This is a genomic window from Corynebacterium nasicanis (assembly GCF_042658165.1).
Lineage (GTDB): Bacteria > Actinomycetota > Actinomycetes > Mycobacteriales > Mycobacteriaceae > Corynebacterium > Corynebacterium nasicanis.
Map to the genome: position 1 here is coordinate 166892 of NZ_JBHSQE010000009.1, position 108917 is coordinate 275808.

110 protein-coding genes and 3 tRNA genes (2 of these 113 running past the window's edge) are annotated in these 108917 nt (G+C 68.1%); 56 read left to right on the forward strand and 57 right to left on the reverse strand.

The window, feature by feature from the left end; genetic code table 11:
* A protein-coding gene (locus ACFPUZ_RS09435) for a PaaI family thioesterase (protein ID WP_377001666.1) crosses the window boundary here: on the forward strand, nt 1-170 show its 3' end. Its footprint begins 679 nt before the window's first position; 170 of the gene's 849 nt are visible here — the last part of the coding sequence; its start codon lies off the left edge, out of view; it ends in the stop codon at nt 168-170.
* Between the two features lie 198 nt (nt 171-368).
* Here the strand turns inward: ACFPUZ_RS09435 and ACFPUZ_RS09440 are convergent, their stop codons facing one another.
* The 3 genes from ACFPUZ_RS09440 to ACFPUZ_RS09450 are packed head-to-tail and all read right to left on the reverse strand — an operon-like array spanning nt 369 to nt 4022.
* Entirely contained in the window at nt 369-1358 is a 990-nt protein-coding gene (locus ACFPUZ_RS09440; protein WP_377001667.1) for an ABC transporter ATP-binding protein, read from the reverse strand.
* 2 nt (nt 1359-1360) lie between these two features.
* Complete coding sequence (locus ACFPUZ_RS09445) at nt 1361-2959, reverse strand: ABC transporter permease (protein WP_377002250.1); 1599 nt, start codon at nt 2957-2959, stop codon at nt 1361-1363.
* Between the two features lie 19 nt (nt 2960-2978).
* The gene (locus ACFPUZ_RS09450) at nt 2979-4022 is read right to left on the reverse strand and encodes an ABC transporter substrate-binding protein (RefSeq protein ID WP_377001668.1); all 1044 of its coding nucleotides are present in this window, start codon (nt 4020-4022) and stop codon (nt 2979-2981) included.
* A gap of 75 nt (nt 4023-4097) precedes the next feature.
* Here ACFPUZ_RS09450 and ACFPUZ_RS09455 point away from each other — a divergent pair, with 75 nt between their 5' ends.
* A complete protein-coding gene (locus tag ACFPUZ_RS09455; protein ID WP_377001669.1) occupies nt 4098-4460 on the forward strand; it encodes a VOC family protein in 363 nt (120 codons plus the stop codon).
* Nucleotides 4461-4479: 19 nt separating this feature from the next.
* Here the strand turns inward: ACFPUZ_RS09455 and ACFPUZ_RS09460 are convergent, their stop codons facing one another.
* The gene (locus ACFPUZ_RS09460; RefSeq protein WP_377001670.1) at nt 4480-5808 is read right to left on the reverse strand and encodes a M20/M25/M40 family metallo-hydrolase; all 1329 of its coding nucleotides are present in this window, start codon (nt 5806-5808) and stop codon (nt 4480-4482) included.
* An 86-nt stretch (nt 5809-5894) separates the two neighbouring features.
* Between ACFPUZ_RS09460 and ACFPUZ_RS09465 the strand changes: the two genes are divergently transcribed.
* The 5 genes from ACFPUZ_RS09465 to ACFPUZ_RS09485 all read left to right on the forward strand — a co-directional run bounded on the left by ACFPUZ_RS09465 (nt 5895) and on the right by ACFPUZ_RS09485 (nt 8872).
* Nucleotides 5895-6986 carry a baeRF3 domain-containing protein gene (locus ACFPUZ_RS09465; protein ID WP_377001671.1) on the forward strand — a complete coding sequence of 364 codons (1092 nt, stop codon included), beginning with the start codon at nt 5895-5897 and terminating at the stop codon, nt 6984-6986.
* A 175-nt stretch (nt 6987-7161) separates the two neighbouring features.
* On the forward strand, nt 7162-8160 hold the full coding sequence (gene bioB, locus ACFPUZ_RS09470; protein ID WP_377001672.1) for a biotin synthase BioB: 999 nt from the start codon (nt 7162-7164) through the stop codon (nt 8158-8160).
* Nucleotides 8160-8405: a biotin synthase auxiliary protein BsaP gene (gene bsaP / locus ACFPUZ_RS09475; protein ID WP_377001673.1), complete on the forward strand. Its 246-nt coding sequence runs from the start codon at nt 8160-8162 to the stop codon at nt 8403-8405. Before bioB ends, bsaP begins: the two co-directional genes overlap by 1 nt.
* Nucleotides 8406-8474: 69 nt before the next feature.
* Nucleotides 8475-8714 carry an antitoxin gene (locus tag ACFPUZ_RS09480; protein WP_377001674.1) on the forward strand — a complete coding sequence of 80 codons (240 nt, stop codon included), beginning with the start codon at nt 8475-8477 and terminating at the stop codon, nt 8712-8714.
* A 2-nt stretch (nt 8715-8716) separates the two neighbouring features.
* A complete protein-coding gene (locus tag ACFPUZ_RS09485) occupies nt 8717-8872 on the forward strand; it encodes a hypothetical protein (protein ID WP_377001675.1) in 156 nt (51 codons plus the stop codon).
* On the opposite strand, the gene ACFPUZ_RS09490 is transcribed toward ACFPUZ_RS09485, so the two are convergent.
* Nucleotides 8869-10245, reverse strand: a complete 1377-nt coding sequence (locus ACFPUZ_RS09490) for a succinic semialdehyde dehydrogenase (protein WP_377001676.1) — start codon at nt 10243-10245, stop codon at nt 8869-8871. The two genes, ACFPUZ_RS09485 and ACFPUZ_RS09490, sit on opposite strands and share 4 nt — an antisense overlap.
* A gap of 12 nt (nt 10246-10257) precedes the next feature.
* Here ACFPUZ_RS09490 and ACFPUZ_RS09495 point away from each other — a divergent pair, with 12 nt between their 5' ends.
* Genes ACFPUZ_RS09495 through ACFPUZ_RS09505 form a run of 3 tightly spaced genes read left to right on the forward strand, consistent with a single transcriptional unit; the run spans nt 10258 to nt 12109 of the window.
* On the forward strand, nt 10258-10998 hold the full coding sequence (locus tag ACFPUZ_RS09495) for an SDR family oxidoreductase (RefSeq protein ID WP_377001677.1): 741 nt from the start codon (nt 10258-10260) through the stop codon (nt 10996-10998).
* A 10-nt stretch (nt 10999-11008) separates the two neighbouring features.
* On the forward strand, nt 11009-11152 hold the full coding sequence (locus ACFPUZ_RS09500) for a hypothetical protein (protein WP_377001678.1): 144 nt from the start codon (nt 11009-11011) through the stop codon (nt 11150-11152).
* Nucleotides 11153-11167: 15 nt separating this feature from the next.
* A complete protein-coding gene (locus ACFPUZ_RS09505; RefSeq protein WP_377001679.1) occupies nt 11168-12109 on the forward strand; it encodes a Sir2 family NAD-dependent protein deacetylase in 942 nt (313 codons plus the stop codon).
* A gap of 88 nt (nt 12110-12197) precedes the next feature.
* Here ACFPUZ_RS09505 and ACFPUZ_RS09510 read toward each other — a convergent pair whose 3' ends face one another.
* Nucleotides 12198-13070, reverse strand: coding sequence for a lipase family alpha/beta hydrolase (locus ACFPUZ_RS09510; RefSeq protein ID WP_377001680.1), 873 nt, complete (start codon nt 13068-13070; stop codon nt 12198-12200).
* Nucleotides 13071-13132: 62 nt separating this feature from the next.
* Here ACFPUZ_RS09510 and ACFPUZ_RS09515 point away from each other — a divergent pair, with 62 nt between their 5' ends.
* Both ACFPUZ_RS09515 and amn read left to right on the forward strand, forming a co-directional pair.
* Nucleotides 13133-13648 (forward strand): ferritin, encoded by a 516-nt coding sequence (locus ACFPUZ_RS09515; RefSeq protein ID WP_377001681.1) that lies wholly within the window; start codon nt 13133-13135, stop codon nt 13646-13648.
* A 151-nt stretch (nt 13649-13799) separates the two neighbouring features.
* The gene (gene amn / locus ACFPUZ_RS09520) at nt 13800-15212 is read left to right on the forward strand and encodes an AMP nucleosidase (RefSeq protein WP_377001682.1); all 1413 of its coding nucleotides are present in this window, start codon (nt 13800-13802) and stop codon (nt 15210-15212) included.
* 130 nt (nt 15213-15342) lie between these two features.
* Here the strand turns inward: amn and ACFPUZ_RS09525 are convergent, their stop codons facing one another.
* Nucleotides 15343-16050: a FadR/GntR family transcriptional regulator gene (locus ACFPUZ_RS09525; RefSeq protein WP_377001683.1), complete on the reverse strand. Its 708-nt coding sequence runs from the start codon at nt 16048-16050 to the stop codon at nt 15343-15345.
* Between the two features lie 10 nt (nt 16051-16060).
* Nucleotides 16061-17728 (reverse strand): L-lactate permease, encoded by a 1668-nt coding sequence (locus ACFPUZ_RS09530; RefSeq protein WP_377001684.1) that lies wholly within the window; start codon nt 17726-17728, stop codon nt 16061-16063.
* A 190-nt stretch (nt 17729-17918) separates the two neighbouring features.
* Here ACFPUZ_RS09530 and ACFPUZ_RS09535 point away from each other — a divergent pair, with 190 nt between their 5' ends.
* The 3 genes from ACFPUZ_RS09535 to ACFPUZ_RS09545 are packed head-to-tail and all read left to right on the forward strand — an operon-like array spanning nt 17919 to nt 20673.
* On the forward strand, nt 17919-18677 hold the full coding sequence (locus ACFPUZ_RS09535; protein ID WP_377001685.1) for a (Fe-S)-binding protein: 759 nt from the start codon (nt 17919-17921) through the stop codon (nt 18675-18677).
* Nucleotides 18662-20089 carry a LutB/LldF family L-lactate oxidation iron-sulfur protein gene (locus ACFPUZ_RS09540; RefSeq protein WP_377001686.1) on the forward strand — a complete coding sequence of 476 codons (1428 nt, stop codon included), beginning with the start codon at nt 18662-18664 and terminating at the stop codon, nt 20087-20089. The genes ACFPUZ_RS09535 and ACFPUZ_RS09540 overlap by 16 nt, the downstream gene beginning before the upstream one ends.
* Complete coding sequence (locus ACFPUZ_RS09545; RefSeq protein WP_377001687.1) at nt 20086-20673, forward strand: LutC/YkgG family protein; 588 nt, start codon at nt 20086-20088, stop codon at nt 20671-20673. The genes ACFPUZ_RS09540 and ACFPUZ_RS09545 overlap by 4 nt, the downstream gene beginning before the upstream one ends.
* 5 nt (nt 20674-20678) lie before the next feature.
* On the opposite strand, the gene ACFPUZ_RS09550 is transcribed toward ACFPUZ_RS09545, so the two are convergent.
* The 11 genes from ACFPUZ_RS09550 to ACFPUZ_RS09600 all read right to left on the reverse strand — a co-directional run bounded on the left by ACFPUZ_RS09550 (nt 20679) and on the right by ACFPUZ_RS09600 (nt 33052).
* Nucleotides 20679-21509, reverse strand: a complete 831-nt coding sequence (locus tag ACFPUZ_RS09550; RefSeq protein WP_377001688.1) for a hypothetical protein — start codon at nt 21507-21509, stop codon at nt 20679-20681.
* A 7-nt stretch (nt 21510-21516) separates the two neighbouring features.
* Nucleotides 21517-25062: a DEAD/DEAH box helicase family protein gene (locus ACFPUZ_RS09555; RefSeq protein ID WP_377001689.1), complete on the reverse strand. Its 3546-nt coding sequence runs from the start codon at nt 25060-25062 to the stop codon at nt 21517-21519.
* Between the two features lie 36 nt (nt 25063-25098).
* The gene (locus ACFPUZ_RS09560) at nt 25099-25590 is read right to left on the reverse strand and encodes a DUF4411 family protein (protein ID WP_377001690.1); all 492 of its coding nucleotides are present in this window, start codon (nt 25588-25590) and stop codon (nt 25099-25101) included.
* On the reverse strand, nt 25591-26739 hold the full coding sequence (locus tag ACFPUZ_RS09565; RefSeq protein ID WP_377001691.1) for an ImmA/IrrE family metallo-endopeptidase: 1149 nt from the start codon (nt 26737-26739) through the stop codon (nt 25591-25593).
* Nucleotides 26740-26839: 100 nt separating this feature from the next.
* Complete coding sequence (locus ACFPUZ_RS09570; protein ID WP_377001692.1) at nt 26840-27037, reverse strand: DUF2283 domain-containing protein; 198 nt, start codon at nt 27035-27037, stop codon at nt 26840-26842.
* On the reverse strand, nt 27025-27807 hold the full coding sequence (locus ACFPUZ_RS09575; RefSeq protein ID WP_377001693.1) for a hypothetical protein: 783 nt from the start codon (nt 27805-27807) through the stop codon (nt 27025-27027). The genes ACFPUZ_RS09570 and ACFPUZ_RS09575 overlap by 13 nt, the downstream gene beginning before the upstream one ends.
* Before the next feature lie 102 nt (nt 27808-27909).
* Nucleotides 27910-28032, reverse strand: coding sequence for a hypothetical protein (locus tag ACFPUZ_RS09580; protein WP_377001694.1), 123 nt, complete (start codon nt 28030-28032; stop codon nt 27910-27912).
* A gap of 452 nt (nt 28033-28484) precedes the next feature.
* Nucleotides 28485-29396: a restriction endonuclease gene (locus ACFPUZ_RS09585; protein WP_377001695.1), complete on the reverse strand. Its 912-nt coding sequence runs from the start codon at nt 29394-29396 to the stop codon at nt 28485-28487.
* Nucleotides 29396-30568, reverse strand: a complete 1173-nt coding sequence (locus ACFPUZ_RS09590) for a restriction endonuclease subunit S (protein WP_377001696.1) — start codon at nt 30566-30568, stop codon at nt 29396-29398. Before ACFPUZ_RS09590 ends, ACFPUZ_RS09585 begins: the two co-directional genes overlap by 1 nt.
* Nucleotides 30568-32136, reverse strand: a complete 1569-nt coding sequence (locus ACFPUZ_RS09595; RefSeq protein ID WP_377001697.1) for a type I restriction-modification system subunit M — start codon at nt 32134-32136, stop codon at nt 30568-30570. Before ACFPUZ_RS09595 ends, ACFPUZ_RS09590 begins: the two co-directional genes overlap by 1 nt.
* 58 nt (nt 32137-32194) lie before the next feature.
* Nucleotides 32195-33052, reverse strand: coding sequence for a type II toxin-antitoxin system HicA family toxin (locus ACFPUZ_RS09600; RefSeq protein ID WP_377001698.1), 858 nt, complete (start codon nt 33050-33052; stop codon nt 32195-32197).
* A gap of 242 nt (nt 33053-33294) precedes the next feature.
* On the opposite strand from ACFPUZ_RS09600, the gene ACFPUZ_RS09605 reads away from it, so the two are divergent.
* A complete protein-coding gene (locus ACFPUZ_RS09605) occupies nt 33295-33852 on the forward strand; it encodes an NADPH-dependent FMN reductase (RefSeq protein ID WP_377001699.1) in 558 nt (185 codons plus the stop codon).
* Nucleotides 33853-34038: 186 nt separating this feature from the next.
* On the opposite strand, the gene ACFPUZ_RS09610 is transcribed toward ACFPUZ_RS09605, so the two are convergent.
* Nucleotides 34039-35049 carry an App1 family protein gene (locus tag ACFPUZ_RS09610; RefSeq protein WP_377001700.1) on the reverse strand — a complete coding sequence of 337 codons (1011 nt, stop codon included), beginning with the start codon at nt 35047-35049 and terminating at the stop codon, nt 34039-34041.
* 40 nt (nt 35050-35089) lie between these two features.
* Between ACFPUZ_RS09610 and ACFPUZ_RS09615 the strand changes: the two genes are divergently transcribed.
* The gene (locus ACFPUZ_RS09615; RefSeq protein ID WP_377001701.1) at nt 35090-35755 is read left to right on the forward strand and encodes a DUF1801 domain-containing protein; all 666 of its coding nucleotides are present in this window, start codon (nt 35090-35092) and stop codon (nt 35753-35755) included.
* 10 nt (nt 35756-35765) lie between these two features.
* Nucleotides 35766-36296, forward strand: a complete 531-nt coding sequence (locus ACFPUZ_RS09620; RefSeq protein WP_377001702.1) for a hypothetical protein — start codon at nt 35766-35768, stop codon at nt 36294-36296.
* Here ACFPUZ_RS09620 and ACFPUZ_RS09625 read toward each other — a convergent pair.
* Together ACFPUZ_RS09625 and ACFPUZ_RS09630 are read right to left on the reverse strand one after the other, a co-directional pair.
* On the reverse strand, nt 36293-36799 hold the full coding sequence (locus ACFPUZ_RS09625) for a GNAT family N-acetyltransferase (RefSeq protein ID WP_377001703.1): 507 nt from the start codon (nt 36797-36799) through the stop codon (nt 36293-36295). The genes ACFPUZ_RS09620 and ACFPUZ_RS09625 overlap by 4 nt on opposite strands.
* Before the next feature lie 471 nt (nt 36800-37270).
* Complete coding sequence (locus ACFPUZ_RS09630; protein WP_377001704.1) at nt 37271-37822, reverse strand: DNA-3-methyladenine glycosylase; 552 nt, start codon at nt 37820-37822, stop codon at nt 37271-37273.
* A 33-nt stretch (nt 37823-37855) separates the two neighbouring features.
* On the opposite strand from ACFPUZ_RS09630, the gene ACFPUZ_RS09635 reads away from it, so the two are divergent.
* Together ACFPUZ_RS09635 and ACFPUZ_RS09640 are read left to right on the forward strand one after the other, a co-directional pair.
* A complete protein-coding gene (locus ACFPUZ_RS09635; protein ID WP_377001705.1) occupies nt 37856-38434 on the forward strand; it encodes an HAD family hydrolase in 579 nt (192 codons plus the stop codon).
* Entirely contained in the window at nt 38431-38949 is a 519-nt protein-coding gene (locus ACFPUZ_RS09640; RefSeq protein ID WP_377001706.1) for a gamma carbonic anhydrase family protein, read from the forward strand. The genes ACFPUZ_RS09635 and ACFPUZ_RS09640 overlap by 4 nt, the downstream gene beginning before the upstream one ends.
* Here ACFPUZ_RS09640 and ACFPUZ_RS09645 read toward each other — a convergent pair.
* Together ACFPUZ_RS09645 and arsB are read right to left on the reverse strand one after the other, a co-directional pair.
* Nucleotides 38939-39334, reverse strand: coding sequence for an arsenate-mycothiol transferase ArsC (locus ACFPUZ_RS09645; protein ID WP_303377407.1), 396 nt, complete (start codon nt 39332-39334; stop codon nt 38939-38941). The genes ACFPUZ_RS09640 and ACFPUZ_RS09645 overlap by 11 nt on opposite strands.
* A complete protein-coding gene (gene arsB / locus ACFPUZ_RS09650; protein WP_303377406.1) occupies nt 39331-40392 on the reverse strand; it encodes an ACR3 family arsenite efflux transporter in 1062 nt (353 codons plus the stop codon). The genes ACFPUZ_RS09645 and arsB overlap by 4 nt, the downstream gene beginning before the upstream one ends.
* Before the next feature lie 51 nt (nt 40393-40443).
* Here arsB and ACFPUZ_RS09655 point away from each other — a divergent pair, with 51 nt between their 5' ends.
* Together ACFPUZ_RS09655 and ACFPUZ_RS09660 are read left to right on the forward strand one after the other, a co-directional pair.
* Nucleotides 40444-40758 carry an ArsR/SmtB family transcription factor gene (locus ACFPUZ_RS09655; RefSeq protein WP_377001707.1) on the forward strand — a complete coding sequence of 105 codons (315 nt, stop codon included), beginning with the start codon at nt 40444-40446 and terminating at the stop codon, nt 40756-40758.
* A gap of 1 nt (nt 40759) precedes the next feature.
* A complete protein-coding gene (locus tag ACFPUZ_RS09660) occupies nt 40760-41716 on the forward strand; it encodes an FAD-dependent oxidoreductase (RefSeq protein WP_303377404.1) in 957 nt (318 codons plus the stop codon).
* Here the strand turns inward: ACFPUZ_RS09660 and panC are convergent.
* The 4 genes from panC to ACFPUZ_RS09680 all read right to left on the reverse strand — a co-directional run bounded on the left by panC (nt 41679) and on the right by ACFPUZ_RS09680 (nt 45892).
* Nucleotides 41679-42530 carry a pantoate--beta-alanine ligase gene (panC, locus tag ACFPUZ_RS09665; protein ID WP_377001708.1) on the reverse strand — a complete coding sequence of 284 codons (852 nt, stop codon included), beginning with the start codon at nt 42528-42530 and terminating at the stop codon, nt 41679-41681. The genes ACFPUZ_RS09660 and panC overlap by 38 nt on opposite strands.
* Nucleotides 42527-43336, reverse strand: coding sequence for a 3-methyl-2-oxobutanoate hydroxymethyltransferase (panB, locus tag ACFPUZ_RS09670; RefSeq protein WP_377001709.1), 810 nt, complete (start codon nt 43334-43336; stop codon nt 42527-42529). The genes panC and panB overlap by 4 nt, the downstream gene beginning before the upstream one ends.
* Nucleotides 43337-43460: 124 nt before the next feature.
* Complete coding sequence (locus tag ACFPUZ_RS09675) at nt 43461-44528, reverse strand: ROK family protein (protein WP_377001710.1); 1068 nt, start codon at nt 44526-44528, stop codon at nt 43461-43463.
* Nucleotides 44529-44578: 50 nt separating this feature from the next.
* Entirely contained in the window at nt 44579-45892 is a 1314-nt protein-coding gene (locus tag ACFPUZ_RS09680) for an MFS transporter (RefSeq protein ID WP_377001711.1), read from the reverse strand.
* Between the two features lie 196 nt (nt 45893-46088).
* Here ACFPUZ_RS09680 and ACFPUZ_RS09685 point away from each other — a divergent pair, with 196 nt between their 5' ends.
* The 3 genes from ACFPUZ_RS09685 to ACFPUZ_RS09695 are packed head-to-tail and all read left to right on the forward strand — an operon-like array spanning nt 46089 to nt 49881.
* Nucleotides 46089-47168 (forward strand): iron ABC transporter substrate-binding protein, encoded by a 1080-nt coding sequence (locus ACFPUZ_RS09685; RefSeq protein ID WP_377001712.1) that lies wholly within the window; start codon nt 46089-46091, stop codon nt 47166-47168.
* Complete coding sequence (locus ACFPUZ_RS09690) at nt 47168-48799, forward strand: ABC transporter permease (protein ID WP_377001713.1); 1632 nt, start codon at nt 47168-47170, stop codon at nt 48797-48799. Before ACFPUZ_RS09685 ends, ACFPUZ_RS09690 begins: the two co-directional genes overlap by 1 nt.
* A complete protein-coding gene (locus ACFPUZ_RS09695) occupies nt 48796-49881 on the forward strand; it encodes an ABC transporter ATP-binding protein (protein ID WP_377001714.1) in 1086 nt (361 codons plus the stop codon). Before ACFPUZ_RS09690 ends, ACFPUZ_RS09695 begins: the two co-directional genes overlap by 4 nt.
* On the opposite strand, the gene ACFPUZ_RS09700 is transcribed toward ACFPUZ_RS09695, so the two are convergent.
* The 3 genes from ACFPUZ_RS09700 to ACFPUZ_RS09710 all read right to left on the reverse strand — a co-directional run bounded on the left by ACFPUZ_RS09700 (nt 49865) and on the right by ACFPUZ_RS09710 (nt 51541).
* Nucleotides 49865-50023, reverse strand: coding sequence for a hypothetical protein (locus ACFPUZ_RS09700; protein WP_377001715.1), 159 nt, complete (start codon nt 50021-50023; stop codon nt 49865-49867). The genes ACFPUZ_RS09695 and ACFPUZ_RS09700 overlap by 17 nt on opposite strands.
* Before the next feature lie 37 nt (nt 50024-50060).
* Nucleotides 50061-50690, reverse strand: coding sequence for an LppP/LprE family lipoprotein (locus ACFPUZ_RS09705; protein ID WP_377001716.1), 630 nt, complete (start codon nt 50688-50690; stop codon nt 50061-50063).
* Nucleotides 50691-50779: 89 nt separating this feature from the next.
* On the reverse strand, nt 50780-51541 hold the full coding sequence (locus ACFPUZ_RS09710; RefSeq protein ID WP_377001717.1) for an NAD-dependent deacylase: 762 nt from the start codon (nt 51539-51541) through the stop codon (nt 50780-50782).
* A 34-nt stretch (nt 51542-51575) separates the two neighbouring features.
* On the opposite strand from ACFPUZ_RS09710, the gene ACFPUZ_RS09715 reads away from it, so the two are divergent.
* The 4 genes from ACFPUZ_RS09715 (at nt 51576) to ACFPUZ_RS09730 (ending at nt 55428) form a co-directional block, all read left to right on the forward strand.
* Complete coding sequence (locus tag ACFPUZ_RS09715; RefSeq protein ID WP_377001718.1) at nt 51576-52568, forward strand: TIGR00730 family Rossman fold protein; 993 nt, start codon at nt 51576-51578, stop codon at nt 52566-52568.
* 29 nt (nt 52569-52597) lie between these two features.
* On the forward strand, nt 52598-54247 hold the full coding sequence (locus ACFPUZ_RS09720) for a DUF885 domain-containing protein (protein ID WP_377001719.1): 1650 nt from the start codon (nt 52598-52600) through the stop codon (nt 54245-54247).
* 145 nt (nt 54248-54392) lie between these two features.
* Nucleotides 54393-54713 (forward strand): YciI family protein, encoded by a 321-nt coding sequence (locus tag ACFPUZ_RS09725; protein WP_377001720.1) that lies wholly within the window; start codon nt 54393-54395, stop codon nt 54711-54713.
* Nucleotides 54714-54723: 10 nt separating this feature from the next.
* A complete protein-coding gene (locus tag ACFPUZ_RS09730) occupies nt 54724-55428 on the forward strand; it encodes a pirin family protein (protein WP_377001721.1) in 705 nt (234 codons plus the stop codon).
* Here ACFPUZ_RS09730 and ACFPUZ_RS09735 read toward each other — a convergent pair.
* The 3 genes from ACFPUZ_RS09735 to ACFPUZ_RS09745 are packed head-to-tail and all read right to left on the reverse strand — an operon-like array spanning nt 55425 to nt 58550.
* Nucleotides 55425-56438 (reverse strand): AbrB family transcriptional regulator, encoded by a 1014-nt coding sequence (locus tag ACFPUZ_RS09735; protein ID WP_377001722.1) that lies wholly within the window; start codon nt 56436-56438, stop codon nt 55425-55427. The two genes, ACFPUZ_RS09730 and ACFPUZ_RS09735, sit on opposite strands and share 4 nt — an antisense overlap.
* Entirely contained in the window at nt 56438-57490 is a 1053-nt protein-coding gene (locus ACFPUZ_RS09740; RefSeq protein ID WP_377001723.1) for an AbrB family transcriptional regulator, read from the reverse strand. The genes ACFPUZ_RS09735 and ACFPUZ_RS09740 overlap by 1 nt, the downstream gene beginning before the upstream one ends.
* A 34-nt stretch (nt 57491-57524) precedes the next feature.
* Nucleotides 57525-58550 (reverse strand): hypothetical protein, encoded by a 1026-nt coding sequence (locus ACFPUZ_RS09745; protein WP_377001724.1) that lies wholly within the window; start codon nt 58548-58550, stop codon nt 57525-57527.
* Nucleotides 58551-58664: 114 nt separating this feature from the next.
* On the opposite strand from ACFPUZ_RS09745, the gene ACFPUZ_RS09750 reads away from it, so the two are divergent.
* The 3 genes from ACFPUZ_RS09750 to ACFPUZ_RS09760 all read left to right on the forward strand — a co-directional run bounded on the left by ACFPUZ_RS09750 (nt 58665) and on the right by ACFPUZ_RS09760 (nt 62912).
* Entirely contained in the window at nt 58665-59384 is a 720-nt protein-coding gene (locus tag ACFPUZ_RS09750) for a TSUP family transporter (RefSeq protein ID WP_377002251.1), read from the forward strand.
* 44 nt (nt 59385-59428) lie between these two features.
* Nucleotides 59429-59677 (forward strand): hypothetical protein, encoded by a 249-nt coding sequence (locus tag ACFPUZ_RS09755; RefSeq protein ID WP_377001725.1) that lies wholly within the window; start codon nt 59429-59431, stop codon nt 59675-59677.
* A 553-nt stretch (nt 59678-60230) separates the two neighbouring features.
* Entirely contained in the window at nt 60231-62912 is a 2682-nt protein-coding gene (locus tag ACFPUZ_RS09760; RefSeq protein WP_377001726.1) for a DUF5979 domain-containing protein, read from the forward strand.
* A gap of 105 nt (nt 62913-63017) precedes the next feature.
* Here the strand turns inward: ACFPUZ_RS09760 and ACFPUZ_RS09765 are convergent, their stop codons facing one another.
* From ACFPUZ_RS09765 to ACFPUZ_RS09775, 3 genes are read right to left on the reverse strand one after another with little or no spacing between them, the layout of a single operon-like run.
* Nucleotides 63018-63212: a helix-turn-helix transcriptional regulator gene (locus ACFPUZ_RS09765; RefSeq protein ID WP_377001727.1), complete on the reverse strand. Its 195-nt coding sequence runs from the start codon at nt 63210-63212 to the stop codon at nt 63018-63020.
* The gene (locus tag ACFPUZ_RS09770; protein ID WP_377001728.1) at nt 63205-63669 is read right to left on the reverse strand and encodes a hypothetical protein; all 465 of its coding nucleotides are present in this window, start codon (nt 63667-63669) and stop codon (nt 63205-63207) included. Before ACFPUZ_RS09770 ends, ACFPUZ_RS09765 begins: the two co-directional genes overlap by 8 nt.
* Before the next feature lie 28 nt (nt 63670-63697).
* A complete protein-coding gene (locus ACFPUZ_RS09775; RefSeq protein WP_377001729.1) occupies nt 63698-66019 on the reverse strand; it encodes an ATP-dependent RNA helicase in 2322 nt (773 codons plus the stop codon).
* A 16-nt stretch (nt 66020-66035) separates the two neighbouring features.
* On the opposite strand from ACFPUZ_RS09775, the gene ACFPUZ_RS09780 reads away from it, so the two are divergent.
* On the forward strand, nt 66036-66728 hold the full coding sequence (locus tag ACFPUZ_RS09780) for an alpha-ketoglutarate-dependent dioxygenase AlkB family protein (protein ID WP_377002252.1): 693 nt from the start codon (nt 66036-66038) through the stop codon (nt 66726-66728).
* On the opposite strand, the gene ACFPUZ_RS09785 is transcribed toward ACFPUZ_RS09780, so the two are convergent.
* Together ACFPUZ_RS09785 and ACFPUZ_RS09790 are read right to left on the reverse strand one after the other, a co-directional pair.
* Nucleotides 66721-67017: a helix-turn-helix domain-containing protein gene (locus ACFPUZ_RS09785; protein WP_377001730.1), complete on the reverse strand. Its 297-nt coding sequence runs from the start codon at nt 67015-67017 to the stop codon at nt 66721-66723. The genes ACFPUZ_RS09780 and ACFPUZ_RS09785 overlap by 8 nt on opposite strands.
* Nucleotides 67018-67084: 67 nt before the next feature.
* The gene (locus ACFPUZ_RS09790; RefSeq protein WP_377001731.1) at nt 67085-67225 is read right to left on the reverse strand and encodes a hypothetical protein; all 141 of its coding nucleotides are present in this window, start codon (nt 67223-67225) and stop codon (nt 67085-67087) included.
* A 559-nt stretch (nt 67226-67784) separates the two neighbouring features.
* On the opposite strand from ACFPUZ_RS09790, the gene ACFPUZ_RS09795 reads away from it, so the two are divergent.
* The 7 genes from ACFPUZ_RS09795 to ACFPUZ_RS09825 all read left to right on the forward strand — a co-directional run bounded on the left by ACFPUZ_RS09795 (nt 67785) and on the right by ACFPUZ_RS09825 (nt 73352).
* Entirely contained in the window at nt 67785-68498 is a 714-nt protein-coding gene (locus tag ACFPUZ_RS09795) for an SDR family NAD(P)-dependent oxidoreductase (protein WP_377001732.1), read from the forward strand.
* Nucleotides 68499-68524: 26 nt separating this feature from the next.
* Nucleotides 68525-68818, forward strand: coding sequence for an RNA-binding S4 domain-containing protein (locus ACFPUZ_RS09800; protein ID WP_377001733.1), 294 nt, complete (start codon nt 68525-68527; stop codon nt 68816-68818).
* Complete coding sequence (locus tag ACFPUZ_RS09805; RefSeq protein ID WP_377001734.1) at nt 68819-69628, forward strand: VOC family protein; 810 nt, start codon at nt 68819-68821, stop codon at nt 69626-69628.
* Complete coding sequence (locus tag ACFPUZ_RS09810; RefSeq protein WP_377001735.1) at nt 69618-69896, forward strand: MGMT family protein; 279 nt, start codon at nt 69618-69620, stop codon at nt 69894-69896. Before ACFPUZ_RS09805 ends, ACFPUZ_RS09810 begins: the two co-directional genes overlap by 11 nt.
* Nucleotides 69893-70933 carry an NAD(P)-dependent alcohol dehydrogenase gene (locus ACFPUZ_RS09815; protein ID WP_377001736.1) on the forward strand — a complete coding sequence of 347 codons (1041 nt, stop codon included), beginning with the start codon at nt 69893-69895 and terminating at the stop codon, nt 70931-70933. The genes ACFPUZ_RS09810 and ACFPUZ_RS09815 overlap by 4 nt, the downstream gene beginning before the upstream one ends.
* A complete protein-coding gene (locus ACFPUZ_RS09820) occupies nt 70933-71961 on the forward strand; it encodes a YihY/virulence factor BrkB family protein (protein ID WP_377001737.1) in 1029 nt (342 codons plus the stop codon). The genes ACFPUZ_RS09815 and ACFPUZ_RS09820 overlap by 1 nt, the downstream gene beginning before the upstream one ends.
* A 356-nt stretch (nt 71962-72317) precedes the next feature.
* Entirely contained in the window at nt 72318-73352 is a 1035-nt protein-coding gene (locus ACFPUZ_RS09825) for an Abi family protein (RefSeq protein ID WP_377001738.1), read from the forward strand.
* Nucleotides 73353-73726: 374 nt separating this feature from the next.
* Here ACFPUZ_RS09825 and ACFPUZ_RS09830 read toward each other — a convergent pair whose 3' ends face one another.
* The gene (locus ACFPUZ_RS09830; RefSeq protein ID WP_377001739.1) at nt 73727-74623 is read right to left on the reverse strand and encodes an alpha/beta hydrolase family protein; all 897 of its coding nucleotides are present in this window, start codon (nt 74621-74623) and stop codon (nt 73727-73729) included.
* 94 nt (nt 74624-74717) lie between these two features.
* Between ACFPUZ_RS09830 and ACFPUZ_RS09835 the strand changes: the two genes are divergently transcribed.
* Nucleotides 74718-75338, forward strand: a complete 621-nt coding sequence (locus ACFPUZ_RS09835; RefSeq protein ID WP_377001740.1) for a CG0192 family protein — start codon at nt 74718-74720, stop codon at nt 75336-75338.
* A gap of 6 nt (nt 75339-75344) precedes the next feature.
* Here ACFPUZ_RS09835 and ACFPUZ_RS09840 read toward each other — a convergent pair whose 3' ends face one another.
* Complete coding sequence (locus ACFPUZ_RS09840; RefSeq protein ID WP_377001741.1) at nt 75345-77285, reverse strand: M13 family metallopeptidase; 1941 nt, start codon at nt 77283-77285, stop codon at nt 75345-75347.
* 44 nt (nt 77286-77329) lie between these two features.
* Here ACFPUZ_RS09840 and ACFPUZ_RS09845 point away from each other — a divergent pair, with 44 nt between their 5' ends.
* From ACFPUZ_RS09845 to ACFPUZ_RS09860, 4 genes are all read left to right on the forward strand, one after another.
* Entirely contained in the window at nt 77330-77932 is a 603-nt protein-coding gene (locus ACFPUZ_RS09845) for a hypothetical protein (protein ID WP_377001742.1), read from the forward strand.
* Nucleotides 77929-78792, forward strand: coding sequence for a PrsW family intramembrane metalloprotease (locus tag ACFPUZ_RS09850; RefSeq protein WP_377001743.1), 864 nt, complete (start codon nt 77929-77931; stop codon nt 78790-78792). Before ACFPUZ_RS09845 ends, ACFPUZ_RS09850 begins: the two co-directional genes overlap by 4 nt.
* An 86-nt stretch (nt 78793-78878) precedes the next feature.
* Entirely contained in the window at nt 78879-83369 is a 4491-nt protein-coding gene (gene gltB, locus ACFPUZ_RS09855; protein WP_377001744.1) for a glutamate synthase large subunit, read from the forward strand.
* Complete coding sequence (locus tag ACFPUZ_RS09860; RefSeq protein ID WP_377001745.1) at nt 83362-84786, forward strand: glutamate synthase subunit beta; 1425 nt, start codon at nt 83362-83364, stop codon at nt 84784-84786. The genes gltB and ACFPUZ_RS09860 overlap by 8 nt, the downstream gene beginning before the upstream one ends.
* A 209-nt stretch (nt 84787-84995) precedes the next feature.
* Here ACFPUZ_RS09860 and ACFPUZ_RS09865 read toward each other — a convergent pair whose 3' ends face one another.
* The 5 genes from ACFPUZ_RS09865 to ACFPUZ_RS09885 form a co-directional block, all read right to left on the reverse strand.
* Nucleotides 84996-88391: an arabinosyltransferase domain-containing protein gene (locus tag ACFPUZ_RS09865; protein ID WP_377001746.1), complete on the reverse strand. Its 3396-nt coding sequence runs from the start codon at nt 88389-88391 to the stop codon at nt 84996-84998.
* Between the two features lie 10 nt (nt 88392-88401).
* Nucleotides 88402-90429, reverse strand: coding sequence for a galactan 5-O-arabinofuranosyltransferase (locus tag ACFPUZ_RS09870; protein WP_377001747.1), 2028 nt, complete (start codon nt 90427-90429; stop codon nt 88402-88404).
* A gap of 2 nt (nt 90430-90431) precedes the next feature.
* On the reverse strand, nt 90432-91193 hold the full coding sequence (locus ACFPUZ_RS09875; RefSeq protein ID WP_377001748.1) for a decaprenylphospho-beta-D-erythro-pentofuranosid-2-ulose 2-reductase: 762 nt from the start codon (nt 91191-91193) through the stop codon (nt 90432-90434).
* 20 nt (nt 91194-91213) lie between these two features.
* A complete protein-coding gene (locus tag ACFPUZ_RS09880) occupies nt 91214-92629 on the reverse strand; it encodes an FAD-binding oxidoreductase (protein ID WP_377001749.1) in 1416 nt (471 codons plus the stop codon).
* Between the two features lie 773 nt (nt 92630-93402).
* A complete protein-coding gene (locus tag ACFPUZ_RS09885) occupies nt 93403-93675 on the reverse strand; it encodes a hypothetical protein (protein WP_377001750.1) in 273 nt (90 codons plus the stop codon).
* Nucleotides 93676-93705: 30 nt separating this feature from the next.
* Between ACFPUZ_RS09885 and ACFPUZ_RS09890 the strand changes: the two genes are divergently transcribed.
* The 4 genes from ACFPUZ_RS09890 to ACFPUZ_RS09905 are packed head-to-tail and all read left to right on the forward strand — an operon-like array spanning nt 93706 to nt 96062.
* Nucleotides 93706-94218: a hypothetical protein gene (locus tag ACFPUZ_RS09890; protein WP_377001751.1), complete on the forward strand. Its 513-nt coding sequence runs from the start codon at nt 93706-93708 to the stop codon at nt 94216-94218.
* Entirely contained in the window at nt 94215-94715 is a 501-nt protein-coding gene (locus ACFPUZ_RS09895; protein WP_377001752.1) for a hypothetical protein, read from the forward strand. Before ACFPUZ_RS09890 ends, ACFPUZ_RS09895 begins: the two co-directional genes overlap by 4 nt.
* A gap of 19 nt (nt 94716-94734) precedes the next feature.
* A complete protein-coding gene (locus tag ACFPUZ_RS09900) occupies nt 94735-95646 on the forward strand; it encodes a plasmid pRiA4b ORF-3 family protein (RefSeq protein WP_377001753.1) in 912 nt (303 codons plus the stop codon).
* 8 nt (nt 95647-95654) lie between these two features.
* On the forward strand, nt 95655-96062 hold the full coding sequence (locus tag ACFPUZ_RS09905; RefSeq protein ID WP_377002253.1) for a GtrA family protein: 408 nt from the start codon (nt 95655-95657) through the stop codon (nt 96060-96062).
* Here ACFPUZ_RS09905 and glfT1 read toward each other — a convergent pair.
* The 4 genes from glfT1 to wzm form a co-directional block, all read right to left on the reverse strand.
* The gene (glfT1, locus tag ACFPUZ_RS09910; protein WP_377001754.1) at nt 96059-96973 is read right to left on the reverse strand and encodes a galactofuranosyltransferase GlfT1; all 915 of its coding nucleotides are present in this window, start codon (nt 96971-96973) and stop codon (nt 96059-96061) included. The genes ACFPUZ_RS09905 and glfT1 overlap by 4 nt on opposite strands.
* A 5-nt stretch (nt 96974-96978) precedes the next feature.
* Complete coding sequence (locus ACFPUZ_RS09915; RefSeq protein WP_377001755.1) at nt 96979-97899, reverse strand: DUF559 domain-containing protein; 921 nt, start codon at nt 97897-97899, stop codon at nt 96979-96981.
* A gap of 111 nt (nt 97900-98010) precedes the next feature.
* A complete protein-coding gene (wzt, locus tag ACFPUZ_RS09920) occupies nt 98011-98808 on the reverse strand; it encodes a galactan export ABC transporter ATP-binding subunit Wzt/RfbE (RefSeq protein ID WP_377001756.1) in 798 nt (265 codons plus the stop codon).
* Between the two features lie 10 nt (nt 98809-98818).
* Nucleotides 98819-99667 (reverse strand): galactan export ABC transporter permease subunit Wzm/RfbD, encoded by an 849-nt coding sequence (gene wzm / locus ACFPUZ_RS09925; RefSeq protein WP_377002254.1) that lies wholly within the window; start codon nt 99665-99667, stop codon nt 98819-98821.
* 264 nt (nt 99668-99931) lie between these two features.
* On the opposite strand from wzm, the gene ACFPUZ_RS09930 reads away from it, so the two are divergent.
* Entirely contained in the window at nt 99932-101134 is a 1203-nt protein-coding gene (locus ACFPUZ_RS09930) for an aminotransferase class V-fold PLP-dependent enzyme (RefSeq protein WP_377001757.1), read from the forward strand.
* Here the strand turns inward: ACFPUZ_RS09930 and ACFPUZ_RS09935 are convergent.
* Nucleotides 101131-102087 carry an NAD(P)H-quinone oxidoreductase gene (locus ACFPUZ_RS09935; RefSeq protein ID WP_377001758.1) on the reverse strand — a complete coding sequence of 319 codons (957 nt, stop codon included), beginning with the start codon at nt 102085-102087 and terminating at the stop codon, nt 101131-101133. The two genes, ACFPUZ_RS09930 and ACFPUZ_RS09935, sit on opposite strands and share 4 nt — an antisense overlap.
* A gap of 50 nt (nt 102088-102137) precedes the next feature.
* Between ACFPUZ_RS09935 and ACFPUZ_RS09940 the strand changes: the two genes are divergently transcribed.
* Nucleotides 102138-102222: transfer RNA gene (locus ACFPUZ_RS09940), tRNA-Ser, on the forward strand.
* Nucleotides 102223-102328: 106 nt separating this feature from the next.
* Here ACFPUZ_RS09940 and ACFPUZ_RS09945 read toward each other — a convergent pair.
* Nucleotides 102329-102706, reverse strand: a complete 378-nt coding sequence (locus ACFPUZ_RS09945) for a phage holin family protein (RefSeq protein ID WP_377001759.1) — start codon at nt 102704-102706, stop codon at nt 102329-102331.
* Nucleotides 102703-103731 carry a histidinol-phosphate transaminase gene (gene hisC / locus ACFPUZ_RS09950; RefSeq protein WP_377001760.1) on the reverse strand — a complete coding sequence of 343 codons (1029 nt, stop codon included), beginning with the start codon at nt 103729-103731 and terminating at the stop codon, nt 102703-102705. The genes ACFPUZ_RS09945 and hisC overlap by 4 nt, the downstream gene beginning before the upstream one ends.
* 80 nt (nt 103732-103811) lie before the next feature.
* Here hisC and ACFPUZ_RS09955 point away from each other — a divergent pair.
* A tRNA-Ser gene (locus ACFPUZ_RS09955) sits at nt 103812-103900 on the forward strand.
* A gap of 1 nt (nt 103901) precedes the next feature.
* Nucleotides 103902-103977 (forward strand) — tRNA-Arg (locus ACFPUZ_RS09960).
* 36 nt (nt 103978-104013) lie between these two features.
* On the opposite strand, the gene ACFPUZ_RS09965 is transcribed toward ACFPUZ_RS09960, so the two are convergent.
* From ACFPUZ_RS09965 to ACFPUZ_RS09980, 4 genes are read right to left on the reverse strand one after another with little or no spacing between them, the layout of a single operon-like run.
* Nucleotides 104014-105030 (reverse strand): ThiF family adenylyltransferase, encoded by a 1017-nt coding sequence (locus tag ACFPUZ_RS09965; RefSeq protein WP_377001761.1) that lies wholly within the window; start codon nt 105028-105030, stop codon nt 104014-104016.
* Nucleotides 105027-105488 (reverse strand): molybdenum cofactor biosynthesis protein MoaE, encoded by a 462-nt coding sequence (locus tag ACFPUZ_RS09970; protein WP_377001762.1) that lies wholly within the window; start codon nt 105486-105488, stop codon nt 105027-105029. The genes ACFPUZ_RS09965 and ACFPUZ_RS09970 overlap by 4 nt, the downstream gene beginning before the upstream one ends.
* The gene (locus ACFPUZ_RS09975; protein ID WP_377001763.1) at nt 105478-105948 is read right to left on the reverse strand and encodes a MogA/MoaB family molybdenum cofactor biosynthesis protein; all 471 of its coding nucleotides are present in this window, start codon (nt 105946-105948) and stop codon (nt 105478-105480) included. Before ACFPUZ_RS09975 ends, ACFPUZ_RS09970 begins: the two co-directional genes overlap by 11 nt.
* 8 nt (nt 105949-105956) lie before the next feature.
* Nucleotides 105957-107096, reverse strand: a complete 1140-nt coding sequence (locus tag ACFPUZ_RS09980; RefSeq protein ID WP_377001764.1) for a molybdopterin molybdotransferase MoeA — start codon at nt 107094-107096, stop codon at nt 105957-105959.
* Between the two features lie 28 nt (nt 107097-107124).
* On the opposite strand from ACFPUZ_RS09980, the gene ACFPUZ_RS09985 reads away from it, so the two are divergent.
* From ACFPUZ_RS09985 to mgtE, 3 genes are all read left to right on the forward strand, one after another.
* Nucleotides 107125-107382: a MoaD/ThiS family protein gene (locus tag ACFPUZ_RS09985; RefSeq protein ID WP_377001765.1), complete on the forward strand. Its 258-nt coding sequence runs from the start codon at nt 107125-107127 to the stop codon at nt 107380-107382.
* 177 nt (nt 107383-107559) lie between these two features.
* Nucleotides 107560-108342 carry a VOC family protein gene (locus tag ACFPUZ_RS09990; RefSeq protein ID WP_377001766.1) on the forward strand — a complete coding sequence of 261 codons (783 nt, stop codon included), beginning with the start codon at nt 107560-107562 and terminating at the stop codon, nt 108340-108342.
* A 44-nt stretch (nt 108343-108386) separates the two neighbouring features.
* A protein-coding gene (gene mgtE / locus ACFPUZ_RS09995) for a magnesium transporter (RefSeq protein ID WP_377001767.1) crosses the window boundary here: on the forward strand, nt 108387-108917 show its 5' portion. It continues 828 nt past the right edge of the window; the window shows 531 of its 1359 coding nt (coding positions 1-531); it begins with the start codon at nt 108387-108389; its stop codon lies beyond the right edge, outside the window.

Sequence of the window (108917 nt, forward strand, 5' to 3'; positions counted from 1 at the left end):
ATGTCAGGCCCGGGGATCTCTCCCATGATCTCGACGTCCGCGTGCAGGTGGTCCACGCATCGCGTTCCTTCGTTGTGCTCGAGGTGGCGATTCTCAACCGGGACGCCATGCCAGTCGTCATCGCTTTGAGCACGCTCCATCGTTCTGACGGAGAGTGGGTGGTGCGATAGGGCCTCCACCCGCTCAGTGCTGCTGCTTTACGGTTGTCGGCCCTGTGCCCTGAGGCACATCACGGTAGGCAGAGCTTCCCATGGGTGGATCGAGTTGAACTGCCGTGGGGCAAGCGGGTCACTCGACCTACGCCTGCCCTGATACACCTGACGTGATATGCCTCAGGGCAGGGGGAGGGGGTGGGGCAGGGGCCGCGCTTAAGCCCGGTACCCCAGCGGCCCGTGCACCCGCATCGTCACCGCGTCGCCGACCTCCGGGCGCACCCCGCGCACGCTCGCGCGGAAGACGGTGTCCAGGGCGTCGAGGGTGAGTGACCAGTCGCCGCCGTCGTAGAGCACGGAACGCACCTGCGCCGGGATGCCCTCCTCCCCGGCCGGCAGGACCTCCACCATGTGGGGGAGAATGGCCAGTGTCAGCGACTCGCCGCTGCCGATGATTTCGGAGGGGGCGGCGTTGAGCACGGTGGCGTCAAGAAGCGTCGCGTCGGCGATGAACGCGGCGACCGCGGCGGTGGCCGGGCGCGAGACGAGTTCGGCCGGGGTGGCGATCTGCTGGATCCGGCCCTCGCCGAGGACGACGATGCGGTCGGCGACGGACAGGGCCTCGGTGCGGTCGTGGGTGACGTGCACCGTGGTCAGGCCCGCGCGGCGCGTGAGGGTGACCAGTTCGCGGCGGAGGTTGTCGCGGAGGGGTTCGTCGAGGGCGGAGAGGGCTTCGTCGAGAAGCAGCACGGTGGGGTCGGCGACGATGGCGCGCGCCAGGGCGACGCGTTGGCGCTGGCCGCCGGAGAGGGAATCGGGGCGTCGAGAAGCGAACCCGGCGAGTCCGACGAGCTCGAGGGCCTGCTCCACCCGCTCCTTCCGCTTATCGACGCCCGCCCGTCGCAGCGGGTACTCCACGTTGCGGGCGACGGACATGTGGGGCCACACCGCGTGCTGCTGGAAGACCATGCCCATGCGGCGTTTCTCCGGTGGGACGTGGGTGATGTCTCGGCCGTCGACGGCGATGCTTCCTGAGCGGGGGGTGAGGAATCCGGCGATGGTGCGCAGCAGCGTCGTCTTGCCGGACCCGGAGGCGCCGATGAGCACGAGGAATTCCTCGGGGCGGACGTGCAGATCGATGTCGGCCAGGCCCGTGGTGCCGTCGGGGAAGACGACGCTGAGGTCGTGGATGTCGATGGCGGACACGGTCAGCTCCTGACTTTCGGGGAACGCACGGTGAGGGCCAAGGCGAGGATACCCACCACCGCAAACATGAGGGAGAGCGCGGAGGCCTGGTTGTAGTTGCCGGCCTGCTGCAGGTTGAACACCTGCACGCCGAGGGTCGTCGTGCCCGGGGCGATGAGCAGGATGGACACGGTCAACTCCCGCACGGCGGTGACGGCGACGAGCACCGCGCCGGAGAACGCCGCCGGAATCGCCAGGGCACCGGTGGTGCTCAGCAGGGCCCACAGGCGACCCGCCCCGGAGATACGCGCCGCCTCCTCGACCGCCAGCGGGGTGCCCTGCAGCGGGGCGCGCACCGCCTGCAGCACGAGGGCGGTGAAGGCGCACACGTAGGCGCCGAGGATGACCCACATGGTGTTGTAGATACCGGTGTAGCGCCCGAGGATGAGCCAGCCGACACCGATGATGAGCCCCGGCAGTGCGGTGGGCAGGAGCACAGTGAGTGTGAGGGCGGTGTTGCCGACAAAGCGCGTGCGGGTGACCAGCAGGCCGATGAGCCAGCCGAGCACCCCGCAGATGAGCGCCGCCGAGAGCGCCAGGGTGAGGGAGTTGGTGAAGCCCTCCACCACGCGGGGGTTGGCCAGGGAGCGGCGGAAGTTGTCCAGCGTGATCGTGTCGGCGGTAAGCGGGACGCCCGGGGCCGGCAGCAGCGCGCGGTAGGCCAGGCCGAGGAGGGGGCCGAGGGTGACGGCCAGGCCCAGTAGCCAGGCGGCCACGGTGACGGGCCAGCGGGCGGCCCCGAGATCGACGCGCAACGCCTGCCCGGTGTCCTGCAGGCGGGACCCGGCGTAGCGGGAAACGAGGTGGTCGGCGGTGACCGAGGCGATGCCGAGGACGAGGAGGACCACGCCGATGGTCGAGACGGTCTGCAGCGGGTTGGCCACGGTCCCGGACTCCATGAAGCGGTAGATCATGGTGGCCAGGGTCTCGAAACGCGCCGGGGAACCCAGCAGCGCGGGGATGCCGAAATCGGCCAGGTTCGCCACCGCCGTCAGGGTGAAGGCCGAGAGCAGGGCCGGGCGCAGCAGCGGGAGGGTGACGGTGCGCAGCATGGTGGCGGTGCCCGCGCCCGCCACGCGCGCCGCCTGCTCCAGGTCCGAGGGGATGGAGCGCAGGCCCGCGGAGACAATGACGTAGACGATCGGGTACGAGTGCAGGATGAGCAGGAACGTCACCCCGTCCGCGCCGTAGATGTTCCACACCTCGGCGCCGAACAACCGGTTGAGTCCCTGGTTCGGCCCGAAGAGCTGCAGCCACGCGATCGCCCCGATGAAGGGCGGGATGAGCAGCGGCGAGAGCAGGAACAGTCGCAGAGCGGTGGTGCCGTGGGCGTTCGTGCGGTCGAGGAGCAGCGCGAGGGCGGTACCGACGACCGTGGCCCCCACCGCCGAGAGCAGCGTGGTGAACGTGGAGTTCCACACCGCGGTGCCCAGCCCCTGGTCGAGCAGGACCGGGAGCTGATTGCCGCCGGCGGCCAGGGTGACGACAAGCGCCAGGGGAGTGACGAACAGTCCGAGGACGATCAACCACACCCCGACGCGCATCAGGGGGAGAGCGGGCATGCGGGTCACAGGATGAAAACTACTGCATGGCGTTCTGGAAGAGCGCGACCGCGGCGTCCTTGTCCTCGGTGACCACCTTAAGATCCGGGGTCATCAGCGCGATCTCGTGCAGCGCCGGGGTGCCCTCCGGGGTGCCCACATCCTCGCGCACCGGCAGGTAGGCCTGCTCGACGGCGATCTTCTGGCCCTCCGCGGAGAGCAGGAAGTTGATGTAGCGCTCGGCGGCCTCCTGGGCATCGGAGGCGGCGAAGACGCCGGCGGGCTCGGTGATGTACGGCGCGCCCTCGCTCGGGTAGACCGCCGCGACGGGGGAGCCGGCGGCCGCCAGGTCACGCACCAGGTAATCGACGACCACACCCACCGGGTGCCCGCCGCCCGCGATCTCCTGGGAGGTCGGGCCGTTGGACTGGGCGATCATCGGCTGGTTCTGGCCGAGGGCGTTGATCCAGTCCTCGCCGAGCTGGGAATCGTTCTTCCACACCGAGGCGTTGAAGGCGGCGGCACCGGAGACGGCCGGGTCGGGCATGACCAGCTGGCCCGCGTACTTCGGGTCGACCAGGTCGGCCCAGGACTGCGGGGCGTCGGCCTCGTCGATGACGTCGGTGTTGTAGGCGATGACGGTGGGGATGATGCGGGTGCCTACGTACGTGTTGTCGGCGTCGACGGCCTCGGCGATGAGCTCGCTGGTGTCCACGTCCTGCAGCTCCGCCAGGTCACCGGCGGCCTTGTAGCCCTCGAAGGTGGCGGCGTCCGCGGCCCACAGCACATCCGCCTCGATGGAGCCGGACTCCTTCTCCGCGGCGATGCGCGCGTTGAGATCACCCGTGCCCGCCCGGTACACCTCCACCTTGATGTCGGGGTTGGCGGCCTCGAAGGCGGCGTTGATCTCGTCGACCTTCTCCTCCGGCTCGGAGGTGTAGACGGTGATGGTGGTGATCTCACCTGCGGCAGTGGTGGCGGCAGTGGTGGTGTTGGTGGACTCCGTCGGCTCGGCGCAGGCGGCGAGCAGGACGGTGGTGGCGCCGAGGGCGGTCATCGCGAGGGTGGTGCGGAAGTGGCTCATGAGAACATCCTTTGTCCGTACTTATTTCGAGGCCTTCATGGTGCCACGGGCGCGCCATTCCCGCATGATGGACGCATGAGCCTGCGACTGTCCCACACCACCTTCGACTCCCGCGATCCCTTTGTCGTGGCCGAATTCTGGCGCGCGCTGCTCGGCTGGGAGATCACCGAACCGGAGTCCTATCGCCCGGGTTCGCCGGAGTGCTACCTCATCAGCCCCGACGGTTATGTGGTGCTGTTCTACTACTCACCGGACGCGAAGACCGTGAAGAACCGCGCGCACCTCGATCTGCGCCCCGACGGCGGTTCCTCCCGCGATGCGGAGGTGGAGCGCGCGCTGGCGCTCGGCGCGACCATGGTGGCGGACCTGCGCGAGGAGTTCACCTGGGTGGTCCTGGCGGACCCGGAGGGCAACGAGTTCTGCATCCTCAACGGCTAGCCTGCGCCGGGCGGGCTGCCTACACCCCGCAGAACCGCCGCACCAGGGAGCGGTAGGCGCGGAGGGTGAGGTCGAGGTCCTCGAGCTCGATGTATTCGTCGTGGTGGTGAAGTAGCTGGAACACATCGCCGAGGGTGCGTTCGCGGGCGTGGAGGGCGAAGCCGTAGCCGTTGCCGCCCAGGCGGCGGCCGAAGCGCAGGTCGGAGCCGCCCGCGGCGATGGTCGGGATGACGGGCACGCCGGGGAAGAACTCGTTGAAGGTGGCCACGAGGGCGTCGTACAGCGGGCCGGAGGTGGGGGAGACGGTGGCCGGTTCGGAGATGAGCCGCTCGATGCGGACCTCGTGGAACAGGTCGCCGAGGGCCTGCGCCAGGATGGCGTCGACCTCGTCCTGCGTGGTGCCGGGCAGGGGGCGGATGTCCAGGTCGAGGGTCGCCGAGGAGGGCAGCACGTTGATGGCGGTGCCCGCGCGCAGGATGGTCTGCGAGAAGGTCAGACGCGAGAGGGCGTGGGCGTAGCGCTTGAGGTCGCCGAAGTACTCGAAGGCGCTGTCGTCGGTGCCCTCGAGCAGGGCGCGTTCGATCGCGGGGTCGAAACGGAAGGCGCGGACGAATCCCTGCCAGAGGGGGTCGTGGGAGACGGGGACGTCGATAAGCGAGATACGCCGGGCGACCTCGCCGATCTTCGCGATGGCCGACTCCCGGCCATAAGGGTTCGAGCCGTGGCCGGCATCGCCGGTGACGTGCAGGCGACGCTGGGCGGCGCCCTTCTCGCCGACGACGATGACGAGGGCGTCGGAACCGTCGGCGATCGGCAGGTGCGAACCGCCGGTCTCGGAGAGGGTGTTGCGCCAGGAGAAGGCCTCCGGGTGCTCCTCGGAGAGCCACTTCGCGCCGAGGGTGCCGCGGGATTCCTCGTCGGCGACGCCCACGAACGTGAGGGTGCCGGTGGGGCGGCCGGAGCGGGCGGCGTCGCGCAGCACCGCGGCCTGGGTGGCGGTGATGAAGAGCATGTCCATGGCGCCGCGGCCGTAGAGGCGGCCGTCGATGATCTCGGCGCCGAAGGGGTCGACGGTCCAGCGTTCGGCGTCGACGGGGACGACATCGGTGTGGCCGAGGAAGGTGAGCGGCTCGGCGGCCGGGTCGGTGCCCTCGAGGGTGACCACGATGCTCACGCGGCCCGGCGCCGATTCGTAGCGGGTGATCTCGACGCCGGGCGTGCCGGCGAAGAAGCGCTCGAGGGTGTCGGCATTGCGCACCTCCTGGCCGGAGCCGGGGGTGTAGTCGTTGACGCAGGCGTTGCGGATCATCTCGCGCAGGAGGGCGAGGGTGTCGTCGTAGAGCGGCATGTCTACAACTTACCGCCGGGTTGTCTATGTTCCTGCTCGGGAACATTGTTAGCTCGCTGTGACCTAGATTTCAGTAGCGTGGAACTATGAATAACGCACTGATCGATCCGAACACTGACCCTGTCCGCCACGAAGATCTGCGCGCCCTCGCCGAGCTGGACGGCCCCGTCGTCTCCCTGCTCATCCCCACCCACCGCGGTGGCCCCGAGACCGTCAACGATCACCGCCAGCTCAAGCCGCTTCTCGACGACGCCCGCGCCCAGCTCGCCGACTCCGACGCCGACGCTGATGCCCTGCTCGCTGAGGTTGCAGCGCTGGCTGACGACGAGCCCTTCTGGCAGCGCCAGGCCGACGCGCTGGCCGTCTTCGCCTCCCCCTCCGGCACCCGCTGGTTCCGCACCACGCTCGACGGCCAGGCCCAGGTCAGCGTCGGTGACCACGCCAACCTGCGCCCCCTGCTGCCGCTCGTCGCCGACGACATGCCTTTCCTCCTGCTCGCCGTGAGCCAGGACCAGGTGCGCCTCTTCGAGGGCGACCGCACCTCGCTGTCCGAGCTCGACCTGGGCGACGCCCCGGCCTCCACCGACGACTCCGACTACTACACCCGCGAGCCCCAGTTCCAGCACCAGACCGGCGACCGCGCCCCCGCCCACGGCCACAGCACCGGGGAGAACGTCGTCCGCGACAGCTTCCTCCGCGACGTGGCGAAAGCGATCAACACCCGCTTCACCAACGACGACCGCCCGCTCATCCTCGCCGCCGTCGACGAGCACCGCGGCGGCCTCCGGGATCACCTGCCCAACGTGCAGCTTCTCGACGACACCGTCTCCGGCAACCCCGACCACCTCACCCCCGCGCAGCTGCACGAGAAGGCCTGGCCGCTGGCCTCCGCCGAGGCCGACAAGCGTCACAATGACCTGCTCGAGCGCTTCGGCGAGAACCTGGGCACCGGCCGCGCCACCCACGACTCCGCGAAGATCAGCCAGGACTCCGAGCACGGCCGCGTGGACACGCTCGTCCTGACCACGCTCGCCCTGCGCGAGAACACCCTGGGTGATTCCTCCAAGGCCGCGGATCTCGACGCCGCCGTCGCCCACACCCTGCGCAACAGCGGCACCGTGGACGTGATTCCTGCGTTTAATGAGGAGCGTGCGGCGGGGGCGATCTTCAGGTTCTAGAGGTGGGCCTGAAAAGCTTACATAATACCAATCTCGACCTGGGGAGATGTGTCCCGCGGGGAGGGCGGAGGTAAGCCTTTCAGGTTCGGCCTCCCCGGACCGCTGACTGAACACCATTCAATCCATCGGCTACACTGCACTGAACACCGTTCAAGCCCCGTGCACAAGGAGCCGTATGACCCCCGACATCCTCACCCGCGCCCGCGAGATCGCCCTCGAGCAGGGACAGGGCCTCACCGAGCCCGAACTGCTCGAGGTCCTCGAACTCGACGACGAGCACCTGCCGGAGCTCCTCGACCTCGCCCACCAGGTGCGTCTGCGCTGGTGCGGTGAGGAGGTGGAGATCGAGGGCATCATCTCGCTGAAGACCGGCGGCTGCCCCGAGGACTGCCACTTCTGCTCCCAGTCCGGCCTCTTCGAGTCCCCGGTCCGCGCCGTGCAGCTCGACATCGCCGAGCTGGTGGAGGCCGCGAAGCAGACCCAGAAGTCCGGCGCCACCGAGTTCTGCATCGTCGCCGCGGTCAAGGGTCCGGACGAGCGCCTCATGGTCCAGCTCGAGGAGGCCGTCGCGGCGATCTACGCGGAGGTGGACATCCATGTCTCCGTCTCCGTGGGCATCCTCACGCAGGAGCAGGTCGCGCGCCTCAAGGCCGCGGGCGTCAAGCGCTACAACCACAACCTCGAGTCGGCGCGTTCCTTCTTCCCGCGCGTCGCCACCACGCACACGTGGGATGAGCGCCACCGCACCCTCGAGATGATCCGCGATGCCGGCATCGAGGTCTGCTCCGGCGGCATCCTCGGCATGGGCGAATCCCTCGCCCAGCGCGCCGAGTTCGCCGTCCAGCTCGCCGCCTTCGCCCCCGAGGAGGTGCCCATCAACTTCCTCGATCCCCGCCCCGGCACCCCCTTCGCCAACCGCCCGCTTATCGACGCCGCCGAGGCCCTCAAGGCCACCGCCATGCTCCGGCTGGCCATGCCGAAGGCCACCCTCCGCTTCGGTGGCGGCCGCGAGCTCACCCTCGGTGACCTGGGCGTCGAGCAGGGTCTCAAGGGTGGGGCGAACGCGCTCATCGTCGGCAATTACCTCACCACGCTGGGCCGCCCCATGGAGAAGGACGTCGACATGCTCGAGGGCCTGCGCATCCCGATCAAGGCCGTCGGCCAGGTCATCTGATGGGCGAACTCGCCGCGGCGTGTGCCGCCGGGGAGGCTCCGTTGTTCCACCCCAACACCGGTGCGGAGATGGGTGTGGAGGACCGTCCCCTCTCCGTCGGTGCGGCCGCCGGTCTGGAACCTCCGCGCTACTGCCAGCTCTGCGGCCGCCGCATGAAGGTGCAGGTCCATCCGATGGGCTGGCGGGCGGAGTGCTCGCGGCACGGGGAGCTGGATTCGGTGCTGTTCGAGCGCGGCGCGTTCTGAGTGAACATCGCGTAACAACCGCCCGCGCGTAGTGGCGCGTGCCACATTTTCGTGACTACGGTCGGGGGCATGAGCATCTTCGAGAACGCCAAGAACAAGGCCAACGAGTACCTGAAGTCCGAGGCAGGCGAGCGCAAGTCCGATGAGCTGCTGGACAAGGCCGCCCAGCACGCCACCGACCGCCTCGGCGCGGACAAGGCGGAGCACATCCGGAAGGTGCGCGACGCCGCCGACGATCACCTGGGCGTGCCCAACGACACCGACGCCGAGGCTTCCGATGACCCGCAGTACGACGAGAACGCGCAGTAGTCATGGACGCCACTGATCCCCGGAACAACCCGGACGTCGAGCGCATCGAGGACATCGCCGAAACCGCCGTGGAGCACGCGGACGAGGAGGCGGAGCAGGAGGAACGCCCCTCCCCGGACGGGGAGGCCTCGGTCCCGCCCGTCCAGGACGAGCCCTAACGCAGGAGACGCCGGCCCAGCCGCAGCGCTGTGGTCAGCGTGCGGGCGTAGGCCTGGTGTGACAGGTCGGCCGGGCCGCTGATCGGCACCAGCCGCTGCACGGCCACGGTACGGGCCTCGGTGAATTTCAGCAGGCCCTCGTCCGCGTGCCTGCGCCCGACGCCCGACTGCTTCCAGCCGCCCATGGGTGCGTCGACGGAGGCCCAGGCGGCGGCGAAACCCTCGTTGATGTTGACGGTCCCGGCCTCCAGGCGGGAGGCCACCTCGCGGGCCTCGCGCACCGCGCCCCACACGGAGGCGTTGAGCCCGTAGTCGCTGTCGTTCGCCCGGGTGACGGCCTCGTCGACCGAACTGACGATCTCGATGTAGACGACCGGGCCGAACACCTCCTCGTTGTGGAGGTCGGAGTGGTGGGGGACGTCGATAAGCACGGTCGGGGAGTAGTAGAGGTCCTCATGGGTGCCGCCGGTGAGCACGCGGGCGCCGTGCGCGACCGCGGCGCTGACCAGCGCCGCGACGCGCTCGAGATGCTCCGCGCTGATGAGGCGGCCGATGTCGTCGGCCCACCCCAGGCCCAGGCGCAGCGCCTTCGTGGCGGCGACGAATTCCGCGATGAACTCCTCCGCGACCGCCTCGTGCACGAAGATCCGCTCGACGGAGATGCACAACTGGCCGGTGTTGGAGAAACACGCGCCCACCGCCCCGCGGGCTGCCCGCGCGGGGTCCGCCGAGGGCAGCACGATGAGCGGATTCTTCCCGCCCAGCTCCGCCGAGAACCCGATGAGCCGCTCGCCGGCCTGCGCCGCCAGCTTCCGGCCGACCGCCGTGGAACCGGTGAACATGAGGTAATCGCACCCGGCGGCCACGCGTTGCCCGGCCTCGGCCCCGCCCTCGACGATCTGCATGACGTCCTCCGGCAGGCCCGCCTCCCGAAGCAGGTCGAGCGCCAGGAGCGCGGTGCCGGTCGTCTTCTCATCCGGCTTGAGCACCACGGCGTTGCCCGCCAGCAGCGCCGGGATCGCGTCGGAGACCGCCAGGGACAACGGGTAGTTCCACGGGGCGATGATGCCCACCACGCCCTTCGGCGCGCGTTCCACATGCGTGGCCGTGAGCAGCGGCAATGCGCCCTTGGTGCGCCGCGGCGCGAGGAGGCGCGCCGCCCGGTACGCGTAGTGCCGCGCCGTGATGGCCACATCCATGACCTCGTTGAACGCGTCTTTCCGCGACTTACCGGTCTCGGCCTGGATGATGTCGAGCAGCTCCTCCTGCCGCTCGAGCACGAGATCATGGAAGGCGAGCATGACCGCCTTCCGCTCCGCGACGGGGGTGGTCGACCACTGCGACTGTGCGTGCCGGGCTGCGGGGAACGTCATACGCTTCAACCTATGCCATCAATCTTCATCACGGGGGCGGCCACCGGAATCGGCCGCGCCGTCGCCGAGCGTTTCCTCGCCGCGGGGTGGACCGTCGGCGCCTACGACATCAACCCGGTGACCTGGTCGGGCGCCGTCCACACCGGGCTTCTCGACGTCCGCTCCGCCGACTCCTGGGCCGCCGCCCTCGCGGACTTCCACGCCGTCGCCGGGCGTATCGACGTCGTGGACAACAACGCCGGCGTCATCGTCGACGGCCCCGTGGCCGCCGCCGATCCGGCGGCGCTGCAGCGGCTTATCGACGTCAACTGCCTCGGCGTGACCCTCGGGGCCCGTGCGTCGTACCGCTATCTGCGCGGCGGCGGCACTCTGGTGAACATGGCCTCGGCGTCCGCGATCTACGGGCAGCCCGGGATCGCCGCCTACTCCGCCTCGAAGTTCTACGTCGCCGGACTGACCGAGGCGTTGGGCCTCGAGTGGCGGAAGGAGAACATCCGCGTCGTCGACGTGTGGCCGCTGTGGGCGAAGACGTCGCTGGCGGAGGTGGAGGCGGTGTCGGTACGCCGGCTCGGCGTGCGGCTGACACCGGAACAGGTCGCGGACGTCGTGTGGACGGCGGCGACGGCCCGGGGCCGCTGGGCCCGCGGGAAGGTCCACTATGGGGTGTCCGCCCTGGACAAGGCACTCTACCTCGGTCGTTCGCTGGCGCCCGACCGGGTCGCGCGGCTGCTGACCAGAGTGCTGGCGGGGTAGGATCGCGGCCATGACCTCCCCACTCGAACAGGCGATTCTGGATGCAGTCGGCGGTACCGAGAACGCTGAGAACCACCCGCCCCAGGAGGCGGCGGTGCCGGAAGGCAACTCCCACGACGACCTCATTGAGAAGCTGCTCGGCGGGAATGCCTAGGTTGTCAGGCTGCTCGTGAGCACTCCATCGTTCTCGGATCCCGCGATCAACGATTCGCACCGCTCCGCGCTGCGCTCGATCCAGCGGGTCGTCGCCGAGACCGCGGAGGCGACCCCGCCGGAGCAGGCGTTGCCGCAGGTGGCGGACCTGCTGCGCGAGGGCCCCGCACTGGTGCTCACCGGCGCGGGCGTGTCCACCGACTCCGGCATCCCCGACTACCGCGGGCCCCGTGGATCGCTGAGCCGCCACCGGCCGATGACCTACCAGGAGTTCCGGCACGATCCGGCGGCCTCGCACCGCTACTGGGCGCGTTCCTTCGTCGGGTGGCGGCAGATGGACGAGGCCGCCCCCAACCGCACCCACTTCGCGCTCGTGGAGCTGGAGCGCGCCGGGTTCCTCACCGGTGTGGTCACCCAGAATGTCGACGGCCTGCACCGGGAGGCGGGGTCCGAAAACCTCCTCCACCTGCACGGGGACCTGGACACCGTCATGTGCCTGGACTGCGGTTACCGCGAGGACCGGCGTCTGTTGGGCGAGCGTCTCGAGGCCGCCAACCCCGGCTACCTGGCCTCCATCGCCGTCGATGCCTCCATGGTCAACCCGGACGGCGATGTCACCCTGCCGCAGTCGGTGGTGGATCGTTTCGTCATGGTCGGCTGCGTGCGCTGCGGGTCGGTGCGGCTCAAGCCGGATGTGGTGTATTTCGGGGAGCCGGTGCCTGCCGCGCGGAAGGAGCGCGCGGCTGCGATGGTGGAGGCAGCGTCGGCGTTGCTGGTGGCCGGCTCCTCGCTGGCGGTGATGAGCGGCTACCGATTCGTCCTGGAGGCCCAGCGCCAGGGAAAACGGGTGGTTGTGATCAACGGCGGGCCGGGGCGGGCCGATACGCGCGTCGATGTGCTGTGGCGGACCCCGGTGGCCCCGGCCTTCGATGCACTGCTGGATGAGCTGGGGCTGTAGCCCGGCGTGCGGGCGTACCCGTCTGTGCCGATTCACCCGAGGAAATGCCGCGGTATTGCGACAGCGGGGTACGCGAGAACGCGCCGTCTCAGGCCGCGAGCCGGCCGAGGGCGTCCCGGACGATCCGACGGACCTTCGCATCGCCCGGCAGGTCGACGTGGAGCACCATCGACTTCGGTTCCAGGTCCTGGACGACGATGTTGGTGATGTCCGCCGCCGGGTCCGCGGACTCCAGGAAGCACGTCTCCAGCGGTTGGATGATGGTGTCGAACTTCGTCGCGATGTTCGTGTACCCCACCCCTTCCTCGGTGTCGCCGTCGGCGTTGATTTCGTCGAGCAACGGGTGGCCGGTGATGAGCTGGAAACCGGAGGGCCCGAACCAGGAGGAGATGGCGGAGGCCATCATCGATTCGCCGATCTTCGTGTTGGCGATGGAGGAGAGCATGCCGCCCATCGTGGTCCCGTGGTGGGGCGCGCCGAGGGTGACCAGGTGTTTCACGTGGGGAGCGCCGTCGAGGATGCGCATCCAGTAGCGGGCGAGCACCCCGCCCTGGGAGTGCCCGACGAGGATGACCTGCTGCGCGCGGGTGACCTGCCTGACGACCTCGATGTAGGCGCCGACCTGTTCGGCGGATTCTTCGACGCGGGCCGTGCAGCGTTGGCCGAATTCGGGGGCGAAGACGGCCCAGCCGTCCGCCCGCAGGTCGACGGCGAGGTTCTGCCAGATGCCGTTGGTGTCGCCCGTGCCGTGGATGAGGATGACGGGCCACGGTTTTTCCGGCGTGGGGCGGGCGCGCCAGTCATCCTCGTAGTGGCCGCGGGTGGGCATGCGGGCGGCGAGCGGGAGGTCCGGTTTCGTCGGGACCCGCGGGCTGTCCCCCGTCTTCTCGAAACTCTGGCGCAGTCGGTGCATGCGGTCACTGAGTTCCTGCTGGAGTTCGGCGAGGTAGTCGGTGGCCATGCGGCCCAGCCTAACGAAGTCCCGTCAGTGACACCCGGCACAAATCTCCCTAGCATGGTGGCATGACGATCAACGAGAAACTTCTGGACACCCTGAACAAGCAGGTCACCGCCGAGCAGCAGGCCGCGCTCATCTACCAGCAGCTCGCCTACGAGCTGTCGTCGCTGTCCCTGACCGGCATGAGCACGTGGATGGCGGCGCAGGCGGATGAGGAGCGCGTCCACGCCGGCAAGATCGCCGACCACATCCTCGCCCGTGGGGAGCACGTCACGCTGACGAACATCGAGATCCCGGAGCTGTCGGTCACTTCCGCCCTCGATGCGTTCACCATCGCGTACGAGCATGAGCAGAAGGTCTCGGAGATGATCCGCAACCTGGCACGGGTGGCCGATGAGGTGCAGGACTTCGATTCCCGCACGCTGATCAACTGGTTCCTCAACGAGCAGATCGAGGAGGAGGACACGGTCGGCGGCATCATCGATCAGCTGAAGATGGTCGGCGACGACGGCGCCGGTCTGCTGCGAATCGACGCCCGCCTCGGCGCCGAGCGTGAGCCCGCGGCAGGTCCCCTGCAGTAATTTCTCCCCACCCCTAGACAGAGAAGGGTAGCCTAACCTATTCTGAGGTGGCTCCAACCTCTTCTGGACTGAGGCGGGAACCGGTGGACGTGGTGGTTCACCCCGGTTCCCGCCTCAGTGCATTCTCCGGTTTCTCGCTAGGCTGGCGCCCATGGAACAGGTTCACGATGTCGACGCGGCCGTCGATGGCCTCGTCGAACTCTATGATCACGCCACCGCCCTCGCCCACACCGTCCTCGACGAGGGCACCTACGACGACTACCGCGACGTCACCTACCCCAAGATCATCGTCGACGTGAAGTCCTGGCAACCCATCGACCGCAACGAACCCTTCGGCTATGTCGACGAGGCCGGGCGCTACTCCGCCACCCTCTCCAAGCCGCACATCATCCGCGACTACCTGCGCGAACAGCTCACCCGACTGACGGACAACTACCCGTGCGACATCTGGATCGGCCCGTCGTCGGAAAGAATCCCGCCGGAGTATATCCGCGGCATCGGCGGTATATCCGAGGCGCGGCGCGCCGGGGACAGCGCCGCCGAGATCCCGCGCCCCACGCTCGACGACGTCCACGACGGCATCGTCGACGGGGAATGGGACTCCTTCCACGGTGCGGAAAAACCCCTGTTCCACTTCGGCCCGCAACGATTCGACATCGCCTGCGCCCGCATCGAGCACTACACCGGCATCGAGGTGGAGACGCTGCAGCGCTTCATCCTCTTCACCAACTACGACATGCACAGCACCGAGTTCGTCGACTTCGGCATCGGCGAACTTACCCGCGAGGACTCCCGCTACACCGACCTCCTGCTCCCCTCCGGCCGGCAGATCTCCCGCGACAACGCCGCGCGTATCGACGCCCCCTCCCTCAACCTCGCCTCCCGCTACCAGATGCCCCGCTACGACCTGTGCACCCGCGACGGCGACGGCATCACCATGATCAACATCGGGGTCGGCCCCTCCAACGCCAAGACCATCACCGACTGCCTCGCCGTCCTGCGCCCCGAGGCCTGGATCATGATCGGCCACTGCGCCGGCATGGACGGACGCATGCGCATCGGCGACCTCATCCTCGGCAACGCCTACCAGCGCCAGGACAATATTCTTGACGGCCACATCTCCCGCGAGATCCCCATTCCCGCGGTGCCCGAGATCCAGATCGCGCTCGAGGCCGCCGTCGAGGAGATCTACGGCGCGGACACCTCGCTCATGCGCACCGGCACCGTCTTATCCACCGCCGACCGCAACTGGGAGTGGTACACCCCCCGCGAACTGTGGGAGAACCTGCGCGGATCCACCGCTGCGGCCGTCGACATGGAATCCTGCGCACTCGCCGCCAACGGCTACCGCTACCGCGTCCCCTATGGCACGCTGCTCTCCGTCTCCGACCTGCCCCTGCACGCCGTGCCCAAGCTCCCCGCCCAGGCGCAGGCCTTCTACTCCAACTCCAAGCAGGCCCACGTCATGTGCGCGGTGCGGGCGGTGGAGGCACTCGCTGAGAACCCGGAGAGGCTGCGCACCCGCAAACTGCGGCGCGCGATCGGGGAGGTGCCGTTCAGGTAGTGGGGGTCAGCCCGCCGCGTCCATGACCCGCTGCGCGCGCAGCAGAACGGGGCGGTCGATCATTTCGCCGTCGAGCCCGGAGGCGAGCCCCCAGTCAGCGCACTGTCACCAACCTACTGACCGAGTGCAGCTAGCCTCCCAGCCGCGAGAACCAGGTGATGTGCTCGCGCAGCAGGTCGGCGGCGCGCTCCCCGGCCCGCTCGCGCACCGCCGCGAGGATCTCGCGGTGCTGCTCCTGCAGGGTGCGGCTGATGGCGGGCCAGTCGGGGAGGGTGGCCACCATTTCCTGGATATATCCGATGGTGGCCGCACGCAGGGAGGACATCATCGTCTCGACGACCACGTTGCCCGCCAGCGACGTGAGCAGAATGTGGAACTGGGCGTCGAGGGCGTGGAACTCGGCGGCGGGGAGCCCGGGATGGTCCATGAGATCGAGAATCTCCCCGGCGCGGGCCAGGGTGGCGTCACGTTCCGGGGAGTCGGGGGCGGCGGCTGCCGCGCGGGCGGCCTGGGTCTCCAGGAGGAGGCGGGTCTCCACCAGGTCGCGGACGGGCAGGGCCCGGGTGGCCACGTGCATCCGGAGGGCCCAGGCCAGGGCGGCGGAGGGCTCGGAGATGACGATGGCACCGGCGTTGGGGCCCGACCCGACGGCCGAGCGGACCAGCCCCATGGCGTCGAGAATGCGGGTGGCCTCGCGCACGGAGGCGCGGGATATACCGAACTGTTCGGCGAGGGTGCGTTCGCCGGGAAGCTTGTCGCCCACGACGATCTCACCGGAGCGTAGCTGCTCCTCGAGCCAGTCGAGGACGACGGAGTAGGCGCGAGGAGGAGTGGTCATGCTCCCGAGTCTAGACGGGGAGCATCCCCGCCAGGACGTTCGACTGCAGGTACACCAGGGTGCACAGCAGGAGCAGCAGCCCGACGGACCACCACACGACGGAGCGGAAGATGGCGGATTCGCGGCCCTCGAGGTTGACGGCGGTGGCGGCGATGGCCAGCGACTGCGGGGAGATCATCTTGCCCACCACGCCGCCGGAGGTGTTGGCCGCGGTCATGAGGTGCGGGTCGAGGCCGGTCTCCAGGGCGGCGGTCTTCTGCAGGTTGGCGAACAGGGCGTTGGCCGAGGTGTCCGATCCGGTGACCGCCGTGCCCAGCCAGCCGAGGACGGGCGAGAGAAACGCGAAGATCGCGCCGAGCCCGGCGACCCACGTGCCGATGGCGATGGTCTGGCCGGAGAAGTTCATCACGTACGCCAGGGAGAGCACGCTCATGATGGTCAGGGCCGACCAGCGCATCTTGTGGAAGCAGCGGCCGATCTCCAGGAGGGCGTCGATAAGCGACAACCGGAAGCGACCACCGCCGTGGAAGACGGAGTACACGCCGGCGACGAGCAGGCCGGAGATGAACAGCAGCGTGCCGGGCGAGGACAGCCACTGGAATTTGTAGACGGTGCCGGAGATCGGCGTGCCGTCGGCGCCGAGGAGGCGGCCGTCGAGGCCGGGCCACGGGATCTTGACGTCGGTGGCGGCGAGCAGGGCCGGAATATTGACGCCGAAGGTCCACAGCTTCGCGACACCGAAAACGGCCACGACCAGCACGTAGGGGAGCACGGCCATCCATACGCGGCCGGGGGTGAGGGCCTCCGGGGCCGCGGGCTTCTCGACGCCGAGGCGCTCGCGGACGGCGTCGGCACCCCGCGGGCGCCAGAAACGAAGCAGGACGACGGCCGCGGCGAGGCCGACGAGGGCGGCGACGATGTCGGTGAGCTCATAGGAGAAGTGCGTGGCGCACCACCACTGGGCGATGGCGAAGGACACGCCGATGGTGAGCGCGGCGGGCCAGGCTTCGCGCAGGCCGCGGACGCCGTCGATGATGAGCAGCAGGATGAAGGGCACGAGCACCGCGAAGAAGGGGGCCTGGTGGCCGACGACGGCGCCGATGGTGGCGGAATCGAGACCCGTGAGGGTGCCGGCGGTGGTGATGGGGATGGCCACGGCGCCGAAGGCGACGGGCGCGGTGTTGGCCAGCAGCACCACGGTGGCGGTCTTGAGCGGGGTGAGTCCGAGGGCGAGGATCATGGTCGCCGTGATGGCGACCGGGGCGCCGAAGCCCGCGAGCGCTTCAAGCAGTCCGCCGAAGCAGAAGGCGATGAGGATAGCCTGGATACGCAGGTCGCCGCCGCCGATGGTGTCGAAGATGGTGCGCATGTCCTCGAAGCGGCCTGATAGCACTGTGACCTGGTAGAACCAGAGCGCCAGCACGACGATCCAGACGATGGGGAACAGTCCGAAGACCGCTCCCTGGCTGGCGGAGAGCAGCGCCAGATCCGCGGGCATGCCGTAGGCGAATATAGCCACGAGCAGGGCGACGGCCAGGGACGTGAGGCCGGAGATGTGGGCGCGGGCCTTGACGGCCAGCAGCATCACGAAGAACGTGATGAGGGGGAGCGTGCCGACGAGTGCCGACAGGGCGAGGTTGCCGCCGACGGCGTCGGTGAGCGCGGTGTAGGTGGTCACGCGGACTCCTTGCTGAGATGATGTGGTCGGACCACTGTGGTCAGTCCACGGGAGCGTATATGGCGCGGCTCACATCCGTCAAGGGGTGTGACGGGATTTGTGTGGCTTGCATCACGGGCCTACAGGGATTAGTATGGTCAGACCACAGTAGGTCAGTCGCCTCACGTAACCACCTCCACCTGGAGAAACCATGAAAATAGCCCTCTTCGCCACGTGCATCGTGGACGCGATGTTCCCCCGCGTGGCCATCGCCACCACCCGGATCCTCGAACGCCTCGGACATGAGGTCGTCTTCCCCGAGGACCAGGGCTGCTGCGGCCAGATGCACGTCAACAGCGGTTACCTCACCGACGCCCTGCCGGTCGTGCGCAATCACGTCCGCGCCTTCGAGGACGCCGACATCATCGTCGCGCCCTCCGGCTCCTGCGTCGCCTCCGTCCGCCATCAGCAACCCATGGTCGCCCGCGCCGGCGGCGACACCGGCCTCGAAGGGGCCGCCACCGCGCTGGCCACCCGCACCTACGAGCTCTCCGAGCTGCTTGTCGACGTCCTCGGCGTCACCGACGCCGCCGACCTCGGCTCCTACTTCCCCCACACCGTCACCTACCACCCCTCCTGCCACGGCAAACGCCTGCTGCGCCTGGGGGACCGCCAGATCGACCTCATCCGCACCGTCGAGGGCATCGACGTCCGCCCGCTTCCCGACGCCGCCGAGTGCTGCGGATTCGGCGGCACCTTCTCCTTCAAGAACCCGGATGTCTCCGGCGCGATGGTCGAGGCGAAGATCGCCAACATCACCCGCTCGGGAGCGGACATCTGCACCGGCGGCGACACCGCCTGCCTCCTGCACATCGGCGGTGCGATGGACAAGCGGGGAGAGGATGCCCAGACCCTCCACTTCGCGGAAATTCTCGCCTCGACGAAGGAGCAGCCATGGAACGTGCAGTGAACCTCGGTATACCCACCTACGGGCAGGGCAACCTGCACATCGACCGCCCCTTCCCGGCGGCGGCGAAGGACGAGCTGCGCAACACCCAGATGCGCGCCAACATCCGCCACGCCACCCACACCATCCGCGGCAAGCGGGCCGCCGTCGCCGGCGAGCTCCCCGACTGGGAGGACCTGCGCTCCACCGGTTCCGCGGTGAAGGAAGGCGTCATGGCGCGCCTGCCGGAACTGCTCGCACAATTCGAGCAGGAATTCACCGACCGTGGCGGAATCGTGCACTGGGCAAGGGATGCTGCGGAGGCGAACGCGATCGTCGAGAAGCTCATCCGCGAGACCGGTGAAACCGAGATCCTCAAGGTCAAGTCCATGGCCACCCAGGAGATCGGACTCAACGAACACCTCGCGGAGGCCGGCATCGACGCCATCGAGACGGACCTGGCCGAACTCATCGTCCAGCTGGGCAACGACAAACCCTCCCACATCCTCGTCCCCGCGATCCACCGCAACCGCCGCGAGATCCGCGATATTTTCACCCCCCACATGCCCGGACCGCTCACCGACGAGCCGAAGGTGCTCGCCGAGGCCGCCCGCCAGCACCTGCGGGAGAAGTTCCTGCGGGCGAAGGTCGCGGTGTCCGGGGCGAACTTCGGCGTCGCCGCGACCGGCACCCTCGCCGTCGTCGAATCCGAGGGCAACGGGCGCATGTGCCTCACGCTCCCGGAGACCCTCATTACGGTGATGGGTATTGAGAAGATCGTGCCCACCTGCGAGGATCTCGAGGTATTCCTGCAGCTCCTGCCCCGTTCCTCCACGGGCGAGCGCATGAACCCCTACACCTCCCTGTGGACCGGCGTCCACGAGGGCGACGGGCCCCGCAACGTCCACCTTGTGCTCCTGGACAACGGCCGCTCCGCCGTGCTCTCCGACCCCGCGGGCCGCTCCGCGCTGCACTGCATCCGCTGCTCCGCCTGCCTCAACGTCTGCCCCGTCTACGAGCACGCCGGCGGCCACGCCTACGGTTCCACCTACCCCGGGCCCATCGGCGCGATCCTCTCCCCGCAGCTCACGGGCCTGGAGGCGGAGGCGAATGCCTCGCTGCCCTTCGCGTCCACCCTGTGCGGTGCGTGCTACGACGTCTGCCCCGTGAAGATCAACATCCCCGACATTCTCGTCCACCTTCGGGCGCGGGCGGTCGAGGAGGTGGAGCGTCCCGGCCAGATGTCGCTGCTGATGAAGGGGGCGTCGCTGGTCATGCGCTCCGGGCGCATCATGTCGCTGCTCGAGAGGGCGCTGCCGCTCGCGCGTTTCCGCATCAGGTGGCTACCGGGGCTGATCGGCGGCTGGACCCAGCAGCGCGTGGTGCCCGCGCCCCCGAAGCAATCTTTCCGCCACTGGTTCAAGGAGAATCGATGAACGCCCGCTCCGAGATTCTAGGTCGGCTGCGTGAGGCACTGGCCGATGCGCCGGTGATCCCGGAGGTGCCGCGTGCTTATCGACGCCGGTCTACGGCGGGGGCTGCCGAGATCCGCGAGATGCTCGTCGACCGGCTGGTGGATTACCGGGCGTCGGTGCATTCCGCCTCGGCGGAGGAGCTGCCGGATGTGCTGGCCAGGTTGGTTACCGGACCCGTGGTGTTGCCTGCCGGGATTGATCGAGCCTGGTTACCGCAGGTGTCGGAGGTGACGGATCCCTTGGAGGCGGCGTGCGTGATCACCTCCTCCACCGTGTCGTGCGCGGAGACCGGCACCATCATCCTCACCGGTCAACCGGCTGAGGGGCGGCGCGAGCTGTCGCTCATCCCCGACCACCACATCTGCATCGTGCCTGCCGACACGATCGTGGAACTGTTCCCGGAGGCGTGGGAGCGGGTGGCCGCAGTCGGGTTGGAGGGGCCGATCACGATGATCTCCGGGCCTTCGGCCACTTCCGACATCGAACTCGAGCGCGTCGAAGGAGTTCATGGGCCGCGGCGGCTGGATGTAGTGATCCTGGGGTAGGGGCTTTAGTCTCCTTGGTCGAGTGTCAGCGTCGTCAGTTTGTGAAGGGCATCCCACAAGCCGCTGTTGGCGATCATGATGGCAGCCCCCTCGATCACACACCCCACGTGAAGGGGCGGGGTGTCTTCGGCTCCGAGACACATCTGAAGAGGGGTGGAATGACCTTCCAGATGGCCGGTGATCACGTGGAACTGCAGACCCGTGAGGGTATTAGTTCGGGTCTGCAACTGGGCCACCTCCAGGACAATCCAGGTGGCGGATCCCAGGTCGCCGGAGAGCACTCCGCTCAGGTAGGCCTCGACATGCGGGCAGTGAAGGAACCCCGAGGTCGGGTATACGGTGAGAGGCCCGTCCGCAGTAGAGATTTGCTCAAAGTTCTTTGCGCGGACGCGCTGCCACTCTTCCACGCTCGGGTAGACCTCAACGTCTGTCGCCAGCGCTGCGATTCGCAGATCGGGATAGAACTGTGAGCATTCAGTGATCAGCCCAGGGGCCTCGATGAATGGGAATCTGAAGGGCTCATCGATCTGTGCAGTGAAAAAGTCGTGTGCTCTGCCGCTTTGATCGAAGGTCTGAATGAGACCGGTGACATCATTGATCATCCCGGCGGTAGCGGGCCAGAAGGCCGTTTCTACGGCGAAGGAGGGGAACATGGTGATGAGTTCCTGCTGGACCATGATGATCAGGCGGGCTCCACTGGCATCCTGATACACCAGTAGTTGTTCACATGCCTCCCAGCCCTCGAACACGGCGATGCCCTGTCCCACCGCAGCGTCCGCCAGTTCGGCAAAGGTAGGGGCATCGAATCCGACCGCAGAGAGATCCGGGGAAATCATGCTTTCCTCAGCCCACCGCGTCTGTAGAGGCGTTGATGCGGGTGAGGCGCGAACTGAGGTCCACCACGATGGCCGGATCACCGTTGAAGAGTTCCACAGGATTGCCGTAGGCGTCGAAGGGAGCCTCAAACAGCTGTTTTGTCTCGAGACGGCCGGTCTTGACCAGGGTGTCGACGATGGCGCGGATGAAACCGATCTGGTTTGCACTCAGAGTGGAACCGTGGAGAAGGTCGGCGAACTCCGCGCGAACGGCCGCCTCCTCGAGTCCCACGAGACGACGGATGAAGTCCGGAATGGAATCTGCCCCCAGCTTCTCCCTCAGCTCGTCAACACCTTCCAGTGCAGATGCGGCCACCAACGATTCGAGAGCCGTGATGTCGTCCGAGGTGAGGGGGCGTGCCGTCCGCAGCTTCTGCATGGGAATGGAGTCGAGGTGGGGTTGCAGCGCCGCGCGCAACTTCTCTTCGACACGGGAGGTGTTGATGAATACGTTGGCTTCTCCTGAGGGCAGGTCGAAGTCGGCGATCTGCCCGAATTCGTCCTCGAAGTCCGTGACCACGGTCTTCCGCTCATGTTGGGGGAGGAAGTCCACCAGGTCTCGGAGCCTGCGTCGTACTGTTTCCAGTTCCTCGATGGTGACGTCCACCCACCATTCCGGGTCGGACACCTGCGAGAGGAGTTCGCGCTGGGCGACAACAGGGGCAATGTTGTCGACAGTGAGCAGGTCGGTGGCGATCTTCTCTACCCGGCCGCGGTTCTTCTCCCAGGAGGCATCCGGTGCTACGAGCGCCAGCTGCAACTGGAGGAGGAGCAGGTCAAAGCGTTTGGCGGATTCCTTGTCCTCCATGGTGGGCATGGGTAAAGCGGCGATGTGCTCGCCGAGCTGCTCGACATCGGACTCCGTCAGGGTGGTCCATGCATCGCTGCGACGGTAGTGCTCGAGGACCGGTTTGTCCTGCGGGCGGACGAGGATGTGCCCGGGCGGGATGGACTGGACCAGGCAGTGGAGGTGGGAGGAGAGTTCGGTGCGGTGGGGGCTGGCGTCGAGAAGCGAGACCAAACGGGCGCGGCTGAGGAACAGTCGCTCCGAGAGCGTGATCTGTCGGGCACCGGTGACGTCGGGGACATCACCGCGCAGGAAGTTTTCCGCATTGCCGCAGAAATCGAAGACGTAGAACACGTTTTTGTCCACGCCGGGGGCGAAAAGGTCCGGGCACAGGCGGGTGCCGCGGCCCATCATTTGCCAGAACTTCGTCGTGGAGTAGACGGGGCGGAAGAAGACGAGGTTGACTACCTCGGGGACGTCGATACCCGTGTCCAGCATGTCGACACTGATGGCCACGTTCATGCCGCTCGTGGGGTTCTTGAACTCTCTAATCGCGGCGGAGGCGTAGCGGGTGGAGTGCGTGATCACCTTCGCGGCTTGCTGCGCGTACTGGGGAAAGTGCCGGTCGAACTCCTGCTTGATCAGTTCCGCGTGCTGTTGGGTGCGACCGAAGATGATGGTCTTGCCCAGCTGGTCACCGCCCACCTTGATGCCGTGCGTCACCAGGGTGGACAGCACCTGGCGGATGGTGTCCAGGTTGTACAGGCGGGCGTTGATCTCGGCGGGGCTGGCGCCGTCCGGCGGGGGCAAGGGTTCACCGGATTCATCCGTCCCCCAGTCGAGGGCATCCCAGCGCAGTTGATCGTCCTCGGAGAGTTCCTCATAGCGCATCCCCCTGCGCAGGAACAGAGAATCCTGCGTTTTCACGGCGTACCGGACCAGGTGGCCGTCCTCGATCGCCTGCTCCAGGGTGTAGGCACCGGTGGGGACCTTGTCGTCGATGTCGAAGAGCAGGTACGTGTCGCGGTGGACTTCCTCCCTCGGAGTGGCGGTCAGGCCGAGAACGTAGGCGTCGAAGTAGTCGAGGATCCGCTTGAAGCGGTGGTAGATGGACCGGTGGGCCTCGTCCACGATGATGAGCTCGAATTCGAAGGGATTGAAGCGGGCCGGTGTGGTGCCGTCATCGCTGATCAGCCCCATCATCGTCTGATAGGTGGACACATACACCTGGCCGACGCCCTGTGGCTCAGCCAGCAGGTTGACCGGCGCTGCATCCGGGTAGAGGCTGACAAAGCTGTCATGTGCCTGCTCCACCAGGGCGGTGCGGTCCGCCAGGAAGAGAACCTTGCCCACCCAGCCGGCCTCACGCAGCAGTTTGGAAGTGGCAATGGCCACACGCGTCTTGCCCGTGCCCGTCGCCATGACGAGCAGCGCACGCCGCCGTCGCTCATCCTGGTAGGCCTCGGCGACCCGCCGGATCACCTCCAGCTGATAATCACGGTCCGCTATCTGCGGGTCGACCGGAATGGTGGCCAGGTCACGGCGGTGGCGGCGGCGGTGGATGAGAGTGCGCAGTTGCGCAGTCGTCGGGTATCCCTCGACCTGCCGGGAACCGTATCCGGCACCACTGCCGGGCAGGTGGGCAGCGTCATCGGTGAGGTGGATGATGTGGCCGTTGGTAGTGAAAATGACAGGCCGCTGTCCGTGCTGCGCTTCCAGACGATCCGCGTAAAGCTGCGCCTGCATGAGACCTACGGACATGCTGGAACTGGATTTCTTCGCCTCCACCACGGCCAGGGGCTGGCCGGTATCGTCCCACAGGACGTAGTCGATGTACCCCTTCCCGCTGTGGTTCTCGGCGGAGATGGGCATGCCGGTGACCGGGTGCTCGATGGTGAGGTTGCGGTCGGCGATGAATCCAGCCTCGGCCAGCATGGGGTCGATGAGGTCGCGCCGGGTCTGTGCTTCGCTTATCGACGCCGGGATACTCAGCGCCGCCCCCGCGCCCGCCAGCATTTCCTGTTGTTGACGCAGCTCTGCCCGCAGGCGGGCGATTTCCTTATCGCGTTCCTCCGCGATCTCCTTCAGGCGGGCCTGATTCTCCTCCGCCTCCGCGCGGGCCTGCTCGAAGCGCGCCTTCTCCGCGGCGTGCTGCTCCGCTTGCCGGAGCTTGTCTGCTTCTGCTTGGTCGAGCAGGAGTGCTGACTGTTCCAGCTCCGCGTCCTTCGCCTGTAGCTGTGCGGCCATCTCCTTCAGCTGGGCGCGAGAGATTTGCGGCTGCGGAGTCGCCTGCTTGAGCAGGGTCTGGTCGAAGGGAACCGTCGGGCGGTGCTCGGGGTGTGCAGAGTGGCGGGCGGTGGCGAAGTTGAGGACGTCAAACAGGTGCATGAGCAGGTTGACGGATGCCTGCGGCTGAATGACGGCATCCCCATGCACGGCGTTATTGCCGACTTTGCGGATGACATGCATCTTGTCCAGCTGCTGCTTCGGAACGGCGCGAATGAACCCCGGATCCTTCATGAGGCCAAAGAGATCGAGACCCTCGGTCAGACCCAGTCCACGGAACTCCCAGATGTGGCGCACCAGGCGTTCTAGTACATGCCGGGAGAGGAAGCAGCTGACCTTCGGGTCCGACAACGCGGTGCGTTCCGCCTGCAGACAGTCCCGCAGCAACGCCGGCCACACCCGCCCGATGAAGGCGAAGTTACTCGGGGAAGGAGAGGTCATGGGTGAATCATATCCGGGAGGGTGGACATGGGCCGGTTAACTGAAGCGGAGTCCGAGTTCGCGGTACATGGTGAAGCCATCGCAGTAGGCAACGCCCAGTGCGTTGCAGACATCAGGAATGAGGACTCTATTCTTGGCCTGGGGAGCGGATTTCTCAAATGTGACAATTCGTAGTCCCCTAGTTTGAGCCATAGCGATGAGCGATGAATCCGCGGCTGCGAAGAACTGGGTTATGGCTGCAGAGCTGTAAGGGCGTTGCCTATCACTGACCCATTCAAATATCTCCTGGTAGCTCGAAGCTGCCTCCACAAGAGGCTCCAACCAAAACTCGTCCGGCAACCTGTGTGACCAGGATCGAAGGAAATCCTTCGGATCTCCTTTGTTGAGTTCGTCCTTCACCTGGCTGATGGACGCGACAGCTCCCTTCTCAGCTTGCTCGATCATCCATTCCCAGTAGAACGGGGCCAGATCAGGTGCATAGTATGTGCGACTGGCGTTGATGAGGAGGTTGGAGTCGATGAGGTACATTTACGCCGCCCTGTCACCGGTGACGTAGCGTTCCAGTGTGTGACGCCCGAGGCTGCTCAGACGCATCGCCTCCACGAAGGGTGTGCGGCCCGCTGCCGTGTCTCGGAACAGGTGGGTGCCGAAGCGGCGGCCGATGCGATAGGGCTGGTTGCGGTGGAAGTCTCCACCCTTCGACTGGCCGGTAACCAGGGCCGCCAGGCGGCGCTGTTCGCGGATGTACAGCTCGCCGAGGAACTGGGTGTCCAAAACGGAAAGTTCACGAAGGCGGATGATCACCACCAGAGTGGAGCACCCGTACCTGCGGGCCAAGCGTTGGACGTCCTGCTCTGCGGTGGTGGTGCCGACATCCTGAAGTCGGAGATCAGCCGCCGGGACCAGGAACTCCGCTGCTACTCGATTGCACCACTTTTCCACATCGTTGGAGGCGTGGCCCGTGATCTCTTCAGCGCTCACCCCGGTGTCCCCGCGCCAAACGTGTGCGAACTCGTGGGCGAGGGAGAAGACCTGCCCGTTCTTGGTGTCGGCGCCGTTGACAAACACGAGAGGGCTGCTGTCGCTGTTCAGCGTGAACCCGCGGAACTCGTCCGGGTCCAAGGGTCGGCTCGTGTTGTTCTCCACCACCCCGTTGACCACTACTAGTCCTCCGAGATCCTCAAAGGCGGAGATTAGGTACACGCGGGCATCAGCTCCGGTGCGAACTGCCTGGCGGTCGGAAACCTCATAATCCAACTCTTTGCGCAGGCGCGCGGCTGCAGCCTCAATGGAGATGCCTGGTTCAAACCTCTGCCCCTGGAACCCAGGGATACCGAATTCCTCGGCGTAGTCCTCGAACCATCCCTGACGAAGTTGGCAGAGATGAATCGTGTCAATGAGCTCGGGGGAGGGTTGCGCGGAGGGACCCCCGCGACCAATCCGGAAGTCTGCGATGGGGAGGGAGATGGTGGGCGGAGCCCCGAGAAGCATCAGGGGCGCCGGGGTCCGCGTCCATGCCGCAAACTCCTTGAACTGCTTGACCGTGGGGTGTTGTTCGCTGCTCAACCAGCTTCGTAGTTGCGGAAAAGACTTGTCGGCGGCATCGTATCCGCGTCCGGACCGGTCGATTGCCCAGCGCAGCATTTCCGGCGCTACCGGGACTCGAGCGTAGGCCATCACGTCCTCCTCTCCGCTTTTGGGTGTTGAGCTGTTTCGTCTGCTTCTCAATGTACTTAGACTGCGATTCGTAGCGAAAGGTTCCGCAGTCTTTTCTTCCTCAGCCCCTGGGGAAGTCGAGAAGCTCAATGCCGACGACACGGTCCTCGCTGTCCAGATCCACGAGGCAAGATGATGTCACTTTCACGGTCCGTGTGACCCCGGCGCCGCTCAACGTGATGTAGCTTGCGTTCACGCTGTCGTCGACGGTGACTGAGAACTTTCTGGCGACTTCGTTTTCGCTGTTCACCGGTCCCACACACCTGACGTGCCGACCATCATCGCAGCACCGTCAATGACGGAGCCCACCTGCACGGTGCCGACATCCAGAGGCAGGCACACCTCGAGAGGCGGCATTCCTGGGAAAATGGATCCCCTAGCAACGTAGAACTGCGCACCCGACAGCACGTTGGTGCGTATCTCCACCGCTTCAACCTCCACGACCAGCTGGCTGTAGGGCGCAATCTCGGCTGCATCGCCGCCACCGAAGTACTCGAATACCCACGGGCACACGAGGTAGCCAGGCTCACCGAACATGCTCACCGGGCCGTCCGGGGAGTCGGCGGTGGAGGGTGTCCACGACTCGTTCCCGCGCCAAGATTCTACATCCGGAAAGACATTCACACCGACCGCCAACGCGGTGACGGAGACGTCATCGAGCCCAAGCATGGGGCCTTCACCTTGGCTGTCGAGCTCCGGATAGAGGAAAGGATCATCCATCTCCACGGTGAGCCGAGTGAGGGTTTCATCGTCCGGGGTGGCGAGGTCCACCAGCGCCACCCTCTCGTTGATCATGCCGATGCCCGCCGTCCACCGTGAATGCTGAGCCAAGAAGGATGTACTGGTCGACCACTCTCCGTTGCGGTAGTAGCGCTGCAGGCGCGCACCACTCGGATCGGTATAGGGGCTGATGAACTCCCAACCACCGACATCCTGAGCACCTCTGTCTTCCTTGTCCAGCGATGCTTGCATCAGATCTTCCCAAGTGGGGAAGTCGAACCCCACTGCGTGCAGATCGGAGGAGATCATATTGGTGCCTTTCTGGAGTGGTTGGTTACTCCTCATCATGGCGCAGCAAGAGGACATAGGGGCCCGATGCCGCGTAAACGTGTTCGAAGTGTTGTCTCCGAGTCACACCTCGAAGAAGTCCTCATCCACCTCCACGACCGCGATCGTGCGTTTGACCTGCACTCCCACGCCGAAATGGATCATCAGCTGTGCCAGCCGCGCGCCGTAGATGAGGACGACTCGCACATTGAGGTTCTCTGCGTAGCTGTCGGTGCCACTGCTGAAAAGGCCTGACGTATGGTGTGCCGGGGGATCTCCCTATGTCGCTAAAACTCTGACCAGCTCTTGTGACGATGGTATGGTTCATCCAAAGGTTCCACCCTGCTGATAAGAGCCCCTGGGCTCTCCGGTTCGCCGGTAGGCAGGGTGGTCGTCGTCAGGTTTGGACTCATCCAGACGCGGGTATGTCCTCTCTGAAACGAGTCGAAATGCGGCCAGCGCTCCCGCTCGTGCAAGATGCACGATACTTGCAGGTTGCCGCGCTCGAAGTTGCGGTATCGGAGCCACGAGAAGTAGCTGGCGATTTTATCGTTTAGATCCCGACTCACGGGATGGAATAAGGCCCGGGCGGGGTTCGCATCTTCCCTAGCCGTGGCTTGAGGAGCTTGAGGAACGCGTCTTGTTCTCCTCATCTGAGATCACACCTCGAAAAAGTCCTCATCCACCTCCACGACCGCGACCGTGCGTTTGACCTGCACTCCCACACCGAAACGGATCATTAACTGTGCCAGCCGTGCACCGTCGATGAGTACGACTCGCACATTGAGGTTCTCTGCGTAGCCGACGGCGCCATTGCTGAACTGACCGGTCGTGATGAACACACCTTGATGAGCCTGCTCCCCGTGCAGTGCACCCACGAACGCCTGAATGTCCGGTCGACCCACGACTCGGTCGAGCGCGTAGCGTTTGGCCTGGACGTAGATGCGGCTGAGCCCGAGCGCATCCTGGTCAATGACACCGTCGATCCCGCCGTCATTGCTCAGCTGCGTCCGCGTCGCCTTGCCCTTCGTGCCGCCGTAACCCATCGCAATGAGCAGATCCAGCACCGCCTGCTCGAAGAACTCCGGGTCATTCGCATGCAGTCGATCGAGCAGATCCGCGGCAACTGTCTCGTGCAGGCGCTCCACGCCAGCTTCAATCTGTTCGGTAGGCGTCAGTTCTTCCTGCTTCTCGATGTCCGCCTCCTCCCTCTCCTCACTCTTTCGCAGGGCCGGGGGTTGGATGCCGTGGGCCTCGGCGAAGCGGTTCAGATCCTTCTTTAACACGCCACCTGGGTGCTCAGCGTGCAGCTTTCTGCCGAGTTCATTGATCACGTAGTGGGCTCGTTTCGGCCGGTCGAGGCAGTCGGCCTTGTGTAGATCGTTGATCGCCCAATCGATGCGATTGATGTAACGCGGTTGTCCCGAGCGAATCAGATCCCCGCGTTCTTCGTCCGTTACGCCGGTCTTTATTGCAACCCGCTCCACGATTTCACGCCGTACGAGAACGGAACCCTCCTGAAGAACCTGCAGGACCGGGGACAAATACTGATCCCACGTGAGAATGGCCATTACAGGGCTCCTTGGAAGGCGCGGGTTTGGAGGGAGTAATTCAGCTCCGCCAGCAACTTCCTGCGCAATTCGAGAGTTGAATGCTGGCGTTTGATGATTTGAATGGAGTCGTCGAAAGCTTGCTGAACAGACATGGAAGGCAGCGGAAACTTGAGAGTCCGGAGCTTTGCCTGTGAGATATTCGACATACTCTTGGCCGAGCCGCTGGCCAAAGCACGCACATTGTCGCGGAAGTGGTCGGACATCATCACAGCCTGGAAAAATGACGAAACCAAGCGGGTCTCATCGAGGGCCAGTCGGAACACAAGATCAGGGAAAAGAAGGCGTGGGCGGATAGCATCGACGATGCAGACAGCTCCCACAAGCTCAGGGGTGTTCTTCCTTGTCATCAAGATGTCACCTGATTTGACTTCTCTGCGGGGAGCATCGTGCGGGGGGTCAACCAGAAGCTTGTTCTCGGAGGCAAGAAAGTTCCCGGATGTTACGGCACTGAGCTTGAGAACACCCCATTCATCCTCAGGTGCAGGGAAAGCTTCGCATCGCGGGCTCTTGCCGCTTTCAATGCCAGTCAAGAGTTCACCGAGAGGAGTTGGAGTGACCGCATGTGCCCGGATTGTCTCCTCGGCAATGCGACTGGAGAGTCCCCTCATCTTTCCAATACTCCGAAGAACCGCCTGCTGTGCCAGAGAAGACCGGTCCAGAATCCCCGCGATCCGTCGCTGCTCGTCAAGCGGGGGGAGGGGGACAGTGAGTTCAAGGAGTTGAGCTGCAGAAATTCTGGGAAGGTTGATCCCTGTAGTTCGTGTGGATGTGTAGTCCAGAACTTGTGGGGTCAGCAGGTAAGCGTAAAGGTAGTGCCGGTCGATCATTTTGCTGGGGCGGATAGTCAGTATGTCCGTGGTGCAGGCTCCAGAAAGGCCAGGAAGGGCGACTTTCTGGAGATTGGGGCGTAATCGACCGAAGAGGATATCCTCCTCGCCGAAAACTCGTTTCGCTGATTTTATATTCGACGTCAAGGCGGTCGGATAGCTTTTTATCCCGCCGCCCTTTTCTAGGTCCTCCAGACCCAAGTAGATGGTGTCGCCTTCGATGGCTTCGGGCTGAATGAGGCGGGAACGAATCTCGGTTACATCCCCCAACCTCACCATCGGCCACCCGTGCTTCGCAGTCACTACTTCCCACCCCGCAGCATCTGCTCCAGCTCATCCAGCCCAGCGGCAATCTCGGCGTCGAGAGCGTGGATATCGGCGAGGATGTCCAGGGGGTCACGAGTCTCGGTAGCTTCGAAGACGATCTCCTTGTAGCGGTTCATGGACAGGTCGTAGTCGGCGTCGCGGATCTCGGCGATGGGGACGGTGAAGGACTGGTCGGTGCGCGCACGCTCGCGCTCGGCACCGGTGCGCTGCGTCCAGCGCGCGAGCACATCAGGGAGGTTGTTGCGCTCCAGCTGCTCGGGGGTGAGGTCGATGGGGTTGGGACGGTCGTCGACAAGTTCGGGGTTGGGCTCGCGCTCGAGGGGGACGGGGCCGAGGAGGTGGGCGTCGAGAAGCGGCGTGCGCTTGTCGTCGAGGGAGTAACCATCGGCACGCACGTCGTAGAACCACACGTCCTCCGTACCGCCGCTCTCGGTCTTGGTGAAACACAGGATCGCGGTGGATACACCGGAGTAGGGCTTGAAGGTGCCGGAGGGCAGCTTGATCACGGCGTCGAGACGCTGTTCTTCGATGAGGTGCTTGCGCAGCGCCTTGTGCGCGCGGGTGGAACCGAAAAGCACGCCTTCGGGGACAATGACGGCGGCGCGGCCACCGGGGCGCAGCAGATTGAGGAAGCGCTGGACAAAAAGCAGCTCCGTCTTCTTGGAGGTGAACATTTCCGAGAGCTTCGGATCCAAGGCCCCTTCATCGATGGAGCCGGCGAAAGGCGGGTTGGCCAGGATGACGTCGTAGGTGCCTTCGTGGCCGGCGGGTAGCTGCTGTAGGGAATCCTGGTACGAGATGTTTGGTTCCGTGAAACCGTGCATGTACATGTTCATCGCGGCGATGCGCACCATGGTGGAATCGAAGTCAAAACCCGTGAGGGCATTGTGCTCAAAGTGCTGGCGAGTGTCGGCGCGCAAAAGGTCATCGCCATGTTGGTGCTTCATCCATTCCGCTGCACCCACCAGGAAACCAGCGGTACCGCAGGCGGGATCGATGAGCCGCTCCGTGGGCTTGGGCCCCAGGAGGTTGACCATCAGGTCGATGACGTGGCTGACGGTACGGAACTGGCCGTTCGTTCCCGAGGCGGCGAGCTTGGAGAGCATGTACTCGTACAGATCACCGGCCATGTCCTTGTTGGGGAACTTCAGCTGATCGATGAGTTCCATCACCTTCAGCAGCGTGCCCGAGTTGTCGATACCGAAGGTGGCGTTGCGCATATGTTGAGCGAACCGGTTACTGCCCAGGCCTTCGCGGAGGAAAGGGAAGACCTGGTTGTTGATGCGGTCGCGGCGTTGCGCGCCATCCGGAATCTGAATGAGCTCACGCCACCGCAGGTGCTGGCTGTCCGCCGGGATCACATCCTCGACGCCCTCCACCCCGAGGGAACGCTGTAGTTCCACGGTGGCTTGACGCTCATCGAGCTGCTTGAGAAACAGCAGGTAGGTGAACTGTTCGATGACGGTAATGGGATTAGAGATACCGCCAGACCAGAACGCATCCCAGATGCGGTCAACCTGATTGCGGAGTGGGCCAGTGATCATGAGAATTGACCTTATCGGTGGAAGGTAGGAGAGGGAATTAGACGCGCGCCCTGCACAGTCACTGCTGGGGAGAACGCAGATCGATGCCGAACTCGTGCCGGATATCGCGCAGATTGTTGTGGATCCAGCGGCGGTCGGATGGGCTACTGGGCATGGTGACCGACCGGGATGGGTAATCAGGGTGGGTGATCTTCGTGTGCTTTCGCCCCTGTGTCACCTGGAAGCCCCGCGCCCGAAGTCGCCGGATGAGATCCCCACGTGTGGTGGGGACAGGGAGCCGGGGATCGTGCTTCGTTCCGGGAACTCGAGAACCGCGACGCTGTTTCTGTGAGCGGGAGGCCCCCGGCGGACCAGGTGCCGCTGGGGAGGCAGCGCGATAGCCGATGTACTTGACGAACGTGAACTCTGGGTCCGTGAAGATCTCCAGGTCCGGCAAGAGGAATCGGTGATCACCGCCGGGGGTGTCATGGTGGGCCACGTTGTCGAGTTGCGCGTGGATGTCGGGCCAAGACAGACTTTCAGAATGGAGGAAGCGACGCGCCCCGGGGCCGATCCTGACATCAGCGGGGAGGACGGTCACCGTGCCTCCCAACTGCCGCTGAAGCAGCAGTTTCACGGCATCGAGTTCCTCGACCGCCAAGGGAGCATCGGCGGAAGCTGATGAAGGGGGACTGGCGGGAGAATCCTCGAGTTCACCCGGCTCACACCGTCCGGGTTTCTCTCTTTGGCGGATGAGGTCACGCAACCACCACAACACAGCCAGCAGGCTCAGTGTGAGGCAGGTCAGCAACCCGAGGAGAACCGCGGCGGCCGGCGAAGGGAGGAACCGGGAGGTGGCCACAGCGAGCGTGAGAAGGGTGAGCACGGCCAGCCGGAAGTTGCCGGAGAGGATGCCGTGGAGGGGGTGCGGATCCATGAACGCAGCATGCCTTGTCATCCGGACATGAATGTCGGGATAGGGAACGGGCGTGCGGTAACTTGCTGGTTTTCACTGCGGGCAACGTGGGCGCGGATCCGTTTGGGATGTTGATCCTGCCGTGCCGAGATCCGCACCGGCATGCCTCCCCGGAACTCTGTACCGTAGGCCCCAGCAGCGCCTGTGGTGACAAGGCTGCGGGCGCTGGTCCACTGAGGTACACCAACGTATAAGGAACAGCCATGACCCGTATCGCCGTCATCGTCGGCAGCACCCGCCCGAACCGTAACGCCCCGGCCGTCGCTAAGTGGGTGTACGAGAATGCGCGCAACCGTGCGGATGCCGAGTACGAGCTCGTCGACATCGCCGACTTCAACCTCCCGCTTCTCGACGAGCCCATGCCCCCCGCCATGGGCCAGTACGAAAACGAGCACACCAAGGTCTGGGCGGAGAAGATCGGTTCCTTCGACGGCTACATCTTCGTCACCCCCGAGTACAACCACTCCGTGCCCGGCGCTCTGAAGAACGCCGTCGACTATCTCTACGCCGAGTGGAACAACAAGGCCATCGGCTTCGTCTCCTACGGCTCCGCCGGCGGCACCCGCGCCGTTGAGGCGTGGCGCCTCATCGCCGCTGAGCTGCAGATGGCCGATGTCCGCGCGCAGGTGTTCCTCTCCTTCGGCCACGACTTCGCGTCCATGACCGAGTTCGCCCCCACCGAGGGCTCGACCGGGGCTCTCCAGTCCGTCTACGGCCAGGTGGAGGCCTGGGCGAAGGCGCTGCAGAGCGTGCGGGGTTAAAAGCGCGACTGACCAGAGCCCCTTATCCTTTCCTCGCCGTGGTGCGGGCGAATGGATAAGGGGCTCAACGTTCCTCTCGGGCTGACCCGCGTGCGGACGTACCCCGATGTGCCTACCCCGGCGACAAAAGTCCAGGTCGGAATCTCTCGGTGAGCACAAACGGGTACGTCGCAACAGCCCCGGCATCTACTCCAGGAACGGATCCTGCCGGTACTCCGCGAGCAGCTCGTGCCCGTCCTCGCCGAGGATGGTGCGCACGCCGTAGAGCTCCTCGCGGCGGGCCTGGGCGAGGGGAGCGGCGGTGCCGTGGGACAGCACGTGCTCCTGGGGGCTGAGCTGGCGGATGGCCATGCCGGCGACGCGGTCGGGGTGCTCAAAGATGAAGTCGCCGTAGGTGAGCGGGTCGTGCTGGCCGTCGTCGCCGACGAGGATCCAGCGGATCTCGGGGTATTCGATGATGAGGTTGCGCAGCTGCACCTTCTTGTGTTCGACACCGTTGCGGAACAGTCCGGTGGGGGTGGGTCCCCAGTCGGTGAGCAGCAGGGGACCCTGGGGGAAGCCATGGCGGGCGAGGAAGTCCACGAGGGTGCCGAAGGTGTTCCACGCCCCGGTGGAGAGGTAGAAGACGGGGGTGTCGGGGTGGTCACGGAGCAGCTCGGCGTAGAACTCGGCCATGCCCTCCACGGGCTGGCGGGTGTTGGTCTTCTTCACCCACGAATTCCACGCGGCGAGCATGGCGCGCGGCAGCCAGGTCACCAGGACCGTGTCGTCGATGTCGGAGATGAGGCCGTACTTCGCGTTCTTATCGACAACGTGCACCTGCGCCGTGACCGGTTCCGCCCCCGCGGCCTCGATGGTCGCCTCGTGCCAGCCCGGCACGAGGCCGTGATCGTGCACGAGGACGTCGAGGTAGCCCTGGTCGTTGGTGTGGGACTCGATGGTCTGTGCGCCGAAGCGCACGGTGACGGGCACGTCATCGAGTGAGTAGGTGATGAACTGGCGCCACCCGCGCTGGACCTCGGTGGCCGGCGGCTCCGGATCCTGCAGGGTGAGGCGTCCGAGGACATGCACCCGCTTCTCGCTGCCGTAGCCGTAGAAGCCGGTGATGGTCGGTCGCCAGCCCTTCGCTTCTTTTCGACGCACTCCGACGTCGTTGATCTTGCCTTCAATTGTGCGCGCAATATCTGCGATTCCCATGCGCTGAATCGTACGTGAAATTGCACCTAGAATTGCGGCCATGAGCACTTCTTTCGACCAGATCCCCGGTGTCGGTCGTCCCGCCCGCGACGCCCTCACGGTGGCCGGCCACCCGGACCTCGAGTCACTCGACGGCGTCGAATGGGCGGACATGCTGGCGCTGCACGGTGTCGGCAAGCGGGGCCTGGAACGCCTGCAGGCCGCCCTCCAGGAACGCGGACTGAGCATGAGCAACGCCCCCGAGCGGGAGGAACGAACGGCCGAATGGACGCGCGGGAACACCGGCACCAACGCCCCGGATCTCAAGACCGCGGAGACCAGCCAGTCCCCGGCCGACTTTCTTGACTCCCTCGAGCCGCGGCGCCGGGAACACGGGAATATACTTCTGGAGCTCTTCACCCGCGCTACCGGCGAGCAGCCGGTGATGTGGGGGCCGAGCATGATCGGTTACGGGCAGACCCATTATCGCTACGCCACCGGGCGTGAGGGGGACACCTTCCACGTCGGCTTCAGCCCGCGGAAGGCGAAGATCTCCCTCTACGGGCTGCAGGGCCTGCCGCGCACGGAGGAACTCCTCGCCCGTCTGGGTAAGCACCAGACGGCGGTGTCGTGTGTGTACGTGAACAAGCCGGAGGACATCGACCTGGAAGTTCTCGAGGAGCTGGTCCGGCACGCCTGGGAGACGGAGCCGGGCGGCTGCGCCTAGCCTGGGTCTCATGACCACCACCTTCCTCAACGTCACCAGCCTCGCCCTCCTCCGCGAACTCATCGGCGCGCACCTGCGCGCCTACGGGACTGACATCGAGCTGGACGACGGCATCGGTGCCTTTGGTGCCTGGCTGGACACCGATCGCGGCACGGTCGAGCTGGAATTTGTCGAGCAGGTGGTGGAGTTCGCGGAGGGGGAGCGCGTCGAGTCCGTCCTCGAGGCCCGCGCGGGGATGGCAGACGGTGACCCGCACGAGCTGCCCGGCACCATCATCGGGATCACGCGGATTCAGGACAAGGTCGCGCTGATCAACAAGCTCAGCGGCGAGCAGGAATGGGAGTGGTGGCGCGATTCCGGCATCCGCGTCCACCTGGACACCGGGGCGGAGCTGGTCCTGCACTGCAAGTCACCGGTGACCATCGAGGTGGCGATGCTGAGCGGCACCAACGTCGCGCTGCCGCGGCCCCCGCGCGATTTCCAGGAAGGGGAGAAGCGCCGCTACGACTACGAGCGCCGCGAACTCACACTCGAGCTCTAACCGAGGAACGCCGCGTGGTACTTCACGGTGCCCGTCGGCACCGTGTCGCCGACGAGGGGCCGGGCGCGGAAATACTGGGGGTCGATGAGCGGAATGCCCAGGTCGGGGGCCTCGACAAACTCGAAACGCTCGAGGAAGGCGGGGTCGCCCACGGACACCGCACCGGCGGCACCCATCTCCCGCAGTTCATCGAGGGCGCGCTGCATGAGCAGGGAACCGATGCCCTCGCCCTGGCGCTCCGGGGCGACGCTGATCGGTCCGATGTGGAACCAGTTCTGCGTGCCGTCGCTCATACCCACGGCGGCCGCCGCGATGTGCCCCACCAGGGACGCTCCCTTGACCGCCATGAAAGAAAAGGTCAGGGCGTCAGTGTCGCGGAGCCGCTCCACAATCTCCGCCTCACGCTGCCGGGAGTAGGGCTTGTCCTCGAAGGCGCGCGAGGTGAGTTTCCGGATCGCCGGAATGTCGGCCTCGGCCTCGCGGCGGATGGTGAAGCTGTTCATGTCCCCAGCATACGACCTTCAGTTCCGCATATCCGGGTGGGGAAGCCCCAGGAGTGCCCTGCCTGCGGTGGACAGGACGAATTTGAGGGGTCGGCGGGAGGTCGGGGCAATTAACCCCAAACTCTCGAGGTCCTTCAAGTAGTGGCGTGTCTGTTGGGGGGAGAGTTCCAGGTACTCGGCGGCCTCAGCCACCTTCGTTCCCGACGACGAACCGAACAAGTCCACCTGCCCGAAGAGGTAGAGAATTTTGAGCGAATGTTCGGGTTCGACAGTGGCTTCCCGGCGAAGGCGCTCGATCTCCGGTCAGCTGCGCCCTCGGCGTGGAAGACCTTCTTTATTTGCCGGTGAGCCATGCGGTTCCCTTCCATGGTGGATTCGTGTGGTGAGTCAAGGAGTACCTGCCTCCACCGCATCCTTAATCATGGAAAACCCGATACTCCAAAAATAAGCATCCGGTCAGCGGGTGCCAATTTATGCTCCCCGCGGCCTCCCGCGCCGGGCGGAGACGGTGGGGTGACCGGGGATCCAGAAGCGCAGCGGAGCGTCAGTATTTCGCGATATACCGATCCGCGGCCCCACCGCCCACTCCGGTGCCTCCGCGGGGAGCTCCAGCTGCACCTCACAGCCGTTGTCCTCGAGGGACAGCCCCAGGGTGCGGCCCAGGTTGCCGGGGCCGGAGGCGAGACGGGCGAAGGGGACGTCACCGCGGCGTCGATAAGCGAGGTCCTGACCTGCGACGACCTCCCCGGCCCGCAGCAGACACCCCTGTCCCGTGCCCTCCGGGGCGCAGACTAAATTGCCCGCCAGGTGGATGCCGTAGGAGAGGTAGACGTAGAGCCGGCCCGGCGGGCCGAACATCGCGGCATTGCGCGGGGTCATGCCACGGTACGTGTGGGCGGCGGCGTCCTCCGCGCCGAGATAGGCCTCGACCTCGGTGAGCCGCACCGACACGCCCCGATGGCTGAGCACACAGCCGAGAAGCTGCGGGGCGACGACGTCGGCGGGACGGGTGAAGTCGATCATGGCGCCCCAGTGTATTTACGTACAGTGGGGGGTATGAAAGCTGTGCTGTTCGATCTCTTCGGGGTGCTGCTCAAGGAGCGCGACGACGCGGGCCGACGGCGCGTCGAACGGGCCGTCGGCGGCGACGCGGCCATCTGGCCCATCTACGAGGACCTGCGGCCCGCCTATGATTCCGGCGACGTCAGCGACGAGCGCTTCTGGCGCCAGCTGCAGGTCCGCGCCGGGCTGGAGCCCTTCGACATCAGCGAAGCCGTCGCCGCCGACTGGGAATCCTCCATGGAGGAGGACCCCGAGATGGTCGAGCTGGCGCTCTCGCTTATCGACGCCCGCGTCCGTACCGGCGTCCTCTCCAACCTCCCCGCCGGCCTGGCGAAACGCGCCCGCGCCGAACACGCGTGGTTGGGGAGCCTCGATGCGGTGACGATGTCCTGCGATATCGGCCTCATCAAGCCGGATCCGCGGGCCTTCGCCGTCGCGCTCGACGCCATGGGGGTGGCGGCGAAGGACGTACTCTTCGTCGACGCGGACCCCGCCAATGTCGCGGTCGCCGCCGAGTTGGGTATGCCGGCCGTGCGTTTTGACGGCATTGAATCAGTCAAGGAGGCACTGTGATCATCGAGTTCGAGGGCAAGGCTCCCCGGATCCACCCTTCGGCGTGGATCGCGCCGACGGCCGTCATCATCGGCGACGTCGAGATCGGGCCGGACAGCTCCGTGTTCTACGGCTGCGTCCTCCGCGGCGACGTCAACACCATCCGCATCGGCGCCCGTACCAACATCCAGGACAACTCGGTGCTGCACGTCGACCGGGACGCCCCCTGCACCCTCGGCGATGACGTCACCGTCGGGCACATGGCCCTCGTGCACGGCACGACCGTGGGGGACGGGACGCTCATCGGCATGAAGTCGGCGCTGCTTTCGCGCTCGGTCATCGGCTCGGGTGCACTCATCGCCGCCGGTGCCGTGGTGCTCGAGGGCTTCGAGGTCCCCGATCGCACGCTCGCGGCCGGCGTGCCGGCGAAGATCCGCCGGGAACTGGAGCCGGAGCAGTACGAGGGCTTCATCCCGCACGCCGGCCGCTATGTCGACCTGTCGAAGCGGCACGCGGCGTTGGACGCTACTCGGTGACGAGTGACTGCACGCGGGCGTCGATGTCGTCACGCACGAGGCGCATGCGTTCCATGCCGGTGATCCCGCGCTCGGAGGGCTCGTCGGTGACCCAGCGCTCGAGCCCTCCGGTGGCGTCCTCAGGGAGTTCCAGCTGGGCGTCGGCTCCGAGGATGATGACGTGGTCGACGCGGCGCAGCAGGTCCTCGTCGACAGCCTTCGGGGTGCCGCCGGACATGTCGGCGCCGATCTCGGCGATGGCCGCGACGGACTCGGCGTTGAGCCTCGACCCCGGTTTCGTGCCAGCGGAGTGGATCTCCCAGCCGGGGGCGTGCTTCTCCGCCAAGGCGGCGGCCATCTGGGACTTGCCGCCGTTGCCGACGCAGATGAACAGGACAGAACTCATGAGTGCACCAGTTCCTTCTCGGAGGGGAGTGAGGGGTCGCCGGGGTAGAGGCGCGGCCCCAACCACAGCATGAAGTAGACGAGGCCGACGAGCACAGGGACCTCGATGAGGGGGCCGATCGTGCCGGCCAGGGCCTGCGGGGAGGTGGCGCCGAAGGTGCCGACACTCACCGCGATCGCCAGCTCGAAGTTGTTGCCCGCCGCGGTGAAGGCGACGGCCGCCGACCTCTCGTAGTTGAGGCCGACGATCTTCGTGGCCGCCACGGAGATGAGGAACATGCCCACGAAGTAGCCGAGCAGAGGAATCGCCAGGCGGGCGACGGTCCACGGCTGGCTGGTGATCTTCTCGCCCTGCAGGGAGAACAGTAGGACGATGGTGTACAGCAGTCCGATGAGCGCCAGCGGGGAGATCCTCGGGATGAACACGGTGTTGTACCACTCGCGCCCCTGGAGGCGTTCGCCGAACATGCGGGAGGCCGCGCCGGCGGCCAGGGGGATGCCGAGGAAGACCAGTACGGAGATGACGATGGACCAGAAGGAGAACTCCGCGGCGGTGGTGGGCAGGCCCAGCCAGGTGGGCAGGATCTGCAGGTAGAACCATCCGAGGACACCGAACATGAGGATCTGGAACACCGAGTTCACGGCGACGAGCACGGCGGTGGCCTCGCGGTCACCGCAGGCCAGGTCATTCCAGATCAGCACCATGGCGATGCAGCGGGCCAGGCCGACGATGATGAGGCCGGTGCGCAGCTCGGGCTGGTCGGGCAGGAAGATCCAGGCCAGCGCGAACATGAAGGCGGGGCCGACCAGCCAGTTGAGCAGCAGAGAGGTGATCATCAGAGGGCGGTCGGCGGTGATGCCGGCGGCCTTGTCGTAGCGCACCTTCGCCAGGGGCGGGTACATCATTACGAGGAGTCCGAGGGCGATGGGCAGGGAGATCTGGCCGATCTCCAGGGAGCTGAGGATCTCGGCGATGCCGGGGACGGTCCGGCCGATGATGAGGCCGGCGGCCATGGCCAGCAGAATCCAGGCGGGGAGCCAGCGATCAAGGAAAGACATGGGAACCTCTCGTATTGATGGTTGTCAATGTGATCGTACTATGCTGGAGGCATGGATGACTGCTGCGCGCTCAACTCCGGCCCTCTCTCCGACGACGAGGCCGCCCACTACGCGAAGCTGTTCTCCTGCGTCGCCGAACCGGCCCGCCTGCGGATCCTCTCCGAGATCGCCGGCTGCGGCTGCGACCCCGTCACTGTCAATGAACTCGCCGAGCGCATCGGCCTCAGTCAGCCGACCATCTCGCACCACCTTAAGAAGCTCACCGAGTGCGGACTCATCAACCGCGAGCAGCAGGGTCGCACCGCCACCCACACCGTCGTTCCCGAGGCCTTCGCGGAACTGCGCGGCGTCCTCCAGTTGGACTGACGTGCACGAAGTTATCATCGTCGGCGCTGGGCAGGCGGGCCTCGCCACGGCGTACTACCTCCGCCGGCAGGGCATCACCCCGCTGCTTATCGACGCCCACCCCACCCCCGGTGCCGCCTGGCACCACGCGTGGCCGTCGATGACCCTGTTCAGCACCGCGGAGTTCTCTAACCTCCCCGGCATGCCGATGCCCGCCTACGACGGCTTCCCACCGGCCAGCCACGTCATCGACTACCTCGCCGCCTACGAGATACGCTACGACCTGCAGGTCGAACGGCCCGTCACGGTGGAGAAGGTCACCCACGACGGCGCCGCCTTCACCCTCCACGCCAGGGAACGGCAGTGGCGGGCCCGCCAGATGGTGGCGGCCACCGGCACGTGGTCCGCGCCCTTCGTGCCCGCCTACCCGGGCACGTTCGACGGTGAGCAGTGGCACTCGGCGAACTACCCGGGGCCGGAACGGTTCGTCGACAAGCAGGTCGCGGTGGTGGGCGCGGCGAACTCCGCGGCGCAGATCGCCGCGGAACTCAGTGAGGTTGCCGACGTCACCTGGTACACGCGCGCGGAGCCGCGGTGGATGCCCGACGACGTCGACGGGCGCGTGCTCTTCCGGCGCAACCGCCTGCGCGCCCTCGCGATCCTGCGCGGTGAGGACGACCCCGGGGCGGACTCGGACCTCGGCGACATCGTCGTCCTGCCCGCCGTGAAGGCGGCCCGCGATGCCGGTCGTCTGCCCACGACCCCGCAGTTCCGCAGCCTCGACGAGCTCACCGCCGAGCACCTCATCTGGTGCACCGGCTTCCGGCCCGCGCTGCGCCCCTTCCGCGGGGTGCTCGACCGGGGCCTGCCGCTGCACCTGGTCGGCTACGGCGACTGGCTGGGCCCCGGCTCAGCGACCCTCGCCGGCGTCGGCCCCTACGCTAAGCGCGTGGCGGCAGCAGTCGCACATTATCGATGAGGCGCGTCCCACCGACGTGGATCGCGGCGACCACCAGGGCGCCGTCGCCGACCTCGGTGACCGGCAGCAGCGTGGCGGCGTCGACGACCTCGAGGTGGTCGAGCTCCACGCCTTCGGCACCGCGCAGCGCGGCGCGGGCACCCTCGACATCGAGCGGCTCACCCGCGGCGGCGCGTTCCCGCAGCGCCGCCAGGGTGCGCGGCAGCACGAGCGCCTGCTCCCGGGCCTCGGAACTCAGGTGCTGGTTGCGGGAGGATTCCGCCAGCCCGTCGGCGCCGCGGATGATGGGCACGGGGCGGATCCGCAGGTCGACGTTGAGGTCGGCCACCATGCGCTGGATGATCGCCAGCTGCTGGGCATCCTTCTCCCCGAAGTAGGCCCGGTCGGGGCGAACCAGGTGGAAGAGCTTGGCCACCACCGTGGTCACGCCGTCGAAATGCCCCGGGCGGGAGGCTCCCTCGAGGCGCTCGCCCATCTCGCCGGAACGCACCCACACCTGCGGCAGCCCACCGGGGTACATCTCCTCGACCGTGGGGGCGAAGACGACGTCGACACCGAGGGACTCCAGGAAGGCGACGTCGGCGTCGAGGTCGCGCGGGTAGTGGCGGTAGTCGTCGCAGTCGCCGAGATCGCTGAACTGCAGCGGGTTGACGAAGATGCTCACCACCACCGATCCGTTCTCCTCGGCGGCCAGGGACACCAGGCGGCCGTGGCCGGAGTGGAGGGCACCCATCGTGGGCACCAGGCCCACGGAGCCCTCCAAGTCCGCCACGGCGGACCGCAGCTGCGCGACCGTCCGCGCGACGACGGTCACTTCTCGTCCCCGAAGGACTCGGCGGCGTTGGGGAAGTCGCCGGACTCGACGTCGGCGAGGTAGGCGCGGGCGGCGTCGAGAAGCACGGAGCCCACGTCGGCGTACTTCCGCGCGAAACGCGGCGTGCGGCCGCGGGTGAGGCCGAAGGCGTCGGTCCACACGAGGACCTGGCCGTCGGTGCCCGGGCCGGCGCCGATGCCGATGGTCGGGATCTCCAGCTCGCGAGAGATTTCGCCTGCGATGCCCGCCGGGACCATCTCGAGGACGACGGCGAAGGCGCCCGCCTCCTGCACGGCGAGGGCGTCCGCGCGCAGCTGGGCCGCCGCCGCACCGCGCCCCTGGACGACGTGGCCGCCGAGGGCGTGCTCGGACTGCGGGGTGTAGCCGATGTGGGCCATGACGGGGATGCCGGCGTCGACGAGGGTGCGGATCGTCGGGGCGATCTCCACCCCACCCTCGATCTTGACGGCGGCGACGCCGGTGGACTTCATGAAACGCACGGCGGTCTCCAGGGCCTGGGCGGGGGAGACCTCGTAGGAGCCGAAGGGTAGATCGGTGACCACGAAGGCGCGGGAGGTGGCGCGGGCGACGGCGGTGGCCATGCTCATCATCTCCTCCACGGTGATCGACAGGGTCGAGTCCTGGCCGAGGATGACGTTCGCGGCGGAATCGCCGACGAGGAGCAGGTCGATGCCGGCCTCGTCGAAGATGGCCGCGGTGGGGGCATCGTAGGCGGTGAGGCAGGAGATCTTGCGCCCCTCGGCCTTGGCCTGGGCGAAGTGGCGGGTACGCATCCGGGAAACCATGGCTTCAGAGTATAGGGAGCGTGGTGGCGGCCGTTCTCACGTACCCCGCTGCCTGCGGGGCCGGAGATTCACCTGGGGAAATGCCGCGGGCGAGGAAAGATCGGGGTACGCGAGAACGCGGGGCCTACACGCCCTGGCTGGCGGCCAGCACCTGCAGCGGTTCCCGCAGCAGCGGGTCGAGGGCGACGGCGCGCGCGATGGCGCGGACCACCTCGCGGTGGGTGGGGATGAGGCGCAGCTGGATGTGCGGGGCCCGCTGCCGCACGGTGGCGGCGAAGAGTTTGGGCGCGGCGGGATCGTCGATGAAGGCGGAACCGGCCACGACGACCGTGGTGGGGGAGTGGTGTTCGGCCAGGTCGGCGGTGAGGTTGCCCAGGTCGCGGGCGCGGGCGTCGAGGATGTCGCGGGCCTCCGGGGAGGTGGCGGCCGCGGCGAGGGTGGGCCAGCGCCCGTCGAGGACGGCGGCGGTGGTGAGCTCGCGCGCCCCGGGAGGCAGGTCGAGCTGGCTGACACCCAGGTCGTCGGCGACGGCGGCGCCGATGGAGTCGTCGGCGAACAGGGCCATGGTGTCCCGGCGGTCGGGGCCGGTGGGCAGGTCGGAGGACTGGATCTCGGACCCGAGGATGGCGGGCACCGCGGCGGAGACGACGACCGGCACGGAGAACTGGTAGCGCAGGCGTCCGGCGACGTCGACGCCGTGCCAGCCGAGGTTGGGGGCGTCGACGATGCCCTCGTCGCTCACCCGGCCGGAGGTGGTCACCCCGACTGAGGCCAGGGGGCGCTCGAGACCCGCGGTGAGGCGGTTGAGGCCGGCCATGACGTGCTCGATGAAGTCGGATTCGCTCAGCTCGGCGACGGGGGTGGGCACGTCGGCGTCGCGGACGGTTCGCCCGCGGGAGTCGAAGAGGCCGATATACGTGGTGGACGTACCGACGGCGATGCCCGCGTGGAGGGCCGCGTGGCTGGTCAGCTCGAGCGGGATGGTCGGCCGGCCGCGTCCCTGGGAGCGGGTGAGGTCGGTGCGCTCGTGGAGCAGGCCGGCGCCGATGAGGGCGTTGACGGCGCGGGTGATGGTCGGCTGGGAGAGTCCGGTGGCCTCGACGAGTTCGCCCCGGGTGACTATCTGGTGCAGCCGCGCGAGGTGGAGGCACTTCGCCGCCGGGGTGCGCGGGCGGGAGAAAACGGTGGCCATAGCGGCATCGTACCCACTTTCAGACTATTCTGTCTAATTTAGTGGACCGATCAGTCTGCGGGTGTGTCGACATCCACGGTGCGGGGGCCGGGCCGGAGGTAGGTGGTGAACGACGGCACGAACACCGCGCACAGCAGCGTGCCCACCACCACGAGCACGCCGCCGAGCAGCGTCGCCAGGCCCACCCCCAGTGGCGCGGCCGCCCATCCGTGCAGCACATCCGCCAGGCGCGGGCCGCCCACCACGACGACGATGTACACGCCCTGGATCCGTCCCTGCACATGTTCCGCCGCCGACTGCTGCAGGATCGCCGTGCGCAGCGCCGCGGAGAACATGTCCGCCGCCCCGCCGAGCACGAGCATGAGGATGACCATCCACGCCCACATCGTCACCGCGCCGGGACTGAGCATGACGGCGCCACCCGCGATGATCACCGCCACGCCCCACGCGACGATGCACACGATGACGGCCAGGCCCTGGCGGACCACCCGCGACACCCATCCCGAGAGCAGGCCGCCGAGGACCGCGCCCGCCGCCATCGAGGAGTAGAGCAGGGCCAGCATGAGGCCGCCCCCGCCGTCCCCGCCGCCCCCGCCGCCCTCGCCGAAGCTCACCGCGGCGATCTCCGGGTAGAGGGCGCGCGGCATGCCGAAGGTCATGGCGATGAGGTCGAGAAGCATGGCCACGAGCAGGATCGGCTGCGTCCACAGGTAGGCCAGGCCGTCGATCACCGAGCGGAAGCCCGCCTTCTGCGCTGCCCCGCTCGGCGGCAGCGAGGGGAGGGCGAGCACCGCGCCGAGCGTGGGGATGAGCAGCGCGGCGTCGAGGGCGTAGAGCCAGGAGAAGCCGATGAGCGGGATGAGGGCGCCGGCGACGAGGGGGCCGACGATCGCGCCGAACTGCATGAGCATCATGTTGAGACTCGATCCGGCGGGCAGTTGCTCCAGCGGCAGGATCGAGCGGAACACGGCCGTGCGTGTCGGCTGGTTGACGGCGAAGAACGCCTGCTGCAGCGAGAACACCGCCAGCAGCCACCACACGTTGGTGTTGCCGGACACGCTCAGACCCCAGAAGCCGAGGGCGGTGAGGATCATGCCCACCGTCGAGGCCACGAGCACGGTCCGCTTGTCGAAGCCGTCCGCGATCGAGCCGCCGTAGAGCCCGAAGATCACCAGCGGCACGAGGCCGAAGAGTCCGGTGAGGCCGACGTATGCGGAGGAGCCCGTGATCGCGTAGATCTGCACCGGCACCGCCACCACGGTGAGTTGGGCGCCGATGGTGGTGGCGATGTTGGCGGTCCAGAGGCGTCGATAAGCGGGCACCTGGAGGGGGCGGGTGTCGGCGAAAATATCGCGGAAGCTCATGGCCGGCTCACCGTTCTCGCAGCGCAGGGCAGTGGTTCATGGCTGAGATACTACGATTCTTCAGGGGTCGGGCACGGGGCGGGGGTGCGGGGTGGAAAATTGGCCCTTGGCAAGAGGGTAGGCGGCAGGTTAGCCTTACCTACGTTCGCGCGCCGAACCTATGGCATTCATTCACCACCTCACGCAAGGGGAACACATGCGCTTCACCACGCGCCTCGCCGCAGCCGCCGTCACGGTCTGCGGCGCAGCGGCCGGACTCGTCGCCTGCAGCAACGGCGACAGCACCGGCACGACCGCTACCACGGCCTCCAGCGCCACCAGCACCGCTGCTGCGGACGAGGGCACCCTCGTCATCTACTCGGGCCGCTCCGAGGACCTCGTCGCACCGCTCATCGAGGACTTCACGGAGGAGACGGGCATCGAGGTCGAGGTCCGCTACGGCTCCACCGCCGAGCAGGCCCAGCTGCTGCTCACCGAGGGCGACGCCTCCCCGGCGCACGTGTTCCTCTCCCAGGAGGCCGGCGCCCTCGGCCTGCTGCAGGAGCAGGGCATGCTCACCGAGCTGCCCGCGGAGACCATCGCGCTGGTCGCCGACGGCTACTCCTCGGAGGACAACGAGTGGGTCGGCATCACCGGCCGCGCCCGCGTGGTCACCTACGACCAGGACACCGTCACCGAGGCCGACGCCCCGGCCACCGTCGAGCAGATGGTCGACCCGAAGTGGAAGGGCCAGATCGGCGTCGCGCCGGGCAACGCCTCCTTCCTGGCCTTCGTCACCGCCATGCGCGTGACCGAGGGCGAGGACGCCACCCGCGAGTGGCTGGAGAAGCTCGCCGCCAACGAGCCGAAGACCTACAAGAAGAACGGCGACATCCTCGAGGCCGTCAACAACGGTGAGGTCCAGATCGGCCTCATCAACCACTACTACTGGTACTCCGCCGCCGCCGAGAAGGGCGCGGAGAACATGCGCGCCCAGCTCAAGTGGGGCGCGGACGGCGACCTCGCCGGGCTGATCAACGCCACCGGCGTCGGTGTCCTCACCAAGGGTGCCGGCCGCGAGGATGCCCAGGCCTTCGTCGACTTCCTGCTCTCCGAGCACGCGCAGACCTACTTCGCGCAGGAGACCTTCGAGTACCCGCTGGTCACCGGCATCGCCGGTCCGGAGGGCGTCCCGCCGCTGGACTCCATGAAGGCGCCCGACGTCGATCTGGCGAAGCTGGGCACCGTCGAGGAGAGTGCCGCCCTCATCGATGAGGCCGGTCTGACCGTCGACTAATGAGCATCAACCCGCCCCCGGGCCGCCGCGCATCCGCGCGTCGGCCTTTCGGCCGTTCCCGGGCCACCTCTGAACAGCTCCAGCAGTGCCGCCCGCCGCTGCCGCGCCTGCGCCGCACCCGGCTCAGCCGGGCGCATCCCGCGTTGCTCACCCTCGCCGTGGTGACGGTGGCGGTCGTGGCCACGCCGCTGCTCTTCCTGCTCACCGAGGTGTTCGCGGCAGATCCGCAGCGCATCACCGGTGCGCTGCAGCGGCCGCGCACCCTGCAGCTGATGATCAACACTCTCCTGCTGACGGCGGGGGCGACGGTGGGCACCGTCCTCATCGGGGTGCCCACCGCCTTCCTGCTGGTGCGCACGAATCTCGTGGGGCGCCGCTGGTGGTGGATTGCGGCGGCTCTGCCCCTGGCCATCCCCTCCTACGTCGCCGGCCTGGCGTGGGTGAGCGGCACCCCCTTGCGTGGATATATCGGATCGGTGCTGGTCCTGGTGCTGGTGTCCACCCCGTACGTCACCCTGCCGGTCGCGGCCGCGCTCCGGCGGGCGGACACCTCCATCGAGGAGGTCGCCCGCACTCTGGGCCGGAGCCCCCTGCGCGCCTTCCTCACCATGACGTTGCCGCAGGTCGCCCCGGCGGCCGGGGCGGGGGCGCTGCTGGTGGCGCTCTACTCCATCTCCGAGTTCGGCGTGGTGGCCATCATGCGCTACCCGGCGCTCACCCCGGCCGTGCAGACGGCCTTCTCGGGGACCTTCAACCGTGAGCTGGCGATGGTGCTCTCGCTGCTGCTCGTGGTCCTCGCGCTGCTGGTCGTCGCCGCGGAGCGTGCTTTGCGACGCCCCGTCACCGCCCTCCGTGTCCGCGGCGACGACGCCGCGCCCCTCGCCCTCTCCCGCGGCGGGCAGGTGCTCGCCTCGCTGGCCCTGGGCACCGTGTTCCTGGCGTCGGTGGGCATGCCGGTGGCGGTGCTCGTCCACCGGCTCATCATCAGCGTCGCGGGCCGGGAGGTCGAGGTGGAGCGGCTGCTGGCCGCGGCGCGCACGACGGTGCTCCTCGGCCTGGGCGGCGCGCTGGTGGCCACGCTGCTGGCCCTGCCGGTGGGCATCCTCGCCGCCCGCCAGCGCACCCGCCTCGTCGCCGGACTGGAGACGGCCACCTTCCTCGGCCACGGCCTGCCGGGCATCGTGCTGGGTCTGTCGATGGTCTATCTGGCACTGCGGGTGGTGCCCTCGCTCTACCAGACCATCGGGCTGCTCATCATCGCCTACGGCATCCTTTACGTGCCCAAGGCGGTGGGGTCCGTGCGCACCGCCGTGGCGCAGGTGCCGGTCCGCCTGGAGGAGACCTCCCGCATCCTCGGCCGTTCCCCGTGGCAGACCTGGACAGAGGTCACCGGGCGGGTGGCCTGGCCCGGCATCGCGGCCGGCGCGATGCTCGTGGCGCTCACCGTGATGAAGGAACTGCCGGCCACCCTCATGTTGCGGCCGACGGGGACCGATACGCTGGCCACCAGGTTGTGGCAGCTCACCGACATCGCCGCGTACGGTGGTGCCGCACCCTACGGCCTCATGCTCATCGCCGTGGCCACCATCCCCGCGCTGGTGCTGGCCCGACAACCCGGAGAATCCCGATGACCACTTCGTCCCGCCCCCCGGCCCTGTCGATCACGGGGCTCAGCGCCGCCTTCCCGGGCCCCGGGCGCAGCCGGACCCCGGTGCTCCACGACATCTCCCTCGAGGTCCCGGAGGGCGAACTCCTCGCCGTGCTCGGGCCCTCGGGCTGCGGCAAGACGACGCTGCTGCGGGTGCTCGCGGGCCTGCTCCCGGCTGAGTCCGGGCAGGTCGAGCTGGTCGGTCGCCGCGTCGTCGACGGCGCCCACAGCGTGGCCCCCGAGCGTCGCGGCGTGGGCCTGGTGCCGCAGGAGGCCTCGCTGTTCCCGCATCTCGACGTCGCCGAGAACGTCGCCTACGGCATCACCCGTTCCCGCCCGCGCCTGCGCCGCGCCCCCGTGCCGGAGCGCGTGAGCGAGCTGCTCGAGCTGGTCGGCATCCCGGAGCTGGCGCGCCGCATGCCCTCGGAGCTCTCCGGCGGGCAGGCACAGCGCGTGGCCCTGGCCCGGGCGCTGGCCCCGGAACCCGATCTCGTGCTTCTCGACGAACCCTTCTCCGCCCTCGACGCCTCCCTCCGCGTGCACCTGCGCACCGAGGTCCGTGAGGTGCTGGCCGCCCGCGGCGCCACCGGTGTGCTGGTCACCCACGATCAGGATGAGGCCCTCTCCGTCGCCGACCGCGTCGCCCTGCTCAAGGCCGGGAGGCTGGTGCAGGTAGGCACGCCCACCGAGGTCTATTCCACGCCCGCCACGGCGTGGGCGGCGGAATTCGTCGGCGTCTGCGGGCAGCTGCGCGGGGTGGTCGAGGGGGAATCCGTCACCTGCGCACTCGGTACGGTGCCCGCCACCCGTGCGGAGGGGGTCACCGACCGCGGTACCGTCATCGTCCGCCCGGAGCAGCTGCGGATCAACGCCCCCGGCCTGGGGGTGCCCGCCACGGTGACCTCGGTGGAGTTCGCCGGCCACTCGACCCTCTACCGGGTGCGTCTGGAGGGGGCGGGGGAGACCCTCGCCGTCCGCGAGCAGGGACCCGCCCGCTTCAGTGTGGGCAGCAAGGTGGCGGTGAGCACCACCGCCACGCTGCACGTGGTCAAGGCCGGAGGGTGAGTGAATCCGCGGTGACCGCAGCGGCGAACTCCGCGTAGAGAGCGCGGGGAACCGCGACCAGCAGGATCGGCCGGGTCCACGGGTAGCCCCGGTCGTCGAGCACCGGGCGCAGGCCCGCCTTCTGCGCCGGCTCGCCCGGCATCGCGGGAGTGGCGCCAGGAGAACTCGCGGGCTGAAGCTCAGGGCCTGAGGTTAGTGGTCTCCGCAGCGTAGGCCTCGTAGGCGGCGGCGTCGGCGCCTTCGGTCACCAGTTGTCCGTCACGCCAGACATGGTCGATGTTGTAGAGGTCCGTGATGCCTTCGGCGGTGGAGCGCGCAGCCTGGCCGTGAATTACCCGGATGGTGTTGTCGTCGACGCGGTAGCTCTCCATGATCTGCTTGCTGGATGAAGGCAGCGGGTCCGTGATCAGTTCGTCGTAGTGGAAGAACACGGTCACCGCGGTGGAGGAGGCGCCGGTGCCACCGGGCCCGGACTCATCACCCCACATCCCACCGATGACAACCCAGCTCAATGGCTGGCAGGGGTCGAAGAAGTCGCTGATCTTGTTGTCGGTGAAGGTGAAGAGATAGTCACCATCGTCTGTCGGGAGCGCCTTGTGGTCTCCGATCGGGGAGGGCACGATCGTCATGTTGTCGTACAGCCCGGTGTCCTCGAGGGTGGCGTCGGGATTCGCGCAGCCCTCGCCCTCACTCGTGGTCTCTGCACCAGCCTCGCTCACCGTGGTCATGACTGTGACAACGTCCTGCCTGTCGTCACTACAGGCGCTGAGCGTGAGGACGGCGATAAGGGGGAGCGCGAGCTTTCTCATGTCCGCAAGTCTAAGCCGCGGTGACATCTGCGGACAGCACTTCGGGGATTGGTCCCCTTGCGTTGTCAAACGAAGTGTGGGGGCGGGCGCTAACCCAGCGTCAGTCCCATGAGCAGCTGCGGCAGCCCCTGCGCGGCGGTGCTGCGCCAGGACACGTCGGCGACCCGGGACAGTTCGGTCGGCTCCGGCGAGATCTCCAGGATCTTCGCCCCGTGGTGCTTGGCCAGCAGCGGCAGTCCGGCCGCCGGGTGCACCACCCCGGAGGTGCCCACCACGACGACGAGGTCGGCGGCCGTCATCCGGGCCTCGGCGCGCGCCCACGCGTCCTGCGGCAGCATCTCGCCGAACCACACGACCCCGGGGCGCACGAGGTTGCCGCACAGGGGGCACTCCGGCGGGTCCATCCGCGCGACGGGCTCCGCCGGGTAGTCGATCCGCCCCTTCCAGGGACGCGAGCAGATGGTGCAGCGGTAGGCGAAGAGTGAGCCGTGCAGGTGCACGACATCCTCCGCGCCCCCGCGTTCGTGCAGGTTGTCGATGTTCTGGGTGGTCACCCCCACCTCCACGCCGTCGAGCGCCGCCCAGTCGGCGATCGCCCGGTGCCCGGCGTTGGGTTCCGCGCCGCGACACACCGTCCCGCGCCACAGGTACCAGGCCCACATCGGGGCGGGGTCCCGCGCCCACGAGTCGACGGAGGCGAAGGCCACCGGGTCCACCTTCGTCCACAGGCCGGTCTGGGCGTCACGGAAGGTGTCCAGGCCGGATTCGGCGGACATCCCGGCGCCGGTGAAGATCTCCACGCGGGCGGCGTCGCGGGCCAGCGCCAGGGCCGCGGCAAACTGATCGCTCATGCACCCCACGCTACCGGCGATAGAATCGGTGGTCATGGGACTGACTTTCCGCCCGCTGACCGTCGACGACCGGGAGCTGCGCCGCGCCGCGGCCCTGGACAACACCCACGGTGCCGATCCCGCGGTCCGTTATCTCGAATTCCGGCCCGAGCGTGGCGACGCCGGGTTCGTCGCCCTCGACGGCGACCGCCCGGTCGGCCTCATCCAGGCCACCTTCATCCGCGGGTGGGGGCATGTCGCGGACGACATCCCCGAGATCATGCTCAACGTCGCCGCCGGTCACCGCAACATCGGCCTGGGATCACAGCTCATCGACCTCCTCGCCGAGCACGCCCGCGCCCACGGCTGGCCGGGGCTGAGCCTGTCGGTCGAGGATGGCAACATCGCCCGCCGACTCTACGAGCGCAAGGGCTTCGTCGACCGGGCGGCCGCCGGCACGATGCTGCTCAACCTCTCCGACCGCATCACCTCGGTGGCGGTGTACTGCGGCTCCTCCCACGGCGCGCGCCCCGCCTACACCCAGGCCGCCCGCGAACTCGGGCATGAACTGGCGGCGCGGCATCTCACCCTCGTCTACGGCGGCGGTGCCGTCGGCTTGATGGGGGAGGTGGCGGACGCGGTCGTCGATAAGCGAGGGGCGGTGACCGGTGTCATCCCACGCCAGCTCGTGGAGCGCGAACTCGCGCACCCGGGGCTGACGCGGCTGGAGGTCGTCGAGACGATGGCCCAGCGCAAGTCGCGGATGGAGCAGCTCGCCGACGCCTTCGTCGCCCTGCCCGGCGGCGCCGGCACCCTCGAGGAGCTTTTCGAGGTGCTCACCATGCAGCAGCTCGGCCACATCCACGGGCCGGTGGCGTTGTGTAATACGGAAGGATTCTGGGATCCGCAGATCGCCATGCTGCGCCGCGCGGTCGAGGAAGGCTTCCTGCGCGCCAAATACGTGGACTGTCTCGTCGTCGCCGACACGCCCGACGCGGTGCTCGACGCCTTCGCCGACTGGCGGCCGCCGGGCCGAAAATGGGACTGAAAGCGTTCGCGCCGGTAGACTGCCCTGTCATGAGTTCTGATACCAGTCGCTCGCCTTCGCTTCTCGACGCGTCGTGCGAGGGATTCGTCTATGACCTGGCAGCTCTGTCCCCCACCGACGCCACCGCCTGGGGTATCCCCGGCTTCGACGGCGAGCTGCAGGACTTCTCCCCCGCCTACTGGGAGGCCGTCGCCGACCGCACCCGCGAGATGATCGCCGACGTCGACGCCTTCGACGACGGCACCGACGACTCCGACGACGAGGATGACTTCGACGAGGTCGACCACGTCACCGCCGCCGTCCTCCGCGACCGCCTGTGCCTCGACCTGGATCTCCACCACCACGGGGAGAACCTGGCGCTGCTCAACAACATCGCCTCGCCGGTGCAGACGATCCGCGACACCCTCCTCATCATGCCCACCGACACGCCCGAGCAGATCGACGCCATCCGCTCCCGCCTGTCCAAGGTCCCCGCCGCCCTCGCCGGCTACCGCGAATCGCTCGCCGAGGCCGCCGGGCACGGGCACGTCGCCCCCATCCGGCAGGTCGACGAGCTGTACTCGCAGTGCCAGGACCTGGTGGAATCCCCCTCCCTCCTGGAGGACATCGGCCTAGACAAGGACGCCGCGGAGGTCGAGACCGCCAAGCAGGCCTTCGCCGAGATGGCCGACTGGCTGAGCGAGCAGCTGGCCACCCACGCCCCCAAGGAGGACGCCGTCGGCCGGGAGCGCTACCAGCGCTTCTCCCACCTCTTCGTCGGTGACACCGTCGACCTCGACGAGGCCTACGCCTGGGGGCTCGAGCGCCTGTATGAGATCGACGCCGAGCAGCAGGTCCTCGCCCGGCAACTCTACGGCGTCGACGATGTCCGCCAGGCCTACCGCAAGCTCAACGATGAACCCGCCTACACCCTCCACGGCACCTCTGAACTGCTGGAATGGATGCAGCGCACCGCCGATGAGGCCGTCTCCGCCCTCCACGGCACCGCCTTCGACATCCCCGAGCCGGTCCGCACCATCGAGGCGAAGATCGACCCGGCCGGCACCGGCGGCATCTTCTACACCCCGCCGTCGGACGACTTCTCCCGCCCCGGCCGCATGTGGTGGTCCGTCCCCGCAGGTCAGGAGAAGTTCCACACCTGGCAGGAGCTGACCACCGTATTCCACGAGGGCGTGCCCGGCCACCACCTGCAGATCGGCCAGACTCTGGTCTCGCACCTCAACCTGTGGCGCCGCGTCGCGTGCTGGAACTCCGGGCACGGCGAGGGCTGGGCGCTCTACGCCGAGCAGCTCATGGAGGAGCTCGGCTACCACGAGGATCCCGCCACCCGCATGGGGCTTCTCGACGCCCAGCGTCTCCGCGCCGCCCGCGTCGTTCTCGACATCGGCGTCCACCTGGGCAAGAAGGTCCCCGAAGGCTCCATGACCTGGGACGCCACCTACGCCAAGGCCTTCCTCCGCGAGAGCACCGCGATGGACGAGGCCAACCTGCGTTTCGAGCTCAACCGCTACCTCGGCTGGCCCGGGCAGGCCCCGTCCTACGCCCTCGGCCAGCGGCTCTGGCAGCAGACCCGCGATGACGCCGTCGCCCAGGGCATGACGGTCTCCGAGTTCCACTCCCGTGCGCTGTCGCTCGGCTCGATCCCGATGTCGATCCTGCGGGAGCAGCTGCTGGACTAGCGGCCGCCCGCCGGGCGGCCCTCTCGAAGCAGTATTTCCCGGCGATGTTTGGTGATGCCCAGCTCAGCGAGCTGTGCGGTGCGATATACGGTCCCCATGAACATTCCCCCTGGCCGGGATCCTGGGGCAGCCATAGAATCAGCGCATGACGAACTTCATGCTTTCTGTCCACCATGTCCCCGGCTCGCAGCCCTACCTCGCGGAGGAGGACATGCAGGCCGCGTTCGCGGCGGTGAGCGCTTTCAATGAGCGGATCGCCGAGCGCATCGTCCACGTCAACGCGTTGCTTCCCGACGCCGCCGTGGTCACCGCCGACGGTGTCACCGAGGGGCCGGCGCACGAGGGTGCGCAGCTGGGTGGTTTCTGGATCGTGCGTGCCGCGGACCGGGAGGAGGCGTGGGCGTTGGCGGAGGAGGCGTCGGTGGCCTGCGGGCAGCCTATTGAGGTTCGTCAGCTGGAAGGCTAGACTTGGTGACATGACAACATTTACCATCATCCGCTCCCAGGACCGCGACCGCTGGCGCGACGCCGCCGTCGACTCGTGGCAGTCCTTCCCCGCCACCGGAAACTTCGACCTCGAGGCCAACGCCTTCGGCCTGCTCATGATGCACAACGACGACATCGTCTCGCCCGGCGAGGGCTTCGACATGCACTTCCACAAGGACGTCGAGATCGTCAGCTGGATCGTCGACGGCGCCGTCCGCCACCGCGACTCCGGATCCGACGAGGTCACCGAGGTCCACGCCGGCATGGCCCAGCACATCTCCGCCGGCTCCGGCGTCCGTCACGCGGAGATCAACGCCGGCGGCTACACCAGCGGCCGCACCGTCCGCGTCGTGCAGTCGTGGGTGCAGGCCGACGAGCTGGGCACCACCCCCTTCCACGCCAGCCACGACTTCTCCGGCGAGACCGGGCTCTTCCAGGTCGCGGGGGAGGGCTCGCCGCTCCCGCTCGGCACCGCCGGCGCCGCGATGTACGTCGCGCGTCTCGACGCTGACCCCGTCACCGTCCCCGGCTCCGCCTTCGTCCATCTTTATGTCATCTCCGGCGCCGTCGAGGCGGCCGGGCACGAGCTCTCCGAAGGTGACGCCCTGCGCGCCACCGACGTCGCGGACATCGAGGTGCGCGGCGAGGGGCAGATCCTGGTGTGGGTGATGGAGCGGGGCGTCGAGAAGCGTTAGCGCAGCAGCCGGGGCAGATACCCGGCGATGACGAGCAACGTGAGCAGGCGGATGAGCTGGATCGCCACCACCGCCGGACCGGCGCCGCCCTCCGAGGACAGCGCCAGGACGGTCTCCAGCGCGCCCGGGCTGGTCGCCAGGTAGGCCTCGAAATAGGTGATGTCGAGCCACCGGGCGAGCGGGAAGGCGGTGGCTGCGCACGCGGCGATGACCACGACGATGAAGGTGAGCGTCGCCGGGAGCTGCCGCGCGAAGACCCGCAACGCGGGCACGGAGAGCGCGCCGCCGCACAGCCAGCCGATGGCCAGAAACGCCGCGATGCGGAAGGGCTCCGGCGGGAGGAAGGAGAACTGCGGCAGCGCGAGGCCCAGGACGACCGTGATGAGCAGCGGCCCGAGCACGCTCGGCACCGGCAGGCGCACGAGGCGGCCGAGGTCTTCGCCGAAGTAGGCGATCACCGCGATGGCGAGGATGATCCACCACGGCTGCCCGCCCGTGGCCTCGACGAACTGCCCGCCCGGGTGATGGAATAACGCGGTGACCAGCGGCAGTGAGATGGACACGGCGAGCAGGCGCAGGTACTGGGCGAGCGCGACGAAGCGGTAGTCGGCGCCCAGTTCCCGGGCCACCACCGGCAGGATCGACGCCCCGCCCGCCAGCATGGAGAGGATTCCGGTCTCCCGGGAGATCTCCGCCTCCCGCCGCGCCAGCAGCAGCCCGCCGCCGATCCCGATGCCGAGCGTCACCACCGCCACCAGCAGTCCCGGGACGAGCAGCCCGCCGAGTGTTGCCAGGGGAATGCCCACCAACGGCAGGCCGGCGAGCATCCCGATGACACCCCGGCCGAAGCGGTACACCGCGACGTTCACGTCCAGTTCCCGCCCGGTGCCCAGCGCCATCGCGCCGGAGGCGATGATCGCCGCCAGGATCCACGCCGCCGGCACGTGCCAGGAACTGAACAGCCACCCGAGCGCTATCGACGCCGGCGCGACCACCGCCCACCGCCACATCAGGCGCGCCCCCGCAGGAGGAAACGGAGGATCTGCGGCAGCCAGCCCGCGATGAGCAGCACCCCGAGCAGGCGGATGAGCTGGATCGCCACCACCGCCGGACCCGCCCCGCCCTCCGAGGACAGCGCCAGGGCCGTCTCGATCGCGCCGGGGCTGGTCGCCAGGTAGGCCTCGAAGTAGGTGATGTCCACCCAGTGCATGATCGGCACGGCCAGCAGCGCGCACACCACCGAGAGGCCGACGATGAAGGTGAGCGTCGCGGGCAGCTGGCGGGCGAACAGCCGCAGCGCGGGCATGGACAGCGCCCCGCCGCACATCCACCCGACCACCAGGAAGGCGAAGACGCGGAAGAACTCCGGCGGGTGCAGGGACCAGTCGGCGGGCAGCGTCAGCCCGAGGACCACCGTGATGGCCAGGGGGCCGAAGATGCCGGGGGAGGGCAGGCGCAGCAGGCGCCCCAGATCCATCCCGAAGAAGGCGATGAGCACCACCACGGGGAACATCCACCAGTTGCGCGCGGGCGCGGCCACCCCACCGGCGGTGGGCATCGTGAAAAATGCGGTGACCAGCGGCAACGTCATCGACACCGCCAGCAGGCGGAGATACTGCGAGAGGGCCACGTAGCGGAAGTCCGCGCCCAGCTCCTTCGCCAGCATCGGCATGACCGAGGAGCCGCCCGCCAGCATCGACAGCACGCCCGTCTCTCGGGAGATCTCCGGCTCGGTGCGGGCCAGCAGCAGCCCGCCGCCGATCCCGGCGCCCACCACCACGAGCGCCACCACCAGGCCCGGGGCGAGGAAACCCGCCAATTCTCCCAGCGCGACGCCCGCCAGGGGCAGGCCCGCGAGGATGCCGATCGTGCCGCGCCCCACCCGGTTGACGTACTTGTTCAGCGGCAGCTCCACCCCGCTGAGCAGTGCAGAGGAACCGGCGGCGAGGATGCCTGCCAGGATCCACCCGGCGGGGACGTGCCACCACGCGAAGAGCAGTCCGAGGGCCACGGAGGCGGGGGCGACGAGCAGCCACCGCTGGACCGTGTTCTCGGAATTCATACCTCCGACAGTACGACTCCGGTCAAATCGGTGGTCAGTCCCGGATCTCGCCGACGTGGCCGGGGGAGATGTGCACTCCCTGGCCGGGTTCGAGGCCGATCTTCGCGACATTCGGTACCCGCAGGTCGACCACCGCGGTGCCCACCCGGTACATGCTGTCCCGCGTCAACGACGGCAGGTCGCGGGCGTGAGGGGCACTGGCGATGCCGGTGGTGATCTGCGCCGGGGAGATCGTGTACGTGACGTGGTTCGACCCGCGCTCGTCCCAGTGGGCCTCGAAGGTGGCGTGGCAGTCGGCGATGACGCCGTCGTCACGCCCCAGCTCGCACTGGAGGGTGTGCTCGTTGTTGAGGGGCACGAGGTAGCGGCCCGTCGGCAATTCCGCGGCATAGGGGCTGCCGTGGGCGTTGCCGGCCGGGGGCAGCCCCGCCTGGGAATCGAGCGGCGGGTGCAGGAGATCGAGGATCGGCACCGTGCGGCGCAGCTCGCTCGGGGTGGAATACCCGATGGCCTCAAGACGGCCGTCGGCCAGCGAGTAGGACTCCTCGGAGGTCCGCGGGTCCCGGTTGTGGCGCCACGTGATCAACGCCGCGTTCTCGTCCAGGCGGCGCACATTATCGACGCCCGCGTACAGCCGCGGCTGATAGTCCGTCACCGGGTCTGCGCCCGAGAAGAACACGACCGTGCCCGCCGGGCGGGCGTGCTCGCCGTTGATGTCCCCGATGGTGCCGTCGAGCGTCACCCAGCTGAGGTCGCGGCAGGAATCGTAGGCGTTGTCCCGGACCTGGAAGTGGAAGTACTCCGCGGTGCTGGTGAGGATCCGGTGGGTGCGCAGGTGCCCGCCGAAGCCGCTGTCCGCGAGATCGCCCGGAGTGCAGTCCTCCGACGTTGAGGTGCTCCCCGGCGGGGTCGGCTGCGGGGCGCGGGGTGCCGGGGCGGTGCTGGTGACGGTGGTGGGCGCGGCGCTCTGCTCGGCGCTCTGCTCGGCGGGGGCGCACGCGAACAAGGTCGCGACGGACAGGAGAGCGGCCACGATGGTGGGCATCCGGGCAGGGCGCATGAGGGTCACCTTTTTCGTACTCTTTATCCTTAGATCGTAATCGCCGTCACAGTGTTACCGGGAGGCCGAGTGGAACTCGAAGTGGGCGGATGGGCCGTGCTCGTCTTCGGTGCGATGGCCGCCGGGTGGATCGACGCCGTCATCGGCGGCGGTGGCCTGGTGCTCATTCCGCTGCTCCTCGCGGTGGTCCCCGGACTGGCCCCCGCGACGGCCCTGGGCACGAACAAGCTGGTGAGCATCTCCGGCACCACCTCCGCGGCCATCACCCTCGTCCGCCGCATCCGGCCGCGCATCACCCCGGCGTACGTGCTGCTCGCCCTCGTCTGTTCCGGGGCGGGCGCCCTGTCCGCCGCGCTTATCGACGCCACCCTCCTCCGCCCCTTCATCATCATCCTGCTCCTCGCCGTGGGTACCTTCGTGGCCCTGCGCCCGAGTTTCGGCACCGAACCCGGGGGCGGGGACGTGAGCCGCTGGCGCCGCTGGGTGGTGCTGCTCCTCGTCGGGGTCATCGCCTTCTACGACGGCATCTTCGGACCCGGCACCGGCATGTTCCTCATCATGGCGTTCACGTCGGTACTCTCCCAGGACTTCCTGCGCTCGGCGGCGATGGCGAAGGTGGTCAACTCCACCACCAACCTCGGCGCGCTGCTGGTGTTCATCCTCGGCGGGCACGTGTGGTGGCAGCTGGGTCTGGTCCTGGCGGTGGCCAACATCGTGGGCGCCCAGGTCGGTGCGCGGACCGTCCTCGGCGGGGGAGCGCGCTTCGTGCGGGCGGCCCTGCTGGTGGTCGTGGTGGTGATGAGCTCCTACCTCGCGTGGCAGCACTTCGGTTGACTCCTGGCAGTGATTTCCAAGAACGCGCGCTTAACCTCGAGGTCATGAGCACGACAAAGGTCCTCACTCCCCTCCGGGTCACCGCGCCCGCCGAGCTTCTCGACGACGACAGCGCCGCCCTCGACTTCCTCGCCGGGGAGTTCCTCTTCGCCCGCATGAACGGCGCCGACGCCCTGGATATCGTCGCGGCCACCGAGCTGCTGCCCACCCTCGCCCTCGCCGCCGGTGCCTTCGATGCCGCGGAGATGCCGGCGAACTTCCGGTTGGTGGATGAGGCTCAGCTCGTGGAGTAAGTCCTCAGCTGCTGCTCAGGGCGGGAATTCGCGGAACGTTGCGCGGCTTCGGGCCGAGGACGCTGGTCCGGGGCACGGGCGCGTGTGAATTGCGCCACACGGGGCGCGGTGGCAGGCGGAGGGTGCCGCGCGGCGGCGTCGCCTTTCCCGGTGTGCGGAAGACTCACGCGGGGCGGGGCGCTGTTTAGCGGAACGGACGATGGGGCGTTCTGCGGGGAGGCGGCGGCGGGCGGTGCGGTGAGGGGGCTGCGGGGCTGTCGGAAGGGCCTGTTCAGCGCGTTTCTCAGGGTGATGTCAGCCGTGCCGGTCCGCAATTGACCCCCGTCGCCCTCCCCCTCCAGCGGGGTCGGGGAGCCGTGGGGGCGGGCGCGCTCGGCGGTTTCTGCAGCGCCCGGGGTGGGTGTGTCGGAATGCGGTGGAGGCGGTGGCGGGGGTCTCGAAATGGCGTGACCAGGGACTTTGCCGGTGTCCTAGCTTGTGGAGGATTAGTCTCCGCCTCCCGAAAGGACCGTGTCGCATGTTCATCTCCCCAGTTCTCCACCACCGAAGGGGGTTGATCGCTGTCGCCGGGCGCAGGCTCTTCGCCGTCCTGGGTGCGGTTGCGCTCTTCCTCGCGGCGATGGTGGTCGGCCCGCTCCCGGCGCCGTCGGCACATGCCCAGGTCTGCAACGGCCAGTACGAGGGGCTCTCCTGGCAGGAAGGCGCGGGCGTGAACGGCGGGGTCTACAACTCCCAGAGCGGCTTCGCGAAGGCCGGATTCACCTGGTCCTTCATGGAGCCCTCCGCCCAGGGTGACACCCTCAACCTCACGCTCCCCGATGAGCTGAAGGCGGCGGACACCACGCCGTTCCCGCTGTTCAACGCGGCCGGCGAGCAGGTGGCGCAGGGCACGTGGAGTGGCAAGACCCTCACCATCACCGTCACCACGTTCGCCGACTCCAACTTCGACGTTCGCGGCGACGCCTTCGTGTCCGTCGAATGGGACCGCGCCACCATCGACACCACCCGCGGCTTCAAGGGTGGGCTCCACTTCAGCGGATGTGGCAGCGGCATCCTGCAGGGCGAGTACGGCCCGGACGGCCCGGCGGGCGACACCCACGACAACGGCAAGACCGGCGTCTACGACGGACTCCAGGACAACGGCACGTACAAGATGCGGTGGAGCATCGGCATCTCCGGCGAGTCCGGCGCCGGCCAGCCCTTCACCGTCACCGATCAGGCACCGGCCGGTTGGGCTTTCACCTGCGACGGCGCCGACACCGACGGCTTCTCCCCCCTGTACATGTCGACGATCTACCCGGGTTCGGGCGGCTTCGTCAACCACCAGGTCATGGATAACGCGGCGCGCCTCGGCGGTGGCACCATCACCGGCACGAGCAACGTCACCGAGACCATCCCCCACGGGTACAACTACGAGCTGGCCTGCTCCGCCGGGCAGATCACCGCGCGCTTCCCCTACGGTGTCTCCAACACCTCCAGTCCGGTCCTTCACGTGACCGCCGTCCGCGCCACCGCACCGGAATCGGGTTCCACAGTCACCAAAACGGCCGTCATCGCGGGCGAATCCGTCAGCGGCTCCGTCCTCATCCCCGGCTCCGGGGGTTCCGGGGACGGGCGGAAGGGTGGTTTCGTCATCTCCAAGGCGGTGGCCGGAGTGACCACTCCCGAGCTCTTCACCTTCGACTACACCTGCACCTCAAGCACCGGCGGCGCGGACGCCACCGGCTTCGTCTCGCTGGAGGCCGGCGCCTCCCACCACGTCGGGAACCTGGACAAGGGCCTGACCTGCACGGTCACCGAGCACGTCAAGGTCATCGACGGCCTGCGCCCGACGACGACGTGGACCGTCAACGGGGAGGCCGTGGAGAAGGTCACCTTCCCGACGAACGCCAGCAACGAGGACGCCGTGCGCGTCCACGCCACCAACACCTACACCCAGAACCCGGTCCCGACCGGCGGCTTCGCAGTGCAGAAGCTGGTCGAGGGACCGGCGGCCGCCCTGGCTGCCGAGCAGTCCTACCGTTTCACCTGGACCTGTGGTGACCGCAGCGGCGACCTCATCGTCGAGGCCGGTCGCACCACCGCCGGTCCGAGCGATATCCCGGTGGGTACCGATTGCCTCCTCACCGAGTCCGCCGGCTCCGACGTCGTGGCCCCGAAGGGCACCGCGTGGAAGCTGAGCATTCCCGACAACGGTGAATTCACCATCACCGACAGCGTGCAGACCATCACCGCGGTCAACCATTACGAGCACAACGTCGGCGGTTTCTCCATCGCCAAGTCCGTGGGCGGCGACGCAGCCGACCTGGTGGTGGGCAAGGAGTTCGCCTTCTCCTGGACCTGTGTCGCTCCTGACGGCCACACGGAGACGGGCGCGACCGTGGTCGCTGCCGGCACCACCGCCCAGGTGAACGGCGTGCGCGAAGGCTCGCGCTGCGTGGTCACGGAGAACGCCGCCGACGTCGTCGGCGCCACCCACACCCTCACCCTGCTGGGCGACGACGTCACCGTCGACGGTGACGAAGCCTCCTTCACCATCGGTGCCCCTGATGCCGCCGCAATCGTGGTCAACGCCACGAACACCTACCTGCGTGACAAGGGTTCCTTCGTCGTCATCAAGGAGCTGGCCGGTTCCGAGGCGGCTCGCGCCAAGGACAAGGAGTTCACCTTCCACTACCTCTGCACCGCGGACGGCTTGAATGTGGAGGGCGAGCTCACCGTGACGGGCGCCGGCCGGGTGTCCGGTCCGGCGCTGCCGGCGGGCGCGGAGTGCCTCATCGCCGAGGACGACGCCGCCATCTCCGGTCTCACCTGGAAGCACACCATCACCGCCGACGGAAAGCTGAACATCACGGCCGGTGAGAGCGCCGAGGTCACCGTGGTGAACAGCTACACCAAGCCGGGGCTGCCCTGGTGGCCGCTCATTCCGCTGATCCCGCTCATCCCGATCCTGGGCGGCTCCTCCACGTCCTCGGGCAGCGCGGTCGCAGACGGCTCCTCGGCGACCACCCCGGTGGTCTCCGCCCCGGGCAGCCCGGCCGCGCCGGGCACCCCGGCGGCCACGATCACCCCTGCGAAGCCGGGAGCCCCGACTCCCACCACCCCGCAGAAGACTACCGCCACCTCCCAGCCGAGCCTGGCGAACACCGGTGCCAGCGTCCTCGGACTGCTTGCCCTGGCCCTGGGTGCACTCACCCTCGGTGTCCTGCTGCTCCTGCGTCGACGCCAGGCATAGCCACCTCGGCTGAGTCGCAGGCAAACTCCGGGGTGCCGGGTGGGGTGTGACCGTACCAACGGTCGGGCCCACCCGGCATTGCCGATTCCGGTGGGTGGAGGAGACTCAGTCTTCAGGGTAGAACAGATCCTCGATGCGCCGACCGAAGGCCGCCGCGATCTTGAACGCCACGGGCAGCGAGGGGTCGTAGCGGCCCTTTTCGATGGAGATGACCGTCTGACGGCTCACGCCCAGCACGTCGGCCAGCTTCTGCTGCGACCACCCCATGTCGGCGCGGGCGGCGGACACGGAGTTATCCATCGCCGAGGCCGCGCTGCTGGACCCAGTAGCGGAGGCCGAAGTCGAACCATCCGAGCAGAAGCAGAAGCAGGAGGGTGCCGGACCCGTTGAGGGACCACCCCAGGCTCTCGGCGAGCAGGAAGGCGATGATGCCCAGACCGGCGACGGTCATGATGTCGAAGAAGGCACCGCGGGCGGCCCGGTTGAGCCAATGGCTCTCCACGCTGTCCTCGGGGTTGTCCAGCGCCCCGGTGAGCGTCGAGCGATCGACCAGCAGGACCCACGTCAGGGCGAGGGTGACGGGCAGGCTGGTCAGTGCGAAGACGGACGCGACCAGCCAGGTGGAATCCTGGGAATTGATGACGGTGCCCAGGGCGCCGATGAGTGCGGCCAGCACCAGGCCGAGCAGCAGGGTGGTGAGCAGGAGGGTGACGGGGCCACCGCCGAAACGGGCGCGGCCGAAACGTGAGGTGTTCATGAGGTCCTCCCTTTCTGTCAAGGGTGCTTTACATCCGCTTCTTGGTCCGCGCCGTGGCAGGTGCGGACCAGGGATCCTCCGGCCACGGGTGCTTCGGGTAGCGGCCGCGCATCTCCGCCCTCACCTGGGCGTACGGTCCTGACCAGAAACTCGCCAGGTCATCGGTGACGGCCAGCGGGCGCCCGGCGGGGGAAAGCAGGTGGAACTGCACCGGCACCCCGGCGAGCACCGGGGACTCGGCCAGGCCGAAACACTCCTGCAGTTTCACGCTCACCACGGGGCGGCCGCTGGAATAGTCCACGCGGTGCCGGCTCCCGCTGGGGACGAGCAGTCGCTCGGGCGCCAGCTCCTCGAGCCGCGTCGCCTCAGGCCACGGCAACAGACGTTGGAGCGCCGGATACATGTCCACCTTGTGCAGAGGAAGCCCCCGCGCGACCTTCTCCAACTCCGGGCCGAGCCACACCTGCGGGTCCGCGGACGCCACGTCGGGCCACGGCTCACCGAGCTGTTCATGCAGGTAGGAGAGGCGTTCGCGCAGGCCCTGCGCGGAGTCGGAGAAGCGGAACATGCCCAACCCCTCCTTCTGTACGGTCGCGGCCAGCGCTGCGGCGGCGTGCTCCGGCGGCACCGGCACCGGGGTGGAACTGAGCTCGATGGCGCCGAGGCTGAGAACCTTGCGCCCCCGGATTTTGCCGTCGCGCATGCTCGCGACGATCGAGGACGTTTCCCCGACGACCTCCCTGGCCTGCGCCTCCGTCAGCCGGGCCGCCGCCCGGATCGTCGCCCCGGCGCGCCCGGCGCGCGAGGAGCCGCCGCTCCGGGTCACCTCCGCCACCGCCAGCCAGTCGGCGCCCGTCAGTCCCAGGTCCCCGGGCAGCACGGCGCGGGTGCCGCTGGCCAGCAGATACTCCTCACCTACGCGCCGGGCCACGCGGCCGGGAAACGCCAGCGCGGTGATCACGCCGGGGTCGGACTCGCCGGAGCCCCCCGACACCAGTCGGGACAAACGCGAGACCTCCCGGGCCGGGGGTTGGGCGCGGGCCACGTCGCCGCGCGGGGAATCGGCCAGGACCGCCACCGTCCGGGCGGCGGCCGGGCCGCATTCCACCAGGGCCCGGCCCAGGCGGGGGTCGACGGGCAGGGCGGCGAGGCGGCGCCCGAGGTCGCTCGCCTCGCCGGTGGGCGTCACGGCTCCGATGCCGCGCAGCACCGTCTCGGCGGAGTCGAGGGCGGGGGAGGGAGGGGCGTCGGCAAGCGGGAGCCCGCTGCCGCGGGGCGTACCCCACACGGCCATCGTCAGCGCCGCCTGCGTGAGGTCGGAGGTGGCGATCTCCGGGGTGATGTGGGGGCGAAACTGCTGGTAGTCGGCCTGCGTATAGGCGCGGATCACCCGGCCGGGCCCCTCGCGGCCGGCGCGACCGGCGCGCTGATCCACGGTCGACTGCGCCGCGGAGACGGTGACCAGGCCGGTCATGTCGCGGGTGGCGTCGCGACGCGGCACCCGCGAGAGACCCGAATCGACGACCACGCGCACGCCAGGGACGGTGAGCGAGGACTCGGCGATGGAGGTCGCCACGATGACCCGGGCCCGTCCGGAAAGCGCCGCATCCTGTTCCCGGGCGTCGAGCGAGCCATGCAGCGGCACCGCCCCCGGGATGCGTTCCACGAGGTAGGACACCTCGCGCACGCCCGGCACGAAGACGAGCACGGCGTCGTCATGCCCGCGCGCCAGCCCGGCGAGGTGGTCGAGAAACTCACGATTGTGGGCCGCCCGCCCCGGATGCGGCGCGTACTCGATGCTCAGGGGATGGGTCACCGCGGGGGTGTCCAGCACGGGCGCGTGCATGAGAGTGGCGAACTTCTCCACGTCGAGGGTCGCGGACATCGCCACCACCGCCAGGTCATCGCGCAGTTCCGCCAGCTCCAGCAGCATGCCCAGGACCAGATCGGTGTCCAGCTGCCGCTCGTGGACCTCATCGACCGCCACGGCCGCGATGTCCGTCAGCTCCGGATCCGCCATGAGTCGCCGCAGCAGCACGCCCGGCGTCATGAACTCCACCAGCGCACCCGGGTGGTGCTCACCGCGGACCGAGAACCCGACGCGCTCGCCGATCCGGGAACCGTCGAGAAGCGCCAGACGCCGCGCGGCCGCGCGCACCGCCACCCGACGCGGCGCCGTGACCAGTACCTTCCCGCCGGTGTGGTTGGCCAGCGCGGGCGGCACGAGCGTCGTCTTGCCCGTGCCGGGCGGTGCCTGCACGACAAGCGTGCGCTCCAGCAGGCCGGGCAGCTGGTCGATCGTGTCGGCGACGGGCAGGCCCGCGCCGATGCGCTCCAGGTCAAATAGCATGGTCCCCATTGTGCCCCTGCTTTTCGACGCCCCCTTCCCCCGCCCCGCCACCCGCATCCGGGACGGGGTCGCACACGTGCCCGGGTTCCTCGACCTGTCGGCACAGGCGGAGCTGGTCGCGCAGTCCCGCGCCATCGCCCGCTCGGTGGCCGGGACGCCCGTGGCCATGGCCCGGCCGGTGGTCGGATCCGGGCAGATGAGCGTGTACACCCTGTCGCTGGGCCGGTTCTGGGCGGCCAACCCGTACCGCTACGTCCGCGCCGTCGACGGGGCGGACGCCGCACCGATCCCGCCTGCGTGGACAGGCCTGGCGCAGCGCGCGCTGCTGGCCGCGGCGGAGGTGGCGGAAGAACTCGCGCCCTGGGCCGACGGGAGTTTCCGCGCCGAGGCCACCCTGGTCAACTACTACCGACCCGAGGCCACCATGGGCCTGCACGTCGACGCCAACGAAGCCGCGGACGCCCCGGTCATCTCCCTGTCCATCGGCGACGAGGCCCTGTTCCGTATCGGTCACACCGAGGGTCGCACCCACCCCTGGAATGACGTCACCCTCATGTCAGGTGACCTCATCGTCTTCGGGGGCCCGGCGCGCCGGGCGTATCACGGGGTGCCGGCCGTCCGGCCCGGGACGGCGCCCGCGGGGTGCGGGCTGGGGGAGGGAAGGTTGAACATCACCATCCGGCAGGTGGAACGCACTGAGGTCAGATAGTGGCCCGGTGTGATGTGTGGTCAGTCGAGAGGTCGCTCATCGACGTGGCGTTGACCGCATCCAAGCGAAGAAGGGCGCCGGCAGCCTTGGCGTACTTGCGGAGGGTGGCGGCGGTGAAGTTGGTCCCGCCCTTCTCGAATCGGTAGATCATCGCTGCATCGACATCCATCGCTGCGGCCACCTCGGCCACAGTGACGCCGTTGGCCTTCCGGATCTCCCGGAGCTTGAGCACCAAGTCAAGCTGGCTGTCGGCGTTGGCGGCACCGAGCAGGTGCTCATCAATGGGCATGGTCGCCTCCTGGGGTGGACTCTACGCTTCAATATGCCATAAAAGTCAGAGAATGTCCCGGATCGTTCTACCGCTGCTGGACGCGATAGGTGAAGATTGAACTCTTTCCGCACCACCTCATCACGGCCTCTCCTGCATCGGTCATGTGCTTGTCCTGCTCACCGGTCTTCACCCCATGGACCCCGCCTTTCTCCTTCACCGAGGCCATGAGGACATCATCAATCTCTCTATCCGGTTCCCCCTTCCGGCGAAGGTCACTGAAGTACCCGCGCCAGAATGGGCCTCTGTCGTCCACCGCGTCTGAGCCGTAGACCCGAAGTTCACCGAGCCAGGGAATGGGGCTCACCCCGGGGCGGCGCCGACCGAATGCGCGCAGACCAACGGGCACGTGGTGGGTGTGCTCGTGGAACTGAGCTGGGGCCGAGCCCTGCATTCTCGATCACGGGCAGGCCCTGTCGCTGAGCTCGCCTGAGCAACGCCTCGTATAGTTCGGCGGCTGCCTCGTCCTGACTGTAGAAACGGGCCATCTCGCCGAGATAACGAGGAGTCCGATGGAGGATGGCGCCTGATCGATGAAATCGGCAGTCGGTGTCTTTCACGGAGTGAGTCACCCGCTTATGGGCAATGGTATCCACGGCACAGAACACCACAGATCCTGACGCCTCTCCACCGGTGCACTCCGTTCGCCAGCTGAACGCGCACCTCAGGGCCCTAGTCTCCCCCGAATCCCGCGCGGCCTGAGCCCACCCCCTCCTACACTGGCCCCCATGACCAAGAAGATTGCTGTTATCACCGGCGGTGGCTCGGGCATCGGTGCCGCCGCCGCTGTCGCCCTGGCCGAGGACGGGTACCACGTGGTGGTGGCCGGTCGGCGCGTCGAGAAGCTGGAGGAGGTGGCCGCGCGGACGGGCGGCACCGCGCTGCAGCTGGATGTGACGGATGACGCTTCCGTCGCCGCCTTTGCCGCGGAACTGACACAGCTCGGCCACGTCGATGTGCTGGTGAACAACGCCGGCGGCGCGCACGGCCTGGACACGCTGCGCGAGGCGGATCTCGCGGACTGGCAGGTCATGTACGACACGAACGTGCTCGGCGTCGTCCGGGTCACGAAGGCGCTGCTGCCGCTTCTCGACGCCGCCGAAGGGCTCATCATCAACATCGGTTCCATGGCCGCCCTCACCGCCTACCCGGGTGGTTCCGGCTACAACGCCGCCAAGTTCGGCCTGCGGGCCCTGACCCGCGCGTTCCGCCTGGAGGAGGTCAACAACCCGATCCGCATCACGGAGATCGATCCGGGGCGCGTGGCCACCGACTTCTCCCTGGTGCGTTTCAAGGGCGACGCCGCCAAGGCCGAGGCCGTCTACGCCGACAAGCTCAACCTGACGGCGGAGGACATCGCGGAGGCCATCCGCTGGGTGGCGTCGCTGCCGAAGCACATGAACATCGACACGATGAACATCATGCCGCGCGATCAGGCCTGACTCGGGGGCGGCTAGACTGGGCGACCATGCACGCCCATGAGGTCGCGATCCGCGACGAGACGATCAAGCTCGGCCAGTTCATCAAGCTCGCCAGCCTGGTGGCCACCGGCGGCGAGGCCAAGGAGGTCATCGCCGCGGGTGAGGTCACGGTCAACGGCGAGCCCGACACCCGCCGTGGTCGCACCCTGCGCCACGGCGATGTGGTGTGTCTGGCCGGGCAGTGCGCGCGTGTGACGGCGGCCGCCGCGGACGAGGATGATTTCTTCGACGAGGCCACCGCCGATGATGATTTCGATCCCGAGAAGTGGAGAAACCTCTAGATGCCCGCATTCGAGGCCGTCGGCGGCATGCCGTACTGGATTGACCTGACCACCTCCGACGTGCGGAAGTCCGCGCACTTCTACTCGCAGCTCCTCGGCTGGGAGATCGAGGGCGAGGACTACCGCCTGGCCCGCGTCCAGGGCCTCCCGGTCGCCGGTTTCATCCCGCAGCCGGAGGAGGGTGGCGCCTTCCCGGACACGTGGATCACCTACTTCCTCGCCGACGACATCGACGGCCAGGTGGCGCAGGTCGCACGCCTCGGCGGTCGCGTGCTCGCACAGCCCACCGAGGTCGGGATCGGCCGGATGGCCGTGCTTGTCGACGCCGCCGGGGCCCTCTTCGGCCTCGTCGAGCCGGGCGGCGAGGACGCCTTCATCGCCGCCGGAGAACCGGGCACCCCGGTGTGGCACGAGCTCACCGCCACCACCCGTTTCGAGGACGCCATCGACTTCTACCACGGCCTGCTCGACTGGGAGCTCGTCTCCCTGGAGGCCAGCGAGGAGCTGACCTACACCACGGCCGTCGTCGAGGGTGCGCCCTTCGCCGGCCTGTGGAAGGCCGAGGGCGTGTTCCCGCCGGAATTCCCCAGCTTCTGGCAGTCCTACCTGGGCGTGGTCTCCATCGACGAGGCCGTGGCCCGGGTGCCGGAGCTCGGCGGCGAGATCATCACCGAGCCCTGGGACTCGGAGTTCGGCCGCCTGTGCCGTATCGCGGACTCCACCGGTGCCGTCGTGGTTCTGTGCGAGGTCGAGGAGTACGTGGAGCAGGACATCCGCGAATCGGACCCGCTCGAGGGCGTTGATCTCTGAGAAGGTTGCGGCGGTGCTCGCGGTCGTCGATAAGCTGCGCGACGGCGAGGTGACCACCTACGGCGACGTCGCCGCGGAAGCCGGCACCGGCCCGCGCCAGGTGGGCCGCATCATGGCCGAGTACGGGCATCTGACCGCCTGGTGGCGAGTCGTGCGTGCCGACGGATCCTCGCATGACCCCGCGCGCTCGATCCCGCACTGGGACGCCGAAGGCATCCCGCACAACGGGCGGGCCGTGCGCTGGTCCGACTACTCTCGGAGGGCATGAGTACCGTTCGCGCCTGGGGCACCCCGGGCTTCGCCCAGCCCCTGGAACCGGTGAGCATCACGCGCCGCGAGCTGCGCGCCGATGACGTGCGCATCCGCATCGAATTCGCCGGCATCTGCCATTCGGATATCCACACCATGCGCGGCGACTGGGGGGAGCGCGAGTATCCGCTGGTCCCGGGGCATGAGATTGTCGGCATCGTCGAGGCCATCGGCGAGTCGGTCACCGCGTTCGGAGTCGGCGAGCGCGTCGGCGTGGGTTGTTTCATCGACTCCTGCGGCACCTGCCACCCCTGCTCACTCGGGGAGATCTCCTACTGCGAGGAAGGCCCGACCGTCACCTACGGCGGCCTCGACCGGGTGACCGGCGAGGTCACGCAGGGAGGTTACGCGCAGGAGATCGTCGTGCGCGAGGACTTCGTCGTCCGCATCCCCGCGGCGCTCGATCCGGCCGCGGCCGCCCCGCTGCTGTGCGCGGGCATCACCACCTACTCCCCGCTGCGGCACTGGGGTGCGGGCCCCGGGACGCGGGTGGGCATCATCGGCATGGGTGGCCTCGGGCACGTCGGCGTGAAGATCGCCGCCGCCCTCGGCGCCGAGGTCACCGTCTTCTCCCATTCGGGCGCCAAGAAGGACGACGCCCTGCGTTTCGGCGCGGTCCGCCACGTCTCCACCGCCGACGGCCTGCCCGCCGAGCTGCACCGGCACTTCGACCTGCTGCTCAACACCGTCTCCGTCGACCTGGACGCCGCGGCCTGGCTGGAACTACTGCGTCTCGACGGCGCCCTCGTCCAACTCGGCCTCCCCGGCGCCCCGCTCGCCGCCCCCGCGCGCATGTTCACGCAGGCCCGCCGCTCGCTGAGCGGCTCCCTGGTCGGCGGCATCCGCGAAACCCAGGAGATGCTGGACTTCTGCGCCGCGCACGGCATCACCGCCGACATCGAGCTTATCGACGCCCCCCTCATCAACGAGGCCTACGACCGCACCATCGCCTCCGACGTCCGCTACCGCTTCGTCATCGACGCCGCGACCTTCTGATGAACACCCGACCCCGACTGAGCTCCCGCGGCTGGCGCTACGCCGTCGGCCGGGTCATGCGGGAGTTCTGGCTCGGCGGCGGCCCGGACCTGGCGGCCAAACTCACCTTCTTCACGCTGCTCTCCTTCGCCCCGACCATCCTCGCGGTCTACTCCCTGGCCACCGTCGTCCTGGCCAACAACGCCGACCTGGTGGAGGAACTGACGGGTGAGTTCATCGCCGGGTACGTGCCGGGGGAGTACCAGGACTCGGTGCGCGGCGTTATCGACATGGTCATCGGATCCCAGGCCGGGGGCGTGGTCGGCGCGATCGTCGGCGTGGCCATCGCCCTGTGGTCGGCCTCGGCCTACGTGCGGGCGTTCTCGCGCACGGCGAACACGGTGTGGAGCCAGATCGAGGGCCGGTCCCTCCTCCGCCTGTGGGCGACGATGTTCCTGCTCACGTTCGCGCTGCTCAGCGGTATCGTCGGCATCCTCGTGTCCTTCATGCTCAACGACACCGTGGTCAACGCCACCCTGGGGCAGGTGGCGGGACCCCTCGGCCTCGGCGGCACCCTCGACTTCCTCCTCGGGGCCTTCCTCCCCGTGTGGCGCTGGGTGAAATGGCCGGTGATCCTCGGGCTGGTGGCGGTGCTCATCGCCGTGCTCTACTACTTCACCCCCAACGTGAAGCAGGCCCGTTTCCGCTGGCTGAGCATCGGGGCCTTCGTGGCCCTGGTGGGACTGAGCCTGGTGAGCATCGGCTTCTGGCTCTACCTCTCCTACTTCTCCGCGGTGAGCTCTTATGGTGCGATCGGTACGATACTGGCCTTCATGTTCGCTCTCTGGGGTGCGAACATCATGCTCGTGCTCGGGATGAAGGTCGACGCTGAGGTGGAACGCGTCCGCCAGCTCAAGGAAGGTCGCGACGCCGAGCGGGAGATCGACCTCCCGCCACGTTCCACCCGCCAGGTCGAACGCACCGAAGCGATGCGGGAGCGACTCGAGGAACGCGGCCGCGACCTGCGGGAGCGGTACCAGGCGGAGTGAGGGTGTGAGATTTTTAGGCTGGGGGAGGCTCGGGATGGCACGCCACCTGGGGTTTTCCTTGATGCCTGGCGCCGCGATCCTGAAAAGCTGACATGCCTGCGGGGAGTGGGCGATCCCGAGTGAGGGTGTGAGCCTTTCAGGCCGACCGCGCTAGCCACCTGGGGTTTTCCATCTCAGCTACTGGCAAACAGCCAACCATCCTGCGCCGATGGCCTGGAATGCTGGCTCGGGGGTGGACAGCCAAGTTAACTTTCATTTCTGCCCCCCAGCTGCTACCATCACTGTCACACACACCACACCCGCTCGCAATGAAAATTGTGATGGTGTGGTTTTCATTTTTTTGGGGGCTGGGAATCATGAAACAGAAGTACGAGAAGCCGCACCTATCTTATGAGGATCAACTGCGGAAACTGCAGGAACGTGGCCTAGCAGTGTCTGATGGTCAGCGCGGACTTGAGGTGCTGAAGCGCGTAGGCTACTACCGCCTTTCTGCCTACTGGTACCCGCTGAGGGTCATGAAGCCTGGCAATAAGAGAACTACTCGATGGAACTACCGCTTTGATCATTTTCGGCCAGGCCATTCCCTCGAGGAGGTGAGAGCCCTTTACGAATTCGATGCTAAGTTGCGGGCTCTCACTTTCGAAGCTCTGCAAGTTATCGAAATAGCGTTTAGAGCGGCAATCGCGTACTACGCCGGCAAGGAGCACAAGTATATCCACCTCGAAAGGGGGATGCTGGACAAGAAGAAATGTTCCCACGTTCCGAAGAATAGCGATAAGGATTCATACTCCCAGTGGAAAATGCAGTACGAGAGGCAGCAGAAAAGGGCAGGGGGCGAAGATTTCATAAGTCATCATATTAATCGCTATGGAAACAGGCTGCCGATCTGGATAGCGACCGAATTCCTTGATTTCGGCAGCATATCTATGCTTTATAGTTACCTACCGCGGAATATCAAGAACGAGATTTCGCCCGGTTTTGGCGTATTGCAAGGAGAATCCCTCGCCAGCTGGATGAGAAATCTCAATTATGTGAGAAATATTATTGCCCACCACTCCCGACTGTGGAATAAATTCATTGTAACGAGGTTGGAGCAGCCAGGCCGGGCGATCGTGGATCCCGGCCTGTATCATCTGGCGGATTCAAGCGATAAAGATACCTTCAGTAAGGTGTATCCGTCGCTCGCCGTCATTGCTTACATATTGTCATTTATTGATCCAGAGAATGACTGGCGTCACCGCATGGTTTCGCTGATTGGTGAATTTCCAACGGTGGAGGGATTGAATCCGGTAGCTCTTATGGGGTTTCCGAGCAACTGGGAATCCCTAGGCCTCTGGAAGACTGACGTCGCATTTATCAATGGAGCAGCTGTTCCCCCGTGGTATCGCTAAGGCACCGACATCCCACGACAAAAGGGCAATCCCATCACACCGACTATGCCGACGCCCTCGAGAGTCAGTGACCTACGGGAGCGGGGCCAGGCGCAGTGAGCGCGTGAGAGTTTCAGGCCCGCCGTGCCTCCAGGGCACATGCCGCCTGGGATTTTCCCTGATGCCTGGCGCCGTGATCCTGAAAAGCTCACACGGAGGACGGAGCTCGGACTATGCCGACGCCCTCGAGAAGTCAGTGACCTACGGGAGCGGGGCCAGGCGGAGTGGGGATGTAAGATTTCCAGGCCGACCGCGCCTCGGGAGGGCACATGCCACCTGGGGTTTTCCCCGTCGCCGAGCGTCCCGAACCTGAAAAGCTCACACGGAAGGGCGAGTCAGGCCTGCGCCCGCAGGAACTCCGCCACATCCGCCACCCGCTGGCGCGCCACCTCGGGTGTGCTCACGCGGTGCCGCGCAACGTACTCCTTGACCTGGTGCCCGCCGGTGTCGGGGCGCTCCGCGATCTCGTCCTGCAGGGCGATCTGCACCAGGCTCGGCGGCCAGGACTCCGGGGCGGGGACAGACTGTCCCGCCCGGATGTCGTCGGGGAGGCCGGCGACGGAGGTGAGGTCGGGGAAGGTGAGCACGAGGGCGTCGAAAAGCGAGGCGTTCATCGCCGCCAGGGCCGCACCGGAGGAGTATCCCCAGCCCGTGAGGGAGCAGGCGTTGTGGTGCTTCGCGTAGCCGACGGCCTTGCGGACCAGGGAGTTCATCTCCGCGACGGTGCTCTGCGGGGCGAGGGGGTAGTCGAGGTCGAGGATGACCGTGCCGGAGCGCTGCGCGGCGGCCGCGACCTCCGGACGCCACGCCATTTCCAGTGCATTGCCGGAGCCCCGCCACCAGCCCCCGGAGTGGAAGCTGATCGCCCACGCGCCGGTCGGCTCCGTGGGGGTGAACAGGCGGCCGCCGACTTCGGGAACCTCGGAGACCTCGATGCCCTCGGCCCACACGACACCCGGCATGGAGTGGTCGAGGCCGGAGCCGAGCATGAGCATCGCGGCATGGGTGAGGCGGTCGGGCAGGCGCGCGATGTAGTTGTCCGCGGGGTCGGGATCACCTTGCCCGCCCTTCCACGGCGGGGTGAAATCGGGGAGTTCGTAATGGGCGTCGATGTAGGAGTAGAGCTGCTCGAGCTGTTCCTCGGCCGGCATCGGACGGTCGACGCCGCCGACCTGGAACTCGGCACGGAACTTCTCTTCCTGCAATTCTTCGGGGGTCTTCTCAGCGCTCATGGTGGACAGCCTAGTGGCGGGGAGCCTCCCCCGGGGCGTCGTTCGGGACTACGCTGGTGCCAAGAGCCTGATCGACGACTAAGGGAGCCACACCATGAGCGGCGAAGCACTCATCTACGACGCAGAACTCGACCCGACGAAGGACGATATCGCGGCGCGGTATGCGGGCATCGTCACCCTGTTGGGCAGCTACCGGCTGGTGGATCCGGACGGCGAGGTCGGCATCGAGGTGCTCATCGGCTCTGATCTGGACGGCCGTGGCGTGCAGCTGCCGCTCACCTACCGTCCCAGCGAACTCGACTCCCGGCACACGCTGCTGGAGATGGATCACAGTGAACTGGGTCGCCGCTGGGTGTCCAACGCGCTGGGCGATCCGGTGGCGGTCACCCAATTCATCCGCACCATCATGGAGGGCGATGACGGCGCCACCCGTTCCGACGGGATCCCCGCCGCCCTGGACATCCGCGGCTCGGGGAAGTCCGAGAAGGTGGACATCACCGACGTCACCCTCACCGAGGTCACCCGCCAGCGGGCCGTGGGGCACGCGAAGTTCGACGGGAAGCTGCGCAACTTCCAGCTCATCGTCCCGCACCTGCTGCGCCGCCTCAACCTCACCGGCGTGGACGCCAACACCGCCCGCCTGCACCTGGTGGGCTGGCTGCCGTCGATGCCGGAGAAGCAACGCGTGTGCGCGGAGCTCAGCGTCCGGGAGTAGACCCATCTACCAGATGGTCACGCGCTCCGCGGGGTGGATCCACATCGCGGAGTCCTCGGTGACCTCGGGGAAGGCCTGGTAGAACTCGTCGATGTTGGCGGCGATGACGTTGCAGCGGAACTCGGCGGGGGAGTGGGGGTCGATCGCCAGGTACTGCTGTGCCTGCTCGGGGCGGATGGCGGTACGCCACACCCGGGCCCAGGACAGGAAGAGGCGCTGCAGGCCGGTGAACTCGCGGCCCTCCATCTCGGGGGAGGCGTCGTCGACGGAGAACTCCGCCACCGGTGAGGTCTCGAAGGTGAGGCCGCGGTCGGCGAGGTAGCGTCGGTACGCGATGACGGCGATACCCAGTCCGCCCAGGTCACCGATGTTCTCGCCGAGGGTGAATTCGCCGTTGACACCCTCGGAATCGATGCCGGCGTCGCGGAGCACGGAGGGGATGAGCCCGGTGAACTGGCCGACGAGCTTGTCGGTGAGCTGCGTGAAGGCCTCGCGGTCTTCCGCGGTCCACCAGGAGCGCAGGTTGCCGTGACCGTCATACTGGGAGCCCTGGTCGTCGAAACCGTGGCCGATCTCGTGCCCGATGACCGCACCGATGGCCCCGAAGTTCTCGGCGGCGTCCATGTCGGGGGAGTAGAAGGGGGCACGGAGGATGGCGGCGGGGAAGGTGATGTCGTTGACCACCGGGTTGTAGAAGGCGTTGACGGTCTGCGGGGTGGAGAACCACTCGTCCCGGTCGACCGGCCGGCCGATCTTGTTCAGCTCATAGTCCTGCAGGAACGCCGAGGCCGCGCGGACGTTGTCCAGCAGCGCCCCGCCCGCGGCGTCGAACGACAGGCCCTCGTAGGAACGCCACACGTCCGGGTAGCCGATCTTCGCCTTGAACTGGTCGAGCTTCTCCAGCGCGCGCTCCTGCGTCTCGGCGGTCATCCACGGCAGCTGGGAGATGCGCTCGCGGTAGGCCTCGACGAGGTAGTCGACCAGCTCGAGCATCTCCGCCTTGGAGGAGGTGGGGAAGTGCTGCTCGACGAAGATGCGGCCCACCTCCTGGCCCACGAGCGACTCGACGAGGCCGACCCCGCGCTTCCAGCGGTCGCGCTGCTGCGTCGCCCCGGAGAGGAGGGTGCCGTAGAACTCGAAGTTCTTCGCCCCGATCTCCTCGGGCAGGACGCCGGCGCGGGTGCGCAGGATGTGCCACGTGGCCCAGAGCTGCCAGTCGGCGAGGCGGTCGTCGGTGAGCAGGCCGGCGAGGTGGGTGACGTAGGAGGGCATCATGGACACCAGGCGGTGCTCGGGCAGGCCGGTGCCGGTGAGCAGGCTGCGGATCACCGCAGGCAGGGTGGCAAATTCCACCGGGTTGTACGTCTTCACGGCGTCGCGGGTGGACACCACGTCCCAGTGCCCGGCGGCGAGCTCGGTCTCCAGGGCGATGATGCGCTCGGTGGCCTCCTCCGGGGTGAGGCCGAAGAGGCGCGCCGGGTCGAGGAAGCGGAGCATGTCGGCGATGTGGCGTCGATAAGCGGCGACGACGGTGGCGTGCCGGGGCTCGCGGTAGTACGCCTCGTCGGGCAGGCCGAGGCCGGACTGGATGAGGTAGGCGACGGCCTCCTCGGAGTCGGAGTCCTTCTCCACCCAGAAGGTGAGCGGCGCGGCGACGCCGAGGCGCTCGAGCTCCCCGAGGCGGGCGGCGAAGGTCAGGGCATCGGAGGCGGCCAGCAGGTCGAGATCGCTGTCCAGCGGAGCGATCCCGGCGCCGTTGACGCCCGCGACGTCCATGAAGGAGTGGAAGAGGGTGCCGGCGCGGCCGGTGTCGGTGGTGATGATGGCGCGGACGTCGGCCTCGGCGTCGTCACGCAGCTTGTGGAAGGTGCCGTCGACACCGCGGTCCTCCGGGATCACATGGGTGGCAAGCCAGGGGCCGTTGACGTAGGCGTAGAGGTCATTCATGTCCCCAACTCTAGGTGAGTGACGGGGCATTAGGGTGGGGTCTCATGACCTCCTATCGGCTCCAGCCCGCGACGGACCGGCGGTGGTGGTTCTCGCTGTTCGGCGTGACCACCGCCGTGCTGCTCCTGCCCGCACTCCTGCTTCTGGTCGTCCCGACGCGGTCGGTGTCGGAGCAGGTGGTCCTCGGTTCCGAGGAAGGCTGGGGCATCCCGCTCGACATGTCGTGCCGCCCCTCGAGCGATGTGCTGCTCGCCGGGTGGCAGTGCGGGGACGTCCTCGCCCAGACGATGAACGTCGAGGGCGGCACCGACCCGGAGCGCACGCTGCGCCGCATGATGCGCGCCATGCTCTACCTCACCCCCTCGCCGGAGGCGGAGGTCCTGCGGGAGGGCACGGCCCGGATGCTTATCGACGACTACTCGCGCAGCGTCGGCATGACCCTCGAAGGCAGCGGCGAGGATGAGGGCGTGACCATGGTGGTCGTGCTCTCCGGTCCCGGCGGACAGGTCGCGCCCTTCGCGGACACCGTGTGGCGGGAGTTCACGGGGCGGGAGCTGCCCGACGTCGTCCGGGAGGCGATCGAGGCCCCGCCCGGCGGCGACAGCGGTTTCCCCCTGCCCCTCGAGCCCCAGGTGGTGACGGCATGAGCAGGTTGTTCCGCGCCAGCCTCATCGCGCTGAGTGTGCTCGGCGCCCCGGTGCTGCTGTACCTGTTGGCCAGCAATTTCCTCCTCTCCTGGGTGGGTGCGACGCTGGGCCTGGCGCTCGGCCCGCTGTACCTGGTGTTCGTCCTGTGGCTGCTCAGCCGCTCGCCGATGTGGCCGGCGCGCGAGGGGGCGGGCCCGAAGTGGGTGCTGGCCTCGCTGCTGTGGGGCGGGGGAGTGAGTTTCGCGCTGGTCATGCTCTTCGGTATCCCCATCCTCACGCTCACCGATCGCCTCGGGTGGCAGCTGGTGTCGGCCTCCTTCGGCGGGGCCTATCCGGAGGAGATCGCGAAGCTGCTCGGGGTGGGGGTCATGCTCTTCACCTTCCGGGCGCTCAACCGGCCGTGGCACGGGCTCATGACGGGCGCGGTCATCGGGCTGGGCTTCGAGGTGGCGGAGAACATGATGTACGGCTCCTTCGGCGCGATGCTCCACCCGAACACGGACCTCGCGGGCAGCCTCGACATCTGGGGCCTGCGGGTGTTCGCGGGCCCGGGCCTGCACATCGTCTTCTCGGCGCTGGCCGGGTGGGGGCTGGGTCTGGCGGTGTTCGTCGCCGGGCGTTCCCGTGCGTGGCGCGTGGCGACGGCCGGGGGCTGGCTCTTCGTGGCCTTCGCCCTGCACTTCGCGTGGAACCTCATGTGGCCGCGGGAGGCGTGGCTCATCGCGAACTACATCGTCGTCGCGGCGGTGATGTACCCGCTGTTCATCGCGGTGTGGGTGCGGGCGCACCGGATGGCGCGGGCGGACCGTTCCTATGCTTTCAGCCCGGCCCCGGTGACCACTCTGGAAACTGTGGGATAAGTCACGTCGACCCTATTACCTATTGCTCGACAGGCACTCGTGTAGTTTTCTGTAGATCGACAGACAGATAACACGAGGAGGCAATCATGCGCCGAACTGGTCTCTACAACCCGGCCCACGAGCACGACGCCTGCGGCGTCGGATTCGTCGCGGACCTGCACGGGCGGGCGTCGAGAAGCATCGTCGACCGCGGCCTGCAGATCCTGCACAACATCGAGCACCGCGGGGCTGCCGGCGCCGATCCGGACACCGGCGACGGCACCGGCATCCTCCTCCAGATCCCCGACGCCTTCTACCGCGAGGTCGTCGACTTCGACCTGCCCGCCCCCGGCCACTACGCCACCGGCATCGCCTTCCTGCCCACCCGCCGCATGGATCTTCTCGACGCCCGCCGCGAGATCGCGGAGATCGCCGTCGAGGAAGGCGCCGAGATCCTCGGCTGGCGCGAGGTGCCAGTCGACCCCCGCGGCCTGGGTACCGCCGCCCGCGAGGCCATGCCGCGCTTCCACCAGCCCTTCCTCACCGCCGCGGGCCAGTCGGGCATCGACCTCGACCGCATCATGTTCTTCGTGCGCAAGCGCTGCGAGCGCGAACTGGGCACCAAGCACGGCCAGGACACCGTCTACTTCCCCTCGCTGTCGGCCCGCACCATCGTGTACAAGGGCATGCTCACCACGCCGCAGCTCGGGCGCTTCTACCTCGACCTCGGCGACCGCCGCCTCACCTCGGCCATCGCCCTGGTGCACTCCCGCTTCTCCACCAACACCTTCCCCTCCTGGCCGCTGGCCCACCCCTACCGGCTCGTCGCCCACAACGGGGAGATCAACACCGTCACCGGCAACGAGAACTGGATGCGCGCCCGCGAGGCCCTCATCAACTCCGCCCAGCTCGGCCCCCTCGAGCGGGTCCTGCCTGTGTGCACCCCCGGCGCCTCCGACACCGCGCGTTTCGACGAGGCCCTCGAACTCCTCCACCTCGGCGGCTACTCCCTGCCGCACGCTGTCGCCATGATGATCCCGCAGGCCTGGGAGCACCACCCCACCATCGACCCGGAGCTGCGCGACTTCTACGAGTACCACTCCTGCCTCATGGAGCCCTGGGACGGGCCGGCCGCGGTCGCCTTCACCGACGGCACCCTCGTCGGCGCCGTCCTCGACCGCAACGGCCTGCGCCCCGGCCGCATCTGGGTGACCGCCGACGACACCGTCATCATGGCCTCCGAGGCCGGCGTCCTGCCCGTGGACCCGCGCGAGGTGGTCAAGCGCACCCGCGTCGAACCGGGCCGCATGTTCCTCGTGGACACCGCCGCCGGGCGCCTCATCCCCGACGAGGAGATCAAGGCCCGCCTCGCCGGCACCGCGGACTACCGCGCGTGGATCGCCGAGAACTTCGTGCCGCTGGCCGACCTGCCGCAGACCCGCTACGAGTACATGCCGCACGAGCGCGCCGTCCTGCGCCAGCGCGTCTTCGGCATCACCGAGGAGGACGTCGACCTCATCATCGCCCCGATGGCGCTCCACGCCACCGAGGCCCTGGGTTCCATGGGTTCCGACACCCCCATCGCGGTGCTCTCCCAGCGCCCGCGCATGCTCTACGACTTCTTCGCCCAGCGCTTCGCCCAGGTGACCAACCCGCCGCTCGACGCCATCCGGGAGAAGCCCGTCACCTCCCTGGCCACCCTCCTCGGCGCCCAGTCCGACGTCCTGCACCCCGGCCCGGAGGCCGCGCGCCGCATCCGTATCGACGCCCCCGTCCTGGACAACCACGACCTGGCCACCCTCATCCACGCCGACGACCACGGCGAATGGTCCTCCTTCCACGCCAGCGTCATCTCCGGGCTCTACCCGGTCGCCCACCACGGCGCCGGCATGCGCGAGGCCATCGACCGCGTCCTGCGCGAGGTGGACGAGGCCATCGCCGCCGGTTCCTCCCTCATCGTGCTCTCCGACCGCGAGTCCGAGGAACGCCACGCGCCCATCCCCTCCCTGCTGCTCACCTCCGCCGTGCACCAGCATCTGGTCACCGAGCGCACCCGCACCCGCTGCTCCCTCATCATCGAGTCCGGCGACGCCCGCGAGGTCCACCACCTGGCCATGCTCGTCGCCTTCGGCGCCGACGCCGTCAACCCGTACATGGCCCTCGAGACCATCGACGAGCTGCGCATGGTCGGCCAGCTCGGCGACCTCACCCTCGACGAGGCCTGCACCAACTACGTCACCGCCGCCACCTCCGGCGTGCTCAAGGTCATGTCCAAGATGGGCATCGCCACCGTCGCCTCCTACCGTGGCGCCCAGCTCGCCGACGTCACCGGCCTCTCCCAGGAGCTTCTCGACGCCCACTTCGGCGGCCTCCCCTCCCCCCTCGCCGGCATCGGGCTCGACGAGCTCGCCGCCGACGTCGCCGCCCGCCACCGCTCCGCCTTCCTGCCCCGCCCCGAGGAGCTCGCCCACCGCGACCTCGACCTCGGCGGCGAGTACAAGTGGCGCCGCGAGGGCGAGTACCACCTCTTCAACCCGGAGACCATCTTCACCCTCCAGCACGCCACCCGCACCGGCCAGTACGCCGTCTTCCGCGACTACACCCGCGCCGTCGACGACCAGTCCACCCGCCTGGCCACCCTGCGCGGCATGCTCGAGTTCGCCTCCGACCGCCCGCCCGTGCCCCTCGACGAGGTCGAGCCCGTCTCCGCCATCGTCTCCCGCTTCTCCACGGGCGCGATGTCCTACGGCTCCATCTCCGCCGAGGCCCACGAGACCCTGGCCATCGCCATGAACCGCCTCGGCGCCATGTCCAACTCCGGCGAGGGCGGCGAGGACCCGGCCCGCTTCGAGCGCGACCGCAACGGTGACTGGCGGCGCTCCGCCATCAAGCAGGTTGCCTCCGGACGCTTCGGCGTGACCAGTCACTACCTCAACAACTGCACCGACATCCAGATCAAGATGGCCCAGGGCGCCAAGCCCGGCGAGGGCGGCCAGCTGCCTCCGGACAAGGTCTACCCGTGGATCGCCGAGGTGCGCATCACCACCCCCCACGTCGGGCTCATCTCCCCGCCGCCGCACCACGACATCTACTCCATCGAGGACCTCGCCCAGCTCATCTTCGATCTGCGCAACGCCAACCCGGATGCCCGGATCCACGTCAAGCTCGTCGCCGAGCAGGGCGTGGGCACCGTCGCCGCCGGGGTGGCCAAGGCCCACTCCGATGTCATCCTCATCTCGGGCCATGACGGCGGCACCGGCGCCTCCCCGCTCACCAGCCTCAAGCACGCCGGTGGGCCCTGGGAGCTCGGGCTCGCCGAGACCCAGCAGACCCTGCTGCTCAACGGCCTGCGCGACCGCGTCCGCGTCCAGTGCGACGGCCAGCTCAAGACTGGTCGCGACGTCATCATCGCCGCCCTGCTCGGCGCCGAGGAGTACGGCTTCGCCACCGCGCCGCTCGTCGTCGAGGGCTGCATCATGATGCGCGTCTGCCACCTGGACACCTGCCCCGTCGGCATTGCCACCCAGAACCCGGACCTGCGCGCGAAGTACAGCGGCCGCGCCGAGCACGTGGTCAACTTCTTCACCTTCCTCGCCGAGGAGATCCGCGAATACCTCGCCGAACTGGGCTTCCGCACCCTCGACGAGGCCATCGGCCAGGCCCACGTCCTGCGCCAGCGCACCGACGCCGAGTTCGTCGCCGCCCACCCGCGCGCCGCCCAGCTCGACCTGCGCCCGCTCCTGGAGATGCCCACCGGCACCCCCCGCCAGACCACCGTCCAGGAGACCGGCCTGCGCGGCGTGCTCGACGAGCGCCTGCTCTTCGACGCCGAGGAGACCATCGACGCCGCCGCCCGCGGCGCCCGGAAGCGCATCGACCTCGCGTACCCGATCACCAACACCGACCGCACCGTGGGCACCCTCACCGGATCGCGCATCACGCGGCTGACCGGCGCCGTCGGCCTGCCCACCGACACCGTCCACGTCACCCTCACCGGCTCCGCCGGCAACTCCGCCGGCGCCTTCCTCCCCTCCGGCCTCACCCTCAACCTCGTCGGCGACGCCAACGACTTCCTGGGCAAGGGCCTGTCCGGCGGGCGCCTCATCCTCAGCCCCCACCCGGAGGCCCCGCCGCAGCTTCTCGACGACCAACCCGACATCATCGCCGGCAACGTCATCGGCTTCGGCGCCACCTCGGGCGACATCTACATCCGGGGTGCCGTCGGCGAGCGCTTCTGCGTCCGCAACTCCGGCGCCGTCGCGGTCGTCGAGGGCATCGGCAACCACGGCTGCGAATACATGACCGGCGGCCGCGTCATCGTCCTCGGCGAGGTCGGCGACAACTTCGGGGCCGGTATGTCCGGCGGCATCGCCTACCTCGCCCCCATCGGCGACCTCGACCGGAAGGTCAACCCGGGGCTGGTGGACGTCGAGAAGCTCGACGACGAGGACCTCGCCTTCCTCGAGGAGACCATCGAACGCCACCGCCGCCTCACCGGATCCACCAACCCGTGGCAGGCCCGCGACCTCGTCAAGATCCTGCCCCGTGATTACCAGCGAGCCCTCAACCAGCAGAAGGAGGTCGCTCATCATGGCTGACCCGCACGGCTTCCGCAAGCACACCCGCACCGACCTCCCGCACCGTCCCGTCCCACTGCGGCTGCTCGACTGGCAGGAGGTCACCGAACTCGCCGACGTCACCGACCAGGCCGCCCGCTGCATGGACTGCGGTGTGCCGTTCTGCCACTCCGGCTGCCCGCTGGGCAACATCATCCCCGAGTGGAACGACCTCGTCCGCCAGGGCCGCTGGCGCGAGGCCTGGGACCGCCTCCACGCCACCAACAACTTCCCCGAGTTCACCGGGCGCGTGTGCCCCGCCCCCTGCGAGGGTGCCTGCGTGCTCGCCATCAACGACGACGCCGTGGCCGTCAAGGACGTCGAACTCGCCATCGCCGAGCACGGTTTCGCCGCCGGCTGGGACACCCCGATCCGTCCCTCCTTCGCCACCGGCATGCGCGTGGCCGTCGTCGGCTCCGGACCCGCCGGCCTCGCCGCCGCGCAGCAGCTGACCCGCGCCGGCCACGAGGTCACCGTCTTCGAGCGTGACGACGCCCCCGGCGGCCTCATGCGCTACGGCGTCCCGGAGTACAAACTCGAGGACCGCTTCCTCGACCGCCGCCTCGCGCAGATGCGCGCCGAGGGCACCGTCTTCCGGTGCGGCGTCTCGCCCTCCGCCCTGGACCTCGCGCTTTTCGACGCCACCGTCCTCGCCACCGGCGCCCCCGTCGCCCGCGAGCTGCCCGTCCCCGGCCGCGAGCTCGTCGGCATCCACCAGGCCATGGACTTCCTCCACGGCGCCGAGCAGGATTCCCGTGCCATCGACGCCCGCGGGAAGAAGGTCGTCATCATCGGCGGCGGCGACACCGGCACCGACTGCTTCGGTACCTCTCTGCGCCAGGGGGCGGCCAGTGTCACGCAGTTCGACATCCGCCCCCGTGCCCCGAAGATGCGCGCCGCCTCCACCCCCTGGCCCCAGTACCCGCTGGTGTGGCGCCTGGCCACCGCCCACGAGGAGGGCGAATACGTGGAGACCGCCGAGCGGCGCTTCTCCGTCAACACCGTCTCCTTCTCCGGCGCGGACGGGGCCGTGACCACGATCCACGGCAACGAGATGACCGTGGTCGACGGGCGCCGCATCCCGGTCCGGGGCACCGACTTCGAGATCGACGCCGACCTCGTGCTCATCGCCCTCGGGTTCACCGGCGTCGAGCGCGACGGTCTCCACGCTGAGCTGGGTGTCGATGTCGACGAGCGCGGCCGCCTCGTCCGCGACGACCAGTACCGCTCGTCCGTGCCCGGCGTCTACGTCGCCGGCGACAACGGGCGGGGGCAGTCGCTCATCGTGTGGGCCATCGCCGAGGGGCGCGCTGCTGCCGCGGCCGTCGACGCCGACCTCATGGGCGAGACCGCCCTGCCCGTGGCCGTCGCTCCCGAGGACCGGCCGCTGGGTGTGTAGGCCCGGGTGACGATGTCGTCGTACACGACACCGCCCCTAGGACCAGAAGGTTGGTCCTAGGGGCGGTGTCGCGTCCGGGGGTGGGTGACGAAATCGTGCTCCCGGTCGGCCGGTGACGGTATCGTCGTACGCCGCCGGGGCACTAGGTCCGCAACCCCGGACCTAAGGCGTGAATTCGACCGCCCGACGTACGACGAAACCGAAGCACGCTAGTTCTTGGTGGCGATGTTCATCTCCGAGGGCTTCCACCAGCCGGAGCGCTGGATGACCTCGTGGGTGATCTCGGCCTCGACGGGGGCGTCACCGACGGAGTTGGTGCGCAGTTCGTAGATCTCCAGGGATCCCCAGTCGCGGTGCCAGTTGTTGCGGGTGTAGCTGGGCAGCTCGTAGGAGGAGTTGACGGCCTCGGCGGTACCCATGGCGCCGCCGCCGTCGTAGTCCTGGAAGGGGGTGAGGGTGGCCTTGCCCGGGTGGTCGGGGGAGATGCGGTACTCGGGGATTTCGGCGACACCGGCGTAGTGGTCGAAGGTGCGCTGGCAGGGGAACTGCAGGGCGACGGCCCAGTCGAGGAGGCCGGGCTTCTCGGAGCCGATGACGTTGGCCAGGGAGTCGAGGGTGGGCACGCGCGGCGGGGTGAAGGCGAGCCACTGCTCGGGGTCGAGGCTGAGGTCGGTGGCGACGATGCGCACGACGTTGGCCTCCTCCGGGAGGGAGTCGATGGGCAGGCGCAGGTTGCGCCAGGAGGGCAGGGGCCCGATGTCGAGCATCTCCACCTCGTCGACGTTGCGCACGCGGCCGTCGTCGCCGCGGGTGCCGTACTCGAGGAGCAGTTCCTGGCCGTTGTGCTTCACGCCGTTGATGTCGTGGTGTTCGATGCGGCCGGCGACGGAGACGACGACGAGGGGGGCGTCCTCGGTGGCGTCGGGAAGCTCGTACCAGGAGGAGGTGATGCTGGCCGGGTACTGGGCGCCGGAGGTCCAGGAGCCCATGACGGGGACGGTGTCGTAGTCGAGGTTGAAGGGGAGGCGGGCGCGGGAGCCGTTGACGCCGACCTCGGCGCGGGTGCCGCCGGTGTTGCCGGTCTCCTGGCCGGTGGCTTCGTCGGAGCCGCCGGAGTTGTCGCTGTCGGCGATGGCGCCGACGGAGGCGGTGGAGACGCTGTCCTGCCCGATGGTCGGCGGGATGTTGTTGGGGCCGAAGCCGCGGTGGTCCTCAGATTCGAGGGATTCGCTCAAGGGGACGCCGTTGACGGGGGTGAGGAAGGAGTCGTTGGAGTTGGTCTCCACCATGGCGTCGTTGGCGAGGCTGCACGTGTTGCCCGTCAGGGAGCGCAGGTTGCCCATGCCGACGGTGTAGGCCGGCGACTGGCCGACGAAGGCCTTGGCGAAGGAGGCCATGGAGAACAGGATGATCAGCGCGCAGGCCACGGCGATGGGGGCGGCGGCGACACCGGCCCAGCGGCGGTTCTTCCGGGCCTCGGCGGCCTCGAGTTCGGCCATGCCGCCGTGGGTTTCGGCGCGGGCGGCGCGGATGTCGCCGAGGAAGGACTGCAGGACGCCGAGGAGCAGGACGGCCAGGGCGATGAAGAGCATGATGGTGGAGGATTCGACGGCCTTGTACTGCACCGTCTTGTCGAACCACGGGATGCCGTAGCTGGAGACGTACCACCAGCCGTTGATGCCGGCCAGGGAGATCGCCATGATGAACAGCACGGCACCGATCATGAGGGTGCGGGAGCGCGCGGAGCGCATCGCCATCTCGGAGAGGGCGACGGCGGCGAGTGCCGCGAGGGCTCCGGCGATGCCGGCGTACACGCCGAAGTGGTGGGTCCACTTCGTGGGCGTGAACATCATGAAGAACATCGTGCCGAAGATGATGAGGATGAGCCGCAGCGAGGGATCCTTCGCCGCGCCGGTGACACGTCCGTTGCGCAGGATCGCGGCGATGACGATCGCCAGGCACAGGAACATGATGAGCACGGCGAAACGGCGCGTGAGGGAACCGTCGACGGTCTGCTCCATGAGGGTCTGGTAGCGCACCCACTCGTCGTACCAGTGGAGGGCCGGGCCCTTCGCGGAACGCACGCGGATGGCCTCGCGCACCGAGGCCAGCGTCTGGTCCCCGAACACGCCGATGAGAATCGCCGTGCCCGCCGCGAGGAAGGGCGCGAGCATGGCGGTCACAGCCGTGACAATGCTGCTTCTCGACGCCCGCTCCCCCCGCGGCCCCCGCCCGGCACCGAGCAGCGGCAGGCGGCGGTAGAGAATGCGGATGAGGCTCGAGAGCGAGGCGAGCAGCGCCGAGACCGCCATGAGGCCGGTCGGGCCGGCACCGAGGGAGATGGTGGCGAGGATGACGCCGATGGCGGCGGGCAGCAGCCGCGAGGTGGCGATGGCGCGCTCGAAGGAGGCCCAGGTGAGCACCGCGCCCATGGCGATGATCGGCTCGGGGCGGATGCCGTTGTTGTAGGGCAGCCAGAAGGCGAGGAAGACCATGGCGGCGGTCCACTGCGCCACCTGGCGGCCGGCGATGCGGGCGCCGAGGCGGGGCAGGATCTCGCGGGAGAGCACGTACCAGATGACCAGGCCGGAGATGAGGGCGGGCAGGCGCATCCACACCGAGGCGGTGGACACGTGGGTCATCAGCGCCAGCAGGTCGTAGTAGGGGGAGCCGAAGGGGGACTCCGGGACGCCGAACCAGCGGTAGTAGTTGGCGGTGTAGTCGGCGTGGTCGGCGACGCGCGCCATGGTGAGGATGAAGCCGTCATCGGAGGTGTTCGCGCCGAAGATGTGCCAGAAGACCAGGGTCGCGCCGACGATGCCGTCGAGGGGGCGGGGGCGCCACCAGTCGGCGGGCAGGAAGCGGCGGGTCGCGCGGCCGTCGAGAAGATCCATGCGGTGCAGGGCCCACAGGGAAACGAGGAGCGAGAGGAGGCCGCCGAACATCGCGACGTACTTGAGCAGCGACGGCGCGGAGGTGAAGCGGGAGTTGATTTCGACGTCGGCGTGGAGCCCGGCGTCGATAAGCGTGGACGCCGCGGTGTCGTCGAGCTCGGTGTAGATGCCGGTGACCTGCGGGCGGACATCCTCCTCCTCGATGATCCCCTCGTGGCGGGTGCCGGGGATCTCCACGACCGTCTCCTCCTCGGTGGAGGAGACGCGCAGGACGGCGTCGGCGGGCAGCCGCCCGACCTCGGCCTCCGTCAGTTCGAAGGGGACCTGGTTGCGCACGACCACGTCGATGCCGCCGTCCCAGGAACGGATGAACAGGCCACGCGAGGTGGCGTCCGTGGAGTCGGCCGGCAGGGTGGAGAGGATGAGGGATTCGCCCTCCCGGAGGGCCGCGAGCGACTCCTGGACGGGCACCTCGAGCTGGAGGTTCTCCGGCGCATACGACACCAGGGGCGCGTTGACCGAGGTGAGGCTGTCGCCCTGCGGCCACGCGAGGGAAGCCTGGGTCTGGTTGACCGGGAGGAAGGGGGTCAGCAGGAACAGCACGAAGCCGAGGAGGCCCGAGATGATCGCGACGTTCTTCAGCCAGCCGGGCGCTACTGGGGTAGCGGGAGCAGGCTCTCGGTGGGACACAGCAGTAGCAGACACAGACATGGAGTCTACGTCAGACCCCGTCCTTTACCCGGCTTGCCACTACAAAAGGCCCGATCTGGGTGGTGTTCCACAGCTCCGGGGAGAACACTGCGGGATTGAAGTAGATGCCGCGGTAGCGCACGTTGGGGTTGTTGGGGAAGATGTCCTCCGCCAGGTGCGACTTCCAGCCGGCGTCGGTGGCCTCGCCGACGGGGGCGTCGACGCTGCCGCGCAGGAGAAAGACGTCGGGTGCGCGCCAGGGGGCGGCGTCGAGGTCCGCGAGGAACTTCTCCGGCGAGGACTTCCAGGAATCCTCCGCCCAGCGCTCGATCGTGTCGTTGCGGGCGGTGAACTCGCCGAGGGGATTGGCGTAGTGGCTGGTGAAGGCCTGGAAGCCGAAGTAAGGGTGGAAGGACATGAAGTTCTTCTCGTCGGTGAGCACGACGGTGTCCAGGGGCTCGTGGCCGCGGGCGCGGATCTCTTCGTCGATCTGCGGGTAGTAGCGGCCGGCGTCGGCGGCGAAGCGGTCGGCGCGCTCGCCGTAGCCGTCGGTGTCGGCGTACGCGCGGTCGATGGCCCGCTGGTTCTTCAGCGGGATCTGCTGGGCATAGAACAGGCCGGCGGCGGAGAGGACGAGCACCATGAGGATGGTCACGGAACGGCGGGCGGCAGCGCCGAGCTGCTCGGGGTAGAGGGTGTCCAGCCCGACGAGCCGCAGCTCCGCCAGGCCGAGGACACCCGCGGTGGCCAGCAGCAACGCGATGAGCGGGGCCACGCGGAAACCGAGCAGGGTGGTGCCGGCCAGGGTGGCCACCATGGAGGCGAAGGACCACAGGTAGAAGCCGATGAGCGCGATGCTCATGCTGCGGGCGTCGAAGTCGCCGGTGCGCACGACCAGCCACACGAGCCCGATGAGGCAGAGCACACCGACCACGGAGAGCGCGAGGAAGGGCACGGGCACCTGGGCGCCGTCCACGGGCAGGTAGTTGGGGGCGGCGGAACCGTCGGTGGGGTGCCCGGTGAGGGTGCGCCACACGTAGGGGCCCCACACGACCGAGGCGATGGCCAGCGAGCCGAAGCCGATGACGGCCAGCCGCAGGAGAGGGCCGATGGTGCGGTAGTAGAGGACGGAGAAGATCGTGCCGATCGCCACCACGGACAGCGCCACCACGCCCGTGTACAGCGTGTACAGGGAGGCGGAGATGCCGAGGAAGAGCGTGGCGCCGAGCAGCGGGAACCAGGCCCCGCGCAGGGCGCGGCCGACGACGACGGTGACGGCCGGCACGCCCATGGCGGCAATCGCCCCGTAGGGTTCCTCCGCCGCCATGACGAGGGTGATGCAGGTGGTCACCAGCGCGATGGCCACGGCGACCGGCAGTGATCCGGCGAGGCGCTGCCACACCGGCACGAGGAGGCAGGCCACACCGGCGATGGAGACGAGCGACCACGGCTGGTAGGCCTCCCACCCGGGGAGGTTGAGCAGTTCGGCGAAGCGGCCGCCCATCCAGAACCAGCCCAGCGGGTAGTAGGTGGGCAGGTCGATGTAGTTCATGTCCTGGTTGGCCCAGGTCGTGGCCGCGCGGGTGAGGAACTGGGTGCGGAATCCCTGGTCGATGTGGATGCCGTCGAGGTAGAGGCGCGTCGCGGAGAGCGGGATCGCGGTGGTCGAGATGACCAGCGCCGCGGGGGAGAGGTAGGTGACCAGGTAGGTGAGGATCACCCGCCAGCGCGGGCGCCGGATCTGCGCGTCCTCTCCCGCTTCTCGACGCCGCCGCGCCCCCTGCTCATCCAGCAGCCAGGCGAGACACAGCCCCCCGACGAGCAGCAGCGTCACAATGGTGACGGCCGTGGACAGCGCGTACGACATGTTCGACGTGTTGAACGCCGGCCAGCTGGTTGCCCGGAGGACGAACCACGCCACCAAGGTGAGCAGCGCCCCGCCGAGCAGGGCGGCGAGCATCCCGAGGAGGGAGTGGGCCCGGCTCGGGTGGTCGGGGAGGTAGGCCTCCGTGCGGACGGCCCGGGTGGTCGGAGGGGTCGAGGTGCGCGCTGTCGACATGCCTAGAAGGGTAGCCTGCGGAAGATCTGACGCGGGATGACGTTGAACACGGCGGCCACGGCCTCGAAGGCGGGGTGGACGAAGATGATGTCGCGGCCCTTGATCACGCCGTCGACAGTCGCCTCCGCGACCTGCTGGATATCAACGGTGAGCGGGGCCTCCTTCGTGCCGGCCGACATCTTCGTGCGGACCTGGCCCGGGCGGACGACGAGCACGTTGGCACCGGAACCACGCAGGGCCTCACCGAGCTGGGTGTAGAAGCCGTCGAGGCCGGCCTTGGAGGCGCCGTAGACGAAGTTGGAGCGGCGCACGCGGACACCCGCCACGGAGGACAGGGCGACGATGGTGCCGTGGCCCTGGGCCTTGAAGCGCTGGCCCAGCAGCACGCCCACCGACACGGGGCCGGTGTAGTTGATCTGCGCGGACTCGACGGCCGCGGCCTGGTCCTGCCACAGCGCCTCCTGGTCGCCGAGGGTGCCGAAGGCGACGACGGCCACATCGATGTCACCGTCGGCGAAGGCCAGGTCGATGACGTCGGGGTGGGAGGCGAAGTCGGTGGCGTCGAAGTCGATGACCTCGACGGAGGAGGCGCCGGCGGCGCGGACCTGCTCCACGGCGGCGTTGATACGCGGGGAGTCCTCGCGGGCGGCGAGGATGACGCGGGCGGGACCGCGGGAGAGGAACTCGGCGACGATGCCGAGGCCGATCTCCGAGGTGCCGCCGAGCAGCAGAATGTTCTGGGCCTGGCCCACTGCGTTGAGCATCTGGTGTTGTTCCTTCGGTTCTAGTTCAGTTCGAGGCGGCGGGACATGTCGGAGGCGAAGACGCCGGTGGGGTCGATCTCATGGCGGGTCTGCAGCCAGCCCTCCATACCCGGGTACATCTTGTGGAAGTTCTCCGCGGAGGTGCGGGACTCCTTCGCCAGGTAGAGGCGGCCACCGAACTCCATGACGCGCTTGTCCAGGTCGTCGAGGAATTCGTTGAGGCCCTTTTTGATGGGGAAGTCCACGCACACGTTCCAGCCCGGCATGGGGTAGGACAGCGGGGCGCGGTTGCCCGGGCCGAAGAGCTTGAACACGTTGAGTGCGGAGTAATGGCCGGAGCGCTGGATGTCCCGGATGATGTCCTTGAAGGGCTCCACCGCTTCCATCGGCACGACGAACTGGTACTGCAGGAAGCCGTTCTTGCCGTAGCCACGGTTCCACTCGCCGATGAGGTCGAGCGGCTGATAGAACTGCGTGAGGTTCTGCACCTGCTTCTTATAGGTGCCGGACTTCAGCCACCACAGCTCACCGATGGCGAGCATGGACAGCTTGTTCATCGTCCACGAGGGGAAGATGTCGGGCACGGTGACCAGCTGGGGGGCGTTGAACTTCAGCGGATCCTTCGCCAGCTTCGGGGCCAGCTCCTGGAGCTGGTCGAGGGTGGCCAGCGAGCCGCGCGAGATGGCGGCGCGGCCCAGCTTCGGCTCCGGGCTGATCGCGTCGAACCAGGCGGAAGAGTAGGTGAAGTTGTGCTCGGAGCCGTCGGAGTGGAACGCGACCGTCTCATCCAGGTTCTGGGTGAGGTCGCCGTCCGCGATGAAGTAGGCGGTCTCCGTGCGCGTCATGCGGATGCGGGCGCGCAGGATGATGCCGGTCAGGCCCATGCCGCCGACGGTCGCCCAGAAGAGGGTGCCGTCCGGGTCGTCCGCGGAGCCCTCCGGCTCGAGGTGGAGCACGCGGCCGTCGGCCACGAGCAGTTCCATGGAGGCCACGTGGTCACCGAAGGAGCCGGCGGAGTGGTGGTTCTTGCCGTGGATGTCCGGCCCGATGGCGCCGCCGATGGTCACCTGGCGCGTGCCCGGCAGGACCGGCACCCACAGGCCGTAGGGGAGGGCGGCCTTCATCAGCTGGTCGAGGGTGACGCCGCCGTCCACGTCGACGATCGCCGAATCGGGGTCGATGGAGTGGATCTTGTTGAGTGGCTGCATATCGACGACCAGCCCGCCGCCGTTCTGCGCCGGGTCGCCGTAGGAGCGGCCCATGCCGCGGGCGATGACGCCGCGTCGCAGGTGAGCGGGCTTGTCGGCGTTGTCGTCGGCGATCCGGGTCACCGCCGCAATGATCTTCTCGACGTCCGGGGTCGCCAGGACGTGTGCCGTCGAGGGGGCGGTGCGGCCCCATCCGGTGAGGGACGTCGGTGTGGTCTGGAGTTCCATGACCACCAGACTAGCCCCCGTGCCTGACATGACCGGAGGGCACGCACGGGGGTGGCAGTGGACACCCAGAAAGTTGCCAGCGGACGAGCGGATGTTACAGTGATGTAACTTCTCGCCGAGCGTTACATTTCGCAGCTCAGAGCGGGGGATCCACCGAACGGGGGTAGGTGGGGGTAGCGGGTTTCCGTCAGTATGAAACGCCTTATTGTCTCTTGACGATAGGGGTGCTACTTTGAGCTTAACTTCCCTAGAGGAACGCACTTCGGCTATCTGGCCGCAGATGCGCTCCGGCAGGGTTCTTTCGGGAGGCCTGCGCCCCCGGATGGGGGTGCGTTCCGGGTAAAAGCCGGTTACTTTCTGCGGGCTTTATTCGACCCGAAAATACTGCCTGAGCTGGGGAAACGTTGGGGGCGCGCGCAGGGGGACAGTTACCTGCGCCACAATTCTGCGGGTTGGGCTTGCTCGCATCGATCAGTCATGACATTCTTGGTGTCACAAGCACGGACCGACCGGATCGTGCTTAACCGAAACTGAAAGGGCTACCACAATGGCTACCTTCCTCCACACCATCATCGACAACATCCAGAAGTTCCTGAACGTCCTGGTCAACAACGGCCAGTACCTGGGCGACGGCATCTCCTCCGCTTTCGTCAACTAATTACTGACAAAGCAAGGAGCTTCCCCTCGTAGCGGGTTCTGCTTTACAGAACTCCCGTAAGGGGAAACGCTTAAAAACTCCCGTGTGGTTCGCCACAGCGGGAGTTTTTGCGATTCTAGAGGTCGAGCAGACCCCGGATCTCCGCAGGAAGTTCCTCCTGGGACGTGATCTCGGCGCCGCCGGCCGCGGCATACTCGCGGAGCAGGCGGTAGACCTCGCTGCGATCATGGGAATCCAGCAGCGGCAACTCCTGGGCGATGAGGCGGGTCATGAAGTCATTGAGCGGCAGGTTGGTCTGCTCAGCGGCGACGAAACGGCCTTCGCGCAGGTCGCGCTCTTCGTCGTAGTTAGTGGGGGCGGCAGCATTCTTCTTCTTTCCGAATAACATGCCCCCAGCGTAGACACTAGGGTTTAGGGCATGAAGGACACGACCGACTTCTACGCCCTCGACGACACGCTGTCCGGGCGCCTCACGCAGGCCGGCCTGGTGGGTACCGCCGTCAGCCTGCCCGACTACATTCGCTCCGGGCCGCTCCGCGCCCTGGCCACCGGCGCGCTCCTCGTCGGCGGCGGGGCACTGGTGGCGGTGCTCAACTCCTTCGACGAGGACCCGGACAATGATCCGCGGGTGATGATGGACCAGTTCCGCCGCTCCATCGGGGACATCGGCTCCGTCCCGGGACCGGATTCCGATACCCCGCCGGGTGATTTCTCCACCGCCTCCGCCGCCCAGACGTGGACGGTCATCATCGGTGCGCTGCTGGTCATCGCTGTGCTGGTGCGCCTGGATTCCGCCGTGCAGCACCGCATCGCCGAGCGCCTGCGCCGCCGCGGACTCTCCCGCCCCCACACGTGGATCGGGGCGGTCGCGGCGGCGGTCGTGTTCGCCGTCTCCGAGGTCTCGCACCGCCGATTGGTGGCGCAGGCGTGACACATCGGGTGCTCGCGATCGTCGATAAGCAGGAGGACGTGACTGCGGTCTGGCACGTGCAGACCTCCCCGGACGGGCCCTCGGCCTCGGGCATTCTCTCCGGGGCCTGGCTGCTGGGGCCGGGGGAGATCGAGCCGGAACGGCTGCGCGACCTCACAGCGGACGCTCACGTGGTGCACACCGGGACGGACGGGCTGGAGCGGATCCGACGCGGCGTGGAGAAGCAGCTCGCCGCCTACCGGGCCGCCGCGAAGGCCGCCAAGGAGGCGCAGCCGCAGCTCACCCTGCCGCGCTTCGAGGCGCCGGGCGAGGTCGACCCGGAGGCGCTGGCCGCGGCCTACCACGGCGCCCCCGAGGGGCGGCTGGCCTGGGCTTATGCCACGGCTGCCGCGGAACTCGTCGACAGTTGGCACGCCATCGAGGCGCAACGGCGCTCCCGGAAACACCTGCAGGAACGCTTCGGGGCGCAGGTGCGTCCGCTGCCGCTGGACGAGTGAAAATCGCTACCCTGGTGGCATGTCCAACGAGGGTGCACGCCAGACAGGTCAGGTCGTCGACCTGAGCGCTGTCCGTGCCCGGCGTGAGCGCCCCGCCCGGACCGTCATCCTCCAGGCCTCCAATGTGCGCGCCGACGCCGAGGTCCACCGCCACATCGGCCTCAACGACGCCCTCCACCTGGCGGACCTCCATGAGATCCTCGGCACCGCCTTCGGTTTCCGCGCCGCCCCCGGCTCCACGCCGTGGCATTTCTCCACCGGCGACCGCGAGCAGCGCCTCGACGCCGCCGAGCCGATCCATCACCACCTCGCCGACGAAGGTGACCGCATCAGCTACCACTTCGGCCTGTGGGACGTCACTCTCACCGCCGTCGACTCCTATCCGCGCGACGCGGGTACCCCGCGCGCCCTGTGCGTCGGGGGTTCCGGCGCCTTCGGGGACCACGATTTCGACCTCGCGGAGATCAACGCCGCGCTGACCGGCACCGCCACCATCCGCAGCGTGCTGGGGTCCACGCGGGCGGAGGTTCGCGACATCATCACCCGCTCCGGGATCTTCGACTTCGTGCCGCTGCTGCAGGCCCTCGACCTCAATCGGGACCCGGGCCTGGCACGCGGGACGGTGGAGCTGCTGGGACGGCTGCCCGTCGAGAAGCAGGCGGCCGGCCGCGACGCCTTCTGGTCGCTCGTCCTCGCCCTGGCCTGCCTGGGCGATGAGGCCCTGGGCAACCACGTCCTCGAAACGACCATGGCCGCCCTGGGCTGGGAGGACGACGACGGCACCCCGCTCAGCGGGCCGCGCGTCCGCGAGCTCTGCGGGGAATCCCTCACCCTGTTGGCCGACGTCGGCGGCTACGGCGAGCACGCCCGATCCCCCGTCGACCGCCTCGACATCTACCGCTGCCTCCTCGGAGGCGACGCCGCCGAGTAGGGTGGTACATCGTGTCCACTCGCTCAAGCCTTCAGACGCAGGCCGGTAAGTTCATCATCTCCGGTGCGATCTCCGCCGTCGTCGACCTCGGCCTCACCTGGGTCCTGCAGATTTTCTTCGGCGCCGGCCCCGTCCTGGCCCGCTCCATCGGCTTTCTCTTCGGCACCATCACCGCCTACCTGATCAACCGCCGCTGGACCTTCCAGGCCGCCCCCTCCACGCGCCGCTTCCTCATGGTCGCCGGGCTGTACACGCTGACCTACTTCGTCAACGTCGGGCTCCACGCCGGGCTCTACCGCCTGCTCAGCGGCTGGGACTGGAACGATTCGCTGGCCATCGTCATCGCCTTCGTCATCGCCCAGGGCACCGCCACCGTGATCAACTTCGTCGTGCAGCGGGTGTTCATCTTCCGCTAGGGCCGCGTGAAACGCTCGTTGCGACCCTGCCGGTGCAGCCGCAGCCACTCGAGGAAGCCCTTCGGGTCGCGCTGCTGAACCAGGAAGAACCAGCCGAAACGCGCGTACTCCTGTGGCAACAGCCTGCGCATGCCGGGCTGGCTCATGATGTAACCGCGGTTGCGGTAGGTGAAATAGCGCTTCGACTCGTTGTCCGGGTACTGCGTGTGCATCTTCCCGCCGAGGATCGGCTTGAACTCGTCCGAGCCGTCCGGGTGCAGATACGCCGTGGTCAGCGCCGTGCCGAAGCGCAGCCCGGAGCGCACCAGACGACGGTGGTACTCCACCTCGTCGCCGCGGATGAACAGCCGGTAGTCGGGCACGCCGATGATCTCCATCGCGCGGGCCTTGATGAGCGCGCCGTTGAACAGGCTCGCGATCCCCTCCACGACCTCGCCTTCGAGCTCCGCGCGGTGCCGCCGCCACACGAGGCCCTGGCGCAGCGGGAACGCCAGCTTCCCCGGCTCGTCGATGTTGCACACGACGGGGGAGACTTCGTGGAGACGGTGCCGGACGGCGACGTCGATAAGCGTCGCCAGGACCTCGGAGTCCGCCGGACGGCCATCATCATCGGCGCACCAGATCGCGTCGGCGCCGAGCGCCAGCGCCGTGAGGAAGCCGTACGCGAAACCGCCGGCCCCGCCCAGATTCGTGCGGCTCGGCAGGTAGACGGCCCGGTCGCCGGCCAGCTCGTGCACCAGCTTCTCGACGTTCGCCTCACACCCGTTATCCACCACAATCACCCACCGCACGGGGTGGCTCTGCGCGACCACCTGCTCCAGCGAGGCGCGCAGCAGCTCGACGCGCTTGTGGGTGACAATCACCGCCGCCACCGAATCGTCGCGGTCAAGGTGCGGAATAACGTTGGGCATGGTGGTCATTGTGCCACCTCCTCCGGCCAGGGGCCGTCTCTGGTGAACATGTGGTGCCACTTCCACACCGGTTTCCGCTCCGACTCCAGCTCCGCGCCGTGCTTCTCGACGACCGCCACAATCTGCTCCACGACCAGGCTCAGGTGGTACTTGACGCAGCTGCCGGAATAGCGCAGCACGCGGTACCCGTGGCGGGTGGCGTAGTTCGCCTTCCACCGGTCCTGGACGAAGGTCTCCCGGCTCTCGCCGGAGTGGTAGGCGAAGCCGTCGATCTCGATGATCAGCTGCGCCTGCGGGATCAGAATGTCGAAGTAGTATCCGCCGAGGTAGGCGTTCTGCTCCAGCGCGATGCCGCGCGCGAGGAGTGCCCGCGCGATCAACAGTTCCGCCTCACTGTCGGCGCCGATGGCGGCCCGGGCCACGAGGGCCTGGAACGTCGCGGGGATCCGTTTCATGGTGGCGATCTCCGCCGCCAACGTCGCCTTGCCCGCGCGGCCAGCGTAGTGTTCCTCCAGGTAGGCGATGAGTTCCTCATCCGTGGATTCATCAGCATGCGCCACCGCCACCGCGCCCACCGTCACCGTGAAGCCCTGCACCTGCGCGGTGCCGACACTCGTCCGCCGCAGCAGCCTGAGGTGCGTGTTGCTGTGGAACGACTGCGTGGGGCCGACCACCGCCTGCACCGGCAGCGACAGCGGCTTGCCCTGCCGGATCTCCAGGGAGGTGCGTCCCGTAAAGATGAGCCCTGGGCGCCGGTGCCGGAGCGCGCGGAGCAGCAGGTGCCCCGTCGGCGGCGAGGTAGTGAAGACGCCCCGTTCGACCCGGTGCAGCCGCCCTCTGCTCACGAGCCTGTCGATCTGCCGCTGACTGAGCCCGCGCCGCCGCAGCTCCGCTGTATCGATGACCGCATCGGCCGTGAAGTCCATAAGTCACTCCCCCCGAGCGACACTGTAGGGCAAGCGGGGCTCGGAGGTGTGTTTCCAGTAAAGACCGCCGAAAACCAGGCCCGAATTCCGCGGTGTTTACTGGAAAAGCACCTAGGAGGTGCCCTCGGCCTCGAAACGCTTGAGCAGGGTGCGCACGTAGTCGCCGGCGCCCTTGCCCTCGTAGGCCTCGACGACGTCGTCGACCAGGCCGGCCTTGCGGATCTGCCCGTGATCGATCCACAGCGCGGTGTTGCACAGCTGCGCCAGGAAGTCGTTGGAGTGCGAGGCGAAGACGAGGATGCCGGAGCGTTTGACCAGCTCCTGCAGGCGGACGCGGGCCTTGGCCATGAAGGCGGCGTCGACGGCGCCGATGCCTTCGTCGAGAAGCAGGATCTCCGGCTCGATGGACGTGACCACCCCGAGGGCGAGGCGGACGCGCATGCCGGTGGAGTAGGTGCGCAGCGGCATGTTGAGGTAGTCGCCGAGCTCGGAGAATTCGGCGATCTCGTCGATCTTGGCCCGCATCTGCTTCCGCGTCTGGCCGAGGAAGAGGCCGCGGATGATGATGTTCTCGTAGCCCGAGATCTCCGGATCCATGCCCACGCCGAGGTCGAAGACCGGGGCGACGCGGCCGCGGATGTCCGCGGAACCGCGGGTCGGCTCGTAGATGCCGGAGAGCAGACGCAGCAGCGTTGACTTGCCGGCGCCGTTGTGGCCGACCAGCCCGACGCGGTCGCCCTCCCGCAGGTGCAGGTTGATGTCCTTGAGGGCCTCGACGACGACGGTGTTGTCGGAGTTGCGGCCGATGGCGCCGCCCGCGGTGGACAGGAGGGCCTTCTTCATGGACCGCGATTTGGCGTCGAAGATGGGGAAGTCGACGCAGGCCTTGTACGTGTCAATGGACACCATGGTGATCCTCCTAGACCCAGTAGCTCACACGGAAGCGCCACTGGCGCATGGCCAGCAGAGCGAGGACGAGGCCCACGGACGTGCAGGCCAGGACGATCCACCAGTGGTAGGCGGCCACCGGCTGGCCGATGAGAGGCGCGCGGATGATCTCCATGTAGTGGAACAGCGGGTTGATCTCCGCCAACAGGGCCCGCTGGGCGATGTCCCCGCCCTGCTCCTTGAGCGTCTGGGTGGTCCACACGATGGGGGTGACGTAGAACAGCAGCTGGACCATGGCCTCGAGCAGCGGGGCGACGTCCCGGTAGCGGGTGGCGACAATGCCGAAGAACATGGTCACCCACACGCCGTTGACGATGAGCAGCGCCATCGCGGGGATGGCCAGCAGCAGGTCCCAGCCCAGGGGGCGGGGGAAGATCATCATGAGCACCGCCCAGATGACCAGGTTGTGCGCCAGGAAGAGCGTCTGCCGCCACACCAGGCGGTAGACGTGCACCGACAGGGCGGAGGGGAGCTGTTTGATCAGGCCCTCGTTGTCGATGAAGATGTCCGCGCCGTCCTTGATGCACCCGGAGATGAAGCCCCACATGATGAGGCCCACCGTGACGTGCGGCAGGAACTCGGCCACGGGGATCTGGAAGAGCATGGAGTAGAGCAGGCCCAGTGCCAGGGCCATGACGCCGGTGGCGATGGTGATCCACAGCGGGCCGAGCGTCGAGCGGCGGTAGCGCTGCTTGATGTCCTGCCATCCCAGCTGCAGCCACAACTCGTGCTGGCGGAATCCGCGGACGAGGTCGCGCCAGGCGGCGACGAAGGTCTTGGACTGCGACGCCGGGGGGTCGGCGACGGCGCCGGTGGTCATGCGGGTGACGTCGGCACGCAGCTGTTCTCGGGTCGGGGATGTTTCCTGCACACAGACCACCCTATCGTCGGGCGCCCGGATGATGGGCATCCGCCTCCGGCCGAGTCGTCGCCTGTGAATTCGGTGTGAGATCGGCTACGCTGCGGGGAGGGAACAGGGGTGCTCAGCAGGGGTTTCGGGCCGTCTGCCGCATGTCGGGGCCGATGGTGCTTTCAGAGCCGTCACGGGGCATACTGGACGAACGTGTCGAGAGGAGAAGCGGGAATGGTCTATGACGTCGCCAGGGTGCGGGGGCAGTATCTGTCCCTGGGCGATGGGTGGACCTACCTCAACGCGCACCAGTGCCCCCAGATCCCGGAGCGGGTCGCGGCGGCGGTGTCGCGCTCCTTCCGGCTGGCGACCGCGGTGGCGGATGTCGAGACTTCTTCCGGTTCGCATTCCCGCGTCCAGGCCCCCGGTCGGCTCCAGGGGGACATGCTTATCGACGACGCCCGCCTCGCCGTCGCCGACCTCTGCGGCGTCACCTCCGACCGGGTCGTCCTCGGCCCTGACCTCGAGGTTCTCTACCTGCGCCTGGCGCGGGCCATGCGCCCCCTGCTGCGCCGGACCTCCTCGGTGGTGCTCTCCGGCCTCGACGACCCTGCCCTGAGCGAGCCCTTCGCCGAATTCGGTGGCGAGGTGCGCCGGGCGCAACCGGACCTCGGGACCGGGGCGCTGCCGGCCTCCCAGTACCGCCAGCTCGTCGACGGTTCCACCCGCCTCGTTGCCCTCGCCGCGGCCCACCCGCACCTGGGGACGGTCGCTCCGGTCGGGGAAATCGTCGAGCACACCCGCGCCCGCTCCCGGGCCTGGGTGCTGGTCGACGCCACCGCCTACCTGCCCTACCGCCCCCTCGAGCCCGGCGACTGGGACGCCGACATCGTCGCCCTCGACATCGGGCAGCTCGGCGGCCCGCAGGTCGCGGCCCTGGTGTTCCGTGACACCGCCATGTTCCGGCGTATCGACGCCCTCCCGGAGACCTCCCTCGCCCCCGGGCTCCTCGGCGGCGTCCCCGACCTGGTGGGGCACCTGGCGGACCTCGGCGGGGGCGGCGGCACGCGGCGGACCCGCGTCCAGCGCTCCATGGCGGAGCTGCGCCGCTACCTCGATGACCTGGGCCGGGACCTGCACATGCTGCTGGGCACCCTGCCCACGGTGCACATCCTCGGCGTCTCCGGGGAGGCCGGCGACGGCGGCCGCGGCGAGCGGATCCCCCGGCTCTCCTTCGCCGTCCGCGGCGTGCCCGCCACCACCGTCCACCAGCGGCTGCTGGACAACGGCCTGGTGACCACCATCCTTCCGGACTCCCGGCTGGCCAGCGACATGGGCGTCGAGGAGGTCGGCGGGGCCGTCACCGTCTCGCTGAGCCCGGTGACCACCCGCCACGACCTCGAGCACCTCACCCGGGTCGTCGCCTCCCTGGCTTAGGCCTCCAGCACCAGCTTGCCGGTCACTTCTCCGGAATCAAGCAGCTCATGGGCGGCGGCCGCCTCTGCCAGCGGGAAGGTGGCGTGGATGTGGTGGGTGACGCGGGAATCGGCGAGCAGCGGCCATACGTTCTCGATCGTGGAGGCCACGACCTCCGCCTTGCCCTCCGTGGACCGGGCGCGCAGCGTCGTGCCGCGGATGGACAGGCGGCGCGGCAGCAGCGCCCCGAGGTTGATTTCCGTCTTCACCCCGCCCTGCAGGCCGATGATGATGAGCTGGCCGTCCTCGTTGAGCGCCCGCAGATTCTGCCGCAGGTACTTCGCCCCGATGATGTCGAGGATGACGTCACAACGGCCCTTGAGCACCTCCGCGAAATCCTCCTCGCGGTAGTTGACCAGGATGTCCGCGCCCAGCTCCCGGCACGTCTCCAACTTCTCCGCACTACCCGCGGTCACCGCCACCGTCGCGCCCAGCTGCTTGCACAGCTGGATGGCGAAGGTGCCGATACCTCCCGCGCCCCCGTGAATGAGCACCGTCTGGCCGGCGCGCAGCCCGGCGAGCATCCCCAGGTTCGACCACACCGTGCACGCGACCTCGACGACGGCGGCGGCCTCCGTCATCGAGTACCCCTCCGGAATCGGCATGAGCTGGCCTTCCGGCACCGCGACGAACTCCGCGTAGGCGCCCCCCGAGAGCAGGCACGCGACCTCCTCGCCCTCCCGCCGCCCGGTGGTCCCCGGATCGACGATGACGCCGGCGCACTCCAGACCGATGATCTCCGACGCGCCGGGCGGCGGCGGATAGTGCCCCCGCGCCTGCAGCAGATCCGCCCGGTTGACCCCGGCGGCATGGACCTTGACCAGCACCTCACCCTCCCGGAGCTGCGGAGTGTCGGTGTCGACGAGCTCCAGGGAACGGGCATCATCCGGATTGCGCAACTGAATAGCCTTCATGGCACCCCAGGGTAGGGAAAATCCGCGCCTGAGGTACAGTTCCACCACGAGGAGACGTGGCAGAGCGGCCGAATGCACTGGTCTTGAAAACCAGCGAGGGTCACACCTCCAGGGGTTCAAATCCCCTCGTCTCCGCTGGAACCCGGCTCAACCTTCCCGTTGAGCCGGGTTTTCTTCGCAGGCCGGTGGCTGCCGACGTTGCATGGCCGTGGCGGCGGCGCAGGCCGGGAAGGTCACGGGGTCAGCGCTGCGGCAGGATCATGCGGGTGAGCATGCTCAGCACCCACGTGGCCACCGCCATGACGATCGCCCCGACGAAGGCCGCCTGGAAGCCGTCGACGCTGAGGCCGAGGCCCAGGACCCCGGAGAGCCAGCCGGTGAACAGGAACAGGAAGGCGTTGATGATCAGCGCGAACACCCCCAGGGTGACCACCGTCAGCGGGGTGCCCAGGAGGTGGGCCATCGGCGCGACGATCGCGTTGACGACCATGAACAGCACCGCTACCCAGATGAAGGCCCAGGGGTCCTCCGCCGGGTGCACGGAGATACCCGGCACGATGCGGGTGACAAAAAACAGGGCAATGGCGGTGGTGATGATGCTCAGCAGCAGGCGGATCATGCCCCCAAGCCTGCCCGATTCCAGGCCGCCAGGAGCTGCTCGGCCTCATCCTCGGTGGTCACGGTGATGCGCACGCCCTCCGGGAAGGCGCGGACAAGCACGCCCTGTGCCGCGAGGCGGGCCGCGACATCCGCCGAATCGACGCCCGGCAGCCAGATGAAGTTCGCCTCGCTGCGCCGCGCACCCAGCGCATCGGCCACGCGGTCGCGCTGCTCCACTGTCTCCGCGGTGCGCTCCAGCAGCTCATCGGTGTTGCGGAGGCTGGCCAGCGCGCCGGCCTGCGCGATGGCGTTGACGCTGAAGGGGATCACCACCTTGTCCAGGGCGCCGATGAGCTCCCGGGAACCGAAGGCGTAGCCCAGCCGCACGCCGGCCAGGCCGTAGGCCTTGGAGAAGGTGCGCAGCCCCACCACGTTCGGGTACCGGGCGATCACGGCGGTACCGATGACGGTGTCGGCGGCACGGTTGTACTCGAAGTAGGCCTCGTCCAGCGCGACGACGACATCGGACGGAACCTGTTCCATGAACTCATGGAACTCGGCCTCGGTGATCACGGCACCGGAGGGGTTGTTCGGGTTGCACAGGAAGATCAGCCGGGTGCGGTCGGTGATGGCGGCGGCCATCTGCGCGAGGTCGTGGCGGCCGTCGTCGAGAAGCGGGACCGGCACGGGCGTCGCGCCGACCACCTGGGCGAAGATCGGGTACGCCTCGAAGCTGCGCCACGCGAAGACGATCTCGTCCCCCGCGCCGGCCGTGATCTGCACCAGCTGCTGGCACAGCGCCGAGGAACCGCACCCCACCGTCACCTGCTCCGGCCGCAGCCGCAGGTGCTCCGCAAGTGCTTCGCGCAGCTCGGTGGAGAACATGTCCGGGTAGCGGTTCGCGTTCTGCGCCGCCTGCGTCATCGCCTCCACCGCGCTGGGCAGGGGGGTGGTGGCGACCTCGTTCGAGGACAACTTGAGGGCGTCCGGCTGGCGCTGTCCGGGGACGTAGGCGGGCATGGCGGCGAGGTCAGGACGGATCATGAGGTCTCAGTCTAGGCGGTTTGTCCCCCGGGCAGCCGGGCGGGTAGGATTCCTGCAGTTGCACCGTTCGAGGTGCAGCTGGAGACGTGCCAGAGTGGCCGAATGGGGCTCCCTGCTAAGGAGTTGCCTGCTTTGCGGCGGGCCGGAGGTTCGAATCCTCTCGTCTCCGCGCGCCCGTAGCTCAACGGATAGAGCATCTGACTACGGATCAGAAGGTTGGGGGTTCGAATCCCTCCGGGCGCACCACTGGACCGGTCACCGCAAGGTGGCCGGTCCCTTTGCTTATCGACGCCTCGCGCCGTCCTGCCGCCACCTCTCGTAGCCGCCCCGCAGGCTCACCGCTGGCACGCCCCGGGCGAGCAGGGCCTCCACCGCCCGGGCGGAACGCACCCCGGCGGCGCAGTAGACCACGAGTTCACCCGCAGGAACCTGGGCCCCGGCGAGGACGTCCGCCAAGGGGATGCACACCGCCCCGGGAATGGTGCCGAGGGCGGTTTCGGGGGGTTCGCGGACGTCGATAAGCACGGCGCCGGGGGGAACCTCGCTGATCTCGGGTATGACGATGACTGGCGGGCCGTCGGCACGCAGCCGCTCGACGGTCTCCGGGGCGCCGGCGACGGGGATATATTCCCACCGTCCGGTGAGCGAGGAATAGTAGCCGACGGTGCCGATGAGCGGTTCGCCCAACCCCGTGAGCAGCTTCAACGCCTCCACCGCCAGCGCCGAACCGACGACCCCGACCACGGGCCCGAGGACCCCGGCCTGCGCGCAGTTGGGCACGGAACCCGGCGGGGGCGGGGTGGGGAAGAGGTCCTCGTAGACGGGTCCGTGGTCGGCGTGGAAGACGGAGAGCTGGGCGTCGTAACCCAGGATCGAGGCCCACACATGCGGGATGCCGAGTCGCGCGCACGCCGCGGAGACGACGTGGCGGGTGGGGAAGTTGTCGGCGCCGTCGAGGACCACGTCGGCACCGTCGAGCACCTGCAGCGCCCGCGGCCAGGTGAGGCGCTCCGTCACCAGGTCCACCTGCACCTCCGGGTTGAGCGCCAGCAGCGACTCGCGCGCCGAGGCTGCCTTGAGGTGGCCCACGCGCTCATCGGTGTGGATGATCTGGCGGTGCAGGTTGGAGGTCTCGATGACGTCGTCGTCGATGATCGTGATCCGCCCGACGCCGGCCCCGGCGAGGTACAGCAGCGCGGGCGAACCGAGGCCGCCGGCGCCGACGACGGCGACGTGGGCGTCGATAAGCAGGCGTTGACGATCCCCGATGAGCGTCTCCTGGCGCTGGTAGCGGCTCATTCGAGGCCGACCCAGCGGGAGGGGCCGTGGAGAAGTTCCTGTTCCTTCCAGATCGGCACCTCCGCCTTGACGCGGTCCGCCAGCTCGGCGGCGGCGGCGAAGGCAGCGGCCCGGTGGGCGGAGGCGACGGCGACCGCGAACGCGAGGTCGCCGATCTGCAGGTCGCCGGTGCGGTGGGCCGTCCACAGGCGCACCTCACGATGCTTGTCGACGACCCCCTGCGCCACCGCCGTCAACACCTCCTGCGCACTCGGGTGGGCGGTGTAGGTGAGGGCGCGGACCTGCTCCCCGCCGTCATGATCGCGGACGATGCCCTCGAACACCACGAGCGCCCCCATGGCGTCGGTCATGGTCTCCAGGCGGGCCTCCGCCAGCAGCGCCTCGAGGGGATGGTGGGTGAGGTGCGCGCCGATGACCTGGTGGGTCTGCGTGGCGACATACGAAGGGTCAGTGCTCATGGCGGCCTTCCAGCTGGTCGAGGAGGTGGGGGAGGAGGGGGGCGAGGACGGCGCACCCGTCGCGGACCCCGCCGGTGGAGCCGGGCAGGGTCATGACGAAGGTGCCCCCCGCGAGGCCGGCCACCGCCCGGGACAGGGCGGCGGTGGGGGTGGATGCCAGGCCGCGGGCGAAGAAGGCGTGGACGATGCCGGGCAGCTCGCGGTCGAGGTGCGCGGCAACGGCCTCCACCGTGCGGTCGTCCGGGGTGACGCCCGTGCCGCCCGAGGTGAGCAGGACGGCCGGCCGCTCCGCGAGGGCCTTCTCGACGGCCGCGGGAATGTCGACGTCCGCGACGACGCGGGCGTCCGGGGTGTCCAGGCCCAGGCGGCGGAGGAACTCGACGGCGAGAGGCCCCGAACGGTCGGGGTAGGTACCCGCCGCCGCGCGCGTGGAGGCGACGATGACCAGGCCTGTTCTCATGCGGACTCCTAGAGCGGGTAGACGGTGACGCTGTCGCCGGCCGACGCGCCGCCGGCGGGGATACGGATGAGGCAGGTGGCGTCGGCGGCCTGCCCGAGGAAATGGGACCCGGCACCGCCGAGGGGGTGGGCCCGGGCGGCGTGGGTGCCGCGGAGGAACTGCGCGCGCCCGGGCAGCCCGGGGGCATCCGCGGCGAGCGGCAGCGTATAAGGCTCCGGGGCGTGCCCGAGCAGCGGGGCGACGAAGAGTCGGAAGCTGACGAGCGTGGAGATCGGGTTGCCGGGCAGGGAGATGACGGGCACGCCGTGGAATATCGAGATCCCCTGCGGGCCGCCCGGTTGCTGGGCCACGCCGCCGAACCAGCCCCCGTCGAGCACGCGGCGGACGACCTCGAATTTCCCGGCGGAGATCCCACCGGAGGTGATGATGGCGGTGGGCCGGTGCTTCTCGGCACCCGCGGCCAGCCTGCGGGACAGCGCGGCCGGGTCATCGTCGGTGGCGATGACGCCGCAGACATCGATACCCGCCCGCTCACACAGCGCGCGCAGCAGCGGGGTATTGACATCCGGGATACCCGCCGCGCCTTCCGCCCCGACCTCCGCGCCGCCGGTGCACAGGAGCACGCGCGCCCGCTCCCGTACCTCCACCTCGCGCACTCCTTGGCCGGCGAGGACGCCGAGGTGGAGGGGGGTGAGGGCTACGGGGGCACTGATAAGCGGCTGACCTGCTCTGACATCGATTCCTGCCCGGCGAATATACTGCCCTTCCGGCGCGGGCGGAGTGCGCAGCTGCGCACCCGGGGCGGGGAACTCCGGGGGCTCGCAGACCTCGACCGCGACGATGGCCACGGTGCCGCGGGGGATCTTCGCTCCCGTCATGATCGGCGCCGCCCGCTCGCCCAGTCCGTCCGGGTACAGCTCCTCGGGGTCCTGCCCGGCGGCGATGGTGGGGCCGACCTCATAGGTGCCACCGGTGGAGGGCAGGGCGAAGCCGTCCATCTGGGAATTATCGAACAGCGGCGAATCGGCGAGCGCATGGAAGGGCCTGGCCAGGAGGCGGCCGAGAGCCTGGCCGAGGGCGACGGTCTCGGTGCCGCGCGCCGGCAGCACCGCAGCGACGGCGGCGGCGTGATCCTCGGGAGTGCGCATGCGGACCATGCTAATGCAGACTGGAGCCGTGGAAATTCACTATTTCGCCGCCGCCCGCGCCGCCGCCGGATGCGACTCCGAGACCATCACCGACGTTCCCGCCACGCTCGGCGAACTTCTCGACGCCCGCGCCACCACCCTCACCGGTCGCACCGACGCCGGCATGAGCTTCGCCGAGGTGCTGGAACGCTGCACCTTTCTTATCGACGGCCGCAACTCACCCCGCACCGCCTCCCTCGCCGGTGCTTCGCGCGTGGATGTGTTGCCGCCTTTCGCCGGCGGGTAGCGCGGGCCGGTCCTGCCCAACCTGCCCCACCTGCCCCGGCGCCGTCGAATTCACCCGGTCGACTTCAGTGGGTTGGGCCCGGGAAAAGGTGCCATCTCGCCCGCGTGAATTCGACGAGGGCGTAGGATTGTGACCGCGCACACAGCCGTGGCGCATTCCCTCAGCGAGAGGATCCCCATGACCATCAACCACGGCGACCCCGTCTGGATGGACCTGTCCACCGACGACATCGAGGCCGCAGCCACCTTCTACCGCGAGCTCCTGGGCTGGGAATTCCAGGATCAGGGCGAGGAGTTCGGCGGCTACCGCATCATCACCCGCGACGGGAAGCCCGTCGGCGGCGCGATGAGTTCGCTCATGGGGCCGGACGGTCCCACCGAGGAGCCGCAGTACCCGACGGCGTGGACTGTCTATCTCAAGGTCGATGACCTGGATGCGGCGCTGGAGGCGACCACCGCGCACGGTGGCACCGTCGTGGTGCCAGCCATGGAAGTCGGTGAGCTCGGCCGCATGGCCGTCATCTTCGACCCTGCCGGCGCGGGTCTCGGGCTGTGGGAGGTGGGCAGTTTCGAAGGCTTCGTGCGTGACAACGGTCCCGGTTTCCCCGCCTGGTTCGAGTCTATGACCAGGGATTTCGACGCCGCCGAGGCCTTCTACCGGGAGGTTGCCGGGTGGCAGATCGGCTACATCGGGGAGGACGGGCAGCCCGCAGACGGTCCGAGCGGCGACATCCGCTACGGCGCGACCTCCGCGGCCGGCCTGTGCGAAGCCGACAGCTTCCTGCCGCCGGGCGTCCCGAGCTACTGGCGGGCGTATGTGGTGGTGGAGGACGTGGACGCGAGCGTCGAGAAGCTGCGTGAGCTCGGCGGCACGGTGCTTGATGGACCCGTGGACACGCCTTTCGGGCGCATCGCGACGGTCGCCGACCCGCAGGGTGGGTCCTTCCAGATCAGCTCCTGATCCGCATGCGGTAGCCTTGACCAGCGGATAGTGCCGGTGTCGAGATGAGTGAGGTCACCATGCTGGAAAAGCTTGAGCGGATCATCCGTGCTGACGAAGCCGTGACGCCGGAACGGGCGGCCGAGCTGTCGGTGCTGCTGGATGAACCTCCCATCCGGGACGTGGTCGCGCTCGTCGAGCGTTCCTCGGCGACGCGCGCGGCCGTCGTTCTGCGTCTGCTGTCGCGGCGGCGGGCGATCGAGGTGTTCGACGCCCTCGACGCCGCCCACCAGGCGGATCTCATCGACGCCCTCGGCGACGAGTCCGTCACCGAATTCTTCGGCGAGCTCGATCCCGACGACCGGGTGTCGCTTCTCGACGAGCTCCCCGCCGAGATCGCCGAGCGCTTCATGCGCACGCTCGACCCGACGGAGCGGGACATCACCGGCGTCGTCCTGGGCTACCCCAAGGGGTCGATCGGGCGGCGGATGTCGCCGGAGGTGCCGCACATCTACGACGACATGAACGCCGAGGAGATCCTGCAGAAGCTGCGGCGGGTGGCGCACAACGTGGAGACGATCTACACGCTGCCCATC

Excerpts from the sequence above, each read along its gene's own strand:
- ACFPUZ_RS09565 (WP_377001691.1), bottom strand. The coding sequence starts at position 26,739 with ATGGCCTACGCTCGAGTCCCGGTAGCGCCGGAAATGCTGCGCTGGGCA.
- ACFPUZ_RS09795 (WP_377001732.1), top strand. The coding sequence starts at position 67,785 with ATGACCAAGAAGATTGCTGTTATCACCGGCGGTGGCTCGGGCATCGGT.
- arsB (WP_303377406.1), bottom strand. The coding sequence starts at position 40,392 with ATGTCTTTCCTTGATCGCTGGCTCCCCGCCTGGATTCTGCTGGCCATG.
- ACFPUZ_RS09915 (WP_377001755.1), bottom strand. The coding sequence starts at position 97,899 with ATGGACTTCACGGCCGATGCGGTCATCGATACAGCGGAGCTGCGGCGG.
- ACFPUZ_RS09495 (WP_377001677.1), top strand. The coding sequence starts at position 10,258 with ATGCCATCAATCTTCATCACGGGGGCGGCCACCGGAATCGGCCGCGCC.
- ACFPUZ_RS09695 (WP_377001714.1), top strand. The coding sequence starts at position 48,796 with ATGACCACTTCGTCCCGCCCCCCGGCCCTGTCGATCACGGGGCTCAGC.
- ACFPUZ_RS09785 (WP_377001730.1), bottom strand. The coding sequence starts at position 67,017 with ATGCCCATTGATGAGCACCTGCTCGGTGCCGCCAACGCCGACAGCCAG.
- ACFPUZ_RS09575 (WP_377001693.1), bottom strand. The coding sequence starts at position 27,807 with ATGATCTCCTCCGATCTGCACGCAGTGGGGTTCGACTTCCCCACTTGG.
- bioB (WP_377001672.1), top strand. The coding sequence starts at position 7,162 with ATGACCCCCGACATCCTCACCCGCGCCCGCGAGATCGCCCTCGAGCAG.
- ACFPUZ_RS09935 (WP_377001758.1), bottom strand. The coding sequence starts at position 102,087 with ATGAAGGCTATTCAGTTGCGCAATCCGGATGATGCCCGTTCCCTGGAG.
- ACFPUZ_RS09460 (WP_377001670.1), bottom strand. The coding sequence starts at position 5,808 with ATGCCGCTCTACGACGACACCCTCGCCCTCCTGCGCGAGATGATCCGC.
- ACFPUZ_RS09615 (WP_377001701.1), top strand. The coding sequence starts at position 35,090 with ATGAGCACTTCTTTCGACCAGATCCCCGGTGTCGGTCGTCCCGCCCGC.
- ACFPUZ_RS09865 (WP_377001746.1), bottom strand. The coding sequence starts at position 88,391 with ATGTCTGTGTCTGCTACTGCTGTGTCCCACCGAGAGCCTGCTCCCGCT.
- ACFPUZ_RS09455 (WP_377001669.1), top strand. The coding sequence starts at position 4,098 with ATGAGCCTGCGACTGTCCCACACCACCTTCGACTCCCGCGATCCCTTT.
- ACFPUZ_RS09970 (WP_377001762.1), bottom strand. The coding sequence starts at position 105,488 with ATGAGCACTGACCCTTCGTATGTCGCCACGCAGACCCACCAGGTCATC.
- ACFPUZ_RS09560 (WP_377001690.1), bottom strand. The coding sequence starts at position 25,590 with ATGTACCTCATCGACTCCAACCTCCTCATCAACGCCAGTCGCACATAC.
- ACFPUZ_RS09815 (WP_377001736.1), top strand. The coding sequence starts at position 69,893 with ATGAGTACCGTTCGCGCCTGGGGCACCCCGGGCTTCGCCCAGCCCCTG.
- ACFPUZ_RS09500 (WP_377001678.1), top strand. The coding sequence starts at position 11,009 with ATGACCTCCCCACTCGAACAGGCGATTCTGGATGCAGTCGGCGGTACC.
- ACFPUZ_RS09975 (WP_377001763.1), bottom strand. The coding sequence starts at position 105,948 with ATGAGAACAGGCCTGGTCATCGTCGCCTCCACGCGCGCGGCGGCGGGT.
- ACFPUZ_RS09610 (WP_377001700.1), bottom strand. The coding sequence starts at position 35,049 with ATGGGAATCGCAGATATTGCGCGCACAATTGAAGGCAAGATCAACGAC.
- ACFPUZ_RS09720 (WP_377001719.1), top strand. The coding sequence starts at position 52,598 with ATGAGTTCTGATACCAGTCGCTCGCCTTCGCTTCTCGACGCGTCGTGC.
- ACFPUZ_RS09765 (WP_377001727.1), bottom strand. The coding sequence starts at position 63,212 with ATGGATAACTCCGTGTCCGCCGCCCGCGCCGACATGGGGTGGTCGCAG.
- ACFPUZ_RS09705 (WP_377001716.1), bottom strand. The coding sequence starts at position 50,690 with ATGAGAAAGCTCGCGCTCCCCCTTATCGCCGTCCTCACGCTCAGCGCC.
- ACFPUZ_RS09620 (WP_377001702.1), top strand. The coding sequence starts at position 35,766 with ATGACCACCACCTTCCTCAACGTCACCAGCCTCGCCCTCCTCCGCGAA.
- panB (WP_377001709.1), bottom strand. The coding sequence starts at position 43,336 with ATGGTTTCCCGGATGCGTACCCGCCACTTCGCCCAGGCCAAGGCCGAG.
- ACFPUZ_RS09990 (WP_377001766.1), top strand. The coding sequence starts at position 107,560 with ATGACCATCAACCACGGCGACCCCGTCTGGATGGACCTGTCCACCGAC.
- ACFPUZ_RS09790 (WP_377001731.1), bottom strand. The coding sequence starts at position 67,225 with ATGGCCTCGGTGAAGGAGAAAGGCGGGGTCCATGGGGTGAAGACCGGT.
- ACFPUZ_RS09750 (WP_377002251.1), top strand. The coding sequence starts at position 58,665 with ATGGCCGCCGGGTGGATCGACGCCGTCATCGGCGGCGGTGGCCTGGTG.
- ACFPUZ_RS09535 (WP_377001685.1), top strand. The coding sequence starts at position 17,919 with ATGAAAATAGCCCTCTTCGCCACGTGCATCGTGGACGCGATGTTCCCC.
- ACFPUZ_RS09450 (WP_377001668.1), bottom strand. The coding sequence starts at position 4,022 with ATGAGCCACTTCCGCACCACCCTCGCGATGACCGCCCTCGGCGCCACC.
- amn (WP_377001682.1), top strand. The coding sequence starts at position 13,800 with ATGGAACAGGTTCACGATGTCGACGCGGCCGTCGATGGCCTCGTCGAA.
- ACFPUZ_RS09585 (WP_377001695.1), bottom strand. The coding sequence starts at position 29,396 with ATGGCCATTCTCACGTGGGATCAGTATTTGTCCCCGGTCCTGCAGGTT.
- ACFPUZ_RS09890 (WP_377001751.1), top strand. The coding sequence starts at position 93,706 with ATGAAGGACACGACCGACTTCTACGCCCTCGACGACACGCTGTCCGGG.
- ACFPUZ_RS09680 (WP_377001711.1), bottom strand. The coding sequence starts at position 45,892 with ATGAGCTTCCGCGATATTTTCGCCGACACCCGCCCCCTCCAGGTGCCC.
- ACFPUZ_RS09555 (WP_377001689.1), bottom strand. The coding sequence starts at position 25,062 with ATGACCTCTCCTTCCCCGAGTAACTTCGCCTTCATCGGGCGGGTGTGG.
- wzm (WP_377002254.1), bottom strand. The coding sequence starts at position 99,667 with ATGACCACCGGCGCCGTCGCCGACCCCCCGGCGTCGCAGTCCAAGACC.
- ACFPUZ_RS09835 (WP_377001740.1), top strand. The coding sequence starts at position 74,718 with ATGAGCGGCGAAGCACTCATCTACGACGCAGAACTCGACCCGACGAAG.
- ACFPUZ_RS09845 (WP_377001742.1), top strand. The coding sequence starts at position 77,330 with ATGACCTCCTATCGGCTCCAGCCCGCGACGGACCGGCGGTGGTGGTTC.
- ACFPUZ_RS09545 (WP_377001687.1), top strand. The coding sequence starts at position 20,086 with ATGAACGCCCGCTCCGAGATTCTAGGTCGGCTGCGTGAGGCACTGGCC.
- ACFPUZ_RS09595 (WP_377001697.1), bottom strand. The coding sequence starts at position 32,136 with ATGATCACTGGCCCACTCCGCAATCAGGTTGACCGCATCTGGGATGCG.
- ACFPUZ_RS09875 (WP_377001748.1), bottom strand. The coding sequence starts at position 91,193 with ATGCTCAACGCAGTGGGCCAGGCCCAGAACATTCTGCTGCTCGGCGGC.
- glfT1 (WP_377001754.1), bottom strand. The coding sequence starts at position 96,973 with ATGCCCAACGTTATTCCGCACCTTGACCGCGACGATTCGGTGGCGGCG.
- ACFPUZ_RS09980 (WP_377001764.1), bottom strand. The coding sequence starts at position 107,096 with ATGCGCACTCCCGAGGATCACGCCGCCGCCGTCGCTGCGGTGCTGCCG.
- ACFPUZ_RS09755 (WP_377001725.1), top strand. The coding sequence starts at position 59,429 with ATGAGCACGACAAAGGTCCTCACTCCCCTCCGGGTCACCGCGCCCGCC.
- ACFPUZ_RS09725 (WP_377001720.1), top strand. The coding sequence starts at position 54,393 with ATGACGAACTTCATGCTTTCTGTCCACCATGTCCCCGGCTCGCAGCCC.
- ACFPUZ_RS09655 (WP_377001707.1), top strand. The coding sequence starts at position 40,444 with ATGGATGACTGCTGCGCGCTCAACTCCGGCCCTCTCTCCGACGACGAG.
- ACFPUZ_RS09700 (WP_377001715.1), bottom strand. The coding sequence starts at position 50,023 with ATGCCGGGCGAGCCGGCGCAGAAGGCGGGCCTGCGCCCGGTGCTCGAC.
- ACFPUZ_RS09945 (WP_377001759.1), bottom strand. The coding sequence starts at position 102,706 with ATGATCCGCCTGCTGCTGAGCATCATCACCACCGCCATTGCCCTGTTT.
- ACFPUZ_RS09480 (WP_377001674.1), top strand. The coding sequence starts at position 8,475 with ATGAGCATCTTCGAGAACGCCAAGAACAAGGCCAACGAGTACCTGAAG.
- ACFPUZ_RS09900 (WP_377001753.1), top strand. The coding sequence starts at position 94,735 with ATGTCCAACGAGGGTGCACGCCAGACAGGTCAGGTCGTCGACCTGAGC.
- ACFPUZ_RS09605 (WP_377001699.1), top strand. The coding sequence starts at position 33,295 with ATGACCCGTATCGCCGTCATCGTCGGCAGCACCCGCCCGAACCGTAAC.
- ACFPUZ_RS09635 (WP_377001705.1), top strand. The coding sequence starts at position 37,856 with ATGAAAGCTGTGCTGTTCGATCTCTTCGGGGTGCTGCTCAAGGAGCGC.
- ACFPUZ_RS09690 (WP_377001713.1), top strand. The coding sequence starts at position 47,168 with ATGAGCATCAACCCGCCCCCGGGCCGCCGCGCATCCGCGCGTCGGCCT.
- ACFPUZ_RS09745 (WP_377001724.1), bottom strand. The coding sequence starts at position 58,550 with ATGCGCCCTGCCCGGATGCCCACCATCGTGGCCGCTCTCCTGTCCGTC.
- ACFPUZ_RS09510 (WP_377001680.1), bottom strand. The coding sequence starts at position 13,070 with ATGGCCACCGACTACCTCGCCGAACTCCAGCAGGAACTCAGTGACCGC.
- ACFPUZ_RS09830 (WP_377001739.1), bottom strand. The coding sequence starts at position 74,623 with ATGAGCGCTGAGAAGACCCCCGAAGAATTGCAGGAAGAGAAGTTCCGT.
- ACFPUZ_RS09445 (WP_377002250.1), bottom strand. The coding sequence starts at position 2,959 with ATGCCCGCTCTCCCCCTGATGCGCGTCGGGGTGTGGTTGATCGTCCTC.
- ACFPUZ_RS09825 (WP_377001738.1), top strand. The coding sequence starts at position 72,318 with ATGAAACAGAAGTACGAGAAGCCGCACCTATCTTATGAGGATCAACTG.
- ACFPUZ_RS09800 (WP_377001733.1), top strand. The coding sequence starts at position 68,525 with ATGCACGCCCATGAGGTCGCGATCCGCGACGAGACGATCAAGCTCGGC.
- ACFPUZ_RS09675 (WP_377001710.1), bottom strand. The coding sequence starts at position 44,528 with ATGGCCACCGTTTTCTCCCGCCCGCGCACCCCGGCGGCGAAGTGCCTC.
- ACFPUZ_RS09735 (WP_377001722.1), bottom strand. The coding sequence starts at position 56,438 with ATGTGGCGGTGGGCGGTGGTCGCGCCGGCGTCGATAGCGCTCGGGTGG.
- gltB (WP_377001744.1), top strand. The coding sequence starts at position 78,879 with ATGCGCCGAACTGGTCTCTACAACCCGGCCCACGAGCACGACGCCTGC.
- ACFPUZ_RS09870 (WP_377001747.1), bottom strand. The coding sequence starts at position 90,429 with ATGTCGACAGCGCGCACCTCGACCCCTCCGACCACCCGGGCCGTCCGC.
- wzt (WP_377001756.1), bottom strand. The coding sequence starts at position 98,808 with ATGGTGTCCATTGACACGTACAAGGCCTGCGTCGACTTCCCCATCTTC.
- ACFPUZ_RS09525 (WP_377001683.1), bottom strand. The coding sequence starts at position 16,050 with ATGACCACTCCTCCTCGCGCCTACTCCGTCGTCCTCGACTGGCTCGAG.
- ACFPUZ_RS09645 (WP_303377407.1), bottom strand. The coding sequence starts at position 39,334 with ATGAGTTCTGTCCTGTTCATCTGCGTCGGCAACGGCGGCAAGTCCCAG.
- ACFPUZ_RS09880 (WP_377001749.1), bottom strand. The coding sequence starts at position 92,629 with ATGGAACTCCAGACCACACCGACGTCCCTCACCGGATGGGGCCGCACC.
- ACFPUZ_RS09465 (WP_377001671.1), top strand. The coding sequence starts at position 5,895 with ATGAATAACGCACTGATCGATCCGAACACTGACCCTGTCCGCCACGAA.
- ACFPUZ_RS09770 (WP_377001728.1), bottom strand. The coding sequence starts at position 63,669 with ATGAACACCTCACGTTTCGGCCGCGCCCGTTTCGGCGGTGGCCCCGTC.
- ACFPUZ_RS09930 (WP_377001757.1), top strand. The coding sequence starts at position 99,932 with ATGGTCTATGACGTCGCCAGGGTGCGGGGGCAGTATCTGTCCCTGGGC.
- ACFPUZ_RS09775 (WP_377001729.1), bottom strand. The coding sequence starts at position 66,019 with ATGCTATTTGACCTGGAGCGCATCGGCGCGGGCCTGCCCGTCGCCGAC.
- ACFPUZ_RS09485 (WP_377001675.1), top strand. The coding sequence starts at position 8,717 with ATGGACGCCACTGATCCCCGGAACAACCCGGACGTCGAGCGCATCGAG.
- ACFPUZ_RS09550 (WP_377001688.1), bottom strand. The coding sequence starts at position 21,509 with ATGATTTCCCCGGATCTCTCTGCGGTCGGATTCGATGCCCCTACCTTT.
- ACFPUZ_RS09540 (WP_377001686.1), top strand. The coding sequence starts at position 18,662 with ATGGAACGTGCAGTGAACCTCGGTATACCCACCTACGGGCAGGGCAAC.
- ACFPUZ_RS09860 (WP_377001745.1), top strand. The coding sequence starts at position 83,362 with ATGGCTGACCCGCACGGCTTCCGCAAGCACACCCGCACCGACCTCCCG.
- ACFPUZ_RS09740 (WP_377001723.1), bottom strand. The coding sequence starts at position 57,490 with ATGAATTCCGAGAACACGGTCCAGCGGTGGCTGCTCGTCGCCCCCGCC.
- ACFPUZ_RS09490 (WP_377001676.1), bottom strand. The coding sequence starts at position 10,245 with ATGACGTTCCCCGCAGCCCGGCACGCACAGTCGCAGTGGTCGACCACC.
- ACFPUZ_RS09600 (WP_377001698.1), bottom strand. The coding sequence starts at position 33,052 with ATGGATCCGCACCCCCTCCACGGCATCCTCTCCGGCAACTTCCGGCTG.
- ACFPUZ_RS09820 (WP_377001737.1), top strand. The coding sequence starts at position 70,933 with ATGAACACCCGACCCCGACTGAGCTCCCGCGGCTGGCGCTACGCCGTC.
- ACFPUZ_RS09840 (WP_377001741.1), bottom strand. The coding sequence starts at position 77,285 with ATGAATGACCTCTACGCCTACGTCAACGGCCCCTGGCTTGCCACCCAT.
- bsaP (WP_377001673.1), top strand. The coding sequence starts at position 8,160 with ATGGGCGAACTCGCCGCGGCGTGTGCCGCCGGGGAGGCTCCGTTGTTC.
- ACFPUZ_RS09515 (WP_377001681.1), top strand. The coding sequence starts at position 13,133 with ATGACGATCAACGAGAAACTTCTGGACACCCTGAACAAGCAGGTCACC.
- ACFPUZ_RS09685 (WP_377001712.1), top strand. The coding sequence starts at position 46,089 with ATGCGCTTCACCACGCGCCTCGCCGCAGCCGCCGTCACGGTCTGCGGC.
- ACFPUZ_RS09730 (WP_377001721.1), top strand. The coding sequence starts at position 54,724 with ATGACAACATTTACCATCATCCGCTCCCAGGACCGCGACCGCTGGCGC.
- ACFPUZ_RS09805 (WP_377001734.1), top strand. The coding sequence starts at position 68,819 with ATGCCCGCATTCGAGGCCGTCGGCGGCATGCCGTACTGGATTGACCTG.
- ACFPUZ_RS09850 (WP_377001743.1), top strand. The coding sequence starts at position 77,929 with ATGAGCAGGTTGTTCCGCGCCAGCCTCATCGCGCTGAGTGTGCTCGGC.
- ACFPUZ_RS09965 (WP_377001761.1), bottom strand. The coding sequence starts at position 105,030 with ATGAGCCGCTACCAGCGCCAGGAGACGCTCATCGGGGATCGTCAACGC.
- ACFPUZ_RS09715 (WP_377001718.1), top strand. The coding sequence starts at position 51,576 with ATGGGACTGACTTTCCGCCCGCTGACCGTCGACGACCGGGAGCTGCGC.
- ACFPUZ_RS09710 (WP_377001717.1), bottom strand. The coding sequence starts at position 51,541 with ATGAGCGATCAGTTTGCCGCGGCCCTGGCGCTGGCCCGCGACGCCGCC.
- ACFPUZ_RS09885 (WP_377001750.1), bottom strand. The coding sequence starts at position 93,675 with ATGTTATTCGGAAAGAAGAAGAATGCTGCCGCCCCCACTAACTACGAC.
- ACFPUZ_RS09630 (WP_377001704.1), bottom strand. The coding sequence starts at position 37,822 with ATGATCGACTTCACCCGTCCCGCCGACGTCGTCGCCCCGCAGCTTCTC.
- hisC (WP_377001760.1), bottom strand. The coding sequence starts at position 103,731 with ATGATCCGTCCTGACCTCGCCGCCATGCCCGCCTACGTCCCCGGACAG.
- ACFPUZ_RS09625 (WP_377001703.1), bottom strand. The coding sequence starts at position 36,799 with ATGAACAGCTTCACCATCCGCCGCGAGGCCGAGGCCGACATTCCGGCG.